94 protein-coding genes, 2 pseudogenes and 1 riboswitch (1 of these 97 running past the window's edge) are annotated in these 115,343 nt (G+C 60.9%); of the genes and pseudogenes, 73 read left to right on the top strand and 23 right to left on the bottom strand.

Annotation, left to right across the window (positions count from 1 at the left end):
- Positions 1-89: 89 nt before the first annotated feature.
- The 4 genes from ACOYJL_RS02320 to ACOYJL_RS02335 all read right to left on the bottom strand — a co-directional run bounded on the left by ACOYJL_RS02320 (position 90) and on the right by ACOYJL_RS02335 (position 3,846).
- Complete coding sequence (locus ACOYJL_RS02320) at positions 90-344, bottom strand: hypothetical protein (RefSeq protein ID WP_433568597.1); 255 nt, start codon at positions 342-344, stop codon at positions 90-92.
- A gap of 302 nt (positions 345-646) precedes the next feature.
- Positions 647-1,126 (bottom strand): N-acetyltransferase family protein, encoded by a 480-nt coding sequence (locus ACOYJL_RS02325; protein ID WP_433568598.1) that lies wholly within the window; start codon positions 1,124-1,126, stop codon positions 647-649.
- A gap of 9 nt (positions 1,127-1,135) precedes the next feature.
- Positions 1,136-2,347, bottom strand: a complete 1,212-nt coding sequence (locus ACOYJL_RS02330; RefSeq protein ID WP_433568599.1) for an ATP-grasp domain-containing protein — start codon at positions 2,345-2,347, stop codon at positions 1,136-1,138.
- A 200-nt stretch (positions 2,348-2,547) separates the two neighbouring features.
- Entirely contained in the window at positions 2,548-3,846 is a 1,299-nt protein-coding gene (locus tag ACOYJL_RS02335; RefSeq protein WP_433568600.1) for an esterase family protein, read from the bottom strand.
- A 107-nt stretch (positions 3,847-3,953) separates the two neighbouring features.
- Between ACOYJL_RS02335 and ACOYJL_RS02340 the strand changes: the two genes are divergently transcribed.
- From ACOYJL_RS02340 to ACOYJL_RS02355, 4 genes are all read left to right on the top strand, one after another.
- The gene (locus tag ACOYJL_RS02340; protein WP_433568601.1) at positions 3,954-4,337 is read left to right on the top strand and encodes a hypothetical protein; all 384 of its coding nucleotides are present in this window, start codon (positions 3,954-3,956) and stop codon (positions 4,335-4,337) included.
- Between the two features lie 120 nt (positions 4,338-4,457).
- On the top strand, positions 4,458-5,966 hold the full coding sequence (locus tag ACOYJL_RS02345; RefSeq protein ID WP_433568602.1) for a CHAD domain-containing protein: 1,509 nt from the start codon (positions 4,458-4,460) through the stop codon (positions 5,964-5,966).
- Positions 5,967-5,968: 2 nt separating this feature from the next.
- Positions 5,969-7,348, top strand: coding sequence for a class II fumarate hydratase (gene fumC / locus ACOYJL_RS02350; protein WP_433568603.1), 1,380 nt, complete (start codon positions 5,969-5,971; stop codon positions 7,346-7,348).
- Positions 7,349-7,407: 59 nt separating this feature from the next.
- A complete protein-coding gene (locus ACOYJL_RS02355; RefSeq protein WP_433568604.1) occupies positions 7,408-8,031 on the top strand; it encodes a flavodoxin family protein in 624 nt (207 codons plus the stop codon).
- Positions 8,032-8,728: 697 nt separating this feature from the next.
- On the opposite strand, the gene ACOYJL_RS02360 is transcribed toward ACOYJL_RS02355, so the two are convergent.
- Together ACOYJL_RS02360 and ACOYJL_RS02365 are read right to left on the bottom strand one after the other, a co-directional pair.
- Positions 8,729-9,952 carry a M20 family metallopeptidase gene (locus tag ACOYJL_RS02360; RefSeq protein WP_433568605.1) on the bottom strand — a complete coding sequence of 408 codons (1,224 nt, stop codon included), beginning with the start codon at positions 9,950-9,952 and terminating at the stop codon, positions 8,729-8,731.
- Between the two features lie 3 nt (positions 9,953-9,955).
- A complete protein-coding gene (locus ACOYJL_RS02365; protein WP_433568606.1) occupies positions 9,956-10,621 on the bottom strand; it encodes a helix-turn-helix transcriptional regulator in 666 nt (221 codons plus the stop codon).
- A 507-nt stretch (positions 10,622-11,128) separates the two neighbouring features.
- Here ACOYJL_RS02365 and ssnA point away from each other — a divergent pair.
- From ssnA to ACOYJL_RS02475, 22 genes are all read left to right on the top strand, one after another.
- Positions 11,129-12,484, top strand: coding sequence for a putative aminohydrolase SsnA (gene ssnA, locus ACOYJL_RS02370; RefSeq protein ID WP_433568607.1), 1,356 nt, complete (start codon positions 11,129-11,131; stop codon positions 12,482-12,484).
- Positions 12,485-12,610: 126 nt separating this feature from the next.
- Positions 12,611-15,604 (top strand): putative selenate reductase subunit YgfK, encoded by a 2,994-nt coding sequence (ygfK, locus tag ACOYJL_RS02375; RefSeq protein ID WP_433568608.1) that lies wholly within the window; start codon positions 12,611-12,613, stop codon positions 15,602-15,604.
- 6 nt (positions 15,605-15,610) lie between these two features.
- A complete protein-coding gene (locus ACOYJL_RS02380) occupies positions 15,611-16,081 on the top strand; it encodes a 4Fe-4S binding protein (protein ID WP_433568609.1) in 471 nt (156 codons plus the stop codon).
- Positions 16,082-16,093: 12 nt separating this feature from the next.
- Positions 16,094-18,895 carry a selenium-dependent xanthine dehydrogenase gene (gene xdh, locus ACOYJL_RS02385; RefSeq protein WP_433568610.1) on the top strand — a complete coding sequence of 934 codons (2,802 nt, stop codon included), beginning with the start codon at positions 16,094-16,096 and terminating at the stop codon, positions 18,893-18,895.
- A gap of 62 nt (positions 18,896-18,957) precedes the next feature.
- A complete protein-coding gene (locus ACOYJL_RS02390; RefSeq protein WP_433568611.1) occupies positions 18,958-20,469 on the top strand; it encodes an ABC transporter ATP-binding protein in 1,512 nt (503 codons plus the stop codon).
- Positions 20,470-20,481: 12 nt separating this feature from the next.
- On the top strand, positions 20,482-21,567 hold the full coding sequence (locus ACOYJL_RS02395) for an ABC transporter permease (protein WP_433568612.1): 1,086 nt from the start codon (positions 20,482-20,484) through the stop codon (positions 21,565-21,567).
- Positions 21,567-22,499, top strand: a complete 933-nt coding sequence (locus ACOYJL_RS02400) for an ABC transporter permease (protein WP_433568613.1) — start codon at positions 21,567-21,569, stop codon at positions 22,497-22,499. The genes ACOYJL_RS02395 and ACOYJL_RS02400 overlap by 1 nt, the downstream gene beginning before the upstream one ends.
- Positions 22,500-22,672: 173 nt before the next feature.
- Positions 22,673-23,773 carry a BMP family ABC transporter substrate-binding protein gene (locus ACOYJL_RS02405; protein WP_433568614.1) on the top strand — a complete coding sequence of 367 codons (1,101 nt, stop codon included), beginning with the start codon at positions 22,673-22,675 and terminating at the stop codon, positions 23,771-23,773.
- Positions 23,774-23,876: 103 nt separating this feature from the next.
- The gene (locus ACOYJL_RS02410; RefSeq protein ID WP_433568615.1) at positions 23,877-24,374 is read left to right on the top strand and encodes a nucleoside deaminase; all 498 of its coding nucleotides are present in this window, start codon (positions 23,877-23,879) and stop codon (positions 24,372-24,374) included.
- A gap of 72 nt (positions 24,375-24,446) precedes the next feature.
- Positions 24,447-25,526: a BMP family lipoprotein gene (locus ACOYJL_RS02415; RefSeq protein ID WP_433568616.1), complete on the top strand. Its 1,080-nt coding sequence runs from the start codon at positions 24,447-24,449 to the stop codon at positions 25,524-25,526.
- 1,920 nt (positions 25,527-27,446) lie between these two features.
- Entirely contained in the window at positions 27,447-28,829 is a 1,383-nt protein-coding gene (locus ACOYJL_RS02420) for an NCS2 family permease (RefSeq protein ID WP_433568617.1), read from the top strand.
- A 98-nt stretch (positions 28,830-28,927) separates the two neighbouring features.
- Positions 28,928-30,211: an amidohydrolase family protein gene (locus ACOYJL_RS02425; RefSeq protein ID WP_433568618.1), complete on the top strand. Its 1,284-nt coding sequence runs from the start codon at positions 28,928-28,930 to the stop codon at positions 30,209-30,211.
- A 233-nt stretch (positions 30,212-30,444) separates the two neighbouring features.
- Positions 30,445-32,787, top strand: a complete 2,343-nt coding sequence (xdhA, locus tag ACOYJL_RS02430; RefSeq protein ID WP_433568619.1) for a xanthine dehydrogenase subunit XdhA — start codon at positions 30,445-30,447, stop codon at positions 32,785-32,787.
- The gene (gene xdhB, locus ACOYJL_RS02435) at positions 32,787-33,668 is read left to right on the top strand and encodes a xanthine dehydrogenase subunit XdhB (protein WP_433568620.1); all 882 of its coding nucleotides are present in this window, start codon (positions 32,787-32,789) and stop codon (positions 33,666-33,668) included. The genes xdhA and xdhB overlap by 1 nt, the downstream gene beginning before the upstream one ends.
- A gap of 8 nt (positions 33,669-33,676) precedes the next feature.
- Positions 33,677-34,165 carry a xanthine dehydrogenase subunit XdhC gene (gene xdhC / locus ACOYJL_RS02440; RefSeq protein WP_433568621.1) on the top strand — a complete coding sequence of 163 codons (489 nt, stop codon included), beginning with the start codon at positions 33,677-33,679 and terminating at the stop codon, positions 34,163-34,165.
- A 221-nt stretch (positions 34,166-34,386) separates the two neighbouring features.
- Positions 34,387-35,439, top strand: a complete 1,053-nt coding sequence (locus ACOYJL_RS02445; RefSeq protein ID WP_433568622.1) for an extracellular solute-binding protein — start codon at positions 34,387-34,389, stop codon at positions 35,437-35,439.
- Positions 35,439-36,239, top strand: a complete 801-nt coding sequence (locus tag ACOYJL_RS02450; protein WP_433568623.1) for an ABC transporter ATP-binding protein — start codon at positions 35,439-35,441, stop codon at positions 36,237-36,239. Before ACOYJL_RS02445 ends, ACOYJL_RS02450 begins: the two co-directional genes overlap by 1 nt.
- 9 nt (positions 36,240-36,248) lie before the next feature.
- Positions 36,249-37,835, top strand: a complete 1,587-nt coding sequence (locus ACOYJL_RS02455; RefSeq protein WP_433568624.1) for an ABC transporter permease subunit — start codon at positions 36,249-36,251, stop codon at positions 37,833-37,835.
- 32 nt (positions 37,836-37,867) lie between these two features.
- Positions 37,868-38,758: a sugar phosphate nucleotidyltransferase gene (locus ACOYJL_RS02460; protein WP_433568625.1), complete on the top strand. Its 891-nt coding sequence runs from the start codon at positions 37,868-37,870 to the stop codon at positions 38,756-38,758.
- A gap of 231 nt (positions 38,759-38,989) precedes the next feature.
- On the top strand, positions 38,990-40,033 hold the full coding sequence (locus ACOYJL_RS02465; protein WP_433568626.1) for a FecCD family ABC transporter permease: 1,044 nt from the start codon (positions 38,990-38,992) through the stop codon (positions 40,031-40,033).
- Between the two features lie 3 nt (positions 40,034-40,036).
- Positions 40,037-40,846 (top strand): ABC transporter ATP-binding protein, encoded by an 810-nt coding sequence (locus ACOYJL_RS02470; RefSeq protein ID WP_433568627.1) that lies wholly within the window; start codon positions 40,037-40,039, stop codon positions 40,844-40,846.
- 74 nt (positions 40,847-40,920) lie between these two features.
- Positions 40,921-42,051 (top strand): ABC transporter substrate-binding protein, encoded by a 1,131-nt coding sequence (locus ACOYJL_RS02475; protein ID WP_433568628.1) that lies wholly within the window; start codon positions 40,921-40,923, stop codon positions 42,049-42,051.
- Positions 42,052-42,096: 45 nt separating this feature from the next.
- Here the strand turns inward: ACOYJL_RS02475 and ACOYJL_RS02480 are convergent, their stop codons facing one another.
- On the bottom strand, positions 42,097-42,693 hold the full coding sequence (locus ACOYJL_RS02480; protein ID WP_433568629.1) for a nucleoside-triphosphatase: 597 nt from the start codon (positions 42,691-42,693) through the stop codon (positions 42,097-42,099).
- A gap of 96 nt (positions 42,694-42,789) precedes the next feature.
- Between ACOYJL_RS02480 and ACOYJL_RS02485 the strand changes: the two genes are divergently transcribed.
- The gene (locus ACOYJL_RS02485; RefSeq protein ID WP_433568630.1) at positions 42,790-43,596 is read left to right on the top strand and encodes a Rossmann-like domain-containing protein; all 807 of its coding nucleotides are present in this window, start codon (positions 42,790-42,792) and stop codon (positions 43,594-43,596) included.
- Between the two features lie 932 nt (positions 43,597-44,528).
- On the opposite strand, the gene ACOYJL_RS02490 is transcribed toward ACOYJL_RS02485, so the two are convergent.
- Positions 44,529-45,026, bottom strand: a complete 498-nt coding sequence (locus tag ACOYJL_RS02490; protein WP_433568631.1) for a hypothetical protein — start codon at positions 45,024-45,026, stop codon at positions 44,529-44,531.
- A gap of 256 nt (positions 45,027-45,282) precedes the next feature.
- Here ACOYJL_RS02490 and ACOYJL_RS02495 point away from each other — a divergent pair.
- The 9 genes and pseudogenes from ACOYJL_RS02495 to ACOYJL_RS02535 all read left to right on the top strand — a co-directional run bounded on the left by ACOYJL_RS02495 (position 45,283) and on the right by ACOYJL_RS02535 (position 57,136).
- Positions 45,283-46,653, top strand: a pseudogene (locus ACOYJL_RS02495) (uracil-xanthine permease family protein).
- Positions 46,654-46,950: 297 nt separating this feature from the next.
- A complete protein-coding gene (gene dpaL / locus ACOYJL_RS02500) occupies positions 46,951-48,174 on the top strand; it encodes a diaminopropionate ammonia-lyase (protein ID WP_433568632.1) in 1,224 nt (407 codons plus the stop codon).
- A 1,658-nt stretch (positions 48,175-49,832) separates the two neighbouring features.
- On the top strand, positions 49,833-51,215 hold the full coding sequence (locus ACOYJL_RS02505; RefSeq protein ID WP_433568633.1) for a YgeY family selenium metabolism-linked hydrolase: 1,383 nt from the start codon (positions 49,833-49,835) through the stop codon (positions 51,213-51,215).
- 42 nt (positions 51,216-51,257) lie between these two features.
- On the top strand, positions 51,258-52,457 hold the full coding sequence (gene ygeW, locus ACOYJL_RS02510) for a knotted carbamoyltransferase YgeW (protein WP_433568634.1): 1,200 nt from the start codon (positions 51,258-51,260) through the stop codon (positions 52,455-52,457).
- Between the two features lie 124 nt (positions 52,458-52,581).
- A complete protein-coding gene (arcC, locus tag ACOYJL_RS02515) occupies positions 52,582-53,523 on the top strand; it encodes a carbamate kinase (RefSeq protein ID WP_433568635.1) in 942 nt (313 codons plus the stop codon).
- Between the two features lie 18 nt (positions 53,524-53,541).
- Positions 53,542-54,471 carry an NTP transferase domain-containing protein gene (locus ACOYJL_RS02520; RefSeq protein WP_433568636.1) on the top strand — a complete coding sequence of 310 codons (930 nt, stop codon included), beginning with the start codon at positions 53,542-53,544 and terminating at the stop codon, positions 54,469-54,471.
- Positions 54,472-54,521: 50 nt separating this feature from the next.
- A complete protein-coding gene (hydA, locus tag ACOYJL_RS02525; protein ID WP_433568637.1) occupies positions 54,522-55,907 on the top strand; it encodes a dihydropyrimidinase in 1,386 nt (461 codons plus the stop codon).
- 102 nt (positions 55,908-56,009) lie between these two features.
- Positions 56,010-56,387, top strand: coding sequence for a Rid family detoxifying hydrolase (locus tag ACOYJL_RS02530; RefSeq protein ID WP_433568638.1), 378 nt, complete (start codon positions 56,010-56,012; stop codon positions 56,385-56,387).
- A 161-nt stretch (positions 56,388-56,548) separates the two neighbouring features.
- Complete coding sequence (locus tag ACOYJL_RS02535) at positions 56,549-57,136, top strand: NUDIX hydrolase (RefSeq protein ID WP_433568639.1); 588 nt, start codon at positions 56,549-56,551, stop codon at positions 57,134-57,136.
- A 751-nt stretch (positions 57,137-57,887) separates the two neighbouring features.
- On the opposite strand, the gene yqeC is transcribed toward ACOYJL_RS02535, so the two are convergent.
- A complete protein-coding gene (yqeC, locus tag ACOYJL_RS02540; RefSeq protein ID WP_433568640.1) occupies positions 57,888-58,589 on the bottom strand; it encodes a selenium cofactor biosynthesis protein YqeC in 702 nt (233 codons plus the stop codon).
- Positions 58,590-58,825: 236 nt separating this feature from the next.
- On the opposite strand from yqeC, the gene yqeB reads away from it, so the two are divergent.
- From yqeB to ACOYJL_RS02590, 10 genes are all read left to right on the top strand, one after another.
- Positions 58,826-59,632, top strand: a complete 807-nt coding sequence (yqeB, locus tag ACOYJL_RS02545; RefSeq protein WP_433568641.1) for a selenium-dependent molybdenum cofactor biosynthesis protein YqeB — start codon at positions 58,826-58,828, stop codon at positions 59,630-59,632.
- 104 nt (positions 59,633-59,736) lie between these two features.
- Positions 59,737-60,756, top strand: coding sequence for an XdhC family protein (locus tag ACOYJL_RS02550; protein ID WP_433568642.1), 1,020 nt, complete (start codon positions 59,737-59,739; stop codon positions 60,754-60,756).
- Positions 60,757-61,047: 291 nt separating this feature from the next.
- Positions 61,048-61,938 carry a molybdate ABC transporter substrate-binding protein gene (modA, locus tag ACOYJL_RS02555; RefSeq protein WP_433568643.1) on the top strand — a complete coding sequence of 297 codons (891 nt, stop codon included), beginning with the start codon at positions 61,048-61,050 and terminating at the stop codon, positions 61,936-61,938.
- Positions 61,939-61,947: 9 nt separating this feature from the next.
- On the top strand, positions 61,948-62,631 hold the full coding sequence (modB, locus tag ACOYJL_RS02560) for a molybdate ABC transporter permease subunit (RefSeq protein ID WP_433568644.1): 684 nt from the start codon (positions 61,948-61,950) through the stop codon (positions 62,629-62,631).
- Positions 62,631-63,713, top strand: coding sequence for a sulfate/molybdate ABC transporter ATP-binding protein (locus tag ACOYJL_RS02565; protein WP_433568645.1), 1,083 nt, complete (start codon positions 62,631-62,633; stop codon positions 63,711-63,713). The genes modB and ACOYJL_RS02565 overlap by 1 nt, the downstream gene beginning before the upstream one ends.
- Entirely contained in the window at positions 63,706-64,653 is a 948-nt protein-coding gene (moaA, locus tag ACOYJL_RS02570) for a GTP 3',8-cyclase MoaA (RefSeq protein WP_433568646.1), read from the top strand. The genes ACOYJL_RS02565 and moaA overlap by 8 nt, the downstream gene beginning before the upstream one ends.
- A 3-nt stretch (positions 64,654-64,656) precedes the next feature.
- The gene (gene moaC / locus ACOYJL_RS02575; protein WP_433568647.1) at positions 64,657-65,127 is read left to right on the top strand and encodes a cyclic pyranopterin monophosphate synthase MoaC; all 471 of its coding nucleotides are present in this window, start codon (positions 64,657-64,659) and stop codon (positions 65,125-65,127) included.
- Positions 65,127-65,603, top strand: a complete 477-nt coding sequence (locus ACOYJL_RS02580) for an MOSC domain-containing protein (protein ID WP_433568648.1) — start codon at positions 65,127-65,129, stop codon at positions 65,601-65,603. Before moaC ends, ACOYJL_RS02580 begins: the two co-directional genes overlap by 1 nt.
- A complete protein-coding gene (locus tag ACOYJL_RS02585) occupies positions 65,600-66,670 on the top strand; it encodes a molybdopterin-binding protein (RefSeq protein WP_433568649.1) in 1,071 nt (356 codons plus the stop codon). Before ACOYJL_RS02580 ends, ACOYJL_RS02585 begins: the two co-directional genes overlap by 4 nt.
- 19 nt (positions 66,671-66,689) lie before the next feature.
- Positions 66,690-67,226, top strand: coding sequence for a MogA/MoaB family molybdenum cofactor biosynthesis protein (locus tag ACOYJL_RS02590; protein ID WP_433568650.1), 537 nt, complete (start codon positions 66,690-66,692; stop codon positions 67,224-67,226).
- 393 nt (positions 67,227-67,619) lie between these two features.
- On the opposite strand, the gene ACOYJL_RS02595 is transcribed toward ACOYJL_RS02590, so the two are convergent.
- From ACOYJL_RS02595 to ACOYJL_RS02610, 4 genes are all read right to left on the bottom strand, one after another.
- A complete protein-coding gene (locus tag ACOYJL_RS02595) occupies positions 67,620-68,414 on the bottom strand; it encodes an energy-coupling factor transporter transmembrane component T family protein (RefSeq protein WP_433568651.1) in 795 nt (264 codons plus the stop codon).
- Position 68,415: 1 nt separating this feature from the next.
- Positions 68,416-70,230: an ABC transporter ATP-binding protein gene (locus tag ACOYJL_RS02600; RefSeq protein WP_433568652.1), complete on the bottom strand. Its 1,815-nt coding sequence runs from the start codon at positions 70,228-70,230 to the stop codon at positions 68,416-68,418.
- A gap of 9 nt (positions 70,231-70,239) precedes the next feature.
- Positions 70,240-70,842, bottom strand: a complete 603-nt coding sequence (locus ACOYJL_RS02605) for an ECF transporter S component (protein ID WP_433568653.1) — start codon at positions 70,840-70,842, stop codon at positions 70,240-70,242.
- Positions 70,843-70,849: 7 nt separating this feature from the next.
- Positions 70,850-70,987, bottom strand: a riboswitch (FMN riboswitch).
- Between the two features lie 688 nt (positions 70,988-71,675).
- On the bottom strand, positions 71,676-72,587 hold the full coding sequence (locus ACOYJL_RS02610; RefSeq protein ID WP_433568654.1) for an AraC family transcriptional regulator: 912 nt from the start codon (positions 72,585-72,587) through the stop codon (positions 71,676-71,678).
- Positions 72,588-72,748: 161 nt separating this feature from the next.
- On the opposite strand from ACOYJL_RS02610, the gene ACOYJL_RS02615 reads away from it, so the two are divergent.
- The 4 genes from ACOYJL_RS02615 to murB all read left to right on the top strand — a co-directional run bounded on the left by ACOYJL_RS02615 (position 72,749) and on the right by murB (position 78,227).
- Positions 72,749-74,188 carry a rhamnulokinase gene (locus ACOYJL_RS02615; RefSeq protein WP_433568655.1) on the top strand — a complete coding sequence of 480 codons (1,440 nt, stop codon included), beginning with the start codon at positions 72,749-72,751 and terminating at the stop codon, positions 74,186-74,188.
- Positions 74,169-75,446 (top strand): L-rhamnose isomerase, encoded by a 1,278-nt coding sequence (locus ACOYJL_RS02620; protein WP_433568656.1) that lies wholly within the window; start codon positions 74,169-74,171, stop codon positions 75,444-75,446. Before ACOYJL_RS02615 ends, ACOYJL_RS02620 begins: the two co-directional genes overlap by 20 nt.
- Positions 75,447-75,457: 11 nt before the next feature.
- The gene (gene rhaD / locus ACOYJL_RS02625) at positions 75,458-76,297 is read left to right on the top strand and encodes a rhamnulose-1-phosphate aldolase (protein ID WP_433568657.1); all 840 of its coding nucleotides are present in this window, start codon (positions 75,458-75,460) and stop codon (positions 76,295-76,297) included.
- Between the two features lie 997 nt (positions 76,298-77,294).
- A complete protein-coding gene (gene murB / locus ACOYJL_RS02630) occupies positions 77,295-78,227 on the top strand; it encodes a UDP-N-acetylmuramate dehydrogenase (protein ID WP_433568658.1) in 933 nt (310 codons plus the stop codon).
- 107 nt (positions 78,228-78,334) lie between these two features.
- Here the strand turns inward: murB and ACOYJL_RS02635 are convergent, their stop codons facing one another.
- The 3 genes from ACOYJL_RS02635 to ACOYJL_RS02645 all read right to left on the bottom strand — a co-directional run bounded on the left by ACOYJL_RS02635 (position 78,335) and on the right by ACOYJL_RS02645 (position 81,882).
- Entirely contained in the window at positions 78,335-79,117 is a 783-nt protein-coding gene (locus tag ACOYJL_RS02635; RefSeq protein WP_433568659.1) for a TIGR00730 family Rossman fold protein, read from the bottom strand.
- Positions 79,118-79,289: 172 nt separating this feature from the next.
- Complete coding sequence (locus ACOYJL_RS02640; RefSeq protein WP_433568660.1) at positions 79,290-80,312, bottom strand: serine hydrolase; 1,023 nt, start codon at positions 80,310-80,312, stop codon at positions 79,290-79,292.
- A 205-nt stretch (positions 80,313-80,517) separates the two neighbouring features.
- Positions 80,518-81,882: a PFL family protein gene (locus tag ACOYJL_RS02645; protein ID WP_433568661.1), complete on the bottom strand. Its 1,365-nt coding sequence runs from the start codon at positions 81,880-81,882 to the stop codon at positions 80,518-80,520.
- 162 nt (positions 81,883-82,044) lie between these two features.
- On the opposite strand from ACOYJL_RS02645, the gene ACOYJL_RS02650 reads away from it, so the two are divergent.
- The 5 genes from ACOYJL_RS02650 (at position 82,045) to ACOYJL_RS02670 (ending at position 88,365) form a co-directional block, all read left to right on the top strand.
- The gene (locus ACOYJL_RS02650) at positions 82,045-83,049 is read left to right on the top strand and encodes a LacI family DNA-binding transcriptional regulator (protein WP_433568662.1); all 1,005 of its coding nucleotides are present in this window, start codon (positions 82,045-82,047) and stop codon (positions 83,047-83,049) included.
- Positions 83,050-83,475: 426 nt separating this feature from the next.
- On the top strand, positions 83,476-84,972 hold the full coding sequence (gene araA, locus ACOYJL_RS02655; protein ID WP_433568663.1) for an L-arabinose isomerase: 1,497 nt from the start codon (positions 83,476-83,478) through the stop codon (positions 84,970-84,972).
- 73 nt (positions 84,973-85,045) lie between these two features.
- Entirely contained in the window at positions 85,046-86,653 is a 1,608-nt protein-coding gene (locus ACOYJL_RS02660; protein WP_433568664.1) for a xylulokinase, read from the top strand.
- Between the two features lie 10 nt (positions 86,654-86,663).
- Positions 86,664-87,368: an L-ribulose-5-phosphate 4-epimerase gene (locus ACOYJL_RS02665; protein ID WP_433568665.1), complete on the top strand. Its 705-nt coding sequence runs from the start codon at positions 86,664-86,666 to the stop codon at positions 87,366-87,368.
- Entirely contained in the window at positions 87,355-88,365 is a 1,011-nt protein-coding gene (locus ACOYJL_RS02670; RefSeq protein ID WP_433568666.1) for an aldose epimerase family protein, read from the top strand. The genes ACOYJL_RS02665 and ACOYJL_RS02670 overlap by 14 nt, the downstream gene beginning before the upstream one ends.
- Positions 88,366-88,413: 48 nt before the next feature.
- On the opposite strand, the gene ACOYJL_RS02675 is transcribed toward ACOYJL_RS02670, so the two are convergent.
- Positions 88,414-89,022: a hypothetical protein gene (locus ACOYJL_RS02675; protein ID WP_433568667.1), complete on the bottom strand. Its 609-nt coding sequence runs from the start codon at positions 89,020-89,022 to the stop codon at positions 88,414-88,416.
- Positions 89,023-89,171: 149 nt separating this feature from the next.
- Between ACOYJL_RS02675 and ACOYJL_RS02680 the strand changes: the two genes are divergently transcribed.
- The 8 genes and pseudogenes from ACOYJL_RS02680 to ACOYJL_RS02715 all read left to right on the top strand — a co-directional run bounded on the left by ACOYJL_RS02680 (position 89,172) and on the right by ACOYJL_RS02715 (position 100,350).
- Positions 89,172-90,197 carry a LacI family DNA-binding transcriptional regulator gene (locus ACOYJL_RS02680; RefSeq protein ID WP_433568668.1) on the top strand — a complete coding sequence of 342 codons (1,026 nt, stop codon included), beginning with the start codon at positions 89,172-89,174 and terminating at the stop codon, positions 90,195-90,197.
- Between the two features lie 401 nt (positions 90,198-90,598).
- Positions 90,599-93,103: pseudogene (locus tag ACOYJL_RS02685) on the top strand (phosphoketolase).
- A 506-nt stretch (positions 93,104-93,609) separates the two neighbouring features.
- Positions 93,610-94,341, top strand: a complete 732-nt coding sequence (locus ACOYJL_RS02690; protein ID WP_433568669.1) for an AzlC family ABC transporter permease — start codon at positions 93,610-93,612, stop codon at positions 94,339-94,341.
- Positions 94,342-94,346: 5 nt separating this feature from the next.
- Entirely contained in the window at positions 94,347-94,679 is a 333-nt protein-coding gene (locus ACOYJL_RS02695) for a branched-chain amino acid transporter permease (RefSeq protein WP_433568670.1), read from the top strand.
- Between the two features lie 460 nt (positions 94,680-95,139).
- Positions 95,140-97,710, top strand: a complete 2,571-nt coding sequence (locus ACOYJL_RS02700) for a Cna B-type domain-containing protein (RefSeq protein ID WP_433568671.1) — start codon at positions 95,140-95,142, stop codon at positions 97,708-97,710.
- A gap of 188 nt (positions 97,711-97,898) precedes the next feature.
- Positions 97,899-98,570 (top strand): response regulator transcription factor, encoded by a 672-nt coding sequence (locus tag ACOYJL_RS02705; protein WP_433568672.1) that lies wholly within the window; start codon positions 97,899-97,901, stop codon positions 98,568-98,570.
- 13 nt (positions 98,571-98,583) lie between these two features.
- Complete coding sequence (locus ACOYJL_RS02710) at positions 98,584-99,636, top strand: sensor histidine kinase (protein WP_433568673.1); 1,053 nt, start codon at positions 98,584-98,586, stop codon at positions 99,634-99,636.
- Positions 99,637-99,669: 33 nt separating this feature from the next.
- Positions 99,670-100,350: a 4Fe-4S binding protein gene (locus ACOYJL_RS02715; protein ID WP_433568674.1), complete on the top strand. Its 681-nt coding sequence runs from the start codon at positions 99,670-99,672 to the stop codon at positions 100,348-100,350.
- A 297-nt stretch (positions 100,351-100,647) separates the two neighbouring features.
- Here ACOYJL_RS02715 and ACOYJL_RS02720 read toward each other — a convergent pair whose 3' ends face one another.
- On the bottom strand, positions 100,648-101,220 hold the full coding sequence (locus ACOYJL_RS02720) for a TetR/AcrR family transcriptional regulator (protein WP_433568675.1): 573 nt from the start codon (positions 101,218-101,220) through the stop codon (positions 100,648-100,650).
- Positions 101,221-101,359: 139 nt separating this feature from the next.
- On the opposite strand from ACOYJL_RS02720, the gene ACOYJL_RS02725 reads away from it, so the two are divergent.
- Together ACOYJL_RS02725 and ACOYJL_RS02730 are read left to right on the top strand one after the other, a co-directional pair.
- Positions 101,360-102,118, top strand: coding sequence for a hypothetical protein (locus ACOYJL_RS02725; protein ID WP_433568676.1), 759 nt, complete (start codon positions 101,360-101,362; stop codon positions 102,116-102,118).
- Positions 102,119-102,127: 9 nt separating this feature from the next.
- Positions 102,128-102,796, top strand: coding sequence for an HXXEE domain-containing protein (locus ACOYJL_RS02730; protein ID WP_433568677.1), 669 nt, complete (start codon positions 102,128-102,130; stop codon positions 102,794-102,796).
- Positions 102,797-103,204: 408 nt separating this feature from the next.
- Here ACOYJL_RS02730 and ACOYJL_RS02735 read toward each other — a convergent pair whose 3' ends face one another.
- The 4 genes from ACOYJL_RS02735 to ACOYJL_RS02750 form a co-directional block, all read right to left on the bottom strand.
- On the bottom strand, positions 103,205-104,677 hold the full coding sequence (locus ACOYJL_RS02735) for a family 1 glycosylhydrolase (protein WP_433568678.1): 1,473 nt from the start codon (positions 104,675-104,677) through the stop codon (positions 103,205-103,207).
- Positions 104,678-104,708: 31 nt separating this feature from the next.
- Positions 104,709-105,188 (bottom strand): ribose 5-phosphate isomerase B, encoded by a 480-nt coding sequence (gene rpiB, locus ACOYJL_RS02740; RefSeq protein WP_433568679.1) that lies wholly within the window; start codon positions 105,186-105,188, stop codon positions 104,709-104,711.
- A gap of 70 nt (positions 105,189-105,258) precedes the next feature.
- Entirely contained in the window at positions 105,259-105,936 is a 678-nt protein-coding gene (locus ACOYJL_RS02745; RefSeq protein ID WP_433568680.1) for a ribulose-phosphate 3-epimerase, read from the bottom strand.
- Positions 105,937-106,028: 92 nt separating this feature from the next.
- Entirely contained in the window at positions 106,029-107,402 is a 1,374-nt protein-coding gene (locus ACOYJL_RS02750; RefSeq protein ID WP_433568681.1) for a PTS transporter subunit EIIC, read from the bottom strand.
- Positions 107,403-107,654: 252 nt separating this feature from the next.
- On the opposite strand from ACOYJL_RS02750, the gene ACOYJL_RS02755 reads away from it, so the two are divergent.
- From ACOYJL_RS02755 to ACOYJL_RS02790, 8 genes are all read left to right on the top strand, one after another.
- Positions 107,655-108,683, top strand: coding sequence for a LacI family DNA-binding transcriptional regulator (locus tag ACOYJL_RS02755; RefSeq protein ID WP_433568682.1), 1,029 nt, complete (start codon positions 107,655-107,657; stop codon positions 108,681-108,683).
- Positions 108,684-109,115: 432 nt separating this feature from the next.
- A complete protein-coding gene (locus tag ACOYJL_RS02760) occupies positions 109,116-110,045 on the top strand; it encodes a D-2-hydroxyacid dehydrogenase (RefSeq protein WP_433568683.1) in 930 nt (309 codons plus the stop codon).
- A 21-nt stretch (positions 110,046-110,066) separates the two neighbouring features.
- A complete protein-coding gene (locus tag ACOYJL_RS02765) occupies positions 110,067-110,444 on the top strand; it encodes an arsenate reductase family protein (RefSeq protein WP_433568684.1) in 378 nt (125 codons plus the stop codon).
- A gap of 18 nt (positions 110,445-110,462) precedes the next feature.
- Positions 110,463-111,035, top strand: a complete 573-nt coding sequence (locus tag ACOYJL_RS02770) for a TetR/AcrR family transcriptional regulator C-terminal domain-containing protein (protein ID WP_433568685.1) — start codon at positions 110,463-110,465, stop codon at positions 111,033-111,035.
- A 262-nt stretch (positions 111,036-111,297) separates the two neighbouring features.
- The gene (gene buk / locus ACOYJL_RS02775; protein ID WP_433568686.1) at positions 111,298-112,410 is read left to right on the top strand and encodes a butyrate kinase; all 1,113 of its coding nucleotides are present in this window, start codon (positions 111,298-111,300) and stop codon (positions 112,408-112,410) included.
- 2 nt (positions 112,411-112,412) lie between these two features.
- Positions 112,413-113,330, top strand: a complete 918-nt coding sequence (locus tag ACOYJL_RS02780; RefSeq protein WP_433568687.1) for a bifunctional enoyl-CoA hydratase/phosphate acetyltransferase — start codon at positions 112,413-112,415, stop codon at positions 113,328-113,330.
- 36 nt (positions 113,331-113,366) lie between these two features.
- Positions 113,367-114,668, top strand: a complete 1,302-nt coding sequence (locus ACOYJL_RS02785; protein WP_433568688.1) for a thiolase family protein — start codon at positions 113,367-113,369, stop codon at positions 114,666-114,668.
- A 20-nt stretch (positions 114,669-114,688) separates the two neighbouring features.
- Positions 114,689-115,168, top strand: a complete 480-nt coding sequence (locus ACOYJL_RS02790) for a Zn-ribbon domain-containing OB-fold protein (protein ID WP_433568689.1) — start codon at positions 114,689-114,691, stop codon at positions 115,166-115,168.
- A gap of 165 nt (positions 115,169-115,333) precedes the next feature.
- Here the strand turns inward: ACOYJL_RS02790 and ACOYJL_RS02795 are convergent, their stop codons facing one another.
- On the bottom strand, positions 115,334-115,343 hold the final stretch of the coding sequence (locus tag ACOYJL_RS02795; RefSeq protein WP_433568690.1) for a LacI family DNA-binding transcriptional regulator. The gene runs 1,025 nt beyond the window's last position; only the last 10 of its 1,035 coding nucleotides appear in the window; its start codon lies beyond the right edge, outside the window; the stop codon is at positions 115,334-115,336.

Raw genomic sequence — 115,343 nt, forward strand, 5'->3', positions numbered from 1 at the left:
GGGCAAACCTTGCATTGCATGGCGGAAGACCTGCACGGACTCGTGCGAGCAGTTCCCATGCCCTATTTTCGGGCCTTGCCCTTCTTCTGCTAAGAGCAAGCGGCCGTACTGAACGTCTTTTGCGTAACGTCTCGCGCAGAGTGGGGGACAACCTCATCAATGGTCTTGAGCGTCTGCGGAGTTACATGTCCCAAAATGTAGCCAAGCACCACAATCAATAGAGAAAAAATCAGGATGATGACTAGCGCAACGACAATGGCATCAAGCGTGAAGGGTCCAATCTTGTGCTCTGATAGGCGCCTCAGAAACCCCCTCCTTGATGGCTTTTCGCTGTGCCTTGCCATGAATTCGCGTCCTTCTCTCAACGTGTCGTCAAAAAAAGCTTGATGATTGCTTAATAAAAATTTCCATTAATATGCATTTCCAGCCTATATTAAGCTCGCAGCTAATATGCAAACATCACAAACCTAAGTCTGGCGTAGAGTATAGGGCGGACGGCATAAGCGCCGAACAAATAACTTAAAATATGCTTTAAATTAGACACAAGTCCAAAAAACACCTGGGCGGACCAATGCGTTGTCGAAAAAAGAAAAAGGCTCGGGAACTCCCGAGCCTCAAGAGCCCTTATACGTCTGCCTGTTGAGCGCTACAGCACCTGCTCCATGCACGTCTTTTGCACTGACATCCCCATTGCCTCATAGAAGGCGCGCGCGCCGGGATTGCATTCCCACACGTTGAGCGTCACGTTGTGGAATCCTCCCTTTCGTGCAAAGTCAATAATATGCTGGTAGATGGCCGTGCCAACGTGCTTTCCGCGAGCATTCTCGTCCACGCAGATGTCATCGATGTACAGCGAGCGGATGGGCTGCATGTTGTTTGAGTGCGTGAAGTCCTGCACGACGCAAAAGCCATAGCCCAGAATCTCGCCCGGAGCGGCGTTATTCTCGACGGCCACAAAGATGGGGCGGTCATCGTCGGCGATGATTTCCTTGAGCTCCTCGTCGGTGTACTTTCTCGTTCCTGCGCGAAAGAGGTCGGGTCTTCCGTTTGCGTGGACCGACAGGACCTGCGAGAGGCACTTATCCAGTCCGGGGATGTCTGCATTAGTTGCTCTTCTTATTTGCATACATGCTCCTTACTTGTTCTTTGGTGCATGGACATAGCTTGAAAATTCATGCAGGCGCTCCTCAGAATCGACTCGTGCCACATACATATAGTCGCCCATATCATTAGAGAGCGCCGCCGGTACCTCTTGCTGCATCACGAGTTCGTTTTCCCAAGTAGAGAGAATCTCATCGTGGGCGTGCGCGTACTGGCGTCCCTTTCGCCTGCCTGCATAGACGCAAAGCCAGCCCCTTCCATCGGGCCCTGACCGCCTTTGGTCAAAGCAGACCATCTCTGCCCATATGCGATAGACATCGGTGGAATGAGCGAAGTTCATCATGTCCGGTGTGTAGCCACCGGTTGGGCGGCAGTTGACTTCAAGTCCGACATAGTCGCCGGCTTGCCCCAGACTGGGACGGTCTTCGGCCAGACGGAAGAATTCCATGTGCACGAATCGACGCGTGATGCCAAATCCGCGAGCTGTGGCACGGCCAATCTTAAGCAAGCGCGGATCAACGTCTGGTCGTGAGAAGTATGTAAGGTCAAGTCCCTGCGAAGCGATGTCTGACATCGAAGGAGGAAACTCCTCCTGGTTCTCGAAGAGAGGATTTCCCTGAGAGTCAAGAATCGCGTCATAGGCGACGATTGCACTCGCCGGGACGAATTCCTCCAAGACGTAGGGGGCAGCATGCTCGTACCAGCAGCGGTCCATAAGGGCCTTGAGCTCGCCCTCGTTGTTCAGCTTGTGCCCGCCTGCTGCTCCGACGCCCACCTCGGGCTTTGCAAAGATGGGGTAACCTCCCCACGATTGAATTGCTCCTCTTGTCTCGTCGAGCGAGCCCATGCGCACCTGTCTGGCCGATGGCACGCCCGAGCGAGCGTAAAGCGTCTTCATCTGTGCCTTTGACTGCCAGACGGCCATTTGTGAGGCTGACGCGCCTGTGGTTACATGAAAGTCGTCACGTAGACGAGCGTCAAGTGAGAGCCAGTGCTCGTTCATTGACTCAATCCAGTCCATGTGCCCATAGCGCCACGAGAGGTACGCCACCGCTCGAAAGACCTGGTCATAGTCCTCGAGCGTTGGCACGTAATAGTACTCGTCGAGCGAGGAGAGCACCTGCTGTGACAGATTCTCCGTTGGCGTGTCCCCAATGCCCAGTACCGTTGCGCCGCACTCTTTCAAGCGGGCGCACCAGAGCCAGTACGTCTCTGGGAACTGTGGCGATATGAAGGCGAAATTCATGGCGTGACCCCCTGTTTCTCACGCGCTTGCCTAGAGAATAACGCACCACTTTGTCGTTTGGGTTTCCGGCTCCAGGGTGGTTCTCTGTCCTCAGGGTTGGCGGGGGAAGGTGGCGGGATTTGGCGAATATAAGAAAGCCCCGGCGCGAGAAGGACTGCGCACGGGGCCGTTAGTCGCTTTTCCTATGTAGCAGAAATACGCTATTTGCTGCTGGTCTTCTTGGTCGTTGCGGCCTTCTTGGCGGCTGGCTTCTTTGCAGTCGCCGTGGACTTGGCAGCCGGCTTCTTTGCGGCTGCGGCCTTGGATGCCGTTGCGGTCTTCTTGGCGGCAGGCTTTGCGGCAGCTGCAGCAGTGGTGCTCTTGGCGGCTGCGGTCTTGGCGGCAGGCTCAGCCTTCTTGGCAGGGGAAGCTGCGGTCTTGGCGGCAGGCTCAGCCTTCTTGGCAGCCTGCTTCTTGGTCGCGGCGCTCTTGGACGTGGCCGAGGCCTTCTTTGCGGGAGCCGTCTTCGCGGCTGCGGTCTTGGCTGCAGCTGCGGGCTTCTTCTCGGCTGCCTTCGCGGCTGCGGTCTTGGAGGTCGCAGCAGCCTTGGCTGCCGGCTTAGCAGCCTCTGCCTTAGCGGCAGTTGCTGCCTTGGTGGTCTTTGCGGAGGCCTTCTTGGCTGCGGTCTTAGGAGCGGTCTTCTTGGTCGCGGAAGCCTTCTTGGCGGCTGTCTTCTTTGCGGGGGCGGCAGGCGCTTCGTCGGCAGTGGTCTTCTCTGCGTCCTCGATCACATACGGGAGGAAGTAACGAAGCTGCTTTTTCCACCAGTACCAGTCATGGTTGACGTCGGTTCCCCAATAGTCGAACCAAGCGTCGACGTTGAGGTCGCGGAAGTCCTGCTCTAGCAGGCGCTGCGTGCGGATGCTCTCCTCTTCGCCCTCTCCCTGACCAGTGCAGACGGCAAACTGACGCTTGCGATACAGGTCAAGGTAGGGATGGTTCTCGGGCGTGTTGGGCAGGAAGCTGACGGGAGAGTTCAGATAGAGCTTCTCGTTCATCCAATCGCCGAAGAAGTACGATGCGTCATAGCCACCGGAAAGCGCGATGCAGCCCTGGAAGAGGTCCGGACGGCGCAGGACGGCGATCATCGCGTGGGTTGCGCCAAGGCTGCAGCCGGCGGTCAGCGGACGACGACCAGACTCGTTGCGCTCGGCAACCAGGGGCACGACCTCGTTGCAGACAAAGTCGTAGTAGGACTCGATCACGTCGGTGCGCAGCTCGTTGTTGCCACCACGCGCAGACCAGCCCTCGGAATCAACGGAGTCGACGCTAAACACCTGGATGGTGCCTGCGTCAATGTAGTCGGCGACGCTCTCGAGAAGGCCGTTGTCCTCGAAGCTGTTGCTCATCATGCCTTCAGGCTGGAAGACAATCATGGGCCAACCGGCTTTTCCGTAAATCAGGACGTTCATGTCCTTGCTAAGGCTCTTGCTGTGGATGGTGACTTGCTCTCGATTCATGGTTATTTGCCCCCCTGTTTTCGTACTTGGCAGTAGCCTCAATGGTCGATAGCTTGACTTATGGTATCAATGATTGGTACCGCAATCGTGACGATAACGGAGTCTACATGGTAATTCACCGTTCTGAGCGACTCAAAGACGTAACCAAGGCGTTAGAATACGGCGTACTTGTGACGCTGGGCCTTGGTGTTCTGATATTCATTTTCGCGTTTCTTACGTCCGGCTTTGATGCGGTTCAAGCCGGCGACTGGGTCCGGAAGATCCTCTACATCTTGTCCGCTCTCGGCATTCTCATTGGCGGAGGGGCCATGCTCTTCTATGGCGACGAGTACGCCCCCCGCGTTCGCCAGGCAAAGGCCGAGGGCAAAGATCCCCTGATGAAACGAGAGGGACATCTTTCGTGGCAGGTGATGCTCGTGATTGCCTCGGCGGCGGCGCTTGTGATTACGAGCGTCTTTGAACTTGTTTACCTTGCCATTTTGGGCGCATAGCACTTAGCCGAGGTCTGTGTTCGTTGAGCCGACAGTAGTCAGGACCTTACAATCCAAGCCGCCTCAGACTGGTATCCTAATACCTTGTGTTTTCACTTTTTGAAAGGCGGAGGTTAAGTCATGGTCAAGACTCTCGTTCTTGTGCGTCATGGTAGAGCCGAAAAGGCCGCCGAGGGCGTTTCTGACAAGGACAGGCAGCTAACCAATGGTGCCACTCATGCATTGAGGACCGCTTACCCTAGAACTTTTTCTCTTATGGACGAGGAGGACGACGTCCACGTTTGGTGCAGCTCGGCCATAAGGGCTATGCAGACGGCGCAGTACGTGGCCGATGCGCTGGGCGCAAGCGACATCGAGGTTTCCGAGGCCCTCTACGAGCAGGATGTGGACGTCATTCTCGGTCAGATTGCCGCTTCGAAGGAGAAGACCGTCGTTATCGTCGGTCACGTGCCCTCGCTCAACGCCATTGCGTCGCGCTTGCTTGGCGCCGACATTTCGCTCGAAACAGGCTCGGCCATTGCGCTGCGCATGCCCGATTGCGAGGGGGCTCACGCAAAGCTCCTCTGGTACGTTGCGGGACCTCAGGACGCGCTCTTTGAGTCGCTCGTCTCAATCGAGGACGCCGTCGCGTCTTGTGCGGACGAGCTCTCTGCCAAGGCCGAGGCATTTCTTGAGGACCCAACCGACGTAGACGCGCTGCGCGACTTCCGCATTGCGGTGCGCCGCCAGCGCTCCATCTCTTCGTTCCTGCGCCCGTGGATTTCCAAGAAGCAAGAAGAGCGCGTTGACAAGGCGCTTCGCGACGTGCAGGACGCCTCGCTCCGCATGCGCTGCATCGACATCCTGTCAGGCTGCGTCGACGACCTCGTTGAGACTGGCGAGCTGGGCGATAACAGCCTGCTTCCCGTTGCATGCGCCAAGGAGCGCCAGCTTGAGTGCGAGTCGTTTTTGGCCTATGTGCGCAAGCATAAGGTTCGCCGCAAGCTGGGCGACGCCCTTCGCGACCTGCATGCCATTCACTGGAAGAAGTCCGTTCAAGCAAGCGGTCTGACAGAGCGCGACCTTCAGGCTCGCTTCGACCAAGAGCTTGAGGCGGTCGACAACCGGCTCTTTGGCATCGATTTGAGCGATGCCGACGCGGTTCATTCTGCTCGCGTTGACGCCAAGGAAGTTCACTATGTGGCCAACCGGCTGGGCGTTGTGCTAGGCGACGAGCGCGCGCAGATGAGCCAGTACATGGACGAAATCCAGAAGGACCTTGGCGAGCTGGACAATGCCCGTGTGAACGCCTCTTTGGCGCATGAGTTCCAGCACAGCCCGCGCTTTCGCGGCGTGCGTGCTGACCTGGGCGTTGTTGCCCGCGATCAAGAGGAGGTCAGCTCCGCTATTGTGACTGGCATCCGCCGCCGCGAGCCCGACGCGCGCGACGCCGTCGAGGAAGACCAGCAGGTTCTTGAGGAAGAGGACCGCGAGGCCGTCGTAGCCGAGAGGGCCGAGCCCGTAAACCTTGTCGAGAAGGACATCGTCGAGGACGAGGCCGGCGAGGCCGAGGAGGCAGTCGGCGCGGACGCCGGAGGCGCCGAAGCCGATGACGCAGCAAACGACCCAGATGGCAGCCAGGAGGAGTAGTCATGGCCAAGGCAGAAGCGGGTTTTCGCATCGAGCACGACTCTATGGGAGAGATGCGGGTGCCTGCCGATGCCTTGTGGGGTGCCCAAACCCAGCGCAGCCATGAGAATTTCCCCATCGGCGGCGAGCGGATGCCAAAAGAAATCATCCGCGCATTTGCGGTGCTTAAGAAGGCGGCTGCGCGTGCCAACTGCTCTCTTGGGAAGCTCGATCAACAGGATTGCGACCTTATCAGCCAGGTTGCGGACGAGATTCTCGCCGGCAAGCTGGATGACAACTTCCCGCTTGTGGTTTGGCAGACCGGGTCTGGCACGCAGTCGAACATGAACGTGAACGAGGTCATCGCAAACCGTGGCAACCAGATTGCCGGCGAGCGCAGGCTGCACCCCAACGACACCGTCAACATGAGCCAAAGCTCAAACGACACCTTTCCAACGGCAATGCATATCGCTGCTGTGATTTCTATAAAGCAGCAGCTCATTCCAGCCATTGACCAGATGGTCCATACGCTGCGGCAGCTTGAGGGGAGCAACGCCGGAGTCATCAAGTGCGGTCGCACCCACCTGCAGGATGCCGTGCCCATCGCTTTCTCCCAAGAGATTTCCGGCTGGAGGGGGCTTCTCGAGAATTCGCGCGAAGAGATTCTCGCTACCCTGCCGGGGCTCTACCGCCTAGCGCTTGGCGGAACGGCCGTCGGAACCGGGCTTAATGCTCCGGAAGGCTTTGCCGATGCAGTCGCGTCAGAAGTTGCGCAGCTTACCGGAGAGCCGTTCGTCTCGGCGCCCAACAAGTTTGCAGCGCTTTCCGGCAAGGACGCTGTCTCCTTCTCTCATGGTGCGCTTCGCACCTTGGCAGCCAACATGATGAAGATTGCAAACGATGTGCGCTGGCTTGTCTCCGGTCCACGCTGCGGCTTGGGAGAGATTCGCATTCCCGCCAACGAGCCGGGAAGCTCGATTATGCCGGGCAAGGTGAACCCGACGCAGTGCGAGGCGGTCACGATGGTGGCCGTGCAGGTGATGGGCAACGACGCCACGATTGGCTTTGCTGCCAGCCAGGGCAACTTCGAGCTGAACGTTTTTATGCCAGTGATTGCCTACGACTTTCTGCAGTCCGTCCGCCTGCTGTCCGATGTCATAAAAAGTTTTGACAAGCGCTGCGTTCGCGGCATTGAGCCTATACGCACGAAAATGGACGAGAACCTACACCGTTCGCTCATGCTCGTCACCTGCCTGAGCCCCTACATTGGCTACGAGAATGCGGCTAAGGTGGCACATAAGGCGTTTGAGGATGGCACGAGTTTGCGCGACGCCTGCGTTGAGCTTGGCTTTTTGACGGCAGAGCGTTTTGACGAAGTCTTTCATCCCGAGCAGATGGTGTAGCAAAATCTCTTCTCGTGCGATAATCACTGTTGAATAAATTGTCGAGGAGAGGAGAGATAGTGAAAGTTTTGATGCTTAATAGCGGCATGACCACTACTGGAAATACCGCTATTGCGCTTAATGAGGTCGGAAAGACGCTTGCAGAAGAGGGCATCGACTACGAGATTTTCCACTTGCCAACGAGCCCCATCCGAGACTGCATCAGCTGCCATAAGTGCTCTAGAGACGGCAGGTGCGTCTTCGACGACGACCCCGTAAACGAATTCGCCGCAAAGGCAAAGGAAGCTGACGGCTTCGTCTTTGGTACTCCAGTCTATTACGGACACCCAACGGGCAGGATCCAGTCATTTCTCGACCGGGTTTTCTATAGCCAGGGAGGCAACTTTGCGTTCAAACCCGGCGCGTCTGTGGTGATTGCCCGCCGTGGCGGCATCTCTTCAAGCTTTGATGTCATGAACAAGTACTTTGGCATCTCGAGCATGATCACCGTGGGCTCGACCTACTGGAATATGGTTTACGGACAAAAGCATGGCGAGGCCGAGCAGGATACTGAGGGTTTGCAAACCATGCGAAACCTTGGGCGCAACATGGCGTGGATTCTGAAGTGCATAGAAGCCGGGCGCGACGCGGGCATCAAAGACCCTGTCGTTGAGCACAGCAACTGGATGAACTTCATTCGCTAGATCCTTTTTGAGGTCTTGCCCTCCAAGCCCCTCTGCCGCCGGCGCCGCAACATTGGCTTGCCTGCCATTGCCACAGCCTGCCATCGCCATAGTGTGGGACCGGCGGCGAATCGGCTTCTTCTGACGTGCGGGGGTAATGGGCGTTTCCGCAGGTCGCGAGTCACGTCGTGCGGGACTGCGCGGTCGGCGGCTCGGCGTCGTTCCATCGTGTGGGGCTGCCGCGATTGCTACCTGCAGCATGCCATTTCTCTACCTGCGGCTTAGCTGAATCGCTCTCGTCGGGAGTCCGCCTCGCAGGCGAAGAGCCCCACACAACGCGAAGGCCTCTCAGTTCCCTTCGCCGCATTCCGCACAATAGAACTGCAAGCGCAGGGAAGGCGCAGGTAGGAGAGCTGGGCGAGAAGCCCGCCCCACACGATGAGCAGCATCATTTCCCTTGCGGCCCCACACAACGCGTCACTGACAACTTGCGCGACTTCTGCGGCATCAGAAGTCGCGCAATCTGGCAGGCCGAGCATCAGAAGTCGCGTAACCTGGCAAAACGGGCATCAGAAGTCGCGCAACCTGGCGACCCCCAGCATCAGAAGTCGCGCAAGTTGGCACGGGGCACCAGAGTCGGCGGGCCCTGTTGTGAGGGCATCAGAGGTCGCGCAGCCTGGCAGGCGCGGAGGAGGGCGCAATCACGCGACGCAGCGGATTAGAACAGGTCCGTCACCAGTTGCGAGACAACCGCGCGAACCCGTGCGAGGTCAGCCACGGGCACGCGCTCGTTTGGTTTGTGTGCAAGCTCCAGATCTCCCGGTCCGTACGAAAGGCATTCTGGATTGTTACAGGTGCCAGCTACAACGGCGGAGTCGGTGTATCCGGTAAAGACGTCGGTCTCGACGGCCTTGCCCGTGACCTTCTCGCAGGCGGCCGACAGGGCGCGAAGCAGCTCCGAACTCTGGGGCAGCACGATTGCCGGTCTGTCGCCCGTGCACTCAAGTTCGCCATGCGCTCCAGGAACGGCTTTCTCGGCATCGCGAATGGCGCCCTCGATCAGCGCACGCGCGTCGGTCGTGGTCGTTGGCGGAACTAGGCGCAGATCGATGGTGAAAGCGCATTCATCGGGCACAACATAAGGACTGTAGCCACCTCTGATTTGCCCGAAAGTCACCGTAGAGAAGCCAAGCTCGGGATGCGCGGGCATCGCGCTCACCTCAGCCCGAACGCGGGTGATGACCTCGGCCGCAGCGACAATCGCGTCAGCCCCGCGCCACGGCGTGCTCGCGTGCGCGGTCACGCCATGCATTTTGACGATAAACCACGTGCGACCCTTGTGAGACCCCCGGGCCGCGCCTCCGGTAGGCTCAAGGTCCATGACCCAGCCTGAGTGCCCAAGCCAGCCAGCGCGGATGGCCGCCTCGGACCCGCGCATCAGGTCTTCCTCGTCAACAGTGCAAACAAGCGAGACGGACTTTCTTGGCAGCTCGCCGCGCCTGCCTACCTCGGCAAGCGCATCCGAGAACGCTAGCATCCCGCAAGCAAGGCCGCCTTTCATGTCGCACGAGCCGCGCCCATACAGCTCGTCGCCAATAAGGGTGGGGGAGAAGGCCGGGGTCTTCTCGCTCCATCCGGCTCCCTCTCGCACGGTGTCCATGTGGCAAAGGATGCTCAGGTCGGAGGGGCAATCCGTTGCTTGCGTGCTGATTGCGCCCGCGTCGCCTCGTGCCGGAATCGTTGCCCTCAGGCAGCTCCGCCCGGGCAGAGCCTCAAGCTCCTCGATGCGGACTTCTGGCGCAAGCTTTCCGGCAAGCGCAATGTGCTCGTCAAGCCATGAGCGAACAAACCCTTCGACGTCCGCCTCGTACGTTCCGGGGTCCGTGCTCTCGATAGAGACAAGCCGACTGGTTAGCTCGGTTGCCTCGGCATCAGAGTCCATATGCTAGCTGTCCTTCTCCTCGGACTTCTCCTTTTGTGCCTTCGCCTCGTCCATGTAGCTGTAGAGCGTGTACTTTGAGATGCCAAAGGTATTGCAGACCTTTTGGCCCGCCTTGGTGATCAGGAAGGCGCCGGCGTCGTTCAAAAATCCGATTGCGCGCACCTTGTCGTCGCGGCTCATGAGTGCCACGGGCTTGCCGACAAGTGCCACGCTCTGGTCGATAAGCTGGTCGAGAAGGTCGTTGACGTTGTGAGGAATGACGTCGGGCTGCTCGGCGTGGTCGTTGCTGGAGATAAGCTCCTTGAGCGTGTTGGACATCGAGACGAGCGACGTCGAGTCGTAGTTGATAGCGAAGATGCCCGTAGGCTTGCCGCTGCTGTCGCGGAAGAAGATGGTGCTGGAGCGAAGCTCGCGACCGTCTTCGGTGCGCGTGTGGTAGGCAAGGTGATCGGAAAGCTTGCCAGGGTCAGAGTTCAACGCCTTGAGAACGACGTTAGACGGTCCGTCTCCAAGCTTGCGCCCGGTCACATGGCCATTCTCTATGGCAACAATCGTGCTGTCAGGGTTCTCGGACTCCAAGTCGTGAACGACAACCTCGCAATTCGAACCAAACTGAGTGGCAATGCCTTTTGCGAGGCGCGATAGAAACTCAATCTCAGACTTCTTCATAATGACGACCCGTCCGTCAATGATTCACGGAGACAAACCCAGCCAACGCCAATTAGATGGCAAGATGGCAAACCCGAACGTTTGACCTGCGAAAAGACCAGTAGTACATACAAAAATACAGACCTAAATAAAATTTGCAAGGACAAATTCCACGAACGTTCGATGGTTTGGCGCAGCGTTACTTCATTTAAAAACTAACGGTACCGCCTGCACCTCCAATCGACCGTACACCGATAGCTTTCAGGTATGCGAGGTGGGAGGCCCAATAATTGACCTAAATATTTGTTAGGTTAAATTACAAGTATTCCGCTGCACGTCGGCATGCTGTGGGGTCCGGTGCAGAGGACGGCAATGCGGCAAATGGTCGCTGGGAGATAGCTGTTCGGGTAGTCGAGTGCCCGGGTCGTGACATCGGCGCGACCTCACTCGGCCGGCACGGCAAGAGAGGGTCGTGCTGCATTCGGAATGGCCGTAGCTGATCTGCGGCATGTAGCAGAGGAGGAACCTATGCTACTTGTTGGGAACGGTCGCGTCGTCACCAGGGACGAGAAGAACCCCTACATTGCGGACGGCGCTGTCGTCATCGAGGACGACAAGATCAAGGCAGTGGGCACCCGCGCCGACATGGAGAAGGCCTATCCGGATGCCGAATTCATCGACGCCCAGGGCGGCATCATCATGCCCGGCCTGATCAACTGCCATACGCATATCTACTCCGGCCTTGCCCGCGGCCTTTCTATCAAGGGCTGCAACCCCACCAACTTCCTTGAGAACCTCGAGCAGCAGTGGTGGAACATCGACCGCCACCTGACGCTTGACGGCACCCGCGCCTGCGCCTACGTCACGATGATGGAGTCGTTCAGAAACGGCGTCACCACCATCTTTGATCACCACGCAAGCTTCCGCGAGATTCCCGGCTCGCTCTTTGCAATCAAGGACGTGGCACAGGAGATGGGCATGCGCGCCTGCCTGTGCTACGAGGTCTCCGACCGTGACGGCAAGGAGAAGCTCGACCAGTCAATCCAGGAGAACGCCGACTTCGCTCGCTGGGCTGCCGACCAGGACTCCGACATGATTGCCGCGATGTTCGGCGGCCATGCCCTCTTCACGCTGCCCGACGAGACGCTCGACCGCATGGTCGAGGCCAACAACGGCCTGACCGGCTTCCACATCCATGTGTGCGAGGGCATGAACGACGTCTACGACAGCGCCCAGAAGCACGGCTGCACCTCCATCCATCGCCTGCTCGACCACGGGATCCTGGGCGAGAAGACCATGCTTGGCCACTGCATCCACATCACTCCGGCCGACATGGACATCGTTGCCGAGACCCACACCAAGATCGTCAACAACCCACAGTCCAACGCCAACAACGCCGTGGGCACCGCTCCCGTGCTGGAGTTCTTCAAGCACGGCATCACCGTCACCATGGGTACTGACGCCTATACGCACGACATGCTCCAGTCGCTCAAGGCATTCATCCCCCTGCAGCGCCTGAACTCCACGCTTCCCAACGTCGGTTGGGGAGAGGCCATGACGATGCTCTTCAAGAACAACGCCGAGGTCGCCAACATGTACTTCGCTACCAAGCCCCAGGGCAAGCCACTGGGCATCCTCGCCCCTGGCGCCGCGGCCGACGTCGCCGTCTTTGACTATCCTGCGCCCACGCCGTTTATGGCCGAGAACATCGACGGCCACATCCTCTTTGGCGTCGAGGGCCATGACTGCACAACCACCATCGTCAACGGACGCGTGGTCTATCGCGATCGCAAGTTCACCGACATCGACAAGGAGCGCATTGACGCCTTTGTGATGGATCAGTCCAAGAAGCTCTGGGGAGAGCTCAACGACCGCGAGTACTAATTCCGTCATGTGGTAAATCCGCCGCAGGTCATAGGGGGTCTGCGGCGGTTGGCATGCCCGGATCTTCCGTGGCGCCGGGCATGCGAGAAGTTCCCACGGAGGAGCATTACTAGGAGAGGAAACGCAATGAGCGATATCATGCGCCCGATGCCCTTCGACCAGTTGATGAACTGGATTCTGACCGAGTACAAGACCCAGGGGACGATCTTTGGCGAGAAGCGCCTTGCCCACCTTGGCCCCAAGGCCCGCCCCATCTTCGACGAGCGTATCGAGAGCCCCGTTGGCCCTGCCGCAGGCCCTAACTCTCAGCTTGCTCAGAACATCATTGCCGCGTACGCCACCGGCGCCCGCTTCATGGAGCTCAAGACCGTCCAGAAGATGGACGGCGCCGAGCTTTCTGCCTGCGTGAACAAGCCCTGCATCCTGGCCTCCGACGAGGGCTACAACTGCGAGTGGTCCACCGAGCTCACCGTCCCCGACGCCTTCAACGAGTACGCGAAGGCCTGGGTCGCCTGCAAGCTCATCGCCAAGGAGTACGGTCTGGGAGACCCTGACGGCTTCGTCTTCAACATGTCCGTCGGCTATGACCTCGAGGGCATCAAGGGCGAGAAGGTCGACACCTACATCAACAACATGATGGACGCCTCCGACACCCCCGTCTTCAAGGAGGCCATCGCTTGGGCAAAGGCCAACCTCGACCGCTTCCAGAACGTGGACGAGGCCTTCGTCGACTCCATCTCGCCGCGCATCTCTCGCTCCGTCACCGAGTCCACGCTGCACGGCTGCCCGCCCGACGAGATTGAGCGCATCGCGTCCTACCTCATCACCGAGAAGGGCCTCAACACCTACATCAAGTGCAACCCGACGCTTCTGGGCTATGACTATGCGCGCAAGACCCTCGACTCGCTGGGCTTTGACTACATCGTCTTTGACGACCATCACTTCACGACCGACCTTCAGTGGGCCGACGCCGTGCCGATGCTTGAGCGCCTTATCAAGCTCGCTGGCGAGAAGGGCGTCGAGTTTGGCGTCAAGCTCACCAACACCTTCCCCGTCGACGTCACGCGCTCCGAGCTTCCCAGCGAAGAGATGTACATGTCCGGTCGCTCGCTCTACCCGCTGACCGTCTCGCTCGCCAAGCGCATCTCCGAGCAGTTCGACGGGAAGCTCCGCATCTCCTACTCCGGCGGCGCCGACGCCCTGAACATCCATGCGCTCGTTGACGCAGGCATCTGGCCGATCACGATGGCCACCACCATGCTCAAGCCTGGCGGCTACCAGCACTTCTCGCAGATCGTCGACGAGCTCTCCGACATCGACGACCAGCCCTTCTCCGGCGTGGACGTGCAGGCCGTTTCCAAGATCGTGGACGACGCCCTCACCAACCCTCGCTACAAGAAGCCCATCAAGCCGACGCCCGACCGCCACGTTGGCGCCAAGCTCCCGCTGCTCGACTGCTTCACCGCTCCGTGCCGGGAGGACTGCCCCATCAAGCAGGACATCCCGGGCTATCTGCGCGCTACGCAGGAGGGCCGCTACGCCGACGCCCTGAACATCATCCTCGAGCGCAACGCGCTTCCGTTCACCACGGGCACCATCTGCCCGCACACCTGCGGAAACTCCTGCATGCGCAACTACTACGAGGAGCACGTGCACATCCGCGAGTTCAAGCTCGAGGCTGCCGAGAAGGGCCTCGCTGAGGTTCTGCCGACGCTTTCTGCCCGCGGCCACGTTGACGGCAAGAAGGTTGCCGTCATCGGCGCTGGCCCTGCGGGACTTGCCGCTGCGTCGTTCCTCAGCCGCGCTGGCGTGGACGTCACCGTCTTCGAGCGCACCGCAAAGCTCGGCGGCATCGTCCGCCACGTGATTCCTGGCTTCCGCATCTCCGACGAGGCCATCGACCATGACGTGGAGCTCTGCTCCGCCTATGGCGCAACGTTCAAGACCGACGCCAACGTCACCGACGCCCGCGAGCTTCTGTCCCAGGGCTTCACCGACGTCGTCGTGGCCATTGGAGCTTGGGCTCCTGGTCGCCCTGCCCTCAAGAGCGGACATGCCCTGGACGCCCTCGAGTTCCTCGAGGCCTTCAAGGCTGACCCCGCGTCTTTAGACCTTGGCTCCGACGTCGTCGTCATCGGCGGCGGCAACACCGCCATGGACGTCGCCCGTGCCGCAAAGCGCGTGCCCGGCGTCAAGAACGTGCGCCTTGTCTACCGTCGCACCCGTCGCTACATGCCAGCCGACGAGGAAGAGCTGCAGATGACCCTTGACGACGGCGTTGAGTTCATGGAGCTCCTTGCCCCTGGCGACCTTGCCGACGGCAAGCTGACCTGCGACGTCATGAAGCTCGGCGCTCCCGACGCCTCCGGTCGCCGCGCCCCCGAGTCCACCGGCGAGACCACGACCGTTCCTGCCACCGCCGTCATCACGGCCGTTGGCGAGCGCATCGAGGATGGCCTTTATGCCACCACTGGCTGCGAGCTTGACAAGAAGGGTCGCCCGGTTGTGGACGACAACCTCCAGACCACCGTCGAGCACGTCTTTGCCGTGGGCGACTGCCGCCGCGGTCCTGCAACCGTGGTCAAGGCCATTGCCGACGCGCAGGTTGTCGCAACAGCCATCAGCGGCTTCGACTTCTCCGGCAAGGATCAGACCAACATCCGCGAGGACTACGACAACGTGCTTGCCAACCGCGGCTCGCTTGAGGCCGAGGTCGCTTCCCTCGCCAAGACCCGCTGCCTGGGCTGCCCGACCGTCTGCGAGACCTGCGTTGAGGTCTGCCCGAACCGCGCCAACGTCGCCATCCGCGTTCCTGGCATGCGCGAGCGTCAGATCGTTCACGTCGACGGCATGTGCAACGAGTGCGGCAACTGCGCCGTGTTCTGCCCGTACAGCGAGGGCCGTCCGTACAAGGACAAGCTCACCCTGTTCTGGAGCCGCGAGGACTTCGACAACTCCGAGAACGAGGGCTTCCTGCCCGAGAATGGCGGAATGCTCGTGAGGCTCGACGGCAATGTGGCCGCCTATAACGTGGACGACCCCAGCTGCGGCCTGCCCGAGGGCGTCCGCGCCACCATCCTTGCCGTGCGTGACAACTATTCCTATCTGATGGCGAGGTAAGCATCTATGGCTCGAAAGAAGATGTACGCAGTCGTTCACTGTTGGGGCGGTCCCGACATGGGGAAGGTCTGCGAGTATGGCTGTGTCGGCTGCGGTGCTTGTGAGCGGGCATGCAGAAAGGGCGCCATCTCCTTCAACGAGTTTGGCGTTGCTCACGTTGACCGCAGCAAGTGCGTTGGTTGTGGTCTGTGCGCTAAGGCGTGCCCGCAGGAAATCATCTCCCTCGAGCCCGCAGGTGCAACTATTCAACCGCTCTGCGCGAGCCGCTTGGCGGGCAAGCAGGCCAAGGAGTTCTGCTCCTCTGCTTGCATCGCCTGCGGCGCGTGCGAGCGCGCCTGCACGTCCGACGGCATCCACGTTGTGGACAACCGACCGGTCATCAACAGCGACAACTGCATTGCTTGCGGCATGTGCGCCACCAAGTGCCCCATGGGGGTCATCCACGACGCGCACGGTCTTGTTTCAAAGGCGTTCTAGAGGGAAGTCACGATGGGAAAGTACACTTTTTATGTCAATGGCGAGGAGCGCTCGACCGACGAGAACAAGTCGCTTCTCCGTTATCTGCGCGACGACCTTCATCTGACCTCCGTCAAGGACGGCTGCTCTGAGGGCGCTTGCGGCACCTGCACCGTGGTCATCGACGGCATTGCCACCAAGGGCTGCGTCATGACCACCAAGCTTGCGCAAGGCCGCCAGATCCTTACCGTTGAGGGCTTGACCGACGCCGAGAAGGACGCCTTTGTCTACGCGTTCGGCGCTGTGGGAGCCGTCCAGTGCGGCTTCTGCATCCCTGGAATGGTCATGAGCGGCGCTGCCCTTGTGCGCTCTAACCCCAACCCGACCGAGGACGAGGTCAAGACAGCAATCCGCGGCAACATCTGCCGCTGCACCGGCTACAAGAAGATCATCGAGGGCATCATGCTGGCCGCCAAGGTTCTTCGCGGCGAGGCTCAGATTGACGAGGCCCTTGAGCGCGGCGACAAGTACGGCGTGGGCGATCGTGCCTTCCGCGTGGACGTGCGCCGCAAGGTCCTGGGCTACGGCAAGTATCCCGACGACCTGAACGAGACGGACCTCCCGGGCATGGCGTATGGCTCTGCCATCCGCTCCAAGTACCCGCGCGCCCGCGTTCTTAAGATCGATACCTCCAAGGCAGAGGCTCTTCCTGGCGTCGTGGGCGTTCTCACGGCCAAGGACGTGCCTGTCAACGAGGTCGGCCATCTTATCCAGGATTGGGACGTCTTCATTGCCGAGGGCGACATCACCCGCTGCGTGGGCGACGCCATCTGCCTTGTTGTTGCCGAGGACCCCAAGACCCTCGAGAAGGCCAAGAAGCTCGTGAAGATCGACTACGAGCCGCTTGAGCCCGTCCGCAACATCGAGGAGGCAAAGGCGCCCGGCGCCCCCATCCTCCACAAGGACTTCCTTGCATTTGGCAAGCGCGTCCAGCTTAAGGACAACGTCTGCCAAAGCCGCCACGTTGTTCGCGGCAATGCCAAGGAGGCTCTTGAGCACTCCGCTCACGTGGTCACCAAGACGTTTGAGACTCCCTTCACCGAGCACGCGTTCCTTGAGCCGGAGTGCGCTGTCGCCATCCCGTACAAGGACGGCGTGAAGGTCTTCTCCACCGACCAAGGCGCTTATGACTCCCGCAAGGAGATCGCTCACATGTTTGGCTGGGACGACACGCCTGAGCGCGTCGTCGTTCAGACCATGCTGGTGGGCGGCGGCTTTGGCGGCAAGGAGGACGTCTCCGTCCAGCACCTCTCCGCTCTTGCTGCTTATCGCTTCAACCGTCCTGTCAAGGTGAAGCTCACCCGCCAGGAGTCCATCAACTTCCACCCCAAGCGCCATGCCATGAAGGGCACCTTCACGCTTGGCTGCGACGAGAATGGCATCCTGACCGGCCTTGACTGCGAGATCAATTTTGACACCGGCGCCTATGCGAGCCTTTGCGGTCCTGTTCTGGAGCGCGCTTGCACGCATGCCGTCGGACCATATAAGTACCAAAACACCGACATCCGCGGCTATGGCTATTACACCAACAACCCGCCTGCAGGTGCGTTCCGTGGCTTTGGCGTCTGCCAGAGCGAGTTTGCCCTTGAGTGCTTGATGGACCTTCTCGCCGACGAGGTGGGAATCAGCCCTTGGGAGATTCGCTATCGCAACGCCATCGAGCCGGGCGAGGTTCTGCCCAACGGTCAGATTGCTGACTGCTCAACGGCCCTCAAGGAGACGCTGCTTGCCGTCAAGGATGCTTACGAGGCCAACAAGGACCATTGCGGCATCGCTTGCGCCATGAAGAACGCAGGCGTCGGCGTTGGTCTGCCCGACGCTGGTCGCTGCCGCATCCGCGTTGAGAACGGCCGCGCTGTGATCTACTCCGCAACCTCTGACATCGGCCAAGGCTGCAACACCGTCTTCCAGCAGGACGTGGCCGAGGCTTGCGGCCTTCCTAAGGCGCTCATCGAGAACGGCGAGTGCTCCACCGAGGCTGCTCCTGACTCCGGCACCACCTCTGGCTCCCGCCAGACGGTCGTCACCGGCGAGGCTGTCCGTGGCGCCGCCTTCCTGCTGCGCGACGCCATGGTTCGCTGGGAAGAGGAGGGCGTGCTTCCCGAGGGTCCCGTCAACGCTGGCGGCGACGGCAAGACGTTCCACTTTGAGGACGGCACTCAGTACGAGACCGACCCCGTGGAGCTTACGGCTGGCCATACCCGCACGGCCAAGGACCCGAAGGCTGCCCTTGCCGCCCTTGAGGGCTGCGAGTTCTACTACGAGTACTTGGAGCCCACGGACAAGCTGGGCGCCGACAAGCCCAACCCCAAGAGCCACATCTGCTATGGCTTCGCCACGCACCTGGTGGTCTTGGACAAGAACCGTCGCGTCAGCGAGGTCTACGCTGCGCACGATTCCGGCAAGGTCGTGAACCCCATCGCGATCCAAGGTCAGATCGAGGGCGGCGTTCTTATGGGCATGGGCTACGCCCTGACAGAGGACTACCCCCTGAAGGACAGCGTCCCCACCGCGCATTACGGAACGCTGGGTCTTCTCCGCGCCCCTCAGATCCCCAACATCCATGCCATCTACGTCGAGAAGGACGAGCTCCTTCCGGTGGCATACGGCGGAAAGGGCATTGGCGAGATTGCCACGATCCCGACCGCTCCTGCAGTGCAAAATGCGTATAGGCGCGTCGATGGTGTGCTTCGCACGAAGCTCCCGCTTGACGGCACGCCTTACTCCAGAACGACGACAGCTCAGGATGGTAAGACGCCCGAAAAAGGCGCGTAACGCGTAAGGAGGAAACTGGTAGCAATCGCAAGGCACGAGCTCAGTTCTGAGAGGTGGAAAGCATGGCCGAACTGCTGAGAATGGAAAACATCAGCAAGCGCTTCGGTTCGTTCTACGCAAACAAGAACATCAATCTTGATGTTGTTGAGGGTGAGGTCCATACCCTGCTCGGCGAGAACGGCGCCGGTAAGTCAACGCTCATGAACGTCCTCATTGGTCTTTATCAGCCAACCGAGGGTAAGATCTTCCTCCATGGCAAGGAGGTGAACATCTCCTCCCCAGGAGTCGCTGTCGAGCAAGGCATCGGCATGGTGCACCAGCACTTCATGCTGATCGAGGACATGACTGGCCTTGAGAACATCATCTTGGGCGACAAGCGTCATAAATCGCCGCTTCTGCAGGAAGCCGACGACCGCAAGACCATTGAGGAAATCATGGACCGCTACGGCCTTGAGATTGACCTCGACGAGAAGGTCGCTGACATGTCCATCGGCATGCAGCAGCGCGTCGAGATCATGAAGGTCCTCTTCCGTGGCGCTGACCTGCTGGTTCTGGACGAGCCGACGGCAGTCCTTACCGACCTTGAGGTCCAAGGCCTCTTCGACATCATGAGGTCCCTGACCGCCGAGGGCAAGTCGATCATCTTCATCTCGCACAAGATGCGCGAGGTCATGCAGATTTCCGACCGCGTCACGGTTCTGCGCCGCGGCGAGACGGTGGAGAATGTTCGCGTTGCTGACACCACCGAGCAAGAGCTGGCTGACCTTATGATTGGCCAGAAGTTCGTCGAGAACACGTACGAGAAGGTTACCAACGCCTCTGAGCCCGAGCTTGTTCTGAAGGATGTCTCCTACCATCCTGAAATCAAGCACGGCGGCTTGAAGGACGTCTCTCTTGAGCTCCACAAGGGCGAGGTTCTGGGCGTTGCCGGCATCGACGGCAACGGTCAGAGCCAGCTCGCCGAGCTTGTCACTGGCCTTATCAAGCCTGAGAGCGGCACCATGGTTGGTCCTGACGGCAAGGACATCGCCGTCTACTCGCCGCAGTCTTTCATTGACGCTGGCCTTGGCAACATCCCCGAGGACCGCAACAAGATGGGCCTGGTCGGCGACATGACCATCGCCGAGAACCTTGTCCTGAAGCAGACCGAGTCCGATCGCTTCTCGCTTGGTCACGGCAAGTGGCTGAAGATGGACGCCATCGACGAGTTTGCAAACCGCATGCGCGAGGAGAACGACATTCGTTGCACCTCCGTCAACCAGACGGCACGCAGCCTTTCCGGCGGCAACCAGCAGAAGGTCATTCTGGCCCGCGAGCTTGAGGGTCACCCCAGCGTCCTTCTTGCCGTCTATCCCACCCGTGGCCTGGACATTGGCGCCACGGAGTTCATCCACAACCAGATCATCGCCCAGCGCGATGCTGGCTGCGCGGTTCTTCTGATCTCTGCAGACTTCGACGAGGTCCTGAAGCTTTCCGACCGCATCGTCGTCCTGTTTGAGGGTCAGATCATGGGAACGTATCCTGGCGCGAATCCCCCGATCAAGGAGATCTCGCTCGCCATGGCTGGCAAGTAGGAGGGAGTTACCGTGGCCAAAAAAGTTCTCAGCGAGGAGGAAAGGCACGAGAAGACCCTCATGGTCCTCACGCCAATCGTCTCCGTCCTGCTCGCTCTTATCGTTGGCGCAATCATCATTGCGTGCCTGGGCAAGAACCCCCTTGAGGGCTATGGCGCAATGCTTCAAGGCTCGCTTGGTGACTGGAACAAGATCGGCAACACGCTCGAGCGTGCTTGCCCGCTGATCTTCACTGGTCTTTGCGCTGTCTTTGCCTATAAGTGCGGCGTCTTCAACCTGGGCGGCGAAGGTCAGTTCATCATGGGCGGCTGCGCAACCGCGACGGTTGTTCTCGGCCTTGGCCTCGAAGGCGTTCCTGGCCTCTTGCTTGGCCTTCTCGCCGGCATCGTCGCTGGCGCCATCTGGGGTCTGCTGCCTGGCATCATGAAGATCACCCGTGGCCTGAACGAGATGATCACCACGATCATGCTCAACTACGTGGCCATGTACTTCATGGAGTACATCTACAAGAACGTCTTCTCCGATCAGGGCTTGCCTAAGACGTACGCAATGCCGCAGAGCTCGCGCCTTCCGGATGACCTCGGCTTCCACATTGGCGTCATCATCGCCATCCTGCTTGGCATCTTCATCTGGTACGTGATCTTCCGCACGTCCTTCGGCTTCAAGATTCGCGCCGTCGGCATGAACCCCATTGCCTCCAAGGTCAATGGCTTCCCCGTCAAGCGCTTGATGCTTCTTGCCTTCGTCATCTCTGGTGCCATCGCTGGTCTGGGCGGCGCCGTTGAGCTTCTGGGCAAGACCCCGTACCGTCTGGCTTCCGGCTTCGGCTCTGGCTTCGGCTTTGACGGCGTTGCAATCGCGCTGATTGCTCAGCTGAACCCGATTGCCGCAATTGTTGTTGCAATCTTCTTCGGCATGCTTTCCACCGGCGGCACCATGATGCAGTCCGTCATTGGCGTCCCGACGGCCATCGTCGACATCATTCGTGGCCTCATCATCATCTTTGCGGTTGCCGGCATGGCAGCCATCAAGATGCCCAAGATCAAGGCGTTCTTCAGCAAGAGAAGCGAGAACAAGAAGGCAGAGGCGAAGGCATAATGGATTTCATGGTTGCACTGCCTACAATTCTCAAGGCAATGACGATGGGTGCCGTGCCTATCATGCTCGCGGCACTGGGCGAAGTTTTCTCCGAGCGCGCTGGTCTTGTTAACATCGGCCTTGAGGGCGTTATGGCCGTTGGCGCGTTCACCGCATTTGCTGTCGGCAAGATGACGGGCAACCTTTGGGTTGGTCTTCTCGTTGGCATGCTTGCTGGCGTCCTTGTCAACTTGCTTTATGCGTTCTGCACCATTTCGCTTTGCTCCGACCAGGTAGTTACCGGCATGGCAATTAACATCCTTGCGCCGGCAATCGCCCTGTTTGGCTACAACCTGTTCGTTGGCTCCAACTCCGCCAACGCAACGGGCGACCAGATGGCTTCTCTCGCCATTCCCGGACTTTGCGACATACCCTTTGTCGGCAACGCGTTCTTTAACCAGACGCTTCTTGCCTACATCGCTTTCATCCTGGTGCCGGTGATTTCGTACTTCTTCAAGCACTTCCGCGCTGGTCTTTCGTTCCGCTCCGTCGGCGAGAACCCGCACGCTGCTGAGACCTTGGGCATCAACGTCACCAAGGTCAAGTACATCGCCTGCATCGTCTGTGGCGCACTCACCGCTGCTGGCGGCGCTTTCCTGACCCTTTGCTACACCCCGATCTACACCGACGGCATCGTCATGGGACGTGGCTTCATCGCTTTGGCAACCGTCATCTTTGGTCGCTGGAGCGCCGTGGGCGTCATGGGCGCAAGCCTGCTCTTCGGCTTCTTCGATGGTCTGAACGTGGCACTGCAGGCTCAGTTCCAGTCTGCGCCGGTCATGTTCTTCAAGATGATTCCGTACATCTTCACCATCGTCGCGCTGATCTTCTTCGGCTCCAAGCACGCAGGCCCCAAGGCCAACGGCAAGCCGTACTTCCGCGAGATGCGCTAGCGCTTTCGGTGGGGCAGGCATAAAAAGTTTTATTGCGCCTGCCCCATATTTAGCGGCCGTTCCCGACAGCGACGAGCCCGGCTGGATAGGAATGGGATAGTATCACTTATAGGGTGGAAGGTAGGAGGCAGCCTGTAAGGGGCTTCCTCCACGGATAGAGAGAAGGGCACATTATGAAGAACACTATGGTCACTAGGCGTCAGGCGCTGGGTCTTGGCGCTGCCGGCTCCGCGGCACTCATCCTTGCCGGTTGCGGCGGCTCCAGCTCGTCTGACTCTAGCTCCAGCAGCTCCTCTGACAGCACCGAGAAGAGCAGCTATAAGGTTGCAATGATTATGTCCGGCACCATCACCGATGGTGGCTGGGACCAGGGTCACTATGAGTCCCTCCAGAGGGCACTTGAGTCTCACGACAAGTGGGAGATGCTGGAGCCCAAGGAGAACACCGCCGACGCCGACGCTGCTACCGCAGCTCAGTCCTATGTCGACCAGGACGTTGACCTTATCGTTGGCAACGGCAACCAGTTTGCTTCCGACTGGCAAGAGGTTGTCGCCGACGCCGTCGAGAATCACCCCAACGTTCACTTCCTGATCACCAACACCGATCCTGAGACCGAGATGTCCGATTACGAGACCCTCGACAACGTCGAGACGGTTCTCCCTGACTTCACGCAGACCGGCGCCCTCGCTGGCGTTGTCGCTGGTCTTATGACCCAGACGAAGTCCATCGGCTTCATCGGTGGCATGAAGCTTCCTTCCACCATCTCCAAGTACTCCGCCTACCTCGCCGCTGCCCAGAAGGTCAACGACGGCGTCCAGGGCCAGTACAACTTTGAGGCTGGCTACACGGATGCTTCTCTCGGCACGCAGCTGACCGAGCAGTGGATCAACACGTACGACGTCGACGTTATGTGGGGCGACGCCTCCGCAGTCGACAACGGCTCTCGTCAGGCACTCGAGGCTGCTGGCGCTGACACGCACTTCGACATCGCTCAGCCTATCGACATCATGGGCCCCGACCAGCCGACCGTCATCACCTCTACGGTCACCGACTGGATGATCTCCCAGGCCATGGACGAGATCGAGTCCGGCTCCTTCGGCGGCGGCAAGGCCATCACCGCTAACATCGACAACGGCGGCATCTCCCTGGGCGCCTTCTCTGACAAGGTTCCTTCTGATGTCCAGGATCAGATCACCTCTTACGTGGAGCAGATCAAGGATGGTTCGTTCCTGACCGACGCTGAGGTCGACGCCGTCAAGAGCACGCTCGGCTAAGTTCAGTTTTTCTGACTGACGCACATCGTTCGGCAAGGGGCCGGCTGAATTAGTTCGGCCGGCCCTTCTTTTGTCAAAATTCCTGGTTTGGGGAGTGATTTTCTTGGCACGCAAGCAGTTCACGCATGAAGAGGACGTTGCCCTTCTGCGCCGCTGCATCGAGGTCTCCAAGCGTTCAAGGGAGCATGGCAACACCCCGTTTGGAGCAATTCTCGTCTCGCCCGAGGGCGAGGTCTTGCTTGAGCAGGAAAACGTTGAGATTGACACGCACAAGTGCACGGGGCATGCCGAGACGCAGCTTATGGAGCATGCAAGCACCACGTATGACAAGGCGTATCTGTGGGACTGCTCGCTCTATACGTCCGCCGAGCCTTGCGCCATGTGCTCTGGTGCCATCTATTGGGGAAACGTCGGTCGCGTTGTGTATGCCATGACCGAGCGCCGCTTGCTTGAGCTTACCGGCTCAAACGAGCAGAACCCCACGTTTGACCTGCCTTGCAGAAAGGTATTTGCCGCTGGTCAGAAGCCCGTGGAGGTAGTGGGACCGTTCCCGGAGCTTGAGGAGGAAGCGGCGGCCGTGCATCAAGGCTACTGGAAGTAGCTTCTAGGTAAGTGTCTTGTAGGTAAGTTTGTCAGTTTGATATTTGCAGTGGGTGGATTGGGAGGAAACACGATGTTCCAGAAAAACGTTACTCGTAGGGACGCCCTTGGTCTTGGCGCCGCTGGCATTGCGGCCCTCGCCCTGGCTGGCTGCGGATCCAGCTCGTCAGACGATGGCGGCTCTGAGGAGCAGAGCTCCTATAAGGTTGCACTTGTTATCAGCGGACCCAAGAACGATGGCGGCTGGGGCCAGGGTCACTATGAGTCGCTGCAGCGCGCAATCGAGAGCCACAGCAATTGGGAGATGCTGGAGCCCAAGGAGAATACCGACTCCGCTGACGCCGCAAACGCAGCCCAGACCTATGTTGACCAGGACGTTGACCTGATTATTGCTGCAGGCAACGAGTTCTGCTCCGCTTGGGGCGACGTTGTTGCCGACGCTGCCGAGTCCAACCCGAAGGTTCATTTCTTGATGACCAACACGGACCCGGAGAGCGACCTTTCCGATTACGCGACGCTTGAGAACCTTGAGACCGTGCAGGTTAACCTGATTCAGACCGGCGCCCTTGCCGGCGTTGTCGCTGGTCTTATGAGCGCTTCTGGCCAGATTGGCTTCATCGGCGGCATGCGCCTTCCGACGACGCTGAAGAAGTACGCTTCGTACCTGCTGGCTGCACAGAAGGTCAACCCGGACGTCGAGGGTCATTACAACTTTGATGCTGGCTTCACTGACGCTTCGTTTGGCGCCAACATCACCGAGCAGTGGATCAACAGCAATAACGTCGACGTCATGTGGGGCGACGCCTCCGCAGTCGACAACGGTGCTCGCCAGGCTCTTGAGGCCGCCGGCGCTGACACGCACTTCGACATTGCTCAGCCGATTGACTCCGTGGGCGACAGCCAGCCGACCGTCATTACCTCTACGGTCACCGACTGGATGTTCGGCGAGGCCATGGACCAGATTGAGAACGGTTCGTTCGGCAACGGCTCAGTCATCGAGGCCAACATGGACAACGGCGGCGTCTACCTGGGCAAGTTCTCCGACAAGGTTCCGCAGGACGTTCAGGACAAGATTGCCGAGTACACCGAGCAGATCAAGTCTGGCTCGCTGATCACCGAGGATGAGGTCAGCGACCTGGAGGCTACGCTGTAGCTTCTGCTTGCTTGTTTGCTTGCGAGTTGCTTGCTTGCGAGTTGCCCCCAGCCCGGACTGCCCCGCGCAGCCCGGGCTTTTTTGTTGCGGGGGAGGAGGTCGTCGGCCCGTCGCCCTTCTCACTGGCGCCATGCGCGACCTCTGCGGCTGCAAAACTCGAACTTCTCGCCGCCCTGCCAACTTGCGCGACTTTTGCAGCACCTTTTTGCCGAGTTATGCGAGTTTTGCAGCACTTTTGCCAGGTTGCACGACTTTTGCAGCTGCAAAACTCGCACAACTTGCCAGTGACCTATTGTGTGGGACTTCCCACAGGATGGATGGTCTCGTTGTGAGGGTCTTCTCGATGTTTCCGCAGGTAGACCTTCTCATCGTGTGGGGATTCTTGGGGATGGTCGGATCGGTCCGCTATTGTGTGGGACACACAATAAGGCGAGGTCATCCAGTTCCACACAACAGCGAGAATTACCTGCGCAAACGCCCTCCCGCCCCACACAATGGGCGCTCTGTCTTTGTGGCAGTCCCACACAATGGAGGCCAAACCGTCGATACTCCCGAAATCCCCACACAACGAGAAGATCTACCTGCGGAAACGTCCTTACGCTCCACACGACGCCCCTTTTCATTCAGAGACCTCCCCACACGATGAATGGGGCAGGGGAGGGCAGCCAAGTTACCCCACTTCTGTGTCAGTCTTCTTGCAACTTGAACGAGTTCTGATGCTGCAGAACTCGACTAACTCGCCACCCGCGTGAGCCTGTGACAAGTTGATCGACTTTTGCAGCACCTTTCTGCCGAGTTATGCGAGTTATGCAGCACTTTTGCCAACTTGCGCGACTTTTGCGGCTGCAAAACTCGAATAACTTGCCACGACCTTCTCGCGCTGCCACCTTATGCGAGTATTGATGCAGCAGAACCCGAACAATCTGCCACCCGCGTGAGCCGCTGCCAACTTGAGCGACTTTTGCAGCACCTTCCTGCCGCCTTATGCGAGTTGTGCGGCACTTTTGCCAGGTTGTGCGACTTCTGCGGCTGCAAAACTCGCATAACTTGCCACGGGCTTCTCGGGCTGCCAGGTTATGCGAGTTGTGATGCCGCAGAACTCGACTAACTTGCCACCCGCGTGAGCCGCTGCCAACTTGAGCGACTTTTGCGGCACCTTCCTGCCGCCTTATGCGAGTTATGCAGCGCTTTTGCCAACTTGAGCGACTTTTGCGGCTGCAAAACTCGCATAACTTTCCAGCCGGCCATCGTGTGGGGAGTCCCACGGGATGGGGAGGGCGATTGTGTGGGACCGACCTGCGGAAACGTCGCCGCGCCCCACACGACGGCCCCTGATGCCCGGAGCCATCCCCACACAATGGGAAGGTCAGCTCGACCGCGGCTGTTTTGCCAATTTCCAAGGCTCTTGCTTATGCAAAACTCGCGCAACTCGCCGGGGAGCCAAACCGAAAAACACGCCCTGCGCACTCAAAATCCAAACAGTTACCAGCCAATACGTTGATAAACATTCCATCCAGAAAATACCGGGTACGGGTATCGTTATATACATATATACGTAACGATATGGGAAAATATGCAATACCGTTTGCCGTCTACGGTCGAATTTCGACCGTAGAACATGTTTCAAAAAATTGAGGATGTTACGTCGATGTTTCGTGAGTATCATCATGTCCAACAAAAAGAAATTGCTTCTGAACAAAATTTCTTTTGTCAGTTCAACCGCGCCAGCACGACTTAGATAGTGCGTGTTCAGTGTCCCGATGACAGGGGCGTGGCACCTTCAGACACCACTGGCAGCAACGGCTTGTGCGCAAAAGCGCGACAGGCCTGCTGATGTCGTACAGGCATTACTGCCACAGGTTGTCCGACCTGCGGCTTAATGGTCATTAGGGAAATGGGTTAAGGAGTGGTGTTCTGCACATGGAAAAGGCTTTGGACAAGTTCTTCCACCTCACTGAGATGGGAACGAACGTAAAGACCGAGATCGTCGCTGGTCTCACGAGCTTCGTGACGATCGCGTACATTCTCGCTGTGAACCCGTCCGTTCTTTCTGCGGCCGGCATGCCTGAGGGCTCTGTCTTCACGGCTACTGCTGTCATCTCCATCATCGGTACTCTGATGATGGCCGCACTCACGAACTACCCGTTCATCCTGGCACCTGGCATGGGCATCAATGCTTACTTCGCCTACACCGTCTGCCTGGGCATAGGCTATTCGTGGCAGGTTGCTCTTGCAGCAATCTTCGTCGAGGGTGTCATCTTCGTCATCCTCTCCCTCACGAACGTCCGTGAGGCAATCTTTGATGCAATCCCGTTCAACCTGAAGTACGCAATCACGACCGGCGTTGGTCTGTTCATCACGATCATCGGCCTCAAGAACTCCGGCATCGTCATCTCCAACGAGTCCACGCTCGTCTCGATGTTCTCGTTCCACGGCAGCTTCGTTGATGGCACTTTCACCACCTACGGCATCACGGCGCTTCTCGCTCTCATCGGCATCTTCGTCACGGGCATCCTTGTTGCTCGCGGCGTGCGCGGCAACATCCTTCTGGGCATCATGATCACGTGGGGCCTTGGCATCATCTGCCAGTTCACCGGTCTTTACACGCCCGACCCGGCAGCCGGCTTCAACAGCCTTCTGCCCGACTTCTCCAACGGCCTCGCGGTTCCTTCGCTTGAGCCTACGTTCTTCAAGCTTGACTTCTCGAACGTCTTCTCGTTCAACTTCCTGATGGTTGTCCTTGCGTTCCTCTTCACGAACCTCTTTGACACCATCGGCTCCCTGATCGGTGCTGCCGCAAAGGCTGACCTGCTGGACAAGGACGGCAAGCTCCCCAACGTTAAGGGCGCCCTTCTCGCCGAGTCCCTCGCCACCATGTTCGCTGGCCTGATTGGCACCTCCTCCACGGCAACCGCCGTCGAGTGCACCGCCGGCATCGCAGAGGGTGGCCGCACCGGCCTTACCGGCGTCGTCGTTGCCATCATGTTCACGCTGGCTCTGTTCTTCTCGCCGATCTTCCTTGCAATTCCGTCCTTCGCAACGGCTCCTGCACTGGTCATCGTCGGCTTCATGATGATGGGCTCTGTCGTCAACATTGACTGGGGCGACGTCACCGAGGCACTTCCCGCCTTCATCGCAATCGTCTCCATGCCCTTCATGTACTCCATCGCTGAGGGCATCGCGCTGGGCGTCCTTTCCTACGTCGCCATCAACGCTTTCTCCGGCAAGGAGAACCGCAAGAAGATCTCCGGTGTTATGTGGGTTCTGTTCTTCCTCTTCATCTTCAAGTATTGCTTCATCTAACAAGAACCCCCGACGCGCCCCGGCTGGCGCGCGGTAAGCATGTGGGTCCTTTAGTACTCATGCGGCGGCCATAGTCGACCGCGAGAAAGGAGTCAGGAATGCATAAGAATGCCTTCGCCATTCATGGCGATATTGTTTGGTCCAAGAACCCGAAGGAGCTCCAGACCGTTGAGGGCGGATACCTCATTGTGGTCGACGGAATCTCCAAGGGCGTCTACCCCCAGATCCCGGCCGAGTACCAGGGCATCACGGTGGTCGATCGCACCGGCATGCTGGTTATCCCCGGCATGAGCGACATCCACGTCCACGCGCCCCAGTACGGCTTCCGCGGCCTTGGCATGGATCTTGAGCTGCTCGACTGGTTGAACACCCATACGTTCCCCGAGGAGAGCAAGTACGCCAACCCCGAGTATGCGTGGCGCGCGTACCAGATTTTCTCCGATGACCTTCTTCACTCTGCAACAACCCGCGCCGTCGTCTTTGGCACCATGCACGTCGACGCAACCATGACCCTTATGGGCAAGCTCGAGACCACCGGCCTCAAGACCATGGTCGGCAAGGTCAACATGGACCGCAACAGCCCTGACTACCTTTGCGAGAAGGACGCTGCCACCGCGCTTGAGGACACCAAGAAGTGGCTGGACGAGGTTGAGGACTCTCACTTCGAGAACACCAAGCCTATCCTGACCCCGCGCTTCACCCCCACCTGCTCCGACGAGCTCATGGAGGGCCTGGGCAAGCTCCGCGCCGAGCGCGACCTGCCGCTTCAGTCCCACCTCTCCGAGAACCTCTCTGAGATTGACTGGGTGAAGGGTCTTTGCCCCTGGTCCACGTGCTACGGCCAGACCTACGAGCACTTCGGACAGCTTGCAGGCGACCAGCCCGTCATCATGGCGCACTGCAACTGGTGCCCCGACAACGAGGTTGAGATCTTGAAGGAGAACAACGTCTTTGTCGCCCACTGCCCGCAGTCGAACGCCCAGCTTTCCTCTGGCATCGCCCCCATCCGTCATTACATGGACCTGGGCATGAACGTGGGCATCGGCACCGACGTCGCTGGCGGCGCAACGCTTTCGATGTTCCGCGCTATGGCAGACGCCGTGGCAGTCTCCAAGCTCCGTTGGCGCCTTGTTGACCAGAACCTGGCTGCCCTCTCCACCGAGGAGGCCTTCTACTTGGCAACCGTCGGCGGCGGCAAGGTCTTTGGCAAGGTCGGCTCCTTCGACGAGGGCTACGAGGTCGACGCTCTGGTTCTGGACGACTCCCAGATCAAGACCCCGCTTGAGCTCACGCTGGCCGAGCGCCTTGAGCGCTACGTCTATCTTGCTGAGGAGGGTGGCCGCATCGTCGAGAAGTACGTTGCCGGTCGTCGTGTCCTTTAGTTTTTGATGTACCTATAGCATCGAAGGCGCCCTTGGGCGCGAGGTCTCCTATCAGGGACTTCGCCGCTCAGCGGCGCCTTCGGTCAGATAAAGGCGTTGAATATTTTGATGAATATCGCCGGAATTTCTGGGCGAGTATCATAAAGCCGGTATGGCTTGGTGCTGCGGCGTTCGTGCCTCCGCAACACCTTGGGTAGGGGTGCTTGGCGCCCCATGGAGAGAGGATGTGTGATATGGAAAAGCTGAAGGAGGTCGGTAGGCCCGTCAAGCGCGTTGACGCGTACGACAAGGTCACGGGGCGGGCAATGTTCACCGACGACCTTTGCCCCAAGCCTTGCCTTGAGGCAAGGATGCTCCACGCCACTATTGGTAACGGCATCGTGAAGTCCATCGACACCTCTGAGGCCGAGAAGGTCCCCGGTGTCGTGAAGATCTTTACGTGCTTCGACGTGCCTGACTTCTGCTACCCGGTGGCTGGTCACCCCTGGTATGCCGATTCCAAGGCCGAGAAGCGCGACATTGCAGACCGCAAGCTTCTTGATTCCCGCGTGCGCATCTATGGCGACAACATCGCAGTCGTTGTCGCAGAGGACACAGTCGCTTGCGACCGCGCTCTTCGCAAGATCAAGGTTGAGTACGAAGAGTGGCCTGTCGTCTATGACGCAAAGGAGTCCCTCAAGGGCACCGAGCATCCCGTTCAGGACCGCAAGCCTGACAACCTTGTTGCCCACACTTGCGCTCTGACGAGCGAGGAGGACCTTGCCAAGGCCGGCTACAAGACGGTCGACGAGGCCATCAACGATCCCAAGTACCACCACATCGCCATCAAGACCTCCACGGGCGAGCAGTCCCAGGTTCACATTGAGACCTGCACCTCGTATTGCTACATGGAGGGCAACAAGATCGTCTGCGTTGCCTCCACGCAGATCCCGCACATCATGCGCCGTGTCATCGGCCAGGCCCTGGGCATTCCTTGGGGCGACGTCCGCGTCATCAAGCCTTACATCGGCGGCGGCTTCGGCACCAAGCAGGACATCCATTACGAGCCGCTGAACGCTTGGATTTGCCAGCAGCTCGGTGGTCGCCTTGTGCGCCTTGAGCTCTCCCGCGAGGAGCTCTTCTGGGACACCTCGGGCCGTCAGCCCAAGGAGTTCGAGGTCGAGGCCTCTTACGACGACGACATGAACCTGCATGCCCGCTCCGTGCGCGCTTGGTCCAACACCGGCGGCTACATCCACCACGGCCATACCCTGGTTCTTAACTCCGTCAACTCGTTCCGTTGGCTGTACCACACCAACGAGGTTGCTTCTCGCTCTGAGGCTTGGACCGTCTACACCAACGGTCCGCACACCGGCGCAATGCGCGCTTACGGCGTCCCCGAGGGCGTCTGGACCGCCGAGTGCCTGATGGGCGACATCGCTTACGACAACGGCTGGGACGGCGTCGAGTTCCGTTTGAAGAACGCCATCCGTGAGGGCTTTGTCGATGAGTTCACGCCCAACGGCGCCGTTGCCGCTCACACTTGCACCCTTCCGCAGTGCGTGGAGAAGGGCAAGGAGTGGATCCATTGGGACGAGAAGAAGAAGGAGTACGCCAACCAGTCCGGTCCTATCCGCCACGGCGTCGGCGTCGCATTCTTCGCCTACAAGACGGCTGTCGCCCCGTTTGCCCTTGAGACCGCAACTTCCCGCGTGACGCTCAACCAGGACGGCACCGTGCAGCTGCAGATGGGCGCCACTGAGATTGGCCAGGGCGCCGACACGGTCTTCTCGCAGATGGCAGCCGAGGCAATCGGCATCGATACCGAGGACGTCCACATCGTTTCCTTCCAGGACACCGACGTCACCCCGTACGACGCAGGCGCTTACGCTTCCCGTCAGACGTACGTCTCCGGCACGGCTTGCAAGAAGGCTGGCCTCAAGCTTCGCAAGAAGATCCTGGACTTCGCTCACCAGCTGTATCCCAGCGCCCAAGGCGAGCTTGACCTTCGCGACCACAAGATCGTTGACTGCGTTGGCCACACTGTCTGCACCCTTCAGCAGCTTGCCCTTGAGGCTTACTACAACACCGAGGACAACGACCAGCTGAGCGCACAGGCAACCGCCAACGTGCACACCAACGCTTTCGCCACGGGCTGCACCTTCGCGGACGTTACCGTTGACATGCCTCTTGGCCAAGTCACGGTTGACCGCATCATCTCCGTGCAGGACAACGGCCGCCTGATCAACCCGAAGCTCGTCGAGCAGCAGGTTCACGGCGGCATGGGTCAGTCCATCGGCTTTGGCCTCTCCGAGGAGGTCCAAGTTGACCCCAGGACTGGCCGCGTCCTGAACGACACGCTGCTTGACTACAAGATCCCGACGACGATGGACCTGCCTGACCTCAAGGCCGACTTCGTCGAGTCCGACGATCCGACTGGCCCTTACGGCAACAAGGCCGTGGGCGAGACCCCGATCATCTCGCCGGCGCCCGCAATCCGCGACGCCATCCTCAACGCCACTGGCGTGAAGTTCTACCACATGCCCATGACGCCCCAGCGCCTGTTCGAGGGCTTCAAGAGGGAGGGACTCATCTAATGTACGACATCGAGACACTCTACGAGGCTAAGAGCGTCGACGACGCCTGCCGCGCCCTGGCGGAGGACCCTCAGTCGATGGTCATCGCCGGCGGCACCGACGTGCTCGTTAAGGTGCGTGGCGGCAAGTTCGCAGGCGCACACCTCGTATCGATTCACGAGCTCCACGACGAGCTCGACGGCGTCCGCCTGCTGGACGACGGCACCGTCTGGATTGGCCCCATCACGTGGTTCCACCATGTGACCACCTCTGAGATCATCCAGAAGACCGTCCCCACGCTGGGCGAGGCTTGCGACACCCCTGGTGGCCCGCAGCTGCGCGTCTCTGGCACCATCGGCGGCAACGTCTGCAACGCTGCTACCTCGGCTGACTCTGCTTCCACGCTCTTTGCTTACGGCGCCCTCCTGGACGTCAAGAGCACCCGTGGCGAGCGCACCATCCCCATCGAGGAGTGGTATGCCGGTCCTGGTCGCTCCACGAAGGAGCGCGACGAGGTGCTGGTTGGCATCCGCATTCCGCGCGATCATTACGAGGGCTTCACTGGCCATTACTTCAAGTATGGCAAGCGTCGCGCCCTTGAGATTGCAACCATGGGCTGCTGCTGCTTGGTGAAGCTGTCAGAGGACAAGAAGACCATCAACGACATCCGCCTTGCCTTTGGCGTTGCTGGTCCTACCCCCATGCGCGCCCTGAACGCCGAGAACGCAGTTCGCGGCATGGACGTTGCCGAGGCTGCCGAGAAGATCGGCGAGCTTGCGCAAGCTGACACCAACCCGCGCGACAGCTGGCGCGCGTCCAAGGAGTTCAGACTCCAGCTTATCAAGGAGATGTCCCGCCGCTCGCTCATCGAGGCGGCACGCAAGGGAGGTGCCGACATCTAATGGAGGACATGAGGATCCTTAAGTGCACGGTCAATGGCAAGGAAGTCCAGGTGGGCTATGACCCGCGCGAGTCTTTGCTGGACACCCTTCGCAACCGCCTGCACCTTACCAGCGTCAAGCGTGGCTGCGAGGTTGGCGAGTGCGGCGCTTGCACCGTTCTTATCGACGGCGTTGCTACCGACACCTGCCTTTATCTGACCGATTGGGCACAGGGCAAGAACATCCTTACCGTTGAGGGCCTGACCGAGCCCGACGGCAGCCTGAACCCCGTGCAGCAGGCCTTTGTCGACGAGTTTGCCGTCCAGTGCGGCTTCTGCATCCCTGGCATCATCATGAGCGCCATGGAGATGGTCTACTCCGGCAAGACCTACACCCGCGACGAGATTCGCAAGAACCTCTCTGGTCACCTTTGCCGCTGCACTGGCTATCAGAACATCATCACCGCCGTCGAGAAGGCCGTCGACATCGTTAACGGTCACGTGGGCGTGGAGAAGTAGTAAAGAGCCAGCTAGCCGCTAGGTTTTTTGACTAACAAAGCGAGCGCCGCCTGTGGGATTTCCTGCAGGCGGCGCTTCTTTTTGTTTGGGCGCATTCAGATGGTTTGCAGTCAGCTTTGTAATGTGTTCATCAATCTGAAGTAAAGATGGTATTATGAACACGTTTGCTCTATAGCCACCAAGCATGGTGGTTCAACTTGAAAAACGTTGTTCGGAGATTGATGAACAAAGAAGCTAATCAAGAGCCCAAGAAAAAGAAGGCACAGGGGAGAGGGCCGCAAACTTCTCGGCGCGGATTCATAGCGCTGGCTGCCGGCACTGCTGTATGCCTTGGAGCTGCGGCTTTTAGGGACAGCGGTAGCCAGACCGAGAATACCGTTGTCATCTACTCGTGCGGCGAGGGCGATAGAAACGAGACGCAGATGGCCTCCATGCGAGCTGCGTTTCCAAACTACGACATCCGCATGCATTACATTGCCACGGGAAACTGCGCCGCTCGACTTCGCATGGAAGGCTCCGCTAGCGAGGCGGACATCGTTCTTGCCCTTGAGGGCGGCTACATCAACCAAGTTTCTGACAGCTTGGAAGAGCTTTCCGACTTTGACGGCTCGATCTTTTGCGAGGACCTTCGCGATCCCGAGAACCGCTATTTCCCCTTCTCGCGAGAAAGCGCTTGCATTGCCGTAAACGACGACGTCCTCTCGTCGCGCGGAGTGCCTGTGCCGACGTCGTACCAAGATCTGCTCGACCCGGTATACAAGGGGCTTGTGACCATGCCCAACCCAAAGACTTCGGGCACCGGCTACAACTTCTTGAAGAGCTTGGTGAACACGTGGGGCGAAGACGAGGCGTTTGACTACTTTGACGCCCTCTCCGAGAACATCTACCAATTCACGTCGTCTGGCTCTGGACCCGTGAACGCGCTGGTGCAAGGCGAGGCGGGCGTCGGCTTTGGCATGACGTACCACGCCGTCTCAGAGATCAACAAAGGCGTGCCCCTCTCGGTGCACTTCTTTAAGGAAGGCTCGCCTTGGGACGTCTATGGCATGGGAATCGTGAAAGGCAAAGGCCAGCGCAAGGCCGTCCACGACGTGTTCGGCTGGCTTTGCACGGACGGCGTGCGCATTGACAACTCGACGTACGTTCCGGACCAGATTCTTGTGGGCGAGACCCCTCACATTGACAATTACCCGACCGGTGTCACGTATGCCGACATGACTGGCATCACGGACGTGGACGAGAAGATGCGACTTCTTGAGAGATGGAGCCATTAATGGCAAGTGCAGCTACTACAGAGACCGAAAAGCAAGGAGTGCCAAAGCTCTCTGCTCGCGGCATCGTTAAGTCTTTTGATGGGCGAGAAGCGCTTCACGGTCTTGACTTTGACATCATGGACGGCGAGTTCGTCTCGATTTTGGGGCCTTCTGGCTGCGGCAAGTCAACAACCTTGCGCATCTTGATTGGCCTTGAGCGCCCTGACTCTGGGCGCGTCTTGCTGGACGGCAAGGACATCACCGACCTTGCGCCAAGCCAGCGCCACATGGGAATCGTCTTTCAGGACTATGCCCTCTTTGAGAACATGACGGCCATCGAAAACGTTGAGTACGCCCTTCGCTTTGACCCCGAGAAGCGCGACAACCGCATGAGCATTGCTCGCGACGCTCTTTCTCGCTTGGGCATGGAGGAGTTTGCCGACAAGCCCGTCACCGGTCTTTCCGGTGGCCAGATGCAGCGCGTCTCCATTGCGCGCACGCTTGCGCTGAACCCGCAAGTCATCCTTTTTGATGAGCCTACCAGCGGCCTTGACGCGGACGCCCGCCTTTCGTTTAGGTCTTTGGTCAAGGACATCCAAAGCCAAAGCGGCACGACCATCTTGCTGATCACGCATGACCAAGAGGAAGCCCTTTCGCTTTCCGACCGCGTGATGGTGATGGGCGAGGGGAGAATCCACCAGATGGACGACCCCCAGACCATCGTGCGAGATCCTGCCGATGAGTACGTTCGCGACTTTGTGACGAAGAACATCCAAGCAAAGTACGACTCTCTTGCGCGCTTTGCGCAAAACGGTCAGTAAGGTGGTTGCATGAATCGTTCTTCTCGCGTGAGGCTTCTTGAGGTTCTGCTTGCTGCGTTCTTCCTTCTTGCCGTCGTGCTTCCTTTGGCAAGGATGTTCGTGCGCTTGGCAGACCCTGCAACCCGTGCCGTCTTTGGGACCGAGGCCTTCTCGACCGCTTGCATAAACTCTTTGATCATTGCCACGGTCACTTCGGTGATTACGGTGCTTTGTGCCCTTCTGATGTCGTGGGTTCTTTGCCGCACGGCTATCAAGGGCAAGGGAGCGCTGGCCATCCTTCTTACGGTCCCCATGCTGGTTCCCTCTCTTGCGCACGGTATGAGCCTTGTCTACCTTCTGGGCTCTAACGGCATCATCACCAACCTCTTTCATGGGACGTGGAACATATACGGCTATCCCGGCATCATCATGGGATCGTTTCTCTACTCGTTCCCGCCGGCGTTTTTGATGCTCTATGACGTGATGCGCTACGAGGACGCAACGCCTTACGAGGCGGCAGACGTCTTGGGCATCCCAAAGGGAAGCCAATTTGCCCACATTACGCTGCCCTTCCTTCGCAGGCCCATCGTCTCTGCCGCGTTCTCGACGTTTGCGCTTGTGATCACTGACTACGGCGTGCCCCTGATGGTTGGCGGCAAGGTCCTGACGCTTCCCGTCCTTATGTACCAAAACGCCGTCGGTCTTCTTGACTTTGATACGGGAGCAGCCATCGGATTCGTGCTGCTGATTCCCGCAGTGATTGACTTTCTTATTGACGCGCTGGACAAGAGCCGCGCGGGAATGCGCTATGTCTCGCGCAGCTTCCACATTGTCCCCAGCAAGGCCCGAGACGCCCTTGGCTACGTAGTTGCATCACTTCTTGTACTAGTGCTGCTTCTGCCCATTGCCGCTTTTTGCATCGTCGCCTTTGTCACGAAGTACCCCATCGACTTGACGCCGACGTTGGCAAATGTGGGGCGTTCCTTCACGATGGGCGTCGGCTCGTATTGGGTGAACTCGCTCATCATTGCGTTCTCGGTCTCCGCCATCGGCACGCTTCTTGCGTACTTCACGGCATACGTGACTGCTCGCGTTGGCGGTCGCACTGCTCGCTTGCTGCATCTTGCTTGCATCACAACGCTCGCTGTGCCGGGCATCGTGCTTGGTCTTTCGTATGCGCTTTCGTTCAGAGGCTCGCCGCTGTATGGCACGTTCGCAATTCTGATTTTGGTGAACTTGGTCCACTTTGTGGCTTCGCCGTATCTCATGGCGTATAACTCGCTCTCAAAAATAAACGCAAATCTTGAGGCGGTTGGTCAGACGATGGGAGTGGGGCGCTGGCGCATCATCTGGGACGTCTTGGTTCCTCAGACCTCTGACACGATTGCCGAGATGTTCTCGTACTTCTTCGTCAACTGCATGATGACCATCTCTGCCGTCTCGTTCCTTGCCACAACGCTTAACATGCCACTGGCGCTTCTGGTGACCGACCTTGACTCTCAGCGACTTATTGAATGCGCCGCGTTTGTCTCGGTCTTGATCCTTGTGACCAACATCATCGAGAAGCTGGTCGTCTCTGCCATCAAGCGCCATCACGCCAAGCTGGCTCAGGCGTAATGAGCAAAGTTCTTATGAAAGGCTATGCAACCATGAACCATAAAGAGTTTCTCGTTCTCTCTACGCTCGCGACGAGCAATGGCCCTCTTACGCAGCGCGCCATTGCGGCAAAGACGGGGATGTCCGTCGGTAGCGTGAACGACTTCATCTCTCGGCTGACCGATGCGGGATACGTTGCCAACCGCTGCGTGACCGACGATGGTCTTGAAGCTCTTGAGCCCTACCGCGTCAAGCGTGCCATTCTTATTGCCGCCGGCTTTGGCTCGCGCATGGCTCCCATCACGTTGAACACGCCCAAGCCGCTTGTGCGCGTTGGCGGAACTCGCATCATCGACACCATTCTTGACGCTGTCTTTGCAGCCGGCATCACCGAGGTCTACATTGTGCGCGGCTATCTTGGCGAGCAGTTTGACCAGCTTCTTTACAAGTACCCAACCATCAAGTTCATCGAGAACCCGCTGTACAACGACTCGAACAACATCTCCAGCATGCTTGCCGCAAAGGACCTTCTTCAAAGCGCTTACGTCTTTGAGTCTGACCTTCTTCTCCGCAATGGCGAGCTCATCACCAAGTACCAAGACCGCTCCAACTATCTTGCCGTTCCCATGGAGCGCTCTGACGACTGGTGCTTTACGGTCGAGAAGAGCGGCGTGATCAAGAACTTTGCCTTGGGCGGCGAAGGCGGCGTTGAGCAGATGGTTGGCATCTCGTATTGGACCGACGAGGATGGCGCCCGCCTTGCAAAGGACATTCCGGCAACCTTTGAGATGCCTGGCGGCAAGGAGCGCTTCTGGGACGAAGTCGCGCTGAGCTATTGCCGCGAGAATTACAAGGTGTACACCCGTCCTTGCACCCTTGAGGACGTCACCGAGATTGACTCGTTCCGCGAGCTGCAAGCGCTTGACCCTGCGTACGCTTGCTAAGGATGAATTGCCAGCTGTTATGCAATATAACCGCATAAAAACTTTTGCAACGCTTCGAAAAGGGCTCCATTTGGGGTCCTTTTTCCGTTTGTCGCTTCAAACCACCCGTTCAAGACAAAAAGTTATTCCATATGACAAATAGTCTTGTTATTGTTGGTCATTCAGGTTAAGATAAGCCTCCGTTATTTTTTAATTGAAATAACGCTTTGAGCGCGAGGGAGGGAAAACCGAATGAGAAGCGTCAGCAAGGTCAAAGGCGCCCAGGGCGTTGCACATAAGCGTCCTGTCTTGGTGATTTGGGTCCTCGCCCTTGCCATGCTGGTTGCAGCTTTGATATCCCTCACGCTTGGTCGCTACACCATTTCCGTTCCCGATATCGCCCGCATGATTGCTGGGACCTTCGCTCCCATCCAGCAGACATGGACAAACCAGCAAGCTTCGCTTTTCTTTAACGTGCGCTTGCCGCGCGTACTTCTCGCCCTTGCCGTGGGCTGCTCCCTTTCGGCCGCTGGAGCCTCGTTTCAAGGCATCTTCCAAAACCCCCTTGTCTCGCCGGACTTCCTAGGCGCCTCGCAAGGAGCCGCCTTTGGCGCATCGCTTGCAATTCTTATGTCCGCAAGCATGTTGCAGACGTCGCTTTCGGCCTTTTTCTTCTCGATGCTTTCCGTCGTGATCGTCCTTCTGGTGAGCCGGCTCTCAAAGGGAAACCGAATTCTTGTGACGGTTCTTGCCGGCGTTATGGTCAGCTCGCTTTTCCAGGCGGGCGTCTCGTACATCAAGCTTGTTGCCGACCCTAACGCGCAGCTTCAAGCCATCACGTTTTGGCTCATGGGGTCTTTGACCAGCGCCCGGACTGAGGACTTGGCGCTTGTCGCCCTCCCCATGCTTGTGGGAAACGGCGGTCTTCTCGCTATCAGATGGCGCTTGAACGCCCTCACGATGGGCGACGACGAGGCCATGACCATGGGCGTGAACGCTCCCAGGCTTCGCGCCGTTGCCATTGTGCTGGCCACGCTGGTGACCGCCTCAAGCGTTTCTGTCACGGGCATCATCGGCTGGGTTGGCCTTGTGGTCCCGCACCTTGCTCGCGGGCTTGTGGGCGCTGACTACCGGCATCTTCTTCCGGCAAGCATGCTTCTTGGCGGCACGTTCCTTCTTGTTGTGGACGACATCGCCCGCCTTGCCACAACCGCCGAGATCCCCATCGGCATCCTGACCGCCTTCATCGGCGCGCCTTTCTTCCTTTGGCTGATCACGAGAAAAACGAGGGGATAGAGCATGAGCCTTACCGTCTCTGACCTCTCGTTTTCTTACGGCGAGCGAGAAGTGCTTCACAACTTGAGCTTCTCCATTCCGGACGGGACGCTTTCTTGCGTTCTTGGCCCTAACGGGGTGGGGAAGACCACGCTTTTTCGTTGCGTCCTAGGGCTTATGCCCAGCTACACGGGGTCAATCCTTGTGAACGGCCACGACATCAAGGCGCTTTCGGTGCGCCAGCGCGCCCGCGAGATGTCATACATCCCGCAAGCGCATGCGAACATTTTTGATTACGAAGTCGTCGATATGGTGCTGATGTCTTGCGGCACTGACCTTGGCATGCTTCGCTCGCCAAAGCGCGAGCACGAGGACAGGGCGATGGCGGCGCTTGAGAGCGTGGGCATCCCCGAGCTTGCGCATCGCCGCATGACGCGGCTTTCCGGCGGTCAGCAGCAGCTTGTGCTTGTGGCGCGAGCCGTTGCGCAAGGCTCCAAGACCATCGTGATGGACGAGCCTACAAGCGCCCTTGACTTTGCGAACACCGCGCGAGTTCTGGCGCTTGCGCGAAAGCTTGCCGACCAAGGCCATTCCGTCTTGATGTCAACGCACCAGCCTGAGCAAGCGTATTGCTACTCCGACGAGGTCGTGGCGCTTCAAGGCGGCAAGGTTGCAGCGGCTGGCGCTCCAGGGGAAGTTGTGACCGAGAAGCTCATGAGCCAGCTGTATGGAATCGACGTTCGGATTAGTTCACTATTTGATGACCGCGTGCGGGTTTGCACGCCAGCCACCGCGCTTGGCGACATGCCCGGCCCAAAGGCGCGGCACTCATAAATTCTTTTGCATGACGAGCGGCGGGAGGTGCTTGGAAGGTCCGGGCGCCGTCGCTGTCAAGGAGAGGAGCACGAATGAAAGACCGACAGACAACGCGAAGGGGGCTTTTTGCCACACTCGGCGCGGTAGTGCTGAGCGTCGGACTTGCGGGGACGCTCGCTGCCTGCAGCGGTCAAAGCACGACGAGCCAGGAGACAACGGAGCAGACTACGACCGAGCAGTCCGCTACCCGAATCTTCACTGACTCCAGCGGTCGTGAGGTTGAGATCCCCACGAACGTGCAGAAGGTTGCCGTTGCGGGCCCTCCTGCCCAGCAGGTTATGCTCACGATGGATTCCAGCAAGCTTTGCGGTCTTGCCACTGAGCTGACTGACGCGCAGAAGACGTACTTTGGCGAGGACCTTGCCAACCTGCCTGTCTTCGGCCAGATCTATGGCGGCAAGGGCGACTTCAACAAGGAGGCTGTTGCCGAGGCGGCTCCTGACCTTATCATCGACATCGGCGAGGCAAAGGACACGATCGTCGAGGACATGGACGCCCTTCAGTCTGACCTCAACATCCCCGTGATTCACATTGAGGCTACGCTGGACAGCTATGACAAGGTTTACCAGCAGCTTGGCGAGATTCTGGGCGAGGAAGAGCGCGGAAACGAGCTTGCCGAGTACTGCAAGAACGCTTACGACGAGGTTGACTCTGTCATGCAGACCATCCCCGAGGACCAGCGCGTGAACGTTGCTTATCTGCTTGGCGACTCTGGCCTTAACGCCATTGCGAAGGGCAGCTACCAGGGCTCCGTTGTTGATTTTGTTGCCAACAACGTCGTTGTGGTCGAGAAGGCTTCTGGCGCCGGTATGGGCCAGGAGGTCAGCCTTGAGCAGATTGCCTCGTTTGACCCTCAGATGATTGTCTTTGGCCCCAACAGCATCTATGACACCGTTGCCTCCGACCCTGCTTGGGCTGACATCACTGCAATCGCGAACGACAACTACTATCAGGTTCCTGGCGAGCCGTACAACTGGCTTTCCAGCCCTCCGTCGGTCAACCAGATCCTTGGTCTTCAGTGGTTTGCTCGCGTTTGCTATCCCGACAAGTTCGACACCAGTGCGACTGACGTTGCGAAGGAGTACTACAAGACCTTCTACAACTACGACCTGTCTGACCAGGAAGTTGCAGATCTTATGAAGGGCGCAACTCCCAACGCATAAGTTAAAAGGAAATATGCGCGCAAGTTTTGCGTCAGTTTCCGCAATTTAGCTTTGATAGAGCCCGGTGATGTAAGCGAAAGCTGCATCGCCGGGCTCAATGAGGTACGGGGAGCCCCAAGCGGGGTGGAAGCGCTTTGCTGCAAGGTCGGTAAGCTCTGGTCGCACGATTGCGATGGCATGAGGCCAAGCGGGAGTGGGACCTTGGTCCAACAGCGCAAGGCCTTGAGTCAGGCCGCCGCCACGCTTGAGCTCTAGAGGGCCTAGCTCGTCTATCACGAGAAGACCGGGGGCTTCAAGCTGCGCTTTGTTTGCCTTGCCGGAAGAAAGGCTTGCAAGATGGGCGTTCACGCGGGCTAGCGCCTTGTCGGAGATGGCCCAGCCCAAGCCAGCGCGGCTTGACTGCACGTGGTCTTTGATGCTGGTATCGTTTGCTGCCGACGTGGCAAACAAGATCTTCTCGCCGTCGGGGAGAAGGACGTTTTCAATGCCAAGCTTTGTTCTCGTGCCATCGGGATTCAGCTGCCAGATTCCCGGAGCAAGAACTCCGTAGACCGTGACGCCTTGCGCTTGCAGGCTTGCAACGAGGGCTTCAAGCCAGCGGGTCTTTCCTGTTTGGCGCGGAGCGGTAAGAATGAAAAGCATGGCACCCCTTAGGTTTTCGGTTGTCAGAGTCGCTTGCCTGCATGGGGATTGTTACAAGTTTTGATGATAGCCCCGCTTGGGGCGAGGGGAGAAGAAATGACTGGGTTTGGCGCGTGGTCGCTTTACGAGGAACTTCTCGGCGGCATTCCGACCGACGTGCTTGTGCGCGACGTTTGCATGGGCGCCCATTGGAGCTACGTCGAGGCCGAAAGCGGCATGGGCGTTGCCAGCACGTGCAAGGGCGGAACGCGGCATCGCCTTAATCGCAGCTCTTTGGTGGGGCGTCCTCTTGCCGAGGTTGCCGCCTTGGTGCGCTCTTGGGATTTTGAGGCTGCCTCGATTGGCGTTGCGGCAATGAATGCCTGGTACAACACGCCGTCGCTTCCTGGCGTCAACGGCGACGAGTCTTGGCTTGCAACAAGCGAGGACAGCGGGAAAGGGGCGCTTGAGGGAGATCCTTTCTTCACCGTTCCGCAGCTGATGCATAACTTCTGCAAGCAAAAAGGGCGCCCCGCCAAGACTGTTGTGGTTGGCCATTTTCCCAACATGGAAGGCATGGCAAAGGAAGGCGAGCTGTACGTTCTTGAGCGCTCGCCGCGATCGGACATCGATTTGCCCGACAGCGCTTGCGAGTATCTTCTCCCCGAAGCCGACTATGCGCTCTTGACTGGCATGACTGAGGCGAACAAGACGATGCCGAGGCTTCTGAGCTTGGCGTCTGGTGCCACGACGTGGGTTGTGGGTCCTTCTACCACGCTTTCGTCGCTTATTCTTGATGCTGGCGCCAGCTCCCTTGCTGGCTCTGTCGTCGAGGACCCGGAGAAGCTTCGCGATTGCGTGACTGTTGGCGGCTCTCCCGTCAGGGCGTCCGGGCTTAAGTCTTGCGTCATCACTCGCGGGTAGTGTGCCGGCGGCGTCGGGCGCCCGTGGCGGGTTGTGCGAGTTTTGCAACCGCAGAACTCGCATAACCTGGCAGCCCCGAGAAGCCCGTGGCAAGTTATTCGAGTTTTGCAGCCGCAAAAGTCGCGCAACCTGGCAAAAGTGCTGCACAAGTCGCGCAAGGTGGCAGGAAGGTGCCGCAAAAGTCGCGCAACTTGCCACGGGCCCATCGTGTGGGACCCTTGGCCGAGCTCCGATGGCTATCGTGTGGGGCTCTGCGGCGTTTCCGCAGGTCGCCCTTCCCGTTGTGTGGGGCTTCCCGGGCTTGCGGCCTGGTCGGCTCCATTGTGTGGGACTGGCGAGAAGGGCGGGCGCTCATCGTGTGGGGCGCAAGGACGTTTGCCCAGTTGGTCGGCTCCATTGTGTGGGACTCGGGAGGCTCGCCCCGTCGTGTGTCCCACACAACGGGGGAGGTTGCCGTGCCCCTTCGAAAATCCCCACACGACAGCTCCCGCGACCTGCGGAAACGCCGAGAATCCCCACACAACGGGACTTTCCATCGTGTGGGAATCCCCACACAATAGGACGCTGCCAGGTTATGCGAGTTCTGCAGCCGCATAAGTCGCGCAACCTGGCAAAAGTGCTGCACAACTCGCATAAGTTGCCAGAAAGGTGCTGCAAAAGTCGATTAACTTGGCGGCGGGGAAGAATCAGGCGCCTTTCTCTGCTGCAGAACTCGCATAACCTGGCAGTCCGAGGGGGGAGTGGCAAGTTATTCGAGTTCTGCAGCCGCAAAAGTCGCGCAACCTGGCAAAAGTGCTGCACAACTCGCGCAACATGACAGAGAACCGCCGCAATAGTCGCACAACCTGCCAGCAGCAACGACGGCGGCCCAGCAAAAAGCCGCCCGGGCGTCGCAATGCCCGGGCGGCCATCAACTATGCAACTGCTCGCTTCTACCAGCTGACAACGACGGTGCTGTTGTCGTGAATGCCCTGCTCGGCAAGCTCCTCGCCAGCTTTGACGTCGTAACCAGCGCGCTTCAAGCGGCGAAGGAAAGCCACCAGCTTTGCGTTGTACTCGTTCAAAAGGCGCATGGACTGAAGCGGCGAGATAAGCGCTTGGTCGCGACCGTGGATTATGGACGAAATTGCGTCAGCTACCAGTACGTTGCTGTTAGCAATGAGGTCGTTGTAGAAAGCGTTGCCCGCTCCTGCGCAATCCGCCTCGCCGGGGGCAAACTTCAGGATGACGGACGTGCGGCCATACGAGGCGTACGTGCGAATGCGGGTGCTGGTCTGGCCTTCGGCGTTGTGCATGGCCCAGCGGAGGGCGTTTGCGGCCAACGTGTCTGCCTCCGCCTGCGAGCGGTTGGGCTTGGCGTCTGCCACAAGCTGGCGCGCCTCGTCAGCAGAAATCAAAGGCGTTGGCTCCGGGATCTTAGTTACGGGCATGGCTTCCATTGCTTCTCCGTTCTTTGCATAAGGCCAATGGGGTTTTCGATATCTGCTGACAATCCTATCAACGAATTCGGCGCATGTGTTGCCGAGCACCCGTTAGATATCGCCGTTTACAGCGCAATCACGACCGCTTATCCCCAAACGTTCCAAAACTTACAAAAAGTTTGTCTAACTCACTAATATTTAGAACGGATTGTGTGTCCCTAGGGACTGTTAGCCGATGCCCCATAGGGGTAGGAAGGGAGCGCGCATGGCTGCGACAGCAACAGCTGAGAACGGAACGAACGAGGCACTATTCAAGCGAGAAGGGCGGCCTGCGTTATCCGACCTGCTGCCCAACGCGCTTCAGCACGTCTTGGCATCTTTCGCCGGCGTCATCACCCCGGCAATGATGATTGCCGTTACCTGCGGCTTTACTGAGGAGCAGGAGACCGCCATCATCCAGGTGGCGCTTGTGCTTTCCGCAATCGACACGCTGCTTCAGCAGTTCCCGCTCTTTGGACGCATTGGCTCCGGCCTGCCCATCCTGACCGGCGTCTCGTTTGCATTCCTGCCGGCATTCCAGGCAATCGGCGGATAGTTTGGCTTCTCCACGCTTCTTGGCGCCGAGCTTGTCGGCGGCGTCGTGGCAATCATCTTCGGCTGCTGCTATAGCAAAGTCCGTCGCTTCTTCCCGCCGCTGGTAACCGGTACCGTCATCTTCACCATCGGCGTCTCTCTGTACCCGACGGCCATTCGCTACATGGCTGGCGGCTCTGGGTCCGCTGACTTCGGCAGCTTGAACAACTGGATCGTCGCCCTTATCACCTTTGCGCTGGTCTTCTGGTTTGCAAACTTTGCCAAGGGCATCTTGAAGCTCGGCTCGATCTTCTTTGGCATGCTCATCGGCGTCCTGGTTGCCATCCCGTTTGGCATGGTCGACCCCTCTGGCATCATGGATGCCGGTTGGTTCTCGCTTCCGCAAGTCATGCCGTACCCCATCGAGTTCAACGTTGCCGCGATCATCACGCTTTCCGTCGTCTACGTGATGGTCAACGTGCAGCTCATTGGTGACCTTTCCGCCTCCACCGCTGGTTCCATGGACCGCATGCCTACCGAGAAGGAAATCGGCGGTGCCATCAAGGCCCAAGGCTTCGTCAGCATCATCTCGTCTTTCCTCGGCGGTCTTCCTACCTCCGCCTTCGGTCAGAACGTCGGCATCATCGTTTCTACCAAGGTCATCAACAAGCACGTCTTTGGGCTTGCTGCCTGCGTCTTCCTTGCCGCTGGCCTTTGCCCCAAGCTGTCCGCCCTTCTCTTGATGATTCCGCAGCCTGTCATTGGCGGCGCTACCATCTCCGTCTTCGGAACCATCACGCTGAACGGCATCCGAATTCTTGTTAAGGACGGCCTGACCCCGCGCGCCTGCACCGTCTTCGGCATCTCCGTCGCATTCGGCATCGGCATCGCCCAGGTTTCCGGCTCCCTTTCCGGCGCTGGCATGCCTGGCTGGGTCAACACCATCTTCGGCACCTCCGCCATCACGCCTTGCGCTGTCATGGCCATCATCTTGAACAGCGTCCTCCCGCCCGAGAAGGACACCGAGGACGAGCGCAACCTGAAGCCGGTCAACTCCGACTAAAAGCCGCGAGAATATGCACCAAAGTTTTGAGCCCCGCGTTTTCGCTAGCTGCGGAAATGCGGGGTTCTTCTCGTTAGGCGGTTTTTCTTGCAACGGAAAGGTGAGGGGCGCCGATGTGTGGAGAAGTTCCCGCTGGGCGTTCGCAAACGACCTTTTGCGGCAAGACTTGCCGCACCCCTTGAAAAGTCTTGAGAAAGTGGTTTACTGAAGACGCTAACAAAAAGTTTGGTTTTCAAACTTTTTTATTTGCCAGTAGCAGTAGGCTCTGCGAACCGGGTTTGAACAAGGAGGAGCACGATGGAGCCAAAGATTAAGTGGGTCACCAACAAGATGCCGAAGAGCGAGGACAAGAACCTCCCGATCATGTCGCTGGAGAACGTCGCGAAGGCACGCGCGTTCCACAAGAGCTTCCCCCAGTACTCCGTCACCCCGCTTGCTGACCTTTCCGGCATGGCTGAGCGCCTTGGCCTTGCTGGCCTTTACGTCAAGGACGAGAGCTACCGCTTTGGCCTGAACGCATTCAAGGTCCTGGGCGGCTCCTTCGCTATGGCTCGCTACATTGCAGACGAGACCGGCAAGGACGTCTCCGAGTGCGACTTCAACTACCTGACCTCCGAGCAGCTTGAGAAGGACTTCGGCCACGCCACGTTCTTCACCGCCACCGACGGCAACCACGGCCGCGGCGTTGCATGGGCTGCTCACCGCCTGCACCAGAACGCCGTTGTCCACATGCCCAAGGGCTCCACGAAGACCCGCTATGACAACATCGCCAAGGAGGGCGCAAAGGTCACCATCGAGGAGCTCAACTACGACGACTGCGTCCGCCTTGCCGCCAAGGAGGCCGAGCAGACCGAGCACGGCGTCATCGTTCAGGACACCGCTTGGGAGGGCTACGAGAAGATCCCGAGCTGGATCATGCAGGGCTACGGCACCATGGCCGCCGAGGCTGCCGAGCAGCTTCGCCAGCTTGAGGTGAACCGCCCGACGCACGTGTTCGTGCAGGCAGGCGTTGGCTCGCTGGCCAGCTCCATGGTTGGCTTCTTCTCCAACCTGTTCCCCACGAACCCGCCCAAGTTCATCATCATGGAGGCCGGCGCTGCCGACTGCCTGTACCAGGGCGCTCTTGCTGCTGACGGCAATCCTCGCATTGTCGGCGGCGACCTTCAGACCATCATGGCCGGCCTTGCTTGCGGCGAGCCCAACACCATCGGCTGGGACATCCTTCGCAACCACGCTGACGCTTTCGTGAGCTGCCCCGACTGGGTCTCCGCAAAGGGCATGCGTATGCTGGCTGCCCCCGTCAAGGGCGACCCCGCCGTCACTTCCGGCGAGTCCGGCGCTGTGGGCATGGGCGTCATCTCCACGATCATGACCGACCCTGCTTACGCTGAGTTCCGCGACGCTCTTGGCCTTGGCAAGGATTCTCAGGTGCTGCTCTTCTCGACCGAGGGCGACACCGATCCCGAGCGTTATCGCAGGGTTGTTTGGGACGGCGCTTGGACCAGCGACGACGCTGAGTAGCCTTTAGCCGCACAATAGCCCCTTCTTTCCTTGGGACCCGGCAAGTCATTGCGACTTGCCGGGTTTTTGTTTGGCGTGGGGGAGGGGTAGAAGAGCCGGGCATCCTTCTCGGCATCAGAAGTCGCGCTACTTTGCACGGGTCTATCGTGTGGGGGTCGGCGGCGTTTTCGCCGTTGGCGGAGGTGCCGCAAAACTCGCGTAACCTGGCAGCCCGAGGAGCCCGTGGCAAGTTATGCGACTTTTGCAGCCGCAAAACTCGCGCAACCTGGCAAAAGTGCTGCAGAACTCGCGCAAGTTGGCAGGAAGGTGCTGCACAACTCGCATAAGTTGCCAGCCTTGCTGTTGTGTGGGGCTCGCTCTGAGCGGGAGGGGCCATCGTGTGGGGGCCGGCGGCGTTTGCCCAGTTGGCTAGCGCCGTCGTGTGGGACTTTGCGAGCGGTCGGCGAGGTCGGTCCTGTTGTGTGGGACTGGCGAGAAGGTCGGGCGCCCGTCGTGTGGTGCTCAGCGGCGTTTGCCCAGTTGGCGATCGCCGTCGTGTGGGGCTCGGGAGGCTTGCGCCATCGTGTGTCCCACACAATGGGGGCGTCGGTCGCGTCGCCCCGGAGAACCCCACACGATAGGATCCGCGACCTGCGCAAACGCCGAGAAGCCCCACACAACAGGGCAATCCATCGTGTGGGAAACCCCACACGATGGCGGAGGTGCCGCAAAACTCGCGTAACCTGGCAGCTCGAGGAGCCCGTGGCAAGTTGTGCGAGTTTTGCAGCCGCAGAAGTCGCACAACCTGGCAAAAGTGCTGCAGAACTCGCGCAAGTTGGCAGAAAAGTGCTGCACAACTCGCATAACTTGCCAGCCTTGCTGTTGTGTGGGGCTCGCTCTGAGCGGGAGGGGTCATCGTGTGGGGGCCGGCGGCGTTTGCCCAGTTGATTGATGCCATCGTGTGGGACTTTGCGAGCGGTCGGCTTGGTTGGTCCTATTGTGTGGGGCTGGCGAGAAGGGCGGGCGCCCGTCGTGTGGGTCGCGACGACGTTTGCCCAGTTGCCCGCCGCTGATGTGTGGGGCTTGGAGGGCTCGAGCCATCGCGTGTCCCACACAATGGGCGCCGCCCCCGAACGGTCGCGGGAATCCCCACACGATAGGAGCCGCGACCTGCGGGAACGCCGAGAAGAGCCACACAACAGGGCAATCCATCGTGTGGGAATCCCCACACGATGGCGGAGGTGCCGCAAAACTCGCGTAACCTGGCAGCCCGAGGAGCCCGTGGCAAGTTGTGCGAGTTTTGCAGCCGCAAAAGTCGCGCAACTTGGCAAAAGTGCTGCAGAACTCGCGCAAGTTGGCAGCAAAGTGCTGCAGAAGTCGCTCAAGTTGGCAGCGGCCGGGACGCCAACCATGCTGTCGGCAGGCGGACCTAACAATTTGTGTGGGTCCGGTGGCCTTGCCGCCCAATAAGTCAGCGCGCCCCGTTCGCCGACCGTCCGACCACCCGTCTACCCTGCGAAAACAGCCACTCACGACATATTTTTGCCGTTCGGAAATAGTCCTTGATTCCTCGCCCCAGCGTGCTTTAATAGAGACAACCAAACAAAAAGTTTGGTTGGCAGACATAAAGTCCAATCAAGCAATCTGGCAGAGTTCGGAAGGCGAAGCAAGGAGGACCCATGAAGGAGCTCGACTACGACAAGATTAAGGAAGTCGCGAATGGCTACAACGCGGATATGACCGCGTTCCTGCGTGCCATGATTTCCCACCCCAGCGAGTCTTGCGAGGAGGGCGAGGTTGTCGCCACCATCAAGGCTGAGATGGAGAAGCTCAACTTTGACGAGGTTAAGGTTGACGGCCTTGGCAACGTTATGGGCTTCATGGGCGACGGCGACAAGATCATCGCTATCGACGGCCACATCGACACCGTTGGCATCGGCAACCGTGAGAACTGGGACTTCGACCCCTACGAGGGCTTCGAGGACGACCAGCTCATCGGCGGCCGTGGCGGCTCTGACCAGGAGGGCGGCGTTGCCGCTGCTACCTACGCAGCCAAGATGATGAAGGACATGAACCTCATCCCCGAGGGCTACAAGATCATGGTCGTCGGCTCCGTCCAGGAAGAGGACTGCGACGGCATGTGCTGGCAGTACATCTACAACGTCGACGGCATCAAGCCTGAGTTCGTCATCTCCACCGAGCCCACCGACGGCGGCATCTATCGTGGTCACCGTGGCCGCATGGAGATCAGGGTCGACGTTCACGGCGTCTCCTGCCACGGCTCCGCTCCTGACCGCGGCGACAACGCCATCTACAAGATGGCTGACATCATCGAGGATGTCCGCGCCCTCAACAACAACGGCTGCGACGAGTCCACGTCCATCAAGGGCCTCGTCAAGATGCTCGACCCCAAGTACAACCCCGAGCACTACGAGGACGCTCGCTTCCTGGGCCGCGGCACCTGCACCGTCTCCCAGATCTTCTACACCAGCCCCTCCCGCTGCGCCGTTGCCGACTCTTGCGCAATCTCCATCGACCGCCGCATGACCGCTGGCGAGACCTATGAGTCCTGCCTCGAGGAGGTCCGCAACCTTCCTGCAGTCAAGAAGTACGGCGACGACGTCAAGGTCTCCATGTACATGTACGACCGTCCCAGCTGGACTGGCGAGGTCTACGAGACCGAGGCCTACTTCCCCACGTGGATCAACAAGGAGTCCGCGCCGCACGTCAAGGCTCTCGTCGACGCCCACAAGGCACTCTTCGGCGACAAGCGCATCGGCTGCGAGAAGTCCATGGACAAGCGTGAGGGCCGTCCTCTGTGCGACAAGTGGACCTTCTCCACGAACTGCGTCTCCATCCAGGGTCGCTATGGCATCCCTTGCGTCGGCTTTGGTCCTGGCGCCGAGTCCCAGGCTCACGCTCCTAACGAGGTCACCTACAAGCAGGATCTCTCCACCTGCGCTGCCCTCTACGTTGCCGCTGTGAACCTCTACGATCCCAGCCAGGCCACCGGCGACGCAACCGAGTTCCGCGCCAGCCTCACCGGCAACGACATCAAGTAAGTAACCACCGGGAAAACAGCAACCATCTCGAAAGGAATGCAAATGGACGCTAAGCTGCAGCAGCTTCTTGACCAGCTCAAGAACCTTGACTACTCCAACATGTACAACAACGACTTCCTGCACACGTGGGACAAGACCACCGACGAGCTGAAGGCCATGTACCTCGTTGCCGACGCTCTTCGCAACCTCCGCGAGCGCAACATCTCCACCCGCATCTTCCAGTCTGGCCTTGCCGTCTCCAACTTCCGCGACAACTCCACGCGTACGCGCTTCTCGTTCGCCTCTGGCTCCAACCTGCTGGGCCTGCAGCTCCAGGACCTCGACGAGTCCAAGTCCCAGGTTGCTCACGGCGAGACCGTCCGCGAGACCGCAACCATGATCTCCTTCATGGCTGACGTCATCGGCATCCGCGACGACAAGTACATCCGCGAGGGCGACGCTTACATGAAGGAGGTCTCCGAGTCTGTAGCTCAGTCCTACGCTGACGGCATCCTCGACCACCGTCCGACGCTCGTCTCCCTGCAGTCCGACTCCGATCACCCCACGCAGTCCTCTGCTGACATCCTTTACCTGATCAACGAGCTCGGCGGCGTTGAGAACCTGAAGGGCAAGAAGGTCGCTGTGACCTGGGCTTACTCTCCTTCCTACGGCAAGCCCCTGTCTTGCCCGCAGTCCCTCATCACCCTGCTTCCTCGCTTCGGCATGGACGTCACCCTGGCTCACCCCGAGGGCTACGACCTGATGCCCGAGCTCGTCGAGAAGGCTGGCAACTACGCAGCTGAGACCGGCGCAACCTTCAAGCAGACCCACTCCATGGAGGAGGCTTTCGAGGGCGCTGACATCGTCGTCCCGAAGTCTTGGGCTTCCTTCGCAAGCATGGAGCGCCGCACCAAGCTCTATGCAGAGGGCGACAAGGCCGGCATCGACGCTCTCGAGAAGGAGCAGCTCGCCGAGAACGCCAACCACATGGATTGGCACTGCACGACCGAGCTCATGAACAAGACCGCTCACGGCATGGACACCATCTACATGCACCCGCTGCCGGCAGACATCGAGGGCGTCTCTTGCGAGCACGGCGAGGTTGAGAACGCCGTCTTCGACGCTCACCGCGATGGTCTGTACAAGGAGGCCAGCTACAAGCCGTACGCCGTTGCAGCCATGATCTTCCTGCAGAAGGTCAAGGACCCCGTCGCCAAGCTCGCTGAGCTTGAGGAGGCTGGCACCAAGCGCTGGAACTTCTAAGAGCGCAAGCAAGTTTCTGTTTTGATGTGATGCCGCGCCAATAGGGCGGCTAAGCGGGCCGACCGCGCGGGCTAAGGTCTGGGCGGTCGGCCCCAATTTTTCGGAAGGGAAGGTAGAGAGGGCAATGGGAAAGAGAATCGTCGTCGCACTTGGCGGAAATGCCTTGGGCAAGAACCTGCCTGAGCAGATGATTGCCGTCAAGCACACTTCGAAGGCGATCGTCGATCTTATCGAGCAGGGCAACGAGGTCATCGTTGCGCACGGCAATGGTCCGCAGGTGGGCATGATCCAGGAGGCCATGACCCAGCTGACCCGTTCTAACCCCGAGAAGTACATTCCTTGCCCGCTCTCTGTGTGCGTCGCAATGAGCCAGGGCTACATCGGCTACGACCTGCAGAACGGCATCCGCGAGGAGCTGGAGAACCGTGGCATCAAGCACGGCGTCACCACCGTTCTGACGCAGGTTGAGGTTGATCCTAACGACCCCGCCTTCAAGAACCCCACCAAGCCCATCGGCGCGTTCATGACCAAGGAAGAGGCCGACAAGCTTGTCGCCGAGCGCAACTACGACGTCGTCGAGGACGCTGGCCGTGGCTATAGGCGCGTCGTTGCTTCTCCTAAGCCCAAGGCAATCGTCGAGCTTGACACCATCGAGTCGCTGGTCCAGGCCAACCACGTTGTCATCGCTTGCGGTGGCGGCGGCATCCCCGTCTATCACACCGAGGGCAACCACCTGAAGGGCGCCGCTGCAGTCATCGACAAGGACTTCGCTGCCGCACGTCTGGCAGAGCAGCTGGACGCTGACTTCCTCGTTATCCTTACCGCCGTCGAGAAGGTCGCCATCCACTTTGGCAAGCCCGACGTCAAGTGGCTTGACGAGCTCACGCCCGAGACGGCTCAGCAGTACATCGACGAGGGCGAGTTTGCCCCCGGCTCCATGCTGCCCAAGGTCCAGGCCGCTCTGCAGTTTGCTCAGTCGGCTCCCGGCCGCAAGTCGCTGATCACCGAGCTTGACCGCGCTGCCGACGGCATTGCTGGCAAGACGGGTACCATCGTGCGTGGGTAGCAATTCTCGGGAGGTCGCATGAAGCCGCGCTCAGTCTCATACTTGCTGGACGAGGAAGGTGCCCGCATCTTTGGGCCCGGTCCTTTGGAGCTGCTTCGCTGTGTCGAGCAGACGGGAAGCCTTTCCTCTGCCGCGCGCGAGATGGGAATGAGCTACACCAAGGCCATGCGCATCGTCCATGCTGCCGAGAAGGCGCTTGGCGTCTCGCTTACCGAGCGCGCCATTGGCGGCGAGGGCGGCGGAAGCTCGCATCTGACCGATGCGGGCAAGGCAATAATTCACAGCTATGAGCTTTGGAGCGCCGGTGTCAGCGTCGCGTCGGACCGTGCTTTTGCGGCCTCGTTCGCGGGCTGTGCCGGCGCTAGCCGTCTTGGCTGCGTGCTGATGGCGGCTGGGCGCGCCGAGCGCTTTGGCCGCCAGAAGCTTGTTGAGGAGCTGGACGGGCGGCTGCTTGTCTCGCGGGCGCTCGACGCTCTTCTGGTTGACCGCTTGGATGTTGTGGTTGTGAGCCCATGGGAGACCGTGGCGCGCATTTGCGCTGCTCGCGGCGTCCGTTGCGTCGAGCCGGCAGGTCCTTTGCACTCAGACACGGTTCGTGCCGGACTTGACGCGCTAGGGGAGCGAGCCGGCTACCTCTTTGCCGTGGGCGATCAGCCGCTGCTTTCTCGCAGAAGCGTCGAGGCACTTCTCGACGCCTTTGCAAAGCGCCCGGAGGTTCCGGCGCGGCTTTGCTTTGGCGAGCGCGTGGGCAATCCGGTAATCTTTCCTGCATGGATGGCGCCTTCGCTTCACAGCCTTGAGGGCGACGTGGGCGGCGGCGAGCTTCTGCGCCGAAATCCCGATCTTGCGGCGCAGACGCAGCTTGTCCAAGCGACATCCGAAGCGGAGCTCGAGGACGTTGACACGGTCTCTGACCTCGAGCGCATTGAGTCAAACTTGGGTAGGTGAGCCTGTCGGGGGCATGCCTCCGGCGAGCCTTTCGCAGAAGGGACTTTGTGATGGGCGAAGAAGCAAGAACAGTGCTAAGGGGCGGAAACCTTGTAACCCCTGAGGGCGTCGTGCGCGGCGACCTTGAGATGGCTGGCGAGAAGATCTTGCGCGTTGTGCCAGGCGGCCTTTCCGAGGACGAGCTGGCTGGCGCCAAGGTTGAGGACGTCGCTGGCTGCTACGTGTACCCCGGCTTCATTGATGCGCATACCCACATGCAGTGCTGGACCGGCATGGACTGGACGGCCGACAGCTTTGAGACGGGCACGCGCGCAGCTGCTTGCGGCGGTACCACGACCATCGTCGACTATGCCACGCAGGACAAGGGCATGACCTTGACCGAGGCGCTGGACGAGTGGCACAAGCGCGCTGACGGCACTTGCACTGCCAACTACGCGTTTCACATGGCCATCGCCGATTGGAACGAGCACACGCGCGAGGAGATCCCTCTGATGCGCAAGCGGGGCGTCGTCTCGTTCAAGAGCTACTTTGCGTATGACCACCTGCGCTTGGATGACGCGCAGACCATGGAGCTTCTTGAGGCCATCAAGCCCTTTGACGGCATCCTTTGCGTGCATTGCGAGAACGGCACGCTGGTCAACGAGCTGCAGCGCCGCATGCTTGACCAAGGCATCACTGGTCCCGAGGGCCATCCTCTTAGCCGTCCCGCCGAGTGCGAGGCAGAGGCCATCTCGCGCCTGATGTATCTTTCCGAGCTTACCGGCACGCGCGTGAACGTTGTGCACCTTTCCACCAAGCTCGGCCTCGAGCAGGTTCGCGCGGCAAAGCGCCGCGGCGTTCGCGTGAGCGTCGAGACTTGCCCGCAGTACCTGCTGCTGGACGATACGCGCTACCTGGAGAAGGGCGAGGACGGCTTTGCTGGCGCAAAGTACGTCATGAGCCCTCCGCTGCGCAAGCCTGCCGACATCGCCGCGCTTCGCGAGGCCGTCTGCAACGGCGAGATTGACCAGATCTCTACCGACCACTGCTCGTTCAACATGCATGGTCAGAAGGACCGCGGCCGCGACAACTTCACCAAGATCCCGAATGGCGGACCTGGCGTGGAGCATCGTCCGGCACTGATCATGACCACCTTTGAGGGTCAGCTTGGGCCGATGGATTATCTGCATCTGCTCTCCGAGGGTCAGGCCAAGGTCTTTGGCATGTATCCTCGTAAGGGCGCCCTTGTTGCTGGCGCGGACGCAGACGTCTGCGTTTGGGATCCTTCCGCGCGTTGGACCATCAGCGCCGCCACGCAGCACCAGGCCGTCGATTACACTACCTACGAGGGCTTTGAGGCGCACGGTCAGGCACACCTGACGTACGTCATGGGTCAGCTTGCTGCACGCGACGGCGAGCCTACCGGCGCAAAGCCCGGTCAGTACGTCTCGCGCTAGCGGAGGCGTGCGGCGCCTGCGGCTGCGTGGCACCGGTTCTGACCTGCAGTTTGTTTATCTATTCGTTGCCCGCATCCGCGGGCCGAGAAGAAGGAGTTTTTCATGAAGAAGGCAATCGTTACCGACAAGGCACCCGCGGCTCTTGGCCCCTACTCTGCCGGCGTTGAGAGCAACGGCTCCATCAACGTGAGCGGTCAGCTGGGCATCGACCCCGCCACCAACAAGCTGGCTGGCGACGACATCCAGAGCCAGACCCGTCAGAGCCTGACCAACGTCAAGAACATCCTAGAGGCCGCTGGCTCCTCCATGGCCGACGTCGTAGAGACCGAGGTCCTTCTCGCCGACATCAACGACTTCGCCGCAATGAACGAGATCTATGCTGAGTTCTTCGAGGCGCCCTATCCTGCGCGTTGCGCCTTCCAGGTTGCTGCGCTTCCTGGCGGCGGCAAGGTAGAGATCAAGGCCGTCGCTCGCAAGTAGCTTCTTGCGCGACTAGCCTGGCGTTGACAAGACGTCTGCGACTTGCGGCCCTGAGTGCGCCTTGGCGCGCGCCCGGGGCTGCTTTCATATTTGGCTGCTGGCGGATTTGCTAGCATCGCGAAAGAAGAGCGTTGGCAGGTCTTTTCCGAGGGAGAGAAAACATGGGCGAGAAGAGCTATGACCTTGCGGGCGATATAGCCGCTTACCAGCCAAAATGCGAGCAAGAGGAAGTTGACCGCAAGCTGATGCTTTCTCGTTTGGAGAGCGACCCGAACGTCTTCGACCGCAGCTCGCTTGCGCACTTTACCTGCTCTGCTTGGGCGGTGGACCCAACGCTCTCGCGCGTGCTGATGGTCTATCACAACATCTATCGGTCGTGGTCATGGGTTGGCGGCCATGCGGATGGCGAGCGAGACCTCGCGTCGGTCACGCTTCGGGAGCTTGCCGAGGAGACGGGCGTAGCAGACGCTCGAGTGGCGCAGCTTCCAGCGGGCGGAATCTTCTCGCTTGAGGTCCTTTGCGTGCTGGGACACGAGAGGCATGGTCGCTACGTTGGCTCTCATCTGCACCTCAATGTGACCTACCTGGTTGTTGCGTCGACTGAAGAGCGGCTACGAGAGAAGCCCGACGAGAATAGCGGCGTCCGTTGGGTGGATTTGGACGACGTGTGCCGGCTCTCGTCCGAGCCCTGGATGGTCGAGCGCGTCTATCGCAAGCTGATTGCCGCGACCGAGTCTTTGCGCCGCTAGAGTGGCCCCGCACAACAGTGGGGCGAGCCTCACACTACGCCCTCCTGCCAAGTTGCGCGACTTCTGCGGCATCAGAACTCGAATAACCTGGCAGTCCGGGCATCAGAAGTCGCGCAAGGTGGCAATTCTGGCATCAGAACTCGCTCAAGTTGGCAGACCTCAGCATCAGAAGTCGCGGGACCTGGCGGGCTGGAGGCATGCTCCCATTGTGTGGGACCTGCGATTGGGCGACCTTGCCCGTCGTGCGGGGCTTGCCGTCGTTCCCGCAGGTCCCGAGCCGCGTTGTGAGGGTCTGCGCAGTCCTCTTCGGACGTCGGTCCTGTTGTGTGGGGCTGCTCAGAATGCTACTGAGCCTATGCCATTTATCTACCTGCGGCTTTGCAGAGAGCCTCTGTCCGAGAGCCCGATTCGGCGGCGAGAAACCCCACACAACGCGAGGGGCGCCAGGTGCCTTCCGCCGCAGCCCGCACAACGGAACCGGGGAGTCGGAGAATCCCCAGCTAGAAGGGCTGGGCGAGAAGAATGCCCCACACAATGAGCGGGATCATTTCTTTCTCGGTCCCACACAACACACGGCTGCCAGGTTCCGCGACTTTTGCGGCATCAGAAGTCGCACAAGTCGGCAGCCCGGGCATCAGAGGTCGCACAAGTTGGCAGAAGCGGCATCAGAAGTCGCATAACTTGGCAGCGCCCAGCATCATAGGCCGTACAACCCGGCCCGCCGCCCCGTCGCCCCGTCGCCGTTGGGCGGCTACAGCTCGCGAAGGTCGTTCATGCGGAAGGAGCCGGCGGCTATGGGAACGTCGATGCCCTGCTCGCGAAGGGCACTTGCAAAGCGTGCGGAAGCGGCAAGCGCATCGGGCGATTCCGCTTGGTTGATTGCGATAACGTCGGGGGCGATGCGTCCCGCTGCGGCTTCGGCGGCAACTCCACGCGCATAGAGCTCGGGGGTGCACGGCTCGTCGGCCTCGCATTCGGTCAGCTGCGAGAAGATCTCGTGGCGATGCACCACTTGTTCGACTGGCTGCCCAAAGCCGGACGCCCCCACAACGAGAATCGTGCGCTTGCTGCCATCTGGAATCACTGGCTCAAAGTCGGCGTGCGCCTTCAAGGGAAGCCGCTTAGAGCCGTCGGCCTCCACGATCACCCAGTCGGAAAGCGCCTCAAGAGTGGGGAAGTGCAGCTTTGGCGCCGCAAGCTTCTGGGTGCCGTTCACGTCGACCATCTCGCCCACGCAGATGACGCGGCTGTACCAAAGCGCCTGCTCAACGTCCAACTCGGTCGCCTCGGTGAGAAGCGGGCAATGCTCGGGGACGAGCATGTGCGTCGTGGTGGCAAGCACCACCGTATCGCCAAGATTTTTTGCCAGCTGGTGGAGAAGCGTGGTCTTTCCTCCGCTTCCTACCACTGACACGGTCCCACGCTCCGTTGGCAGCAAATCAATAATCTTCATTAGGTTGCCTAACAAATTGTCATACCATTGATGCGGAGCCGGCGACCCCTGCGTCGGCTCCTTTGTCATTTTCGGGCTGGCATGATACTTGCGCAAGTCCGGGCTTTTAGACTCGGTCTGAGCACGACAAGCACGGTGGAGCAGCTGGCAGAGGCTTTGCGCCACAAGACATGAACGGTCCGCTGATACTATGCGTTGTGTGCGCGTTTGCACAACGGCTGGATGGGAGAAACAAAATGCTGGTAGTCATTCGTGGAGCAGGAGATCTGGCCACGGGAATCGCCGTGCGCCTTCATCGCTCTGGGGCAAGCATTGTCATGACTGACGTCGCCGTGCCAACATCGGTGCGCCGCACGGTTTGCTTCTCCGAGGCTGTCCGCCTTGGCGAGGCGACAGTGGAAGACGTCATGGCCAAGCTTTGCGCGAATGCGCAGGAAGCCGCCGAGGTTGCCGCAACGGGGACCGTCGCCGTGCTCGTTGACCCCGAAGGCACCTGCATCCCCCTGCTGAAGCCGCAGGTTGTCGTGGACGCAATCATCGCAAAGAAGAACCTGGGCACCAACAAGGACATGGCGCCCGTCGTGATTGGCGTCGGTCCCGGCTTCCATGCGGGCACCGACTCCAATGCCGACTGCCACGCGGCCATCGAGACCAAGCGCGGCCACTATCTTGGGCGCGTCATCTATGACGGCTCGCCAATCCCCAACACGGGAGTCCCGGGAAACGTCGCCGGTCACAGCGCCGACCGCGTGCTGCGCGCGCCTGCAGACGGCCCCTTCCATCCCATCGCCAGCATCGGCGACAAGGTGAAGGCGGGCGAAATCGTTGCCACCGTAAGCGGCGTGCCCCTGCCCGCAACCATCGACGGAGTGCTTCGCGGGCTCCTTCAAGAAGGCTGCCCCGTGACCGTCGGCATGAAGTCCGGCGACATCGACCCGCGCAACCAGCCGAGCCACTGCTTCACCTGCTCGGACAAGGCGCGCGCCATCGGCGGAGGCGTGCTCGAGGCAATCCTGCACTTTACTGGTCGACTCGAGGGCTAGGTTGCCTGTGCGGGCCCTTTGCGCGGTCCCATCTGCGCGGCGCGCTCATACGGCGACCGCAAATCGCCTCAACTGAAAACCACATCTCTGAGAGAGGAGACACCATGACAGACTCACATGAGACCATGCGCGATGCCTCGTTCGTCAGGCAGCTGCTGAACGAAGTCGAGCAGGGCAGGCCCTTCTCGATCGCAACCATCATGGCGACCCGCGGATCGATGCCGCGCCACGCCCCCGCGCGCATGGCGCTGCTCTCTGATGGCAGCTTCATCGGTACCATCGGCGGCGGGCGCATCGAGCAGATGGCACAGGAGCGCCTCGGTCGCGTGCTCTCGGGCGAGGAGGGCAGCGCATACGAGTGGTACACGCACGCCAAGACCGCCATGGCATGCGGCGGAGACGCGCTCGTCTCGCTGCGGCGCTCATCGGAAAATGAGGCGGACTTCCTGCGCGACGTTCTTGGCCGCCTCGAGCGCGGCGAGCGGTTTGTGCTCGAGGAGGACTGGTCCGACCCTGAAAGTCCGTCGCTCACGCTGGCTCGCGTCGACGAGCTTGACGAGAACGACCCTGCGGCAACGTCCGAGGAGCCCCTCTGGGACGAGAAGAGCGCGCGCTTTACTGAGCCGCTCGGCCCAGATCCCATCGCGTACATCTTTGGCGGCGGTCATGTCGGTCAGGCGCTCGTCCCCGTTCTCTCGAGCGTGGGATTCCGCGTCGTGGTGTTCGACGACCGCGAGGGCATTGCCGTCCCCGAGCTCTTCCCGCAGGCGGAGCGCGTCATTCTCGGCAGCTTCCAGGACATTGGCGCAAAGGTCAAGGTCACGCGCCGCGACTACGTGGTCGTGCTCACGCATGGTCACGCCGGCGACATCGACGTGCTCGAGCAGGTGGCTCCTGCCCGCCCCGCCTACGTTGGCTGCATCGGGAGCAAGGGCAAGGCGGCGTTTGCGCGCAAGACCTTGATCGAGCGCGGCATAGACGAGAAGTGGGTCAACGAGTGCATCCACCTGCCCATTGGCGAGAAGATCTTGGCGGTGACTCCGCCTGAGATTGCCGTATCGATCGCCGCAGAGATGATTCGCTGCCGCGCTGAGCTGCGTCCGACAAAGCCGCACCAGCACTAGTGCCGAGCTGCGGCCTTGCGCGCCTCTGCTCTGCGCCAATCCAACGCACGCCGAGCACTGCCCGACCGCGGGCGCCCGGCTGCGTGCCGTTTACGGAGGAGCTTATAAGAATAACAAATAGTCCCAAACTTTTTGTAAGAGTATCGTTATAGTTTGTAAGCAAGAACGTCGTCCGTCGGACAGGCACCTTTTCCAGGACGGCGAGGCCCACAGGCGTCATATGGGCAGCTGACAATTGCATCGCGTCAGAGATGCACCCAAGGCAGGCTTCATACCCAGGGAGGAAGCATTATGGCTCTATCCAGCATCACTCGTCGCTCGTTTATTTCGGCTGCCGCTGGCGCGGCGTGCCTCGGACTCGCCGCGTGCGGCAGCAGCTCGTCCGACTCAAGCTCTTCAACCGATTCCAGCTCTGATTCCAGCTCCAGCTCGCAGGCAGAGTCCACGACGCTCATCGTCTTTGCCGCCGCGTCCATGACCGAGTCGCTCACCGAGGTCGGCGAGCTCTTCAAGGCCGAAAACGACGGCGTGGACATCAGCTTCAACTTCGACTCCTCGGGCACCCTCAAGACCCAGATCCAGGAGGGCGCTGACTGCGACGTCTTCATCTCCGCTGGCCAGAAGCAGATGAACGCGCTTGACGCCGAGGCCACCTCCGGAAACGACGAGGGCCTTGACTTCATCAACCATGACACGCGCTTCGACATCCTCGAGAACAAGGTCACCCTGTGCGTGCCCGACGACAACCCCAAGTCGGTCCAGAGCTTCGACGATATGGCCGAGAAGCTCTCCGCCCACGACATCCTGCTGGGCATGGGCAACTCCGACGTTCCTGTTGGCCAGTACACTCAGAAGATCCTCGCTTACTACAACCTCGACGAGACCGAGCTCGCAAACGCGGGCTGCATCACCTATGGCACCAACGTTAAGGAAGTCACTGCTCAGGTCTCCGAGGGCGCAGTGGACTGCGGCGTCGTCTACAAGACCGACGCCACCTCCGACAGCCTCACGATGGTCGACGAGGCCACCGAGGAGATGTGCGGTCGCGTCGTCTATCCTGCCGCGGCAACCAAGAACGCCCTGCAGCCCGAGCTTGCGCAGTCGTTCCTCGACTTCTGCAAGACCTCGGAGGCAAGCGACTGCTTCGAGAAGGTTGGCTTCACGCCGCTTGCCGAGGAGTAATCCCGACGCATGGACTGGTACCCACTCTTCAACTCGCTGAGGATTGCCGCCGTCTCGACGGTGGTCGTCTTCTTTCTGGGAATCTGGCTCGCCAACCTGGTGGCACGCGCGCCGCGCGTAATCAAGGGCATTCTCGACGTGGTGCTCACGCTGCCGCTCGTGCTTCCGCCTACCGTCGTGGGCTATCTTCTGCTGATTCTGCTTGGTCCCAAGCGCCCCATCGGCGCCTGGGTCATGCAGACCTTTGGCATCAAGCTCACGATGGTGTGGTATGCGGCGATCTTCGCCACCACGGTCGTCAGCTTCCCGCTTATGTATCGAACGGCGCGCGGTGCGTTCGAGAGCTTTGACCATACGCTCTCCGACGCGGCCGCCACGCTGGGCAAGTCGAGCATGTGGACCTTCTGGCGCGTCAAGATGCCGTGCTGCCGGCAGGGCATCATCGCCGGCTGCGTCTTGGCCTTTGCCCGGGCGCTGGGAGAGTATGGTGCCACGTCCATGATCTGCGGCTATACCCCCGGCGCCACAGCCACCGTCTCCACGACGGTCTACCAGCTGTGGCGCACGGGCGACGATGCCGGGGCGCTCACCTGGGTCATCGTGAACCTCGCCATCTCGGCCGTGGTCCTTCTCGCCCTCAACCTCTTTGAGCAGCGCTCGCGCACCGGGCGCGCCAAGGAGGGGATGGCCTGATGGCGCTTTCCGTCGATATCGAGAAGCGCCTTGGCAGCTTTAGCCTACGAGTGTCCTTCTCGGTCGATCGCCCAGACGAGATCGTGGCGCTGCTCGGCCCTTCGGGGTGCGGCAAGTCGATGACGCTCAAGTGCATCGCCGGCATCGTGACCCCTGACAGGGGACGCATCGTGCTGGACGACCGCGTGCTCTTTGACTCGGAGGCGCGCGTCAACCTGCCGCCCCAGAAGCGGCGCGTTGGCTATCTCTTTCAGAGCTATGCCCTGTTCCCCAACATGACCGTGCTGGAAAACGTGGTTGCCGGCGCTGCCGGAAGCACGCGAGGCGAGCGAGAAGAGCGGGCGCGCAAGCAGATTTCGGTCATGCGCCTGGAGGGCCTCGAGGACCACCGCCCCTCCGAGCTTTCCGGCGGCCAGCAGCAGCGCTGCGCAATGGCGCGCATCCTTGCAAGCGAGCCGGACCTCATTCTGCTGGACGAGCCCTTCTCGGCGCTTGACGGCTTCTTGCGCTGGCAGCTCGAGATGGAGCTCTCCGACACGCTGCGCCAATTTCCCGGAGGAGCGGTGTTCGTCTCGCACAACCGCGACGAGGTCTACCGCCTCTGTGACAGCGTATGCGTGATCAGCGAGGGAAAAAGCGACCCCAAGGTAGGCGTGAAGGAGCTGTTTGCCCGCCCGTCCACGTTGGGAGCCGCGCTCATCAGCGGATGCAAGAACGTGAGCCGCGCGAGCCAGGCGGCCCCCGGCGAGCTTGACTGCACCGATTGGGGAGTTACGCTCAAGACCTCGCTTCCGGTGCCGGAAGGCGTCTCGCACGTGGGAATTCGCGCCCACTACCTGCGCGTCTCTGCCAATGCGACCGGCGATGCCAACGAGATTCCCTGCACCGTCGACCGGGTGATAGAGAGCACGTTCTCGACCATCGTGATGCTTAAGACCCCCGGCGGCGACTCGCTTCGCTACGAGTGCGAGAAGGACGACTGGACAAGGCTCGGCGATCCCGAGCGCGTGTTTGTCGTTGCCAGCCCCGACGTCGTGATGCCGCTCGTCGACACCACGAAGGAGGCCCGCGCGGATGCTTGACAACCGTGGGCGCAATATCAGCTATCTGCGCCTTTCTGTGACCGACCGCTGCAACTGCCGCTGCGTCTACTGCATGCCGAAAGACGGCGTGCCCATGCTCTCGCACGACGACATCCTGTCGTTTGAGGAGATGCGCGACATCGTTGCCGCATCTGCCACGCTGGGCGTGCGTAAGGTGCGCATAACCGGCGGCGAGCCCCTCGTGAGGCGCGGCATCGTCGAGCTTGTGCGCATGGTGGCAGAGGTGCCAGGCATAAGCGAGGTCGACATGACCACCAACGCCACGCTGCTCGCTCCCATTGCGGCAGACCTGCGCGCGGCTGGACTTTGCCGCCTGAACGTGAGCCTGGACACCCTTGACGCAGCCCGCTATCGCAAGATCACGCGCACGGGAACGCTGGATGACGCAATCGCCGGCCTTCGCGCGGCGCGCGACGCCGGCTTTGTCGGCACCAAGATCAACTGCGCGCTGGTTGGGGGTTTGAACGACGACCAGCTGCGCCCCATTGCCGAGCTCGCGCGCGACCATGCCGTCACGGTCCGCTTCATCGAGCTCATGCGCATGGGCGAGTGCGCACACTGGCCGCGCGAGCGCTTTGTGTCGGCCGACGAGGTCCTGGTGCAGGTGCCCGAGCTCGAGCGCGTTGGCGTCGACGGCGTCTCGGAGCTCTACCAGGCGCCTGGCTGGCAGGGCGGCGTCGGGCTCATCCGGCCCATGACGCATCGCTTCTGCAGCAGCTGCGACCGCATCCGCGTGACGGCAGACGGTCGCTTGAAGCCCTGCTTGCACTCCTCGGCCGAGGTCAACCTGCGCGGGCTTTCCGGAGAGGCCCTCGTCGATGCCATCCGCTCGGGCATTGCATCTAAGCCCGAGGGGCATAGGATGGATGCGACGCACGCGAGCGACACGCCGCGCGCGATGAACGAGATTGGGGGCTGAGCCGTGGCGCTCACGCATTTTAACGAGCAGGGACGCGCCCGCATGGTGGACGTCTCTGCAAAGGACAAGACCCAGCGCATCGCACGCGCCGCCGGACGCGTGCGCATGAACCAGGACACGCTCGCGCTTGTGCGCGAGGGGCGCGCGAAGAAGGGCGACGTGCTCGCCGTGGCGCAGGTGGCGGGCATCATGGCCGCCAAGCGCACCTGGGAGCTTGTCCCGATGTGCCATCCCATCCAGCTGACCGGGGTGGACATCAACTTTGCCTACGAGGAGGACGGCGTCTCGGTCGAGGCCATTACGCGCTGCTGCGGCGAGACGGGCGTCGAGATGGAGGCGCTGACGGCGGCGTCGGTCGCGTGCCTCACGATCTATGACATGCTGAAGGCCAACCAGCGCGACATGGTGATCGACCAGGTTCGCCTTCTTGAGAAGGACGGCGGCAAGTCGGGCCACTTTGTGAGGGAGGATTGATGGGGGACAGCAAGGCACTCACGCCGAGCGGGCGCGTTCTGGCGTGCTGCGTGAGCGAGAAGAAAGGGACCCGCAAGCACGAGGTGCCTGAGCTGCAGCTTGCTGTTGGCACGGGCATCCAGGGCGATGCCCATGCGGGTTCGTGGCACAGGCAGGTGTCCCTTCTCGCCAACGAGTCGGTTGACCGCATGCGCGAGCGCGGCCTCGAGCTGAAGGCTGGCGACTTTGCCGAGAACATTCTGACCGAAGGCATCGCCGTGCGCGAGCTTCCCATTGGCACCGTGATTGCCGTGGGCGACCGCGTGCGCCTGGTGGTGACGCAAATTGGCAAGACCTGCCATAACGACTGCGAGATCCGTCGCCTGACGGGCATGTGCGTGATGCCGACCGACGGCATCTTCTGCGTCGTCGCGCGCGGCGGGGCGGTGCGCCCTGGCGACGAGATTTCTGTGATGGGGGAGGACGAGCTCGCATGAAGCTGATCAAGACCGAGGACGCCGTGGGACAGGTGCTCTGCCATGACATGACGCAGATCCTGCCGGGCGGCAAGGACAAGGACGGCAACGACCTTCCGCGCTACAAGGGCCCACGCTTCAAGAAGGGCCACGTGGTGACCGAGGAGGACATCCCCGTCCTGCTCTCGATGGGCAAGGCGAACCTCTACGTATGGGAGATGGAGCCCGGCATGCTCCACGAGAACGACGCGGCCGAGCGTCTTGCTGCGCTGTGCCTGGGCGAGGGCACCCGCGCGTCGGGCGAGCCAAGCGAAGGCAAGATCGGCATCGAGGCAGCCTGCGACGGCGTGTTTCTCGTTGACTCGGAGCGCCTGGCGGCGGTGAACGCTACCGACGAGGTGATGGTGGCCACGCGCAAGGGCAACTTCGCCGTTCACGAGGGCGACGCGCTTGCGGGGACGCGCGTGATTCCGCTGGTTGTGCGCGAGGAGGTCGTGGCATCCGCCGAGCGTGCGGCCAACGTGGACGAGAAGGGCGCTCTCATGCGCGTCGCGCCGTGGAAGCTGCGCACCGTCGCCATCATCGCCACGGGCTCCGAGGTCGCGGGCGGGCTCATCGAGGACAAGTTCACGCCCGTCGTCGAGAAGAAGTTTGCTGCCTATGGCGTCAAGTGCGTCTATCGCGCGACGCCGGGCGACGAGCAGGACGCGATCGTCTCTGCCATCAACGAGGGAATCGCTGCGGGCGCGGACATCATCGCCTGCACGGGCGGCATGAGCGTTGACCCTGACGACAACACGCCGGGCGCCATCAAGCGCGCGGGCGCTCGCATCGTGACCTACGGCGCGCCGGTGCTTCCGGGCGCGATGCTTCTTGTGGGCTACTTCGACCGCGATGGCAAGCAGATTCCGGTGGTCGGCCTTCCCGGCTGCGTCATGTACAATGCCGCCACGGTATTTGACCTGGTGCTCCCGCGCATCGTTGCTGGCGTGGAGCTTCGGAAGAGCGACTTTGTCGAGCTGGGCGAGGGCGGCCTGTGCCTGCACTGCAAGCCCTGCACGTTCCCTCTCTGCCCGTTTGGCAAGTAGAAAGGTGTTGGTGAGCGCAATGGCTGACGAGGCTACGGCTCACGAGGTCGAAAAGGAAGAGACCCGCTACACGGTCGCCGTCGTCACGGTGAGCGATCGCTGCTCCCGTGGCGAGCGCGAGGACGCGAGCGGTCCCGCCTTGGTCTCGCTTCTCGGAGAGCATGGCTATGACGTCGTCGCGACACGCGTTGTGCCCGACGACCTGCGGCAGATCATGGCGACGCTGCAGGCTCTGGTCGCAAACGACGTCGCGCTGGTGGTGACCACGGGCGGAACGGGCTTCTCGCCCCGAGACGTCACGCCCGAGGCGACCGAGGCCGTCTGCGAGCGCATGGCTCCGGGCATCCCCGAGGCCATGCGTGCCGCGTCGATGGCAATCACGCCGCGCGGCTGCCTGTCGCGAGAGGTGGCCGGTCTTGTTCGTGGCACGCTGATCGTGAATCTGCCGGGAAGCCCCAAGGCAGCATGCGAGAACCTCTCTGCCGTGATTGAACCCATCGCGCATGGCCTGCGCATGCTCCGTGGCGGCGCCGCCGACTGCGCGAGCCTTTCGTAGCGGACGCCGATCCTAGGCACCCGACCCCCGCCGCCAACTTGAGCGACTTCTGATGCCCGCACGGCGGGGCGTCTGCCCCCGCTGCCAACTTCTGCGAGTTCTGATGTCTACACAACGGGCGTCTGCCCCCGCTGCCAAGTTATGCGAGTTCTGATGCCCACACAACGGGCGTCTGCCCCCGCTGCCAAGTTATGCGACTTCTGATGTCCGCCCCTGCCAAGTTATGCGACTTCAGATGCCCGATTTGCCAGGTTGCGCGAGTTCTGATGCTCGGCATGCCAAGTTATGCGACCTCTGATGCCGCAAAAGTCGCGTAACTTGGCAGCGCCCCAATGTGTGGGGCTGCAAAAGAATTGATGAAGCCGCGTTGCGCGGGGTGCCGGCGCCGCGACGCTATCCAAGTACTACGAACAGTGCGAAAAGCGCAACGGAAACTATGCCGGCAATCGCGTCGCGTGCGGAAAAGTGCATGGGATGCCAGTGGCTTCGAGCTGCTCCGCCTTCGTAGCAGCGGGCGTCGAGGGCGCGCGCAAGGTCGTCCGCATGATTCATTGAGCTTGCCAACAGCGCCACTATCACTGAGCCAAGCGCCTGGATTCGTTTGCCAAACTTGCCCGTCGAAAGCTCTCCTCCACGCGCTACCTGCGCATCTACGATTGCCGACGCGTCGTTGGCCAACGTAGGGATAAAGCGCAGCATGAGCGAGAAGACCATCGCCAGCTCGTGGCCCGGAAGTCCCAGCTTTGTGAGCGGCGCGCACGTTGCGTCGAACGCGTCGCCAAGCTCGGTCGGAGTCGTTGTCAGCAACAGCAGCGCCCCAAAGAGGATGCATGCTAGCACTCGGATGGGGTAGAGTATGGCGCTCCAGAGGCTGTCGGTTGTAATTGTGATGATGCCGTACGAGAAGATTGTGTCTCCTGTGCGGATGAGCAGCAGGTTAAACACCGCAAGTATCAGAAGGATCCAGAAGATTGATCGCACGGACTTGAGAACCTCGCTCGCAGGGATGTGCGCGCAGCCAATCAAGGCGAGCGTCAAGGCAACGAGAAGCGCGAGCTCCAGCCCGCTATGGACAAAGAACGTGGCAATCATGAGCCCAAGCGCGCACCAGAGCTTCGTCCGGGGGTCGAGGCTGTGAATCGGGGAGTCGGCGTCATAGTACTGGCCGATGGAAATGCGCAGCGCCATGCTATGCCTCCTCTGCGGACGAATCCGCGCCAAGCGCTGCGGCAATCGCACGCGCAAGCTGCTCGGTTGTCAGCGTTTCTCCAAGGTACGGCGCCCCGTCGGCCTCAAGATGGCGCGCGAAGTCAAGCGCTAGGGGCACGCCAAGGCCAATGGAGGAAAGCACGTCTGCGTTCTTCTTTGAGAAGACCTGAGTCGGAGTGCCATAGAGCATGACGCGCCCATCGTTAATCACGGCTACGCGGTCGGCACGCGCCGCGTCTCCCATGGAATGCGTGACCTCGACAAGCGTGACCCCAGAAGCGTTTACGCGCTCAAGGATTGCGCGCAGATTCTTGCGGCCTTGAGGGTCAAGACCGCTGGTCGGCTCGTCGAGCACCAGCACGTCTGGCGTCATCGCAAGCACGCCGGCAATAGCGCAAAGGCGCTGCTGGCCGCCAGAAAGCTGAAACGGAGACGCATCGTCTTTGTCCCTCAACCCAACTTCTTCGAGCGCGTCACGTACGCGCTGATCGACCTCGTCGTTGCTAAGCCCCATGTTTTTTGGTCCAAAAGCCACGTCCTGCGCGACGGTCTCGGCAAAAAGCTGTCGTTCCGGGCGCTGCATCACGTAGCCGACGCGCCCGTGCAGAAGCCGGCGCTGCCGCTTGTCGGCAGTATCGATTCCGTCGACTCTAACCTTTCCGGCATCGGGCGTTTCGAGTGCGGCGATAAGGCGCAATAGCGTCGACTTGCCAGAGCCCGTCTGGCCGATGAGCGCCACATGGGAACCTCGCGCAATCTCCAGCGAAAGGTCGTCCAGAGCGGCTTGTGCCTTCTTTCGGTCGCGGCCACGGGACTGGCTTCCGTACGAGTAGGTCACGTCCGAGACGGAAACGATGGCTTCTGCCTGCGGTTTGTTCAAAGCTGTTGAGTTGGTCTCGTCTGGAGTGCCAGCTGCGCCGCCGGTCCTTCTCGCGCTGGATCGTCCTGAAAGAAGGACGGCGAGCTCGCGGCCAAGCTCGTTTGTGTCACAGGTCCAGTCAACGTTCACGCCAAGCTCGGACAGGCGCGCCGAGAGCTTGCCGGCAAACGGCTCGCTCAGCCCAAGCGAGCGCATCTGGCTGACATGCGAGAAGACCTCTTTCGGCGTGCCCTCGAGGGCGACGTGGCCTGAGTCGAGCACGACCACGCGGTCGGCGAGCAGAGCCTCTTCCATGAAGTGCGTAACGTGAACAACGGTGACGCCCGTTGCCTTGAGCTTCTCCACGACCTTCATTATCGAGACGCGCCCGCGCACGTCGAGCGCCGACGACGGCTCGTCCAGAACCAGAACCTCTGGATGCATCGCGAGCGCGCTGGCAATGGTGACGCGCTGGCGCTGGCCGCCGGAGAGGCGGGCAGGATCGGCCTTTGCATAGTCCAGCATGGCAACGCGGTGCAGCTCGCGATATACGCGGCGGCCAATCTCGTCGCTTGGGAGACCGAGGTTTTCGGGGCCAAAGGCTACGTCCTGGTCGACCACGCTCGTGACGATCTGGTCCTCGGGGTTCTGGAATACCAGCCCAAGCTTGCGCCGCGCTAGCCGATAGGCGTCGAAGTCCGCCAGTCCGTTCTCATAGACGTGCTTGCCAAGAAGAGTCACCGTTCCTTCGTCCGGGGCGAGAAGCCCTGCGATGACGGAGGCGAGCGTTGACTTCCCCGAGCCGTTGGCGCCCAGCACGCAGATGCGCTCTCCGCGACAAACGTGCAGGTCGATGCCATCAAGCGCGCGCGTGCCGTCGTCATAGACAAGCGACACGCGCGAGAGGTCAATCACGCTGTTAGACGACTCTGCCACAACCGCTCGCTACTTCTCGCTAGGGCCAGCGACGCCAATCGCCTTGCTTGCGGGCTTTAGGAGCAGTCCGGCGACGACGCAGTTGATAACAATTTTGAAGATGTTGAAGGGCAGCAGAGCAGGCACGATAAGAGCGACCACCGCATCGACGGACATGCCAGCGTAGAGCGGGGTCACGATGAGGTTGCCCACGATGCAGGCGGCAAGGCAGATGATTCCGCCGAGCACCATGCCTGCGATCGCCCCGCGCATCGTGTGGTTCTTCTTGTAGACAAGCGAGGCGGGCATGACCAGCGAGAACGTGGCCAGCACGGCCATCAGCATGCCATAGACGCCGCCCGCAGTTGCGAAGTGCACGAAGTAGGGGATGATCGAGACCACGGCGCCGGTTGCGGGGCCGAAGAAGAAGCCAGCGAGCAGCGCGACGATGCCCGAGGGGTCATACTGCAGCCATGTGACTCCCGGCAGGATCGGGAACTCGAGCACAAGCGTGCAGATAGCGGCGACGGCGCAGAAAAGGGCCGTGACCGCGATGCGCTTGGTGCTCCAGCCGGAACCTGCGGCAGAGGTGGAGTGGGTGCTGTGCGTGGAACTAGAGGAAGTGGTTGCCATGATGGCATCTCCGTTTCTCCCATCCGGACTGTAACCGTTGGTCCTGGAATCTCACCAGGTCAGCCGCCTATTGGCGGGTCGCGGACTTCGCGCGCATCGGCGCGTCACCACCAGTGGGGAATTTCACCCCGCCCTGAAACTGTCATGAGCACTATAACACTTGGTCACTGATGTGCAAGGGGCATGAGCATTTCCCTCATCTTTGCGAGCCGGAGGGCTCTTGGGGTGCTGCCGCTGCCAGGTTCTGCGACTTCTGATGCCCGGCGCTGCCAACTTGTGCGACTTCTGATGTCGAATCTGCCAACTTGTGCGACTTCTGATGTCGCACTTGCCAACTTGTGCGACTTCTGATGCCGCAAAACTCGCGCAACTTGGCAGAATCGCGTTGTGTGGGGCTGCTAAAGAATTGATGATCTCTCTAGTGTGGGGCGCTTCTCGCCCAGCCTCTCTACCTGCGGCTTCCCCGCGACTCGAATCCCAAAGTGCGGACCGTGGCGCGAATCCATGTCTGTCGATTCTATTGTGTGGGGATTTTCGCCGCTACGTCGGGCTCAAGGCGAGAGGGTCTCCGCAAAGCCGCAGGTAGAGAAATGGCATTGTGAAGGTGTCATTCAGAGCAGCCCCACACAACAGAGTGATTCCGCCCCTCGGTCCGCCCAGCTCCACACAACTCACTTTGCCACCTGCGAAAACGCTAATGATTCCCGCACAACAGGCGGGACCAATCCGGTGCCAGTCCCACACGATGCGATGGGGCTTCTCCGCTGCCAACTTCCGTGACCTCTGATGCTGCAAAACTCGCGCAACTAGGTAACGCGCCGCGCCACCGCCGCCTACTGACCGTCGCCGTCGACGGGCTCGGGGAAGAGCTCTGGAGTGCCCGCTCGGTAGGAACTCGGGCTCTGCCCCTCCATCTTGCGAAAGCGGTAGCTGAAGTTGCTTGCGCTGGAAAAGCCCGTCTCGCGAGCAATCTGGTCGATAGGCATGGCGGTCTCCGCCAGCAGCTCCTTGGCGCGGGTAATCCGGTAACGCAGCAAGTAGTTGTAGGGAGTCGTTCCCAGCTGGTCCCGAAAGAGGCGGATGAGGTAGGAGGGGCTCACGCAAGCGACGCTTGCCAAATCGTCCAGCGTGACGTTCTCGCGGTAGCGGCTCTCGATTCGCTCGCGCGCAACTTGGACGGCCGTTCGCTCGGCTTCCGTGGCGGGAGTCCCCATAGCCTGCGCCATGCTCACCAGAAGGCTATGGGCTGCCAGCCCAGCGCGAAGCGGCGCAATGCGTTCAGGACTCTCAAGCGCTTCGAACACCTCGTCGAAGCGGGGACTGACGTCAGAGAGGGGAAGCGAGACGGGCATAAGAGTCGAGCAGCCAAGCGCCTCCGCCAGCGCTGGCATGCCAGCTCCGTTAACGTGCATCCACAAGTGGTACCAGTGGTGGCGGTCGGGCGCTGTGAAGTAGCGCTGCGGCTCTCGGCAATCCATGAGCAGAGCCTGGCCGCGCTCCAAGCGCACCGACTTCCCGCCCTGCTCGACCACGCCCGCCCCGCCCAGCGTGTAGAAGACGAGGTAGGCCTCCTTGTGAGCGCGCTCGGTCGTGAAGCGCGAGCGTGCATAAAAGGCCCCCGCCTCACTCACCAAAAATGGAAGCTGCCGCTCTTCGGCGCCGGGGGTCGTGCGAAGCCAGGAGCTTCGGCCCTCTACGTCCATCGTGTAGCGAAGCGCGCCACGCTCGCTTGTCGTCGTGTCCACAAGACCCTCCCCAATGCCGTGCGCCCCTCATCTAACGATAGTTCAATTTTTCGATAGTCAAGGTCACTTTCTACTAATGACTTCCCGATTGACGCTGCGTATATTCGAATCGTCAAACAGAACTTTGAGCAAATAACTACAAAAATGACAAGGAGAAGGACATGCGCCACCTAGCCATCGATATCGGCGCCTCCAGCGGGCGCGCCATCGTGGGCGAGGCCAAGGCCGGTCGCATCCATCTGACTGAGGTCTATCGCTTCGACAATGGCGCAGCTCTGAGAGGCAACCAGCTGTGCTGGGACATAGACGCGCTCTTTGAGAATGTCCTTCTCGGCATGGAGGCCGCGCGCGACGCGGGGCTCGTGCCCGACACCATGGGCATCGACACCTGGGCCGTCGACTACGTCCTGCTCGGCGATGACGACCGTCGCCTAGGGGAGTGCGTTTCGTATCGCGACGTGCGCACCAGAGGCGTCCGCGAGGCGCTCGAGCAGAGCGGGACCCTCTCTTTTGCCGAGCACTACGCGCGCACGGGCATTCAGTACCAGCCCTTCAACACCGCCTATCAGCTGCTCGCCCTTCGCCGGGACGACCCCGCCTGCCTCGCCGCCGCGCGCACGCTTCTGATGGTACCCGACTACCTGGGCTTTCTCCTTACGGGCGAGAAGGCAAGCGAGTACACCAACGCCTCGACGACCGCGCTCGTGGGGGCGGCGTCGCGCACTTGGGACGATGCGCTTATCGACCGGCTTGGGCTTCCCCGGTCAATCTTCCAAGCCATCCGCATGCCAGGCACCCAGCTCGGACGGCTTCGCCCAGAGGTCAGCGCCCGCGTAGGCTTTGACTGCAAGGTCGTTCTTCCGGCCACGCACGACACCGGATCTGCCTGGCTTGCCGTGCCGGCTCGCGACGCGCAGGCGGCCTACATCTCGTCTGGCACATGGAGCCTTGTCGGCACCGAGCTTTCCAGCCCCATCTGCACGCCCGAAAGCGCGGCGGCGAACTTTACCAACGAAGGTGGCGTCGCCGGAACGTACCGGTACCTGAAAAACGTTATGGGCCTTTGGATGATCCAGTCCGTGCGCCGCGAGCTCGCCCGACCTGACGGCTCGCTTCCAAGCTGGGACCAGCTCGTCGACGCCGCAAGCAAGGCCCATAACGAGGGCTTCTCGTCCGTGGTCGATGCGCAAGACGAGCGCTTCCTCGCTCCGCAGTCCATGACCTTGGAGCTCCAGTCAGCCGCAAAGGAGGAAGGTCAGGCGGTGCCGGAGGGCATGGGCCAGCTGGCGGCCACAGTCTACGATTCTCTGGCCGCGTGCTACGCTCGCTCGATTCGCCAGATGCAGGAGCTTACCGGCATCGCCTATACCAGCGTGAACATTGTTGGCGGCGGCTCAGCCAACCGCTATCTCAACCAGGCGACCGCCGATGCGGCCGGGCTATCCGTCTTCGCTGGCCCCATGGAGGGCACCGCCCTTGGCAACCTGATGGTCCAGATGGTCTTCTCGGGCGAGTTCGCAAGCGTGGCGGACGCCCGCGCGGCAATTCCCAACAGCTTCAAGATTGAGGAGGTAGCACCCAATGACCAATGCAATATCTGATGATGCCGTCTTCGGATATGCCCGTGAGCGCTATGCACGGATCGGCGTGGACGTGGAAGCTGCGCTGTCGCGCCTTGCAGCCAAGCCAATCTCTATGCACTGCTGGCAGGGCGATGACGTGCAGGGTTTTGACCAAGGGGACAACCCGGCGTCCGGCGGCATCATGACCACCGGAAACTACCCTGGCCGCGCGCGCAACTTCTCCGAGCTCACGGCTGACTTCGAGCGCGCCGCGGAAATGGTTCCGGGCAAGAAGCGCGTGAACCTGCATGCGAGCTATGCGGTCTTTACCGAGAAGAACCCCTGGCACGACCGCGACCAGCTCACCTACGAGGATTTCGAGCCATGGGTGGCGTGGGCGAGCGAGCATGGCTACGGCATCGACTTCAACCCCACGTTCTTCTCGCATCCCCGCGTTGACCACGGCCTTACCGTGAGCTCGCCTAACTCCGACACCCGCGCGTTCTGGGTGCGGCACGGCCTGCGCTGCCGCGAGATTGCGGAGCGAATCGGCGCCGAGCTGAACGACAAGGTGCTGCTCAACTTCTGGATCCCCGACGGCCTCAAGGACACCCCAACCGATCGCTATGGGCTGCGCGCGAACCTGCTCGACTCGCTCTCGAAGATTTACGCCGAGGACGCGCCGCACGTCGTTGACGCCTTCGAGCAGAAGGTCTTTGGGCTGGGCGTCGAGGGATTTACGGTGGGCGACCAGGAGTTCTACGAGGGATTTGCCGCCAAGCGCGGGGGCAACGCCTGCGTGCTGCTGGACACTGGCCACTTCAACCCAACCGAGAACGTGGCGGACAAGCTCTCTGCGCTCGCGCTCTTCTTCCCGTATCTGCCGCTGCACGTGACGCGCCCCATGCACTGGGACTCGGACCACGTGACGCTGTTCAACGACGACCTGCGCGAGCTGGCAGAGGAGATCGTGCGCGTGCCGGGCGCATGGGAGAAGTCGCTCATCGGCATGGACTTCTTCGACGCTGCCATCAACCGCGTGGGCGCTTGGGCGGTTGGCATGCGCTCCATGCAAAAGGCGCTGCTCTATGCGCTTCTCCAGCCCGTGGACACGCTGAAGGAGCTGCAGAACGAGTTTCGCGACACACAGAAGATGATTGCGCTCGAGCAGCTCAAGGTGATGCCGTTCGACATCGTGTGGGACGAGTACTGCCGTCGCGAGGGCGTGCCCACCGACGGAGAGCTGTGGGACCAGGTAAAGGCTTACGAGGACGAGGTCCTCTCGAAGAGGAACTAGGAGACCAGACGATGGAGAAGAGAAGCGACAAGGCGGCAGAGAGCCTGGGGTTTGTCCAGGGATTTGTTCGCATGTGCAACGATGGGTGGCTTCAGGGCTGGCACGAGCGCAATGGTGGCAACCTGTCATATCGCCTGACCAACCAGGAGGTTGCCGAGGCGCGTCCCTACTTTGGCGAGCCCCGTAGCTGGCACGAGGTGGGCGTCGAGCTTCCGAACTTGGCTGGCGAGTACTTCTTGGTGACCGGCTCGGGCAAGTACATGCGCAACGTCATTCTCGACCCCGCCGCAAACATCGGCATCTGCGAGCTCGACGAGAGCGGGTCGCGCTGGCGCATTGTGTGGGGCTTGGACGGCGGCGCGCGCCCGACGAGCGAGTTTCCCACGCACCTCATGAACCATAGCGTGCGCAAGCAGGCGACCGATGGCGCCAACAGGGTGATCTATCACTGCCATGCCACCAACGTGATCGCGCTCACCTACGTGCTGCCGCTGACCGACCGCGACTTCTCGCGCGCGCTGTGGCAGAGCGCCACGGAATGCCCGGTCGTCTTCCCCGAGGGCGTGGGCGTCGTGGAGTGGATGGTGCCCGGAGGCGTTGACATCGCGCGCGCCACCAGCAAGAAGATGGAGACGTACCAGGCGGCAATCTGGGCTCAGCACGGCCTGTTCGTGAGCGGGCCCGACTTTGACACCGCTTTTGGCCTTGCCCATACGATTGAGAAGAGCGCCGAGATATACGTCAAGGTGCTCTCCTGCGGTCAGGGCATCCGTCAGACGATCACGGACGACGACCTGCGTGCCATCGCACATGACTTCGGCGTCACGCTGAACGAGAGCTTCTTGGACTAGGGGAGTGGCGCCGCCACTGCCAGGCTGCGCGGGTTGTGATGCTCGCGCGACGGCGGGTGGCGACCCCGTTGCCAGGTTGCGCGAGTTGTGATGCCCGTTTTGCCAGGTTATGCGACTTCTGATGCCCGCGCCTGACAAGTTATGCGACCTCTGATGCCGGAATTGCCAACTTGCGCGACCTCTGATGCCCGGACTGCCAGGTTGCGCGACCTCTGATGCTGCAAAAGTCGCGCAACCTGGCAGCGGACCGTTGTGTGGGGATACCGAAAAAATGTCGCAGCGTGTCGTGTGGGGCGCTCTTCTCGTCCAGCCCTCCTACCTGCGGCTTCTCTCGGCTCCGGAAACCAAAGTGAGGGATGTGGCGGGAAGCGCTGGGCGCCCTTCGCGTTGTGTGGGACTTCTCACTCCCGAAGAGTGCTTTCGAGAAGAGGGGCTTCGCAAAGCCGCAGGTAGAGAAATGGCACATGGCATATAGCATTAGAGGAGGTCCCACACAATGGGACGTGAGGTCGAGAAGGACTGCGCGGTCCCGCACTACGCGGCTCGCGAACTGCGGAAACGTCCTCGATCCCCGCACGATGCACGATGCCAACTCTTCGATGGACCCACACAACGACGGGCGGCGCCATGGCTGCCAAGTTGTGCGACCTCTGATGCCCGCTTTGCCTGGTTCTGCGACCTTTGATGCCGCATCTGCCAACTTCTGCGACTTCTGATGCCGCAAAAGCCGCGCAACTTGGCGGCGGGGGTCGAGGGGAGTCGTTGTGTGGGACGGTCACGCCTACCGCCGCCCGCTGTCGCCGCCCGCGCCCGCCGCCGTCCGCTGTCGCCGCCCGCGCCCGCCCGCCGCCGCTAGCCATATTATTAGCTCCGTGTTATAAGAGCTGTGCAGTGGGTCTTTCGACGCTCCGTGCTTGGTATACTGTCCCACGGAGCGCGCTTGGCGCGCTGACGGCAGAGCGCCCAGGAAGGCGCACACCCTAGACAGAGGAGCAAGATGTCTGACGGCGGTCATTTAGACGACCACTTGCAGCAGCTCGCTTGGAGGCTTCACGCCATCGTCGGCGAGGACAACGTCCTAGAGAATGAGCCCATGAGCGAGCACACGACGTTCAAGATCGGCGGTCCAGCTGACCTGTTCGTTATTCCAGAGGATCCAGACGAGGTTCATGACACAATCGAGGCTTGCCAAGAGGCTGCCGTCCCATATTTTGTGCTGGGGCGTGGCTCTGACCTTCTCGTCTCTGACGATGGCTATCGTGGCGTCATCGTTGCCGTGGCAGATGGCCTTACGGGCGTCGAAGTTGAGGACGACGAGATGAGCTGCCAGTCTGGCGTGAACCTTCGCGAAGCCTCGGAGATGGCCTGCGAGCTTGGGCTTACCGGGCTCGAGTTTGCCTGCGGAATCCCGGGATCCATCGGCGGCGCATGCTTCATGAATGCCGGAGCCTACGACGGCTGCATGGCGGACGTTCTCAAGAGTGTCCGCGTGCTGAAGAAGGACGGCCGCCAAGACACCCTTGACGTCGACGAGCTTGATCCTGGCTATCGCCATAGCCGCATTGCCGACGAGGGCATGGTCGTGCTCTCTGCCACCTTCAAGCTGCATCACGGCGACTCGGAGAAGATTCGCGCGCGCATGGACGAGCTCACGCGCCGTCGCGAGGAGAAGCAGCCCCTTGAGCTTCCGAGCGCCGGCTCGACCTTCAAGCGTCCCGAGGGGCACTTCGCGGGCAAGCTCATCACCGACGCAGGGCTTCAGGGCTACCAGGTTGGGGGAGCGGCCGTCTCGAAGAAGCACGCTGGCTTCGTGGTGAACTTGGGCGGCGCGACGGCGTCTGACGTCCATGCCGTGATCGAGCACGTGCAAGACGAGGTCGAGCGCCAGTTTGGCGTCCGCCTTGAGCCAGAGGTTCGTTTTCTCGGCTAGATCCCCGGAGGGCCATTCCAAGAAGACGTCATTAAGAAAAGAAGCGGGCGCGCGTCGCTTTGGCGTGCGCCCTTCTTTTATTCGTATCGTGCGAGGCGCGGTCAGTGCTAGCGCGCAGTAACAATCCCGCTGCAGGCAAGCTCTACGGCTTCGTCCTCGCTGTCGGTGATGCGGTAGAGCTCGTGGTCTGCGGCCGAGATGTTGCCCGCCGTCTCGAGCGACTTCTTGAACCAGTCGATAAGGCCGCTCCAATAGTCGCTGCCAAACAGCACGACCGGGGTGTATTCGACTTTCTGCGTCTGGATGAGCGTGAGCAGCTCGAACATCTCGTCGAGCGTCCCGAAGCCTCCGGGAAAGAAGATGGCCCCCTGGGAGTACTTCACGAACATCGTCTTGCGAACAAAGAAGTAGCGAAACGTCATCCCCAGGTTGACCCACTCATTGAGAGACTCCTCAAAGGGCAGCTCGATGCCAAGCCCAATCGAGGTGCCGCCGGCGGTCGCCGCTCCGCGGTTTGCCGCCTCCATGATGCCTGGTCCTCCGCCGGTGATTATGGCAAGCCCGCGCTCGGCAATCCGCTTGCCCACATTGCATGCGTGGACGTACATTGCGTCGTCCGGCTTCGTGCGAGCAGAGCCAAAGCAGGCGACCGCGGGGCCCACCTCGGCGAGCGCGCCAAAGCCGTCAACGAACTCCGCTTGGATGCGCAGCACGCGCCAGGGGTCCATATGGAGCCAGTCGGTGTCCTTCGTCTTAGAAAGCAGTCGCCCGGACGTTGTGGAGTCGGGAACCTGATTCCCTCGACGGATGATGGGGCCTTGCGTATAGGTGCTCTCATAGGGGCGCGCGTCAATGTCTGGCGTGCCGCCTTCGTTGGATGTTGGGTTCAAGTGGTTCCTCTTTCGCTTGTAGTGAAAAATGGTGCCGAAGTCGCGCGAGATGGCGCGCAACGCCTCCGCATGCTATCAAAGCATCGAGAAGCGCTTGCGCAGATGTTGTAAGGCGAACGTTATGGTCAAGGCAAGCGTTATGGTCGACGCTGCTGGCGCGCTCTGCCGCACGCTATCCCTCGAGCGCGGAATGGCAGCGGTCGAGAGCATCGACAATCTGGCAGACAAACTCCTCGTCGCCTGCGGAGCTGGTGAGGACCGCCACGACGTAGGTTCCGTCGTCGGAGAAGACCACGCCGGCATCGTTCATGGCTGGGGAGGCGTTCCCCTCGTAGTCGTAGTACCAGCCGGCCTTGGACCAAACCGTGTACTGGTCGCCCAGCTGGTCGTGGAGCGGGGATTGGATTGTTTCGGTAAAGAGGTCCGCCAGCCGCTGGGACTCTTCGGTTCCGCTGCAAAGGTAGGCGTAGCCCTGCTCCCAGGCAAGCGCGAATTCCTCGGCGCTCATCTGTGCGTAATAGTGGTCTTCGAAGTCGTCCTCCCTGTCGGTGAGGTCGATGCCCGCACGGCTGAGCCAATCCGTCCAGCCCATGCCGTAGGTCTTCTTGCGAAGGCTCTCGTAGTCGTCGTTGTCGGAGTTGTTGATCACGTTTTGAATCAGCGGGTAAAGCGTGTCCTCAGAAGCTTGTCCGGTCTCGATGAGGTCCTGGTAGACAAAGGTGCAATAGGGACCCTTGATGGCGCTGGCCGAGTAGACCTTCTCGTTATTCTGATAGGTGATGCTGGCGGACCCCCCGTCGAGGTCGTAGAGCGCAATCGAGCATGTGATGTCGTTCTTCTCGCATTCGGCGAGAAGCTCCTCCAAGTCTTGGAGCGCCTCGGTATTCGCGATGTCGGCATTGCCCGTGTACGAGATGCCCGAGCTTGTTGTTTGCGAGACGAGCTCGGCTGATTCGGTCGTCCCGCCGTCAGCGTCTGCTGAGGCGTCATCGCTCGATGAAGAGTCCTCGCTGCTGGCGTCTTCGGTCTCGCTGGTAGTGTCCTGCACCTGGACCGTGCTCGTGGTTGTGCTTTCCGTTTGCTGCGCGGATCCGCATCCCGTAAGGCCTGTAAGAAGAGCGGCTACAACGGCAACGCATACAGCAAGCGGCGCATGAGACGTCTGCCTCACGCGAATGCCAAGATCTTGTGTCACCGTTGACTCCTCCCCAGTTATAGTCGACGAGCACGTCTCATTGTAGGTTGCCCGGCCCCGTGACACGAGCAGCCGTTACAACGCCAAAACCTTCATTGGGCTGCATTTAGATTGCTGATTGCTTGCTATCAAATCAAAAAAAGACCGTCCCTGCGGAGGAACGCGTGGGGACGGTCAATTATCTGTACCCTGCTGATGAGATTGCCTAGTTCTTTAGCGAGTTGAGCGGGGCTGGGAAGCGCCCTCCGCGGTGCGCGAAGACCGTGCCGGCGTAACGGTTGACGGACATGACCGGCGCGCTGCCAAACAGACCGCCAAACTCAAGCACGTCGCCCTCCTTGTGGCCGATGGCGGGAATCAGACGCACGGCCGTGGTCTTGGTGTTGATCACGCCGATGGCCATCTCGTCGGCGATGATGCCGGCGATGGTCTCAACGGACGTGTCTCCGGGGATAGCGATCATGTCGAGGCCGACGGAGCAGACGCTGGTCATGGCCTCGAGCTTCTCGATGGAAAGCGATTCGTCCTCGGCAGCGCGGATCATGCCCGCATCCTCGGACACTGGGATGAACGCGCCCGAAAGGCCGCCCACGCTCGAGGAGGCCATGACGCCGCCCTTCTTGACGCAGTCATTCAAGAGCGCAAGCGCGCAGGTGGTGCCGGGCCCCCCGCATTCGCCGACGCCGATGATCTCGAGGATCTTGGCCACGGAGTCTCCCGCTGCCGGAGTGGGTGCCAGCGACAGGTCCACGATGCCCTTCTCCACGCCTAGGCGCCTCGAGGCCTCGCGACTCATGAGCTCGCCGGCGCGGGTGATCTTGAAGGCGGTCTCCTTGATCTTCTCGGCAACGGTCATGAGGTCGGCGTCCTCGGGAAGCTGCTCGAGGGCGGCTGCCATGACGCCGGGGCCGGAGACTCCCACGTTGATGACAGCGTCAGCCTCGCCCGTCCCGTGGACGGCACCCGCCATGAACGGCGAGTCCTCCACCATGTTGGCGAACACGACGAACTTGGCCGCCCCATAGCAGTCGATGTCGGTCGTCGCCTTTGCGCAATCGATGATGGTCTGCGCGGCGAGAAGGACGGCGTCCATGTTGATGCCGGCGCGCGTCGAGGCGATGTTGAGCGAGGAGCACACGCGCGTGGTGGTGGAGAGAGCCTCGGGGACTGAGGCGATCAGACGACGGTCGGTGACGCCCATGCCCTTCTGCACAAGCGCCGAGAAGCCGCCCATGAAGTCGATGCCCAAAGTCTCGGCCGCGCGGTCCATCGTGCGGGCGATGGGGGAGAGGTCCTCGTCGGGACATCCTGCGGCAATCTGCGCAATAGGGGTGACGGAGACGCGCTTGTTGGCAATGGGGATCCCATACTCGTTCTCAAGGTCGCTCGCGACGGAGACCAAGTTCTCCGCTTGGCTCGTGATGCGGTCATAGATCTTGGTGCACATGCGACCCATGTCCTCGTCGGCGCAGCTCGCCAGCGAGATGCCCATGGTAATGGTGCGCAGGTCAAGGTTCTGCTCCGAGACCATCGCGAGGGTCTCGGAAACTTCCTGTGGTGTGATGTCCATCAGTGCGTCCTTTTCGTTGTCGGCGTGTGGACAAGTATAGGGCACGCGCCCGCGCGCGGTTGGCATGCGTGCCCGCCCATGAGGCTCGGACGTTGTTAACATACGTTTAGTGCTATGTTTAGCCTGCCTTAGGAGACGCCAAGGACGACGGAGGTACGCTCCATGCGCAACATCGGTGTTCGAGAAATCAGCCGCATGACGGGGTTCTCTCCCGCGACGGTCTCCAACGCGCTCAACAACAAGCGAAGCGTGAGCAAGGAGACCGCAAGGATCATCATGAAGGCTGCGGAAGAGCTCGGCTATGCGCGTCGCGAGAGCGTCGGCAGCATCTGCTTTGTGTTGGCTCGAAAGACCGGCGAGGTGCTCGACGAGGGCACCTTCCACCCCGGCGTCATGGAGGGAGTCGAGAAGGCGGCAAGCGCCCTCGGCCTTTCGACGAGCTACGTCACGCTCGAGCTCTCTGACCGCGAAGCGGCGCGGAGGCAGGCAAGAGACATCGCAAGCGATACCTCAAGGGCCGTCGTCCTTCTCGGCACTGAGATGACCGAGGATGACTATGCCCTCTTCGAGGATGCCAAAGCCCCGCTCGTGATAGTTGACGGATGGTGCGACCACATCTTCTTCGACTGCGTGGTCACCTCGAACGAGAACTCGGCTTTTAGGGCCACGAGCTATCTCATCCAGCATGGCCATCGTGATATTGGCTACATAGCCGGGCGCTGCAGGATCAGGAACTTTCCCCTGCGCGAGCGGGGCGTAAAGCGTGCCATCCGCGAGTCCGGCCTTGCGATCAACCCAGACTTTCGCGTTGAGGCTGGGACCACCGTGAGCACCGCCTACGAGTCCATGCGGTCCTGGCTTGCCAAAAAGCCCCTCCTGCCTACGGCCTTCTTTGCGGAGAGCGACATCATGGCGCTTGGCGCCATGCGCGCGATGAGCGAGGCAGGCATCAAGATTCCAGAGGACGTCTCGATCATCGGCTTCGACGACCTGCCCTTTGCCACCGCTGCCGTGCCCCCTCTGACCACGATTCGGGTGCCCAACCACGAGATGGGCTCGATTGCCGTCGATCTTCTGATGGACCAGATAAAACACCCGCGCTACTACACCAAGGCGATCCATCTCTCGACCAAGCTGATCGAGCGCGAGAGCGTCGCGAGCATCTAGCCCCTGCCGAGGCACGGCCTCGTGGGGGCATTTCTGTGCCGATGGACATAAACACGATGTAAACAAATAGTGATAAAAGCCTAGGTAAATAGAAAAACAGTACTGTTTATATGCCGCTCAATTCCGAAAAATAACCGTTCACAGGTAAACAGTGTTTTACTCATGTAGACACCGTTGTATAACAGCCTCAGCAGCGAGCAGAGAGTATCCTAGGGCAAGCAAATCCCTGATTAACTGCATAAATGCAAGAACCTCTCATGATGTGACCAAGGTTGGGGTGATGACTCTTCTGTCTCAATGGTGGTAAACATTCGAGTTGAACGTTTAACAGAGCAAGCGTTGCGAGCCGTTTGTTGACAGGGCGGTAGGCGAGCAGCAAGTCGCGCGGCTCCTTTGCGTCGCAGCCATACAAGAAAGGAAACCATCATGGTCGAAATCAAGAAGTATGAGTTCTGGTTCTGCCCCTGCACGCAGGATCTCTATGGCGATGAGGTTCTGGCACACGTGGCAGAGCACTCCGCTGAGGTCGTCGCCGCGCTCAACGCGAGTCCCGAGATTCCCTACGAGGTCGTCCTCAAGCCCAACCTTCTGACTTCCGACGTGATCGAGCAGACCTTCAAGGCCGCCAACGCCGACGATGCCTGCGCGGGCATCATCACCTGGGCGCATACCTTCTCGCCCTCGAAGAACTACATCCACGGCCTGAGCGTTCTCGACAAGCCGCTGTGCCAGTTCGCCACGCAGTACAACGAGGAGATCCCCTACGACACCATCGACATGGACTTCATGAACGAGAACCAGGCCGCCCACGGCGAGCGCGAGCTGGGGCACATCTTCGCCCGCATGCGCTGGCCTCACAAGGTGGTCTTTGGCTACTGGAAGGATGCTGCCGTCCGCGCCGAGCTGGGCGCGTGGATGCGCGTGGCCGTGGGCGTGAACGAGAGCAGAAACATCCGCGTGGCGCGCTTCGCTGACACCATGAGAAACGTCGCCGTGACCGACGGAGACAAGATCGAGGCCGAGGTCAAGTTCGGGTGGACCGTGGACGCCTGGCCCGTGAACGACCTCACCCCCTACGTCGACGCCGTGAGCCCCGCCGAGGCAAGCGCGCTTGCCGACGAGTACTACGACACCTACGAGCTCGTGCTTGACGGGCGCGACCCCAAGGAGTTCCGCGAGCACGTTGAGGTGCAGGCGGCGCAGGAGATCGGAATCGAGCGCTTCCTCGTCGAGCACAACTACAACGCCTTCTCCGACCACTTCGGCGACCTCGGCGCCCTGAAGGAGCTGCCGAGCCTCTCGGTGCAGCGCCTGATGCAGAAGGGCTACGGCTTTGGGCCTGAGGGCGACTGGAAGACTCCTGCGATGGTGCGCCTCATGAAGGTCATGACCGCCGGCATGAGGGACGCCAAGGGCTCCGCCCTCATGGAGGACTACACCTACAACCTCGTTCCGGGCAAGGAGGGAATCCTCGAGAGCCACATGAGCGAGGTCGACCCGAGCATCGCCGACGGTCGCATTGCCATTCGCGCCACGCCGCTTTCCATGGGCGATCGCGAGGACCCCGCGCGCCTCATCTTCACCGGAAAGACTGGTTCCGCCATTGCCACCTCGCTCGTTGACCTTGGAAACCGCTTCCGCCTGATCGTCCAAGAGATCGACTGCAAGAAGGTCGAGAAGCCGATGCCGGCGCTTCCCACTGGAACGCTCTTCTGGACTCCGCGACCCAACCTCAAGGTTGGCACCGAGGCATGGATCTACGCGGGCGGCGCTCACCACACCGCGATGAGCTTTGACCTCACGGCTCAGCAGATGGCCGACTGGGCCGAGCTCATGGGCATCGAGTGCGTGGCCATTGACGCCGACACTACCATCCGCGACTTCAAGCGCGACCTCATGCTCGGAGAGGTCTGCTTCCGCTAGCTTCGCGGCTCATTAAGTCACGCGGCCGGGCCGTCCAACCTTCCTGGTGGCTCGGCATCTTTGGAGGGGAGACATGGAGAACACGAACGCATCTGCCGCACGCGCTATCGAGGCCGGCGACGTCACGCTCGGCATTGAGTACGGATCCACGAGAATAAAGGCCGTGCTCATCGGCGCGTCTCACGAGGTGCTCGCCGTAGGCACCCATGACTGGGAGAACTCGCTTGCGGACGGATACTGGACCTACCCAAAGTCTGAGCTCGACGAGGGCATCGCCGCAACATATGCGTCGCTCAAGAACGACTGCCGTGAGCGCTACGGCGTCGTGCCTCACCGCCTTGGGGCTCTGGGCGTCTCGGCCATGATGCATGGCTACCTGCCCTTTGACGAGGCGGGCAATCTGCTCGTTGCGTTCCGCACCTGGAGAAACACCACGACCACGCGCGCGGCGCGCGAGCTCTCGCGCGAGTTCTCGTTCCACATTCCGGAGCGTTGGAGCGTCTCCCACGTCTACCAGGCGATTCTCGACGGCGAGCCGCACGTCTCGCGCATCGCGCACCTCACGACGCTTGCCGGATACGCGCACTGGCGCCTTACCGGCGAATGGGCGCTGTCGGTGGGCGACGCGTCCGGGATGTTTCCTATCGACTCCCGTACCCACAACTACGACAAGGCCATGCTCGAGCGTTTTGATGCTCTGGCAAGCGAGAAGGGCGTGTTCTGGAAGCTTGAGGACCTGCTGCCGCGTGTGCTTCTGGCCGGGGAGTGCGCCGGACATCTGAGCGAGGAGGGCGCGCGCTTTCTTGACCCCACGGGAGAGCTTGAGCCGGGATGCCCGGTCTGCCCGCCCGAGGGCGACGCTGGCACCGGCATGATAGCCACCAACTCTGTGGCGCCGCGCACCGGCAACGTCTCTGCGGGCACCTCGGTCTTCTCGATGGTCGTCCTCGAGCATCCGCTCAAGGACGCGACGCGCCCCGAGATCGACCTCGTGACCACGCCATCCGGAGACCCGGTGGCCATGGTCCACTGCAACAACTGCACCTCCGACCTCAACGAGTGGGTATCGCTGCTGGTTGAGTACGGCAAGCTCATGGGTGCCTCAAATGATGATGTCTACCAGAGGCTTTTTGAGCTTGCGCTGCAGGGTGATGCCGACTGCGGGGGCGTCGTGTCCGTGCCCTTCGTCTCTGGCGAGACGGTCGTGGGCGTTGGGACGGGCCGGCCACTTGTCATGCGCAAGCCCGGCGCCCATCTGGGGCTTGCCAACTTCATGCGCGCGTCCATCATGTCGTGCTTTGCGGCGCTCGCCCTGGGAAATGAGGCACTGCGCGAGGAGGGCGTTGCCATCGAGCGTCTTTATGCGCATGGCGGCATCTTCAAGACGCCGGTGGTGGCGCAGCGCCTGCTCGCTGCTGCGCTCGAGGCCCCCGTCACCGTGATGGAGACGGCGGGGGAGGGCGGCGCGTGGGGCCAGGCGGTCGCCGCGGCCTACATGCTGCGACGCAAGGAGGGGCAGAGCCTCTCCGACTACCTCTCCAGCGAGGTCTTTGGGTCGCTCTCCTCGACGACGCTTGAGCCAGTGCCCGCTGACGTTGAGGGATTCAGGTCTTATCTCGGCTCCTTCCGCCGTGCGCTTGTGGCGGAGAAGGCCGCTGACAACCAGGACGCAAACAACTAGGGGGGCATCCATGATGCTGAAGGAACTTCGCGAGCAGGTCTATGAGGCCAACATGGCCTTGGTGAAACACGGTCTTGTGGTATTTACCTGGGGAAACGCGTCAGGTCTTGATGCCGAGCGCGGCGTCTTCGTGATCAAGCCGAGCGGCGTGGACTACGACGAGCTCTCGCCAGAGAACCTTGTGGTCTGCGACCTCGACGGGAAGGTGGTTGAGGGGGACCTGCGCCCCTCCTCTGACACGCCGACTCACGCTGCGCTCTACCGCGCATGGGCGGGCCGGGGCGTCGGGGGCGTCGTGCACACGCACTCGAGCGCGGCCGTCGCCTGGGCGCAGTCCGGTCGTGACATCCCTGCCTACGGGACCACGCACGCGGACTACTTCCACGGGCCGGTTCCCTGCATGCGCGGCCTTACGCGCGAGGAGGTTGAGGGCAACTACGAGCTCGAGACCGGCAACGTGATTATTGCGGGCTTTGCCGACCGCGGCATTGACCCCATGGCCGTGCCGGCCTGTCTCGTGCGCAACCACGGTCCCTTCACGTGGGGCGTCGACGCGGCGGCAGCGGCATACCATGCCGTCGTCCTCGAGGAAGTTGGCGCGATGGCACGCGACACCGAGCTCATCTCGCCACGCTGCGGCTCCGCCCCGCAGTATCTGCTCGACAAGCACTATCTGCGCAAGCACGGACCGAACGCCTACTATGGCCAGAACTAGAAAGATAGGGCGCCCCGGCGGCGTCCAGGCCACAGTCACAGACCTTGGCGCGAGCCTCGTCTCGCTTTTCGTGCCGACCCCTGGCGGAAGCGCGCTCGACGTCGTCTTGGGATTCGATGAGGTCGAGCGCTACGGGAGCAACCCTGCGCACCTAGGGGCGGTCGTCGGACGCGTTGCCAACCGAATCGGCGGCGCGCGCTTCTCGCTGCATGGACGAGAAGTGCGGCTCCCCGCCTTCGAGCGGGGAAACTACCTCCATGGCGGTCCCTACTTCTGGCACGATCGCACGTGGCGTTTTGTCGATGAGGAGCAAGACCGCGTGACGCTTGCGCTTGAGAGCCCCGATGGCGACCAGGGATTTCCTGGGGCGGTGCACGCGCAGGTGAGCTACGAGGCGAGCGATTGCTCGCTGGCCATCGACTACGTCTGCGAGGCGGATGCGCTCACGCCCATCAACCTCACGAATCACAGCTACTTCAATCTGAACGGGCAGGGGTCGGGTAGCGTTGTGGGGCATCGCGTGCAGGTGCTTGCCGACAAGATCACCGCCACACGCGACGACCTCGTTCCCACCGGCGAGCTCGCTTCTGTTGCTGGGACCCCATTTGACCTGCGCGCTCCACGCGAGCTACGCTGCGGCCTCAAGGCCGGCCTAGCCCAGAGGGAGCCCGAGCGCGGCTTCGATCACAACTACGTTCTGCGAGGCTTCTCGCCGCGCGATGACCGTGTGGGAGATGTCCGCCCTGTGGCAAGCGTGTGGGGAGACGCCTCTGGCATCAGGATGGACGTTCTGAGCGACCTGCCCGGCTTGCAGCTATATACGGCGAACTATCTGGACGAGCCGCACGGCAAGGACGGCTTCGCCTATGGGCCATACGATGCCGTCTGCCTAGAAACGCAGTTCTTTCCGGATGCGGTCAACCATCCGGAGTTCGCGCAGCCTATCTTTGGCCCAGATCGTTGCTTCGTCTCGACTACGGAGTTTCGCTTCTCGTAGCGCAGCAGTGTACGGAGCTTTTACTGGGCTTGCCGTCACCGGGTAGCTCTACTCCTGCCTCTTCGTCATTGCGCCGACCTTGTCAGTCCAGGCCTTGGCGCTTTCCAGGTCGCCCTTGTTGGAATACTGCGCAGCAATCAGCATGGCCAGGTTAACTCGGTCGAGCCTGTTCTTCGAGGCTTCGTATTCCGCTGCCAGCTCGTCAATCTTGCTGGAGTCGCCCTCGCCGAGCGTCTCCCATGCAAGCGTGCAGCGCTTGGCCGTGGCGGCGTCGCCCGTTGCCTGAATTTCCTGCAGCATCTGCTTAGCGTCATCCTTGCGGTCCTGCTCGAGGTAAAAGTAAAACGCCCGCACCACGATGTCCGCGCGCTGCTTCTTTGATGTGTTTGCCGTCAGAAGCGTGTCGAGCACCCGCGAGCTATTCTCGACGTCGTTTGCGAACTGGTATGCATTGAAACGCATGTAATCTAGGTTGAACCTTGGGATGAAGAAGCGCGCCGTCTTGGTGTCGAGCGCCTCTAGCGCAGCCTCGAGGTCACGGCTCTCAATGGCCTTGGTATAGGCGTTAAGCACGTGGTTTTGAACCAAGTTCTGGATGATTAAATAAGCAACCTCGCTTATTACAACAATGAGAATAACGATGATTACGGTGCTCATGGCTCCTCCGGATAATGCGCGAATGCAACGATTGCGTATATGCTCGAGCCACATTATACGAAGTTGTTATTCTTGAGACCGGGCGTCCAAGCAGCCAAGCTGGGATAAGCTATCTGTAATGTTTGGCTGGTCGTGCAAGGAGGCTTTCGGTGGCGAAGGTCACGCTCAAGGACATCGCTCATGAGGTGGGCGTTTCTCCTACAACGGTCTCGCTCGTGCTGAACAACCGCTCTTGCCGCGTGTCCGATGAGAAGCGTCGCCAGATTAAGGAAACAGCGCGTCGAAAGCACTACATCCCCAACCAAATTGCGCGCAGCCTTGTGATGCAGCACTCCGAGACGTTTGGTCTTGTGGTGCCCAACATCGAGAGCCGGTACTTCTCGTCCATCGCCAAAAATATCGAGCTTCTGTGCCGGAAGCATGGCTACGTGCTGCTGATCACAAACTCTGAGGGGTCTGCCGAGAGCGACGCGGAGCTTGTTCGCCTGCTGGTCAACCGTGGCGTTGATGGCGTCTTCCTGATTGTCTCGGATGAGTTCGCTACTCAAAAAGACCTGGTCGACGTCCTTTCTCAGCTGCCCGTTCCCTACGTGATGGTTGACCGCTTCATTGAGGGTCTCGACTGCGATCGCGTACGCTTTGATAACGAGCTCGGCGGGTATCTCGCGACGAATTATCTGCTGGAGCATGGGCATCGGCGCATCGCGTGCATCATCAACCCCAACTCGAATACCGGCCGCGCACGCCTTGCCGGCTATAAGCGGGCTCTATTGAAGAGGGGCATTGCTCCTGACCCCGCTCTTGTTTTTGAGAGCGACTACTACATTCCCGATGCGTGGCGCGCCGCCGAGGGGCTCCTCGCCACTGATGCCACGGCTGCGTTTGCCAGCAGCGATAACATTGCGCTCGGTCTTTTGAAGCGCGCCTACGAGCATGGGCTCCGCGTGCCGGATGACCTCTCGGTAGTGAGCTATGACAACAGCGCGGCCGACTCGCTCTTTGAGCCCGCGCTGACCTCAATCGAGCAGAACGTTCCGTCGATTTCCGAAGCTGCTGTCAAGCTGATGCTTGCTCGCATCGAAGAGCAGGACGCCGGGGGAGAGGCTATTCCGGCGGTCGAGCGCGTTCTCGTTCCGCATCTGGTTGAGCAGGCGAGCGTCCGCACCCTTTCCTAGCCCTTTCGCAAACCTCCACGAACCGTCGTGTTTCTCGCCCGCCGCGGCGTTCAACGCTACGGTTCGTGGCGGTTTGAGCCTCAGGCTGGCAACACCTCCACGTTCCGTGGCGTACGCGTGCTTTTTGAGCGCCATTCGCTACGGTTCGTGGCGGTTTGCGTAAGTACGCGCCGACACCTCCACGTTCCGTTGTGTTGGCGTGCTCAGGGCGGCTCGAACGCTACGGTTCGTGGCGGTGTGTGGGGTGGTAGGTGCGTGGCGCTCGCGGCTATGCAACTCGGTGCAGAAGTGTAGAGAAATTACTAAATAATGCACTAAATCCTCTTGAGTAAAACGTTTTACCAATCTATACTGGCGGCAGCGTCAAACGAGAGATGACTTTTTACAGAAAGGATGTCCTCATGGCACAACCCACGCTTGGCACGCCCTGGAAGAAGCTCAACACGCCGGTGAGTGAAGACGAGGTGGCGTGGCTCGACCGTTACTGGCGCTGCGCGAACTACCTATCCGTTGGTCAGATCTACCTGCGTTCCAACCCGCTGATGCGCCCTGACTTCAAGAACGTAGACGGACCTGACGGCTTCACGCGCGAGGACGTCAAGCACCGCCTGGTTGGCCACTGGGGGACCACGCCGGGCATCAACTTCCTGTTTGCACATGTCAACCGCCTTATTCGCGATCATAACCAGAATGCGATCTTCCTAATGGGTCCCGGCCATGGCGGACCGGCCGGCACGGCGCAGAGCCTGCTCGACGGCACGTATCGCGAGATTCGCCCTGACATCACCGATGACGAGGCCGGTCTCCAGAAGTTCTTCCGCCAGTTCTCCTACCCCGGCGGCATCCCCAGCCACTATGCGCCCGAGACCCCCGGCTCCATCCACGAGGGCGGCGAGCTTGGCTACGTGCTCTCCCACGCGTACGGCGCAGTTCTCGACAACCCGAGCCTTCTCGCGGTGGCCGTCGTAGGCGACGGCGAGGCCGAGACCGGCCCTCTTGCCACGAGCTGGCAGACCAACAAGTTCATGGACCCGCTGACAGACGGCATCGTGCTGCCCATCCTGCACCTGAACGGCTATAAGATCGCCAACCCCACGATTCTTGCGCGCATCTCCGACGGCGAGCGCGACGAGTTCTTCCGCGGCATGGGCTACCATCCCTACAACTTCGTGGCCGGCTTCGACGACGAGGACCACGCCTCCATCCACCGTCGCTTCGCGGCGCTTCTCGAGGCCGTCTTCGACGAGATTTGCGCCATCAAGCAGCGCGCGGCCGCAGGCGACGCCTCGCGCCCGTTCTACCCGATGATCATCTTCCGCACGCCCAAGGGCTGGACCTGACCGAAGGAGATAGACGGCAAGAAGACCGAGGGCTCTTGGCGCGCTCACCAGGTGCCGCTGGCCTCAGCGCGCGACACCGAGGCCCACTTCCAGATTCTCGAGGGCTGGCTTGAGTCCTACGAACCCGAGAAGCTCTTTGACGAGAAGGGCGCCATCCGTCCGGAGGTCACCGAGTACATGCCCGCAGGAGACTTGCGTCTGGGCGCCAACCCTAATGCCAACGGCGGTCGCATTCGCGAGAAGCTCGAGATGCCGGACGTGCGACCCTACGAGGTGGACGTTGCCCACAAGGGTCACGGCTTTGGCGCCACGGAGGCCACGCGCGTGCTGGGCAACTATACGGCTGAGCTCATCAACGCCAATCGCGACAAGTTCCGCATCTTCGGTCCCGACGAGACGGCTTCGAACCGTCTACAGCCGAGCTACCAAGTGACGGACAAGCAGTGGTTCGGCGGCGGTGTCAACGACGACCCTGCCAACGACGAGCACCTCGCGCCTGTGGGCAACGTGATCGAGCAGCTCTCCGAGCATCAGTGCGAGGGGCTTCTCGAGGGCTACCTGCTTACCGGTCGATATGGCCTGTGGTCCAGCTACGAGAGCTTCGTGCACATCGTTGACTCCATGGTCAACCAGCACTGCAAGTGGCTCGAGGCGACGGTGCGTCACATTCCCTGGAGAAAGCCCATCTCCGGTCTCAACATGCTGCTCTCCAGCCACGTCTGGCGCCAGGACCACAACGGCTTCTCGCACCAGGACCCGGGTTTCGTGGACGTGCTGCTCAACAAGAGCTTCAACAACGACCACGTGGTGAATATCTACTACCCGGTCGACGCAAACATGCTTTTGGCGGTCGCTGAGCGCGCATATGCATCTACCAACTGCGTGAATGCAATCTTCGCCGGCAAGCAGCCCGCGCCCACGTGGCTCACGCTGGATGAGGCCCGCGAGGAGCTTGCCGCTGGCGCCGCGGAGTGGAAGTGGGCTTCCAATACCGCCGAGGGCGAGGAGCCTGACATCGTTCTGGGCTGCTGCGGCGACGTCCCCACGCAGGAGACCATGGCCGCGCTTGAGCTGCTTGACAAGCTGGGCATCAAGTGCCGTCTTGTGAACGTGGTCGAGCTGCTCAAGATCCAGAACGCCTCCGAGAACGACCAGGCGCTCTCCGATGAGCAGTTTGTGCAGCTCTTCACGGCTGACAAGCCCGTCCTCTTTGCGTTCCATGCCTATCCCGGCACGGTGCGCCGCCTCATCTGGGACCGCCCGAACCACGACAACTTCCACGTTCACGGTTACCAGGAGCAGGGCTCCACGACCACGCCCTACGACATGCTGCGCCTGAACGACATGGACCGTTGGGCGCTCGCTGCCGACGCGCTGCGAATCCTCGACGCCGACAAGTGGGCCGACCAGATCGCCGAGTGGGAGCAGTTCCGCCAGGACGCCTTCCAGTTTGCCGTTGACAACGGCTACGACCACCCGGCCTTCACCGACTGGAAGTGGCATGACGCCTCCGATGCTGGCGAGCACCTTTCCGCCACCAAGATGACCGGCGGTGACAACGAGTAGCTGGGCGACGCCGCTTTTTGCCCTCCCCCTCATCCCCCGCGCCAGCATGCTGGAGCGGGGGATTTCTATGCCTCGATGCTAGGCTGTTGCAAGTTGTTCGGTGCCTGGTTGCAGTTCAGCAAGTTATGTATAGGTCAGGACGCCTGCTCGGCGCGCCCCGGTCCCTTCGCGCCTGTTTCGGAAAGGCTCCAACTGGGCTTTTGCTCTTGGCATGCGGCTCGGACAGCTTGCCATAACGAGACAATCCATACATAACTTGCTGAACTGCACCCTTTGGCGCCAAACCTTGCACGATGAGGCGCGCGACTGTGATTTTTGGCCCCTCTGGTCCTTTTTATCGCTAGCTATCCAATGCTTTGCTACCATTTCCTCCAGTTGCGCCCCATTGTGGCGCGTCTTCCAACCCTCGAAAGGCTTTTTCTGTGTCCGACTCTCGCTCTTCCGCGCCTTCACGCGGCTCATCACTTGCAGCACTCAAAGCGTGCTTTCCCCAAGCCCTGCCGGTTATGGCAGGCTACGTGTTTCTTGGCATCACCTACGGGTTGCTGATGGTTCGCGCTGGCTTTCCTGCTTGGCTGCCTATCGTGACGGCGCTTCTCATCTATACCGGTAGCCTGGAGTTTCTGCTGGTACAGATTTTGCAGTCTCCCGTCAACCTGCTTTCTACCTTCGTGACGGCCATCATGGTCGGCGCTCGCCACATCTTCTATGGCATCTCGATGCTCACGCGCTATCGCGGTCGCGGCTGGAAGACGCCGTACCTGATCTTTTCGACCTCTGACGAGACCTTTGCCGTCAACTACTCTGCCAAGATTCCCGACGGTATCGACGAGGGCTGGTTCTATTGGTGGGTCTCGCTGCTCGACCAGATGTTTTGGGTTGTGGGCTCCGCGCTGGGCGCGCTCTTTGGCTCGCTCATCACCTTCGACACTACAGGGCTTGAGTTCGTGATGACCACGATGTTCGCCGTGATCTTCTTCGAGCAGTGGCGCAAGGACAGCGAGGCAGCAGGAGGGGAGGGACTGGGCCTTGCACATGCGCTTCGCTGCCATGCAGCCGAGCTCATCGGCCTTGGCTGCTCTTTGCTGTGCCTGCTGGTCTTTGGTCCCGACTCGTTCATCGTGCCGTCGATGATCTGCATGCTGGTGCTTCTTCTTGTCTTTAGGAAGCGGATTTCGGTCTGGATGCCTTCGGGAGAGAAGCCCTCGACGGTCGAGATGGGCGGCGATGAGCAATGACGCCCATGAGCTCAACCGAGATTGCCCTGACGTTGGGCGTCGCCCTCTTGGGCACCGTGCTTACCCGCTTTTTGCCCTATGTGCTCGTGCCCTCTGGCAAAAAGACCCCGCAGACGATCACCTACCTTGGTCGCGTGCTCGCGCCCGCGGTGTTTGGCCTGCTTGTCGTGTATTGCCTACGAACCGTGAGCCCAACCAGTGGGACCCATGGCATACCTGAGGCTATATCACTCTTCCTCGTGTGGCTGACCTATCGTTGGAGGCGCAGCATGATGGGCTCGATGATTGTAGGTACCGCCGTCTATATGTTGCTCGTCCGGTTGGTGTTCGTCGCGTAGGGGGGGAGTCCTCTATCGCAGTCACGCTGTGCTGTGGAGCGGCAGGCTTTTCTGGTCTGCGTCTGAAAAACATTACAAAGCAAACGGTACGACATGCCGCTGGGAGCGTCAAAATTTTTTCATGCAGAGCCCATTTTGTTTTTCTGCTGATAGATGCCATTCGAAAGCTTGCACTAACATCAATTCATTGAGCAATCAGCGACGAAGACATGCATTAGGTTGCTGTAATCTCCAAGTCATGATTGAGCCAATTCCAGCAAATCAGCACCTCAGAGGTGCTGCAGCCTGCCCGTTGTGTGGCAAAAAAAGTCTATAAATCTATCCGCTGCAAGAAAATCTAAGTGCTGCAGTGATAGAGTGACCCTTAGGTTTCTTTCAATTCTTTGAACACTGTACCAACAATTTTGGAGACATTGATAAAACCTGAATTTCTTGATCGTTTGCGATCGAAGGGGGCTTCATGAGTATTTCGGCAGTATCGACCAGATGGCAGGGAAGGGAGGCTTTCGGTCGCTTCCTTCTCGGCTTCCTCATGGTTGCCTTCGCGGTGCTTCTGACGCTTGGCATCGCTCCTGCGACCGCGCTGGCTGAAGACGTTTCGAGCACGTACGTGACGGACATCACTGCAGACAGGGAAACTGCCAACAACTGGGGCAGAGTGACGTACACGGTGAACTATGACGCCACGGGCAAGGACGACATCCAGCCCGGCGACGTAATCTCCGCATCGTGGCCTACTAGTGGTGACGTCTATCTCGTGGGTCCAACCGAAAGTACGCTCGACATCGTCCTTACAGATAGGACTGTCCTTGATTCTTCGGATCCCCACGATGAGAACAATCACCCGATTGTTGGTCAGGTCGTCATTTCGTCCAGCGGGATGACCGCCACGTTCGACGAGAACGTCAGCAAGTACTACAACGTGAAGGGCACCGTTACCTTTACCGTGCAGGCGCGCAACACGACGGAGGAGGACCAAAATGTTACGGTCACCTCTGGCGACAAGACGTCGACGGTCACGGTCAAGCCGAGCGATGGGTCGACTGGCGTCGGCTTCGCAGAGAAGTACGCATCGTGGGAAACCGATGTGACCGGCGGGGAGGATCCCGAGCACGACAACAACAGTGACTACGACCACGTCTACTGGTCCATCCGCGTGAACCATACCTATGCCTCGAACAACACGGGTACCGTCGTCATCGACGACACCCTGGAGGATGGGCAGACGTTCGACAGCCTCACGTGCGCCATGGTCTATTGGCAAGACGACAGCGGCACCGAGATCTGGGGCAACTCCGTTTTTGGGGATGCCAATGTTAGAGACTGGATTGTGAACGTTCTGGGCGGCACCGTCACGACAAGTGACAGCAACATCCACATTGAGATTCCGGCGTCCAGCCTCAACTCATATCCCGGAACCGCGGCAACCCTTACCGGCAAGCCCGTCTGCGTGATGTTCCGCTTTAGGACCAACCTCGCATCTCATACTGCGGACGAGTGGAAGCTTAACGATGCCTTGGTGACGCACCAGGACACTACGATGAGCGAGCCCGTAACAGATACCGCCCACTCCTCGATCCAGGTCCCCAACAACTCCTCAACCGCCACAGGCGTCACGCCCGGCACCCTTCAGATCACCAAGACCGTCGGCGACTCGGATACCCCGCTGAGTGGCGTGTCTTTCAAGGTCTACAAGCTGGATGACGACGGAAACGTTGTCAGCGGCTGGTACAACGGAGCTGACTACGCTACCGTCACCACCGCCGACGGTGGCATCGGAAAGATCACCGGTCTCAGGGACGGCACATACCGCGTCGTCGAGGACGACGGGCCCAGCTGGGTGGTCATCGACAAGGACACCGAGCACGACGTGACGCTCACGACCACCGCTGGCGGCAATGTCGACGTGAACGATGAAGTCCAGACCACGAACATCACTGCCAATAAGGCTTGGAGTGGCGACGCGTCAGGTGAAACGCACCCCACGATATACTTCCAGCTCTATCGCTACACCGGCGACGACGCATCGCAAGCGACCGCCGTCTCGGGCAGCATCAAGGAGCTCCCGAATGGCACGACGAGCGTGACCTGGGAGAACATGCCAGCTTATGATGACAGCGGCAACGAGTATACCTATGTCTTCAAGGAGGTTGACGCCGACGGCAACGTGACCGTTCCCACTGGCTACACCTCCGACCAGCCTGAAAACGGCACTGCAGCTGGCGGCACCATCACTAACACGCGTAAGACCACCTCCGTCTCGATCACCAAGACCTGGAGCGACGGCGACGACCAGGACGGCCTGCGCCCCTCCGCCGAGGACTTCGCGGGCATGGTGCACCTCTACAAGACGGTCGGCGGCGAGACCTCCGAGGTCGAGGGCGCCGAGGCCGCGGTGACCGACAACGGCGACGGCACCTACGCCGTCTCCTTCGCCAACCTGCCCCAGTACGAGGCGGGCTCCGAGGTCGCCTACACGGTCACCGAGGACTCCGTCGAGGGCTACTCCTCCGACCAGCCCGAGGGCGGCGTCTCCGCGGGCGGCACCATCACCAACACCCACACGCCCGGCACCACCTCCGTCTCGATCACCAAGACCTGGAGCGACGGCGACGACCAGGACGGCCTGCGCCCCTCCGCCGAGGACTTCGCGGGCTGGGTCGAACTCTTTGCCAACGGCGAGCAGGTTTCCGACGCTAAGGCTGAAGTTATCGACAACGGCGACGGCACCTATACGGTTACTTTCGCCAACCTGCCCGAGAAGGCGGACGGCCAGACGATTGACTACACCGTTAGGGAGACCATCCCCGATGGTGCCGGCTATGAGGCTGACAATACCGAGGTCGCTGATGGTGGCAACATCACCAACACCCACACTCCCAGCACTGAGGTGCCACCCAGCCAGCCGAAGACCGGTGGCAAAGAGGCCGTGCCTGACACCGGTGATAGCACGACCGCCCTTTGGGCTCTCGTTATGCTTTCGGGTCTCTGCATCGTTGGCGGCCTGAGGAAGCGCATCGGCGACAGGTAGTAAATCTCGTTTAGCGTCATGGCAGGGGCGTCCCGATGGGGCGCCCCTTTCTTTTTCGCGAAGGGGGTTCCAGCAAAGCGTTGTCCTTTCTCGTTCGTTAGGGGCATGTTTGCGTTTGCGTTCATCGTGGGTAGCGGTAGGCTTTTGCAGAAGCTTGCAACTTTGAGAAAGTGACGGGGAAGGAGACCATGGCGCGCATCACATTCGTTGAGGATGACAAGAGCGTTCGAAAAGAGCTTGGGCAGCTTCTTCAAAGCAACGGTCACGAGGCAATGCAGGTTACGGACTTTTCCCGCGCGGCGGACGCTGTGCTCGAGACTTCTCCTGACCTCGTGCTTCTCGACCTGAACCTGCCTGGAGTTGATGGGACGCTGATCTGTCGGCAGATTCGCTCGCGGTCAAACGTGCCAATCATTGTGGTGACTAGCCGTGCGGGTGAGATTGACGAGGTCATGTGCATGACCTTGGGAGCAGACGATTTTGTGGCCAAGCCTTACAGCAGCCACGTGCTGCTCGCTCGCATCGATGCACTGCTTCGCCGCGCGGGCGCCCTGTCTGTGACGCCTGCGCTTGAGCGCGACGGCGTGCGCGTGGACGTGGAGCGCTCGCGCGCAAGTTACCATGGCGCTTCGGTCGAGCTTACAAAGAACGAGCTCCGAATTCTGGCGCTTCTAGTTCGTCGGGCGCCAGCAATCGTGAGCCGTGAAGACCTGATGTGCGAGCTGTGGGACTCCGACGCCTTTGTGGACGACAACACGCTGACCGTGAACATCAACCGTCTGCGCCAGACGCTCTCGTCAATTGGCGTGCGCAACTGGCTGCACACGCATCGCGGGCAAGGCTATTCGGTCTCGCAGTAGGGGGTGAAGTGCCATGAAGCTCTCGGCGTTTCTTCTCGACCGGGCGGGCTCTCTTGCCATACGCATATGCGGGCTAGGAATTGCGGCGCTGGTGATGGTGGGCGTTGGCGTCGAGCCCAACGTCGCCATGCTCATATTGGGCACGCTCCTTGCCTGTGGGGCGATCTCGCTTCTGATTGAGTGGCTTCCTCGGCGGAGCTTCTGGCGACAGGTGCGGGACGTCTGCGACGACGAGTCGCTGGCACTCGACGTCACCTCCGTCGTGGACGAGCCGGGCTACCGAGAAGGGCTTCTCGCCTGGGAAACCCTCGACGACGTTTCCCAGGCCGGGCGCGCCGGCATTGCTCGCGCTAGCCAGGATTCCAATGAGTACCACGAGTTCATCGACGCATGGGTGCACGAGGTCAAGACGCCCATTGCCGCCGCGCGACTTGCCTGCGATAACAATCCCGGCGAGCTAGCGACGCGAGTCTCTCGTGAGCTTGACCGCATGGACGGCTACGTTGAGCAAGCGCTTTATTACGCCCGGTCAGGGACGCTCGAGCGTGACTACGTGATTGCCGAGGTCCGCGTCGGCGACGTTGTGGGCGACGCCCTCAAGGCGCACAAGCGCACGCTGATCGACCAGCGCATCGCCCCAAAGCTGGAAGATGGCATGGACCTGACGGTGTTTGCTGACGCAAAGTGGATCAGGTTCGTGCTGGGCCAGATTCTGGAGAACGCGGCCAAGTATCGCGCGCCGGAGAGCGCGGGACGCCAGGCGCAGGTTGCGATTTCTGCTCGGCGCTTGGACAAGGGGCGTGCAAACGACCGCGTCGAGCTCGAGGTGCGCGACAACGGCATCGGCATTCCTGCCGCTGACCTCCCGCGCATTTTCGAGAAGGGCTTCGTTGGCTCGAATGGGCGGCTGCCCGGGCAGTCACGCTCGACCGGACTGGGACTCTACCTCGTGCGGCGGCTGTGCCAAAAGATGGGGCTTTCGGTTCGCGCGGATTCGCGCGAGGGGGAATGGACCGCAATCACGATCTCGTTCCCCAACGACAGTGCGAGGATGCTGGACGAGTGATTGGTTCGGAAAGGCATGGCGAAAGGGGTAACGATGATGAGCATTCAGGACATCTTCGACAAGTTTGAGCAGGTTGGCTGCTGCTCGTTCTCGACTGTGGACGCGAGTGGCGCGCCAGTCTCGCGCATTGCGCATTTTGTGGCCGTCGACGACGGTGGGCTCTATTTCACCACGATGACCGTAAAGCCCTACTATCGCCAGCTCAAGGCGTCAGGCAAGCTGGCCGTCTGCGGGATGACGGGCACGGGCACCGTCGTTATGAACGAGGAGAACCTGCCCGTCTTTGAGCCTGGGTTCACCCTGCGCGTGATGGGCGACGTCCGCGAGCTCACGCGCGAGGAGGTATTTGAGCGCGCGAAGGGAAACCCCGGCTTCGACGTCGTCGTCCACGACTTCGAGGCCTATCCCGAGACGGTTGCGTTTGTGATGTATCGCGGCCATGGCGAGCTCTACGACTTCGACTTTGAGTGCGAGAAGCGCGACCACAAGCTCTACCGCGAGCGCTTCGCCTTTGGCGGGGACAGCTTCGTCGAGCCCGGTCTGGTCATTGACCCCAAGAAGTGCATTGGCTGTGGCGCGTGCGCGCGGACCTGCACCTTCAAGGCCGTCGTGCCTGGAGACCCAAAGCCGTACCGCATCGACGGCAGCCGCTGCGACGAGTGCGGGAACTGCTACCACGTGTGCCCTGCCCGTGCCGTCTCCTGGCGCTCGTAGGGCCCCGCGCCCGCTCACCACTCGCACACCTCCACGAACCGTCGTGTTTGAGCCGCCGAAAGCCCGCAAACGCTACGGAGCGTGGAGGTGTTGCCGCCGCTGGGCGTAAACCGCCACGAACCGTCGTGTCTGGCGCGCTAGGAGCCCTCAAACGCTACGGAGCGTGGAGGTGTTGCCGCCGCTGGGCGTAAACCGCCACGAACCGTCGTGTCTGGCGCGCTAGGAGCCCGCAAACGCTACGGAGCGTGGAGGTGTGCGAGAGGGGCGCGAGAGGGGCGCGGCACTCCGACTGCGTGGCTAGACGAGAAGCTCCGATGCCTTCACCTGGTCGTGCTGCTCGGCAACGATGCGCGCGACCTCCTCGGGGGTTTGTGTCTTTCCGCACGCCACCCAAGCTCGGATGATGCCAATGAAGAACCCCGCACGAACCGAAATGAAGTACTCGAAGTCATCCGTCTTCATGTCAATCCCACGGCTTTCGAGAAAGTCCATGATGATGTGCGCGTTGTTGACGAACGCGTTGAAGATGATGTCCAATCGTCCTGCGTCGATGAGCACCTCGAGGATCTTCGGGCTGCTCATCCAGTGGCGCAGCACGTACAGCAAGAGCTCGTCTTCCTTTTCCATGGGAGGATTTGAGGCAACGAAGCTCGAGAGGGTCTTCTCAAACTCGAGGTTGCAACGCCAGGCGAGAATGTCTGGCACCTCGTCGAAGCTGCGGTAGAACGTCGCTCGTCCAACAGTCGAGACCTTAGTCACGTCGGTGACGGTTACCTTGGCGAGCGGCTTTTTCTTCAGGCATTCCATGAGTCCCGCATAGAGCAGATTTGCGCTTTTTATCGATCGGGGATCGTCCTTGATGTGGTACACATTCGCCTCTTTCGTTCTATTTCCTACGAGACAATTGTATCATATGGAGAAGTGCGGTACAAATGTCTCGTAAGCAAACAGGGCAGGCGGTAAAGAAGCCGGCGCGCAAGCCGGACCGCCAAGACGAAAGGACAGAACCATGGACCAGGAGATTTCCCACGTCGCAGACATGAAGCGCCTTCGCGAGTGCCACGACAATGCGCGCAACGCGCTCATCCGCGCCGGAAAGAAGGAGTTCCGCCGCTATGAGGATGCCAAGTGGGCAGATTTCGACGAGTTCCCTGACGGTCGCATGCTCGCGAGCGTGCAGCATGACGATCTGGATGGCGTGACGCCTGAGATGATCAAGTGGTTCTTCGAGCACCTGGGCTGCTGCACCAACTGGGACGGTCAAGGCTTCGACGGACCCGAGATCTCCGTCTACCATCTGTGGCACAACCGCGACCACGTTGCCGTGACGCCTCTGACCGATGGCGCAGACGGCACCAAGAACCTGGGCTTTCTCGAGGGAGCGAGCTCCCGCATCCACGAGCTCACCAACGAGGTAAACGACGTGGTGTACTACGAGATGGAGACCGACGTCCTCAACGACCACGAGTTCACGTTCTACGTGATGAAGGACGGCAAGCGCACTGGTCACGTCAAGCACGTCTACGCCGACAACGGTCATGGCGGCTCCACGTTCTACACCGAGACTGGGGTCGGGCTGGATGACGGCTCCAAGCAGTCAGCTCTCATCAACCACGCACTGGTGCCGAAACTGTATAGCAAGGAGCAGGGCATGCAGTGGATTCGCCACAACATTCAGGAGACCGGCCGCCTGTGCGACGTCGCACCCGTCCTGTACGCCAACCAGGACAAGGTCTACTTCGACCCTGAGTTCACCAAGTTTGACTAGGTGGTTCCGATGAGCATGAGGCAAAAGGCGACGAAGCTGTGGCTTTCGCTGTGGCTCTACGCGATGACGATGGTGGCGGGCGTGCTCATAGGCCTTGTCGTGGCCAACTGGGAAGCGTGGGATGCCCAAACAAAGCTGGTCGCGCTTTCGACGGCGACGCTCTCGTTCCACGTGCTTGAAGAGTGGCGCTTCCCGGGCGGCTTCCATTACATGTACAACGTGATGGCCGACTCCGAGAAGCCCGACCGCTACCCCATGAACCAGCTCTCCGACATGTGGACCAACACGATTGGCACCATCGTCGGCTGCCTCATGCTCGCCATCGGCGTGAACCCGATGTTTGCCCTCATGCAGTGTCTGCAGGGTGTGGGGGAGCTTTTCGCGCACACCTCCGCCGGAATCTGGGCGCTCAGGCGGTATCGTTCCCAGGGCAAGCGCACGATCTACAATCCGGGGCTCGCAACCTCCTGGCTGGGGTACTTCCCGCTGTGCTGCGCCTTTGTGTGGACGTTCTTCACGCAAGCGGCTCCCACCTTGGTGGACGTTGTTGGCGCCGTGGCGGCGGGCGGCGTGCTGATGGCGGTTTCGTTGCCGCTTATGGAGCGCATCTGCAAGGACGAGGACACTCCCTATGCCTACGACTGGGGCAACGGCTACTTTGAGCGCTTCCACGATTAGGTCATGTTGAGGCGGTGCGCCCTTCTCGCCCTCTTCGCACACCTCCACGAACCGTGCCGTTTGGCCCCCTCCGGAGCCTGCAAACGCTACGGAGCGTGGAGGTGTTGCCGTCCCAACGTTGATACCTCCACGAACCGTGCCGTTTGGCCCTTTTGAAGTCCGTGAATGCTACGGTTCGTGGCGGTGTGCGCCATATCGTGCTGATACCTCCACGAACCGTAGCGTCGTGAGCAACACAGCGGGCTAAACGCTACGGAACGTGGCGGTGTGCGTAGGCGGGCGTGCGCAAGCGGGCGTGCGCAGGTGGGCGTGCGCAGGCAGAAAGGCGACCCGCACGCCGAAGCGGCGGATCGCCTGAGAGAAGGGGCCGTATCACGTTGTGCCGCAGCGCGGTCGTCAGCGCATCGGCTAGTCCAGCCCGTCCGCGCCGTTGGAGCGGATGATCCTCTGGTACGCGTAGAACGAGTCCTTGCGGATGCGGTGCAGGTCGCCGCTGCCGTCGTCGTCGCGGTCGACGTAGATGAACCCGTAGCGCTTTGAGACCTGCCCGGTCGAGAACGCAACCAGGTCAAGCGGTCCCCACCAGGTGTATCCGCGCAGGTCGACGCCGTCCTCCAGCACGGCGTCGCGCATGGCGCGCACGTGGTTGCGCAGGTACTCGCTGCGATAGGGGTCGTGCACGCGCTCGTTGCCGTCGGCGTCGAGCTCAACCCTGTCGACGGCGCCAAGGCCGTTCTCCACGTCCAGCAGCGGGACGTCGTAGCGGTCGTTCATGAAGTTAAGGAAGTAGCGGAACCCGGTCGGGTCCATCTGCCAGCCCCACTCGCTGGTGGTGAGATAGGGGTTGCGGGGGCCGCCCATCAGGTTGCCGCGGACCTCCTTGCCCTCAACCGGCTTGGCCGATACGGTGGACGAGCTGTAGTACGAGAATGCGAGAAAGTCGGCCTTGCCTGCCATGAGGTCGCGCTCGTCCTGCTCGGTGACCTCGACCGTGGCCCCCGCGGCTGCGCGGGTGCGCTCGGCCCAGCTGGGGTACTTGCCGCGGACCATCGTGTCGGCGCAGTAGCAGAAGCTGTCCTGCACGCGCCTCTGGGCGGCGAGAACGTCGGCGGGGTCGCAGGTGTAGGGATAGGCGCACACGCCGCAGATCATGCAGCCCACCTTGAGCTCAGGGTCAATCTCGTGCGCGGCGCTCACAGCGCGCGCAGCGGCCACCATCTGGTTGTGGAGCTCCTGGTAGCGATAGCCGGAGCCGTCGAAGAGCTGCAGGGCGTTGATCTCGTTGAACGTGAGCCAGGCCTCCACCAGGCCGTGGTACTCCTTGAAGCACGTGCGGGCAAACCCGACGAACTCGTCGATCATCGCGCGGTTGCCCCAGCCTCCGTAGGTCTCGTCAAAGTACACGGGCTCGTCGTACTTGTAGAGGGTGATGACCGGCTTCATGCCCAGGCGTCGCGCCTCGGCAAAGACCTGGCGGTAGAACTCCACGCCCGCCTTGTTGACGCCGCCCTTAAGGCCGTGGGGGTAGATGCGCGCCCACGACACGGTGGTGTTGAAGCAGGTGAGGCCCATCTCGGCGAGAAGGGCGAGGTCCTCGCGCCAGTGGTGGTAGAAGTCTGTGGCCTCGTGGTTGGTGTAGGCCACGTCGTCGAAGAGCTCATAGCGCGCGCCTTCGGGCAGGTGGTCGAACTGGCGCATCACGCCGCGGCTGCCGTCTGCCGCTCGATAGTACACGGGGCGGAACCCCAGGTCGCTCGCTGGCCCGGCAAAGTCAACCTGTGCCGGGGACCTGCCGTCCTCGTCCCATCCGCCCTCGGCCTGCGCCGCGCTGATGGAGCCGCCCCAGAGGAAGCCCTCGGGAAGTGCCTTGCCGTCTGCCATGATCTTCTCCCTTCGGTTCCGCTACTTTAGGCTACTGCGCGTTGTCGACGACCGAGAGGCCCTGGGTCTCTTCGATCTCGGAGATCATGTCGATGCGGCGCTGGTGGCGGCCGCCCTCGTACTCGGCGCCCAGCCACGCGTCGACGATGTCCTTGGCGGTCTCCACGCCCACGACGCGCGCGCCGAACGCGACGATGTTGGTGTTGTTGTGCTGGCGGGAGAGGCGCGCGGAGTAGGGCTCGGAGCACACGACGGCACGAATGCCGTGCACCTTGTTGGCGGAGAGGCTGATGCCGACGCCGGTGCCGCAAATCAGGATGCCGCCGTCCACCTCGCCGGAGGCGACCATCTTGGCCACCTTGTAGCCTGAGACGGGGTAGTCCATGCGCTCCTTGGAGTCGGTGCCCACGTTCACGATCTCGTAGCCCTTCTCGGTGAGGTACTCCATGATCTCGTTCTTGAGGTCGACTGCAGTGTGGTCGTTGCCGATTGCGAGCTTCTTGAATGCCATTTTCGTTTCCTTTCTGTGCGCCCCTGGTAGTTGCTTGGGGTCGCTGAGCTATTGAGTCTTTCGGTAGTTGCTATGCCGCGGCGGGCGAGAAGAGCCCGCGAAGCGCGGCCATCGTCTGCCGGTAGGGGCCATGTCCAAAGAGGCCTGCCGTGCCCAGCACAAACCCGCGGGCGCCCAGGTCGTGGGCGCGCTTGATGTTCTCGGGGCTGCAGTTGCCGTCGATTATCACGTCGAAGCCCATGCTTTCGCCCAGCTTGGAGAGCTCGGCGATCTTGGGGTCTACGGAGGCGATCCACTTCTGGCCGGCGAAGCCGGGGTTCACGGTCATGGCAAGCACGTAGTCCACCAGCGGCAGAAGCTCGCGGACCTCCTCCACCGTGACGCCAGGGTTCACGGCGATGCCGGGCGCCATGCCCAGCTCGCGAATCTGGCGCAGCGTGGCGGCGCAGTCGGGACACGCGTCGGGGTGGACGTACACGATGCGGACTCCTGCCTTGGCAAAGCGGTCGACGTAGCGGCCGGGGTCCTGGACCATCATGTGGACATCGCAGGGGACGCTCGCCATAGAGGCCACAGCCTGGATGTCGCCAAGGCCCATGGCGTAGTTGGGGACGTAGTTGCCGTCCATGAGGTCAAGGTGGAACCCGTCGGCGCCAGCGGCCTCAAGGGCCAGGACGTCCTCGCGCAGGTGCCCAAAGTCCGCGCACATGAGCGAGGGGAGAAATAGCGTGCTCTTCTCGGTAGTCATTTGGTTGCTTCCGTTTCTGGGCCAAGCGCCCGGACGTTTCCTGTTGGCGGGGACCGCACCCGCGATCCCCGCGGTAGTTGGTGCGATGCCTGTTACTCGGCGTCCATCTCGTCCGTGTGGCCGAACATGGCGGTGAGGACGAGCGAGCCGACGAAGGAGATCAGAGCGGCGAGGATGAAGCCGACGAAGCCGGAGCCCATGAACAGGGGCAGCGAGAGGATGCCGACCGGGCCGCCGACGATGCCCGTGGCGCCGAGCGCTCCGCCAACCGCGCCGCCGACGGTGGCGCAGGCGACTGCGATGTAGAAGGGCTTCTTGAAGCGGAGGTTGCAGCCGTAGACCGCGGGCTCGGTGATCGAGAAGAGCGCGGTGATGCCTGCGGAGACGGCGGTCTCCTTCACGTCGGCGTTCTTAGCGCGCATAGCAACGCCGAGGGCGGCGCCAGCCTGCGCGAAGTTGGACTGGCCGGAGATTGCGAACAGCGAGTCGGTGCCGAATGCCGCGTAGTTCATCTGCATGACGGGCACGAGGCTCCAGTGCAGGCCAACCACGACGAGGACCTGCCAGAGGCCGCCGACGATGGCGCCGCAGACGACGGGGGAGAGGTTGTACAGAGCGGCGTAGCCAGCGGAGATGCCGTCCTGCAGCAGGCTCATGACAGGGCCGATGACCAAGAACATTGCGACGCCTGCGACGATCATGGTGAGCATGGGCGTAAAGATGTTCTTGACATAAGGGTGCAGGTGCTTGTTGAGCCAGCGCTCGATGATGCCCGCGAACCAGATTGTCGGGATGATGGGGATGACCGTCGAGCCGTAGCCCTGCCCGGGACCGGTGATGGGGATGCCGAAGAAGGTGTAGCTGCCGTCGATGAAGGTTGCCGTTGCCATGCAGATGCCGAGCGCGATGGCGACTGCCTCGTTGCACTTGAACTTGCGCGCGGAGGTGACGGCCAGGGCGACGCACATGTACGAGAAGATCGCGTCGGCGATGGCGTAGAGCATCACGTACTCGCCGCTCTCGGAGCTCATGCCGAAGAAGGTGGTGCAGATCATGAGCAGCGCCTTGATCATGCCGCCGCCGATGAGGGCCGGGAGCACCGGGAGAATGACGCTGGTGATTAGGTCGATGAGCTTCTCGAGCAGGCCGTTCTTCTTGCCGTCCTCCTCGTTGGTGTCTGCCGCGGCGGTCTCTGCGTCGTCGACCGACCCGCCGAGCGTGACGCCCATGGCTCCGATGGCGTCGTAGACGTCTCCTACGGTGTTGCCGATTACCACCTGGGTCTGGCCGCCCTTGCGAACGGTGGTGATGACGCCCTTCACCTTGTTGATGTCCTCGACCGGAGCCTTGGCATCGTCCTTCAGCTTGAAGCGCAGGCGCGTTGCGCAGTGGCTAAGGGAGACGATGTTCTCCTTGCCTCCTACCGCTTGGACGATGTTTGACGCCATCTCGTCGTACTTTCCCATGCTGTCCCCTTCTCTCATTGCTGCCCTGACGATTAATCGATTAAGCTACGGAAAGATGAAAAGCTGCCTGTGAAGATGCCTTAATTGCCATCCGTTTGATTAATCGATTACGCAATTCCGTATACTACACTGGTCCACGAGATTTGCAAGTGTTTTTGGAAAAAACGCTTTATCGATTAAGCAAACAACCGCGAACGGTATCTGTTAAGCTGTGGATGGTTGGTTAATCGCTGTTAAGCAGAGGAGAGAACAGTGGGGAAGCGCTCCGTTACCATCTATGACATCGCGAAGCTTGCGGGCGTGAGCGCCGCGACCGTGTCGAACGTCCTCAATGGGAAGGGTCGCGTGTCGGAGCGCACCCGCAAGCTCGTGCAGGACATCGCAGACGAGCAAGGCTACGTTACCAACTCCTCTGCCAAGAGCTTGCGCGAGGCCCGAACTCGCACGGTGGGCGTCGTGACGCCAGACGTGAGCAACGACTTCTTCTCGTCAATCGTCCAGGGAATCGAGACGCTGCTTTCTGCAAAGGGCTACATGACCTTCATCTGCGACACGGCAAACGACTTGGAGCGCGAGGCGGGGTGCGTCCACAACCTGGTCGAGAAGCAAGTCGACGGCATCGTGTTCGTCGGCGGCGACAGCCCGCGCTGGTCGAAGGACGTTCCCGAGACCATTCCGTGCGCCTACGTCGACCGTCAGCTGCCTGAACCCCTGGATGGGGCGACGATCGTCGACAGCGATGCTCGCCAGATAACTTACGAATGCACCTGCCTGCTGAAGGAACGCGGCTGCGAGCGCATCGCGTACCTGTGCGTGGCGGCCGGGGGGACTGCCTACATCAAAGACGTGCGCTACAAGGGTTTTTGCGACGCCCTGCGCGACTGTGGAATCAGGCTCGACAAGAACCTGGTGCTGGCTGGTCCTCACGAGCAAAGCTCGCTTGTGGAGTCCCGCGAGCTGGTGGGTCGCTGCCTGGACGATGGCTTCGACTTCGATGGGATCGTTGCGATAGGAGACCGCCTTGCGCTCGGCGCCTTGGGCGTGCTGAAGGAGCATGGCGTGGCGGTGGGGAAGGACGTCCTGCTCATCGGGCAGGACAACTCGCTCTACTCGCGCATCACCACGCCGGCGATATCGACGGTGGAGCGTCACACGGACCAGATGGCCAGGGCGGCCGTCGAATCGCTGCTGGAGATGGTGGAGGGCGACTCGCATGGCGGAAACGTCGTCGAGGTCCCGCACGAGATCGTCGAGCGCGCCACCACCCTCGGGCGCGCCTAGCCTGGCTCCGGTGCCGGCGACGTGCTTGGCGTCGGCGGCGATGGCGTGCCCTTCTCGCACACCTCCACGAACCGCAGCAAATGGCCCTCCGGACGGGGCTGAATGCCACGGAACGTGGAGGTTTACGCGGCAGCATGACAACACCGCCACGAACCGTATCGTTTGGCGCTCCAGGTGGGCTCAAACACGACGGTTCGTGGAGGTGTGCGGCAGCGTGTGACAACACCGCCACGGACCGTAGCAAATGGCGCTCCAGGTGGGCTCAAACACTACGGAACGTGGAGGTGTGCGGCAGCGTGTGACAACACCGCCACGGACCGTATCGTTTGGCGCTCCGGACGGGGCTGAATGCTACGGAACGTGGAGGTGTAGGAGAAGTGGGATACCATGGTGTGGCGGTGGCGCAGGTCGGCGGCGAGAAGGGAGACGCTCATGAGGATCGTGGTGCTCACGCCCGTGACGGAGGAGCAGCGCTCACGTCTTGAGGCGGCGGCCCCGGACGCGGCCTTCGTCTTCTCGAGCCATGCGGGCGTGACGGCCGACGAGCTCGCAGAAGCGGAGATCGTGGTGGGAAACGTTGCCCCCGCGCGCTTGCGCGAGGCTCCCAAGCTGCGCTTCCTTCAGCTAGATTCGGCTGGCTTTGATAGCTACGCAAAGGCTCCGTTGCCAGACGGCCTCGTGATGGCGAACGCCTCGGGCTGCTATGGCCCGGCGGTCTCCGAGCACATGCTCGCCATGCTCCTTGGCATGATGAAGCGCCTGCCCGCCTATCGCGACGACCAGCGCGCCCATGTGTGGCGCTGGGAGGGCCATGCCCGTACGCTCGACGGCGCAAACGTGCTGGTGCTGGGGGCGGGCGACATCGGGACGCACTTTGCCAGGCTCGTGGTGGCGCTGGGCGCTCACGTGGCGGGCTGCCGTCGCCATGCCGAGAGGAACGACCCTCCCTTTGAGCGCATGCTCTCCCTGGACGAGGTCCGCTCGCATCTGGGGGAGTTCGACGTCGTCGCCTCGGCGCTCCCGAGCACGCCCGAGACCCGCGGGCTTGCGGACGACGCCTTCTTCTCATCCATGCGCGAGGGGTCATTTTTCGTGAACGCCGGCCGCGGCGACCTCGTTGACCAGGACGCCCTGGTATGTGCCCTGACGAGCGGCCATCTTGCGGGCGCGGCGCTTGACGTCTGCGTCCCCGAGCCGCTGCCCGTGGACGACCCGCTCTGGGATACGCCGAACCTGCTTCTTACGCCCCATCAGGCGGGGCGCTTCAACGTTCCGGCGACGCTCGACAAAATCATCGCCCTGTCCGCCAAAAACATCGAACGCTTTCTGCGAGGAGAAGATCCCATCAACCGCTTCCATTAGCCTTTTCGCAAAGGAGACACCATGCCTGAGCTGCTCTTTGTTTGGTACCCCAAGTGCTCGACCTGCAAGCGCGCCGCCAAGTGGCTCGACGAGCATGGCATTGCGCACACCGACCGCCACATCGTGGATGAATGCCCTACGGTCTTTGAGCTTGCCGCGTGGCAGGAGCGCTCCGGCCTTCCCGTCCGGCGCTTCTTCAACACAAGCGGTCAGCTCTACCGCCAGATGGGGCTCAAGGCTCGCCTGGACGCAGGGCTGCCAGACGAAGAGGCGTTTGACCTCCTCGCCTCAAATGGCATGCTGATCAAGCGGCCGCTGCTGGTGGGCCCCGACTTTGTGCTCGTGGGATTTCGCGAGGCAGAATGGGAGAAGCGCCTGCTGGGTCAGGCGAGCGAGTAGGGGGAAGGGCTGGTAGCGATGCCCAAAAGGGGCTCTGCGGAGGATACCAAGAAGCAGATCCAAGACGCGCTCATCTCGCTCTACCTTGAGTCGCGAGACATGGAGCAAATCTCGGTCTCGGCGCTCTCGAAGCGGGCTGGCGTTGCCAGGACCACCTTCTATGCGTATTATGACGACGCCTACGACGTGATGCAGGACGTGCAGGACACCTTGATGGCGGGCCTCGAGGAGATTGACCAGCGCTCCGACAAGATAAACATTGGAGCCAAGGACTACAGCTTCTCGACCTTTGGGGCTGTGGACACGCTGCGCTTCCTTGCCGACAACCGCGACGCCTTCGTAGCGCTTCTGTGCGATGGGGGAGAGCCCACCTTCGTGCACAAGGTGAAGACTCACATCAAGAATCACCTCTTGGAGATGCTCAAGAGGACCAACGCGGACGTTGATCAGCCAGACATCGTGGCGGAGTTCGTGGGGACGGCCATGCTCAGCACCAACTGCTATTGGCTCAAGAACAGGCCCGACCTGAGCCCCGAAGAGGCCTCGTCAATCATCCTGAAGCTCGTCGACGCCTGCCTGCCCACGCAGTAGGCTTCTCCGTCGGTCGGCGAGCCCTGCCCGGCCGGCGAGCCCCGCCCGGTCGGCAAGTGGCAAGGCCCCCGCCCGCCAGCGGGGTGCACGTCAGATTCCGCGCCGCCCTGTAGTTCAAGCGCTACAGGGCGGCTTTTTCTTTGTAGCGTATGAGCTCATCAAAACACCCCTTCTGAACTGGGAAAACTTCTATATCGCCCATAAATTATTAGCCGTCAGGACAAGGCGCGGGCAAGCGCGCCACAAAACGATTGGCTAAGAAATGGGCAACGATAGCAGGAACTTTCGGGTGCTGACGATCAACCCCGGATCCACCTCGACGAAGGTGGCGCTCTTTGAGGGCGAGAAGGTCCTCATGCAAGAGACCATCGAGCACCCCGCCGAGGAGCTCGCGCGCTTTGACAAGATCACCGACCAGCTCGACTATCGCAAGCAGGCGATCCTCGACGCCCTGTCGCGCGCCGGCCAGACGCTGGAGGGCGTGGACGCCTTCTCAGCAAGAAGCGGCGGCATCACCAGCTTGGAGTTTGGCGCCTACGAGATAAACGACATCATGGTCCGCGACCTCACGAGCGGCGAGTACGTGCAGCATCCTGCGAGCCTGGCGGCGCTTATCGCCCTTGAGCTGCAAAAGGACTATGGCGGCACGGCGCTGGTGGTCTCGGACCCCACGACCGACGAGTTTGACGAGGTCGCGCGCTACACCGGCATCAAGGGCATCTATCGCCACTGCTACGCGCATGCCATGAACCAGAAGGAGGTCGGCCGCCGCTACGCCGCCTCGCAGGGCACGCGCTACGAGGACATGGACCTCGTGATTTGCCATATTGGCGGTGGGGTCTCCGTCTCGGCGCACCGCAAGGGCCGCCTGATCGAGACCAACGACATTGCAAGCGGCGACGGGCCCATGGCTCCCACCCGCTCGGGCGCCCTTCCCGTGAAGGACGTCATCGACCTGTGCTTCTCGGGCGCCTACACCCAGGACGAGATGGACAAGATGGTCCTGAAGGAAGGCGGCTTCATCAGCCATCTGGGCACCTCCGACACGCGCGAGGTGCGTGAGCGCGCCGACGCGGGCGACAAGTACGCTGCCCTCATCTACGACGTCTTCTGCTACCAGGTTGGCAAGGCCATCGGAAGCGCCGCGGCGGCGCTTCGAAAGAAGCCCGACGCCATTTTGCTGACGGGCGGCATCGCCCATGACCAGTACCTCGTTGACTACCTCCGCGACATGTGCGGATGGATTGCCCCCATCTCTGTGTATGCCGGCGAGTTCGAGCAGGAGGCCCTTGCCCATGTGGCGATGGACGTCCTCTCAGGCGCCGAGAAGCTGCGTGTCTATGACGGCGAGCCCGTCTGGAAGGAGAGGTGGTAGCAGTGAGCGTTACGAGCTTGGAGGAGCTTCGGGAGAGAGCCTCCTCGTCTGATGTGCGTCCGCGCGTGGCGGTGGCGGCCGCTCACGAAGAGCATGTGATGGGCGCCATCACGAAGGCGGTCTCTGCAGGGATGGTCGAGGTCACGCTGGTGGGTCGCGGCGACAAGATCCGCGCCCTTCTCGCCAAGCTGGGCGCAGACCCGAAGCGCTACCAGATCGTGGAGCGCGAAAGCGACGTGGAGTGCGTCGAGGCCGCCGTGGCGCTGGTGCGCTCGGGCGAGGCTGACGTCCTGATGAAGGGCATCGTGGAGACCCGCGACTTCATGCGCGGCGTCGTGAACCGCGAGAAGGGCCTGCGCACCGGAAGGCTGCTCTCCACCATCGGCATCTTCGAGGTGCCGGGCTATCCGAAGCTGCTCTCGGTGAGCGACGTGGCCATCACCCCGCAGCCCGACCTTGCGGGCAAGCGCCAAATCGTCGAGGAGTGCGTGGAGTGCCTGCACGCACTGGGCATCGAGAAGCCGCTGGTGGGGATGCTTTCCGCGGCCGAGCAGGTGAATCCCAAGGTGCTGGGCTCGGAGGACGCGGCAAAGATCGCGCAGATGCAGCGCGATGGCGAGATTGGCGGCTGCGTGGTGGAAGGGCCCATCTCGTTCGATTTGGCCACAAGCCCCGAGGCGGCGCGCATCAAGCACTACGAGAGCCCCGTGGCAGGGCAGGCGGACCTGATTGTGGTGCCGGACCTCGTGAGCGGCAACGTGCTGGCCAAGTCTCTCATGGGCTTCGGCGGCGCCACGGTGGCCGGTCTGGTGCTGGGCGCATCCGCGCCCATCGTGCTCACCTCTCGCTCTGCTGGCGTGGAGGACAAGCTCAACTCAATTGCCCTGGCGGCGCTCTTCGCCAGGGCTCAGGCCAAATAGCACAGGGGTAACCATCTAGGAGAAAGGAAGCACGGGATGGCAATCAAGAAGTGGCAGAACGACGTGGCCCTTATCGGCGGCGGCTACACCAAGCACGGCTTTCTGCAGTCGACGCCGGAGCTCAAGGGCAAGACGTTCCGCGAGCTGGCAATGTGGGCGACGCAGGAGGCATGCGAGTCTGCTGGGCTGACCATGGGCGACGTGGACGCGATGGTCGTCTCCAACACCACGGGCAACAACATGAAGGCGGGCATCTCGCTTGCCAACACGCTCTCCGACTACCTGGGCATGGGCGGCAAGCCCGTCATCCGCGCCGAGGAGGCCTGCGCGGGCGGCCCCGGCTCAGTTCGCCTGGCAGCAGAGATGGTGGCCTCTGGCGAATGCGACGTGGTTGCGGTCACCGGCGTGATGACCCCGTCCATCCAGGGCACCGACGACCTCAACCCCATCGGCGTGCAGGACGCCGACACCAAGTGGTTCATGAAGACCAACTATGGCGGCTTTGACTACGCCTATGTGAACACCCAGGGCGGCATCTGGTCCGCCCAGGAGACGTGGTGGTCCATCTACGACTACTGCCTGAAGTACGACGTGCCGCTGGACACCTTCGTCAAGGTCATGGACCAGCACATGTTCAACATGCGCGACCATGCGCAGCTCAATCCCAAGGCGCTGCGCTACGGCTACACCTTCGAGCAGGAGGCGGCAGACCACGGATTCGACAACGTGATGGACTACGTCAACTCCTCGCCCTGGCAGCCCTACCCTCGCCGCAAGATGCACGCCTGGGTTGAGTGCGACGCCGCTGCCTGCGTCATCGTGTGCCGCGCCGAGGACGTGAGCAAGTACAGCAAGTACCCCGACAAGGCCGTGCGCATCGGCGGCATCGGCCACTGCACCAACGGCTTTGGCTTTGGCAAGACTGGCTACTACGGAACCAAGCGCCTCGTGGGCTTCGACAACGCCTTCAAGATCGCCTACGAGATGAGCGACCTCGACCCCAAGGACATCGGATACATGAGCATGCACGACGACTTTGGCGAGGAGGCAGTGACCTTCTCCGAGCGAGCCGGCTTCATACCCGAGGGACAGGCGTGGAAGTACGTGCTGGAGGGCCGCACCCGCTACGACGGCGACAAGCCGATCAACACCCACGGCGGCATGCTCTCTGGAGGAAACGCCAACGACGCCACCGGAATCGCCGAGATCGTCGAGTGCATGCTCCAAATGCGCGGCGAGGCAGGAGCGCGCCAAGTCAAGAAGATCCCCGAGGCCTGCGTCAGCATCACCATGGGCTCTGGCCACAACTTTGCCGTCACCGTCCTGCAGCAGTTCTAGCTTCCCGAGGAGGAAATCCGATGATTCTTCAGTACCGCAACTACGTCGAGGACTTCTTCAAGACCATGGACAAGGGGATTCTCGCAGGTCAGCGCTGCAAGAAGTGCGGTGCCGTCCGATACCAGTACGTCGCCTTCTGTGACAAGTGCGGCAGCTATGACATGGAGGACATCGAGCTCAAGCCCGAGGGCACGCTCACGATGTTCAGCCCCACCGACGACACCATGCCCGACTTCGCCAAGTACTCAACGATCGACGGCGTCAAGCTCAAGAACCTCGTCAAGGAGAAGGGCTGGAAGGAGCGCCCTGCCACCAGCAACTACGTCTGGGGCGAGGTCGTGCTCGACGACGGCCCGACCCTGCAGTGCTTCGTTGGAGGCTTCGGGGTCATGTACAACCGCGACCTGTGGCCCGCGCTGAAGACGCTGCCTCGCCGCGTTCACATCAAGATCGAGAAGGCCGGCGGCAACTCCATCCCCGTGGCCTACCTAGCCGACTAATCCCACCTAGGCCGCGGCGACGCAACCCTCTCCGCGGCGCCGCGGCCTCACCTTTTCACCATGCTCTATCCTAGGTAATACTCGCCACTCGGAGCCTAGCGCCCGAGGGTGAGCATGCGAGCGGTCGTCGCATCTTTGCGGCGGCCGCTTTTTGGCTGCAGCCAGCTATTCCGCG

The sequence above is a fragment of the Tractidigestivibacter sp. genome (genome assembly GCF_050946515.1).
GTDB lineage: Bacteria > Actinomycetota > Coriobacteriia > Coriobacteriales > Atopobiaceae > Tractidigestivibacter.

Bases quoted from the DNA above. Each gene is read 5' to 3' on its own strand.
- ACOYJL_RS02365 (WP_433568606.1), bottom strand. From the start codon at position 10,621: ATGAAGAAGTCTGAGATTGAGTTTCTATCGCGCCTCGCAAAAGGCATT.
- ACOYJL_RS02490 (WP_433568631.1), bottom strand. From the start codon at position 45,026: ATGCCCGTAACTAAGATCCCGGAGCCAACGCCTTTGATTTCTGCTGAC.
- ACOYJL_RS02325 (WP_433568598.1), bottom strand. From the start codon at position 1,126: ATGCAAATAAGAAGAGCAACTAATGCAGACATCCCCGGACTGGATAAG.
- rpiB (WP_433568679.1), bottom strand. From the start codon at position 105,188: ATGGCATTCAAGAAGCTCGCAATCGGCAACGACCACACTGCAGTCGAC.
- ACOYJL_RS02530 (WP_433568638.1), top strand. From the start codon at position 56,010: ATGAAGAAGGCAATCGTTACCGACAAGGCACCCGCGGCTCTTGGCCCC.
- ACOYJL_RS02425 (WP_433568618.1), top strand. From the start codon at position 28,928: ATGCATAAGAATGCCTTCGCCATTCATGGCGATATTGTTTGGTCCAAG.
- modB (WP_433568644.1), top strand. From the start codon at position 61,948: ATGGACTGGTACCCACTCTTCAACTCGCTGAGGATTGCCGCCGTCTCG.
- ACOYJL_RS02730 (WP_433568677.1), top strand. From the start codon at position 102,128: ATGAGCATGAGGCAAAAGGCGACGAAGCTGTGGCTTTCGCTGTGGCTC.
- ACOYJL_RS02645 (WP_433568661.1), bottom strand. From the start codon at position 81,882: ATGGACATCACACCACAGGAAGTTTCCGAGACCCTCGCGATGGTCTCG.
- ACOYJL_RS02690 (WP_433568669.1), top strand. From the start codon at position 93,610: ATGGCAGGCTACGTGTTTCTTGGCATCACCTACGGGTTGCTGATGGTT.
- ACOYJL_RS02485 (WP_433568630.1), top strand. From the start codon at position 42,790: ATGACTGGGTTTGGCGCGTGGTCGCTTTACGAGGAACTTCTCGGCGGC.
- ACOYJL_RS02770 (WP_433568685.1), top strand. From the start codon at position 110,463: ATGCCCAAAAGGGGCTCTGCGGAGGATACCAAGAAGCAGATCCAAGAC.
- ACOYJL_RS02605 (WP_433568653.1), bottom strand. From the start codon at position 70,842: ATGGCAACCACTTCCTCTAGTTCCACGCACAGCACCCACTCCACCTCT.
- yqeB (WP_433568641.1), top strand. From the start codon at position 58,826: ATGCTGGTAGTCATTCGTGGAGCAGGAGATCTGGCCACGGGAATCGCC.
- ACOYJL_RS02660 (WP_433568664.1), top strand. From the start codon at position 85,046: ATGGAGAACACGAACGCATCTGCCGCACGCGCTATCGAGGCCGGCGAC.
- ACOYJL_RS02450 (WP_433568623.1), top strand. From the start codon at position 35,439: ATGGCAAGTGCAGCTACTACAGAGACCGAAAAGCAAGGAGTGCCAAAG.
- ACOYJL_RS02735 (WP_433568678.1), bottom strand. From the start codon at position 104,677: ATGGCAGACGGCAAGGCACTTCCCGAGGGCTTCCTCTGGGGCGGCTCC.
- ACOYJL_RS02470 (WP_433568627.1), top strand. From the start codon at position 40,037: ATGAGCCTTACCGTCTCTGACCTCTCGTTTTCTTACGGCGAGCGAGAA.
- ACOYJL_RS02670 (WP_433568666.1), top strand. From the start codon at position 87,355: ATGGCCAGAACTAGAAAGATAGGGCGCCCCGGCGGCGTCCAGGCCACA.
- xdhB (WP_433568620.1), top strand. From the start codon at position 32,787: ATGTACGACATCGAGACACTCTACGAGGCTAAGAGCGTCGACGACGCC.
- xdhC (WP_433568621.1), top strand. From the start codon at position 33,677: ATGAGGATCCTTAAGTGCACGGTCAATGGCAAGGAAGTCCAGGTGGGC.
- ACOYJL_RS02725 (WP_433568676.1), top strand. From the start codon at position 101,360: ATGGACCAGGAGATTTCCCACGTCGCAGACATGAAGCGCCTTCGCGAG.
- ACOYJL_RS02705 (WP_433568672.1), top strand. From the start codon at position 97,899: ATGGCGCGCATCACATTCGTTGAGGATGACAAGAGCGTTCGAAAAGAG.
- ssnA (WP_433568607.1), top strand. From the start codon at position 11,129: ATGCTACTTGTTGGGAACGGTCGCGTCGTCACCAGGGACGAGAAGAAC.
- murB (WP_433568658.1), top strand. From the start codon at position 77,295: ATGTCTGACGGCGGTCATTTAGACGACCACTTGCAGCAGCTCGCTTGG.
- ACOYJL_RS02340 (WP_433568601.1), top strand. From the start codon at position 3,954: ATGGTAATTCACCGTTCTGAGCGACTCAAAGACGTAACCAAGGCGTTA.
- ACOYJL_RS02390 (WP_433568611.1), top strand. From the start codon at position 18,958: ATGGCCGAACTGCTGAGAATGGAAAACATCAGCAAGCGCTTCGGTTCG.
- ACOYJL_RS02710 (WP_433568673.1), top strand. From the start codon at position 98,584: ATGAAGCTCTCGGCGTTTCTTCTCGACCGGGCGGGCTCTCTTGCCATA.
- modA (WP_433568643.1), top strand. From the start codon at position 61,048: ATGGCTCTATCCAGCATCACTCGTCGCTCGTTTATTTCGGCTGCCGCT.
- ACOYJL_RS02760 (WP_433568683.1), top strand. From the start codon at position 109,116: ATGAGGATCGTGGTGCTCACGCCCGTGACGGAGGAGCAGCGCTCACGT.
- rhaD (WP_433568657.1), top strand. From the start codon at position 75,458: ATGGAGAAGAGAAGCGACAAGGCGGCAGAGAGCCTGGGGTTTGTCCAG.
- fumC (WP_433568603.1), top strand. From the start codon at position 5,969: ATGGCCAAGGCAGAAGCGGGTTTTCGCATCGAGCACGACTCTATGGGA.
- ygfK (WP_433568608.1), top strand. From the start codon at position 12,611: ATGAGCGATATCATGCGCCCGATGCCCTTCGACCAGTTGATGAACTGG.
- ACOYJL_RS02620 (WP_433568656.1), top strand. From the start codon at position 74,169: ATGACCAATGCAATATCTGATGATGCCGTCTTCGGATATGCCCGTGAG.
- ACOYJL_RS02335 (WP_433568600.1), bottom strand. From the start codon at position 3,846: ATGAATCGAGAGCAAGTCACCATCCACAGCAAGAGCCTTAGCAAGGAC.
- ACOYJL_RS02695 (WP_433568670.1), top strand. From the start codon at position 94,347: ATGAGCTCAACCGAGATTGCCCTGACGTTGGGCGTCGCCCTCTTGGGC.
- ACOYJL_RS02595 (WP_433568651.1), bottom strand. From the start codon at position 68,414: ATGGCGCTGCGCATTTCCATCGGCCAGTACTATGACGCCGACTCCCCG.
- ACOYJL_RS02520 (WP_433568636.1), top strand. From the start codon at position 53,542: ATGAAGCCGCGCTCAGTCTCATACTTGCTGGACGAGGAAGGTGCCCGC.
- ACOYJL_RS02415 (WP_433568616.1), top strand. From the start codon at position 24,447: ATGTTCCAGAAAAACGTTACTCGTAGGGACGCCCTTGGTCTTGGCGCC.
- ACOYJL_RS02465 (WP_433568626.1), top strand. From the start codon at position 38,990: ATGAGAAGCGTCAGCAAGGTCAAAGGCGCCCAGGGCGTTGCACATAAG.
- ACOYJL_RS02565 (WP_433568645.1), top strand. From the start codon at position 62,631: ATGGCGCTTTCCGTCGATATCGAGAAGCGCCTTGGCAGCTTTAGCCTA.
- ACOYJL_RS02360 (WP_433568605.1), bottom strand. From the start codon at position 9,952: ATGGACTCTGATGCCGAGGCAACCGAGCTAACCAGTCGGCTTGTCTCT.
- ACOYJL_RS02615 (WP_433568655.1), top strand. From the start codon at position 72,749: ATGCGCCACCTAGCCATCGATATCGGCGCCTCCAGCGGGCGCGCCATC.
- ACOYJL_RS02475 (WP_433568628.1), top strand. From the start codon at position 40,921: ATGAAAGACCGACAGACAACGCGAAGGGGGCTTTTTGCCACACTCGGC.
- ACOYJL_RS02590 (WP_433568650.1), top strand. From the start codon at position 66,690: ATGGCTGACGAGGCTACGGCTCACGAGGTCGAAAAGGAAGAGACCCGC.
- dpaL (WP_433568632.1), top strand. From the start codon at position 46,951: ATGGAGCCAAAGATTAAGTGGGTCACCAACAAGATGCCGAAGAGCGAG.
- ACOYJL_RS02400 (WP_433568613.1), top strand. From the start codon at position 21,567: ATGGATTTCATGGTTGCACTGCCTACAATTCTCAAGGCAATGACGATG.
- ACOYJL_RS02460 (WP_433568625.1), top strand. From the start codon at position 37,868: ATGAACCATAAAGAGTTTCTCGTTCTCTCTACGCTCGCGACGAGCAAT.
- ACOYJL_RS02445 (WP_433568622.1), top strand. From the start codon at position 34,387: ATGAACAAAGAAGCTAATCAAGAGCCCAAGAAAAAGAAGGCACAGGGG.
- xdh (WP_433568610.1), top strand. From the start codon at position 16,094: ATGGGAAAGTACACTTTTTATGTCAATGGCGAGGAGCGCTCGACCGAC.
- ACOYJL_RS02505 (WP_433568633.1), top strand. From the start codon at position 49,833: ATGAAGGAGCTCGACTACGACAAGATTAAGGAAGTCGCGAATGGCTAC.
- ACOYJL_RS02405 (WP_433568614.1), top strand. From the start codon at position 22,673: ATGAAGAACACTATGGTCACTAGGCGTCAGGCGCTGGGTCTTGGCGCT.
- ACOYJL_RS02745 (WP_433568680.1), bottom strand. From the start codon at position 105,936: ATGACTACCGAGAAGAGCACGCTATTTCTCCCCTCGCTCATGTGCGCG.
- moaA (WP_433568646.1), top strand. From the start codon at position 63,706: ATGCTTGACAACCGTGGGCGCAATATCAGCTATCTGCGCCTTTCTGTG.
- ACOYJL_RS02580 (WP_433568648.1), top strand. From the start codon at position 65,127: ATGGGGGACAGCAAGGCACTCACGCCGAGCGGGCGCGTTCTGGCGTGC.
- ACOYJL_RS02345 (WP_433568602.1), top strand. From the start codon at position 4,458: ATGGTCAAGACTCTCGTTCTTGTGCGTCATGGTAGAGCCGAAAAGGCC.
- ACOYJL_RS02665 (WP_433568665.1), top strand. From the start codon at position 86,664: ATGATGCTGAAGGAACTTCGCGAGCAGGTCTATGAGGCCAACATGGCC.
- araA (WP_433568663.1), top strand. From the start codon at position 83,476: ATGGTCGAAATCAAGAAGTATGAGTTCTGGTTCTGCCCCTGCACGCAG.
- arcC (WP_433568635.1), top strand. From the start codon at position 52,582: ATGGGAAAGAGAATCGTCGTCGCACTTGGCGGAAATGCCTTGGGCAAG.
- hydA (WP_433568637.1), top strand. From the start codon at position 54,522: ATGGGCGAAGAAGCAAGAACAGTGCTAAGGGGCGGAAACCTTGTAACC.
- ACOYJL_RS02330 (WP_433568599.1), bottom strand. From the start codon at position 2,347: ATGAATTTCGCCTTCATATCGCCACAGTTCCCAGAGACGTACTGGCTC.
- ACOYJL_RS02535 (WP_433568639.1), top strand. From the start codon at position 56,549: ATGGGCGAGAAGAGCTATGACCTTGCGGGCGATATAGCCGCTTACCAG.
- ACOYJL_RS02750 (WP_433568681.1), bottom strand. From the start codon at position 107,402: ATGGGAAAGTACGACGAGATGGCGTCAAACATCGTCCAAGCGGTAGGA.
- ACOYJL_RS02700 (WP_433568671.1), top strand. From the start codon at position 95,140: ATGAGTATTTCGGCAGTATCGACCAGATGGCAGGGAAGGGAGGCTTTC.
- ACOYJL_RS02790 (WP_433568689.1), top strand. From the start codon at position 114,689: ATGATTCTTCAGTACCGCAACTACGTCGAGGACTTCTTCAAGACCATG.
- buk (WP_433568686.1), top strand. From the start codon at position 111,298: ATGGGCAACGATAGCAGGAACTTTCGGGTGCTGACGATCAACCCCGGA.
- ACOYJL_RS02455 (WP_433568624.1), top strand. From the start codon at position 36,249: ATGAATCGTTCTTCTCGCGTGAGGCTTCTTGAGGTTCTGCTTGCTGCG.
- ACOYJL_RS02650 (WP_433568662.1), top strand. From the start codon at position 82,045: ATGCGCAACATCGGTGTTCGAGAAATCAGCCGCATGACGGGGTTCTCT.
- ACOYJL_RS02320 (WP_433568597.1), bottom strand. From the start codon at position 344: ATGGCAAGGCACAGCGAAAAGCCATCAAGGAGGGGGTTTCTGAGGCGC.
- ACOYJL_RS02765 (WP_433568684.1), top strand. From the start codon at position 110,067: ATGCCTGAGCTGCTCTTTGTTTGGTACCCCAAGTGCTCGACCTGCAAG.
- ACOYJL_RS02785 (WP_433568688.1), top strand. From the start codon at position 113,367: ATGGCAATCAAGAAGTGGCAGAACGACGTGGCCCTTATCGGCGGCGGC.
- yqeC (WP_433568640.1), bottom strand. From the start codon at position 58,589: ATGAAGATTATTGATTTGCTGCCAACGGAGCGTGGGACCGTGTCAGTG.
- ygeW (WP_433568634.1), top strand. From the start codon at position 51,258: ATGGACGCTAAGCTGCAGCAGCTTCTTGACCAGCTCAAGAACCTTGAC.
- ACOYJL_RS02585 (WP_433568649.1), top strand. From the start codon at position 65,600: ATGAAGCTGATCAAGACCGAGGACGCCGTGGGACAGGTGCTCTGCCAT.
- ACOYJL_RS02550 (WP_433568642.1), top strand. From the start codon at position 59,737: ATGACAGACTCACATGAGACCATGCGCGATGCCTCGTTCGTCAGGCAG.
- ACOYJL_RS02420 (WP_433568617.1), top strand. From the start codon at position 27,447: ATGGAAAAGGCTTTGGACAAGTTCTTCCACCTCACTGAGATGGGAACG.
- xdhA (WP_433568619.1), top strand. From the start codon at position 30,445: ATGGAAAAGCTGAAGGAGGTCGGTAGGCCCGTCAAGCGCGTTGACGCG.
- ACOYJL_RS02380 (WP_433568609.1), top strand. From the start codon at position 15,611: ATGGCTCGAAAGAAGATGTACGCAGTCGTTCACTGTTGGGGCGGTCCC.
- ACOYJL_RS02480 (WP_433568629.1), bottom strand. From the start codon at position 42,693: ATGCTTTTCATTCTTACCGCTCCGCGCCAAACAGGAAAGACCCGCTGG.
- ACOYJL_RS02715 (WP_433568674.1), top strand. From the start codon at position 99,670: ATGATGAGCATTCAGGACATCTTCGACAAGTTTGAGCAGGTTGGCTGC.
- ACOYJL_RS02675 (WP_433568667.1), bottom strand. From the start codon at position 89,022: ATGAGCACCGTAATCATCGTTATTCTCATTGTTGTAATAAGCGAGGTT.